This is a genomic window from Amycolatopsis sp. NPDC051716, from assembly GCF_040681595.1.
In the GTDB taxonomy this organism is placed as follows: Bacteria; Actinomycetota; Actinomycetes; order Mycobacteriales; family Pseudonocardiaceae; genus Amycolatopsis.
In genome coordinates this window covers 57,672-173,014 of the sequence record NZ_JBFAZA010000003.1, presented here as the reverse complement: position 1 = coordinate 173,014, position 115,343 = coordinate 57,672, and the positions used below count along the sequence as shown (strand labels likewise).

General features: G+C 72.2%; 99 protein-coding genes and 1 pseudogene (2 of these 100 cut by a window edge). 54 read left to right on the top strand and 46 right to left on the bottom strand.

Going from position 1 to position 115,343, the window contains the following annotated elements:
• Both AB0M30_RS05010 and AB0M30_RS05005 read right to left on the bottom strand, forming a co-directional pair.
• On the bottom strand, positions 1–763 hold the 5' portion of the coding sequence (locus AB0M30_RS05010) for a CehA/McbA family metallohydrolase (RefSeq protein ID WP_364579976.1). 746 nt of this gene lie to the left of the window's left edge; 763 of the gene's 1,509 nt are visible here — the first part of the coding sequence; the start codon lies at positions 761–763; the stop codon falls past the left edge of the window.
• Between the two features lie 78 nt (positions 764–841).
• Entirely contained in the window at positions 842–1,168 is a 327-nt protein-coding gene (locus AB0M30_RS05005; protein WP_364579973.1) for a hypothetical protein, read from the bottom strand.
• Between the two features lie 92 nt (positions 1,169–1,260).
• On the opposite strand from AB0M30_RS05005, the gene AB0M30_RS05000 reads away from it, so the two are divergent.
• The 5 genes from AB0M30_RS05000 to AB0M30_RS04980 all read left to right on the top strand — a co-directional run bounded on the left by AB0M30_RS05000 (position 1,261) and on the right by AB0M30_RS04980 (position 12,020).
• On the top strand, positions 1,261–2,646 hold the full coding sequence (locus tag AB0M30_RS05000; RefSeq protein WP_364579970.1) for a hypothetical protein: 1,386 nt from the start codon (positions 1,261–1,263) through the stop codon (positions 2,644–2,646).
• A gap of 103 nt (positions 2,647–2,749) precedes the next feature.
• On the top strand, positions 2,750–4,378 hold the full coding sequence (locus tag AB0M30_RS04995; RefSeq protein ID WP_364579967.1) for a DUF6345 domain-containing protein: 1,629 nt from the start codon (positions 2,750–2,752) through the stop codon (positions 4,376–4,378).
• A gap of 146 nt (positions 4,379–4,524) precedes the next feature.
• On the top strand, positions 4,525–4,764 hold the full coding sequence (locus AB0M30_RS04990) for a hypothetical protein (RefSeq protein WP_103338869.1): 240 nt from the start codon (positions 4,525–4,527) through the stop codon (positions 4,762–4,764).
• Positions 4,765–5,011: 247 nt separating this feature from the next.
• Complete coding sequence (locus AB0M30_RS04985; RefSeq protein ID WP_364579964.1) at positions 5,012–10,483, top strand: biotin carboxylase N-terminal domain-containing protein; 5,472 nt, start codon at positions 5,012–5,014, stop codon at positions 10,481–10,483.
• 217 nt (positions 10,484–10,700) lie between these two features.
• The gene (locus tag AB0M30_RS04980) at positions 10,701–12,020 is read left to right on the top strand and encodes a M14 family zinc carboxypeptidase (RefSeq protein ID WP_364579961.1); all 1,320 of its coding nucleotides are present in this window, start codon (positions 10,701–10,703) and stop codon (positions 12,018–12,020) included.
• 1 nt (position 12,021) lies between these two features.
• Here the strand turns inward: AB0M30_RS04980 and AB0M30_RS04975 are convergent, their stop codons facing one another.
• The 3 genes from AB0M30_RS04975 to AB0M30_RS04965 form a co-directional block, all read right to left on the bottom strand.
• On the bottom strand, positions 12,022–13,053 hold the full coding sequence (locus AB0M30_RS04975) for a methyltransferase domain-containing protein (protein ID WP_364579959.1): 1,032 nt from the start codon (positions 13,051–13,053) through the stop codon (positions 12,022–12,024).
• A 254-nt stretch (positions 13,054–13,307) separates the two neighbouring features.
• On the bottom strand, positions 13,308–13,973 hold the full coding sequence (locus tag AB0M30_RS04970; protein ID WP_364579957.1) for a PadR family transcriptional regulator: 666 nt from the start codon (positions 13,971–13,973) through the stop codon (positions 13,308–13,310).
• Between the two features lie 431 nt (positions 13,974–14,404).
• Positions 14,405–15,289 (bottom strand): SDR family oxidoreductase, encoded by an 885-nt coding sequence (locus tag AB0M30_RS04965; protein ID WP_364579955.1) that lies wholly within the window; start codon positions 15,287–15,289, stop codon positions 14,405–14,407.
• A gap of 122 nt (positions 15,290–15,411) precedes the next feature.
• Between AB0M30_RS04965 and AB0M30_RS04960 the strand changes: the two genes are divergently transcribed.
• Positions 15,412–16,314, top strand: coding sequence for a LysR family transcriptional regulator (locus tag AB0M30_RS04960; protein WP_364579952.1), 903 nt, complete (start codon positions 15,412–15,414; stop codon positions 16,312–16,314).
• Here the strand turns inward: AB0M30_RS04960 and AB0M30_RS04955 are convergent.
• Positions 16,311–17,210, bottom strand: coding sequence for a LysR family transcriptional regulator (locus AB0M30_RS04955; protein ID WP_364579949.1), 900 nt, complete (start codon positions 17,208–17,210; stop codon positions 16,311–16,313). The genes AB0M30_RS04960 and AB0M30_RS04955 overlap by 4 nt on opposite strands.
• Before the next feature lie 71 nt (positions 17,211–17,281).
• Between AB0M30_RS04955 and AB0M30_RS04950 the strand changes: the two genes are divergently transcribed.
• Entirely contained in the window at positions 17,282–18,250 is a 969-nt protein-coding gene (locus tag AB0M30_RS04950; protein WP_364579947.1) for a putative sulfate exporter family transporter, read from the top strand.
• A gap of 113 nt (positions 18,251–18,363) precedes the next feature.
• Positions 18,364–19,869: a sialidase family protein gene (locus tag AB0M30_RS04945; protein ID WP_364579945.1), complete on the top strand. Its 1,506-nt coding sequence runs from the start codon at positions 18,364–18,366 to the stop codon at positions 19,867–19,869.
• Between the two features lie 57 nt (positions 19,870–19,926).
• Here the strand turns inward: AB0M30_RS04945 and AB0M30_RS04940 are convergent, their stop codons facing one another.
• Complete coding sequence (locus AB0M30_RS04940; RefSeq protein WP_364579942.1) at positions 19,927–20,535, bottom strand: MmpS family transport accessory protein; 609 nt, start codon at positions 20,533–20,535, stop codon at positions 19,927–19,929.
• A 167-nt stretch (positions 20,536–20,702) separates the two neighbouring features.
• Between AB0M30_RS04940 and AB0M30_RS04935 the strand changes: the two genes are divergently transcribed.
• The 3 genes from AB0M30_RS04935 to AB0M30_RS04925 are packed head-to-tail and all read left to right on the top strand — an operon-like array spanning position 20,703 to position 24,442.
• The gene (locus AB0M30_RS04935; RefSeq protein ID WP_364579939.1) at positions 20,703–21,902 is read left to right on the top strand and encodes a histidine kinase; all 1,200 of its coding nucleotides are present in this window, start codon (positions 20,703–20,705) and stop codon (positions 21,900–21,902) included.
• Positions 21,903–21,911: 9 nt separating this feature from the next.
• The gene (locus tag AB0M30_RS04930; protein WP_364579936.1) at positions 21,912–22,571 is read left to right on the top strand and encodes a response regulator transcription factor; all 660 of its coding nucleotides are present in this window, start codon (positions 21,912–21,914) and stop codon (positions 22,569–22,571) included.
• Between the two features lie 23 nt (positions 22,572–22,594).
• On the top strand, positions 22,595–24,442 hold the full coding sequence (locus tag AB0M30_RS04925; protein ID WP_364579933.1) for a hypothetical protein: 1,848 nt from the start codon (positions 22,595–22,597) through the stop codon (positions 24,440–24,442).
• A gap of 10 nt (positions 24,443–24,452) precedes the next feature.
• On the opposite strand, the gene AB0M30_RS04920 is transcribed toward AB0M30_RS04925, so the two are convergent.
• The 3 genes from AB0M30_RS04920 to AB0M30_RS04910 form a co-directional block, all read right to left on the bottom strand.
• On the bottom strand, positions 24,453–25,733 hold the full coding sequence (locus AB0M30_RS04920; protein ID WP_364579930.1) for an MFS transporter: 1,281 nt from the start codon (positions 25,731–25,733) through the stop codon (positions 24,453–24,455).
• 79 nt (positions 25,734–25,812) lie between these two features.
• Complete coding sequence (locus AB0M30_RS04915) at positions 25,813–26,319, bottom strand: flavodoxin domain-containing protein (RefSeq protein WP_103339413.1); 507 nt, start codon at positions 26,317–26,319, stop codon at positions 25,813–25,815.
• A 91-nt stretch (positions 26,320–26,410) separates the two neighbouring features.
• A complete protein-coding gene (locus AB0M30_RS04910; protein ID WP_364580495.1) occupies positions 26,411–27,544 on the bottom strand; it encodes a nitric oxide synthase oxygenase in 1,134 nt (377 codons plus the stop codon).
• Between the two features lie 452 nt (positions 27,545–27,996).
• Here AB0M30_RS04910 and AB0M30_RS04905 point away from each other — a divergent pair, with 452 nt between their 5' ends.
• Both AB0M30_RS04905 and AB0M30_RS04900 read left to right on the top strand, forming a co-directional pair.
• Positions 27,997–29,022, top strand: coding sequence for a GTP-binding protein (locus AB0M30_RS04905; RefSeq protein WP_364579928.1), 1,026 nt, complete (start codon positions 27,997–27,999; stop codon positions 29,020–29,022).
• Between the two features lie 68 nt (positions 29,023–29,090).
• Complete coding sequence (locus tag AB0M30_RS04900; protein ID WP_364579925.1) at positions 29,091–29,345, top strand: hypothetical protein; 255 nt, start codon at positions 29,091–29,093, stop codon at positions 29,343–29,345.
• Here AB0M30_RS04900 and AB0M30_RS04895 read toward each other — a convergent pair.
• Positions 29,342–29,902: a TetR/AcrR family transcriptional regulator gene (locus AB0M30_RS04895; protein ID WP_364579922.1), complete on the bottom strand. Its 561-nt coding sequence runs from the start codon at positions 29,900–29,902 to the stop codon at positions 29,342–29,344. The genes AB0M30_RS04900 and AB0M30_RS04895 overlap by 4 nt on opposite strands.
• Positions 29,903–30,000: 98 nt before the next feature.
• Between AB0M30_RS04895 and AB0M30_RS04890 the strand changes: the two genes are divergently transcribed.
• Positions 30,001–31,131, top strand: a complete 1,131-nt coding sequence (locus tag AB0M30_RS04890; protein ID WP_364579919.1) for an MFS transporter — start codon at positions 30,001–30,003, stop codon at positions 31,129–31,131.
• Here the strand turns inward: AB0M30_RS04890 and ligD are convergent, their stop codons facing one another.
• Entirely contained in the window at positions 31,132–32,136 is a 1,005-nt protein-coding gene (gene ligD, locus AB0M30_RS04885; protein WP_364579916.1) for a non-homologous end-joining DNA ligase, read from the bottom strand. It abuts the gene before it with no gap.
• Complete coding sequence (locus AB0M30_RS04880) at positions 32,133–33,212, bottom strand: ATP-dependent DNA ligase (protein ID WP_364579913.1); 1,080 nt, start codon at positions 33,210–33,212, stop codon at positions 32,133–32,135. The genes ligD and AB0M30_RS04880 overlap by 4 nt, the downstream gene beginning before the upstream one ends.
• A 54-nt stretch (positions 33,213–33,266) precedes the next feature.
• On the opposite strand from AB0M30_RS04880, the gene AB0M30_RS04875 reads away from it, so the two are divergent.
• Complete coding sequence (locus tag AB0M30_RS04875; protein ID WP_103338850.1) at positions 33,267–33,773, top strand: DinB family protein; 507 nt, start codon at positions 33,267–33,269, stop codon at positions 33,771–33,773.
• A gap of 50 nt (positions 33,774–33,823) precedes the next feature.
• Complete coding sequence (locus AB0M30_RS04870) at positions 33,824–34,081, top strand: hypothetical protein (protein WP_364579909.1); 258 nt, start codon at positions 33,824–33,826, stop codon at positions 34,079–34,081.
• Here AB0M30_RS04870 and AB0M30_RS04865 read toward each other — a convergent pair.
• Entirely contained in the window at positions 34,078–35,238 is a 1,161-nt protein-coding gene (locus AB0M30_RS04865) for a DUF1015 family protein (RefSeq protein ID WP_364579906.1), read from the bottom strand. The two genes, AB0M30_RS04870 and AB0M30_RS04865, sit on opposite strands and share 4 nt — an antisense overlap.
• Before the next feature lie 121 nt (positions 35,239–35,359).
• Here AB0M30_RS04865 and AB0M30_RS04860 point away from each other — a divergent pair, with 121 nt between their 5' ends.
• The 4 genes from AB0M30_RS04860 (at position 35,360) to AB0M30_RS04845 (ending at position 40,200) form a co-directional block, all read left to right on the top strand.
• Positions 35,360–36,868, top strand: coding sequence for an MDR family MFS transporter (locus tag AB0M30_RS04860; protein ID WP_364579903.1), 1,509 nt, complete (start codon positions 35,360–35,362; stop codon positions 36,866–36,868).
• Positions 36,869–36,941: 73 nt separating this feature from the next.
• On the top strand, positions 36,942–37,400 hold the full coding sequence (locus tag AB0M30_RS04855; protein ID WP_364579900.1) for a DUF397 domain-containing protein: 459 nt from the start codon (positions 36,942–36,944) through the stop codon (positions 37,398–37,400).
• A 160-nt stretch (positions 37,401–37,560) separates the two neighbouring features.
• On the top strand, positions 37,561–38,472 hold the full coding sequence (locus AB0M30_RS04850) for a helix-turn-helix transcriptional regulator (RefSeq protein ID WP_364579897.1): 912 nt from the start codon (positions 37,561–37,563) through the stop codon (positions 38,470–38,472).
• Between the two features lie 498 nt (positions 38,473–38,970).
• A complete protein-coding gene (locus tag AB0M30_RS04845) occupies positions 38,971–40,200 on the top strand; it encodes a hypothetical protein (protein WP_364579894.1) in 1,230 nt (409 codons plus the stop codon).
• Between the two features lie 90 nt (positions 40,201–40,290).
• Here the strand turns inward: AB0M30_RS04845 and AB0M30_RS04840 are convergent, their stop codons facing one another.
• Positions 40,291–42,462, bottom strand: a complete 2,172-nt coding sequence (locus tag AB0M30_RS04840; RefSeq protein WP_364579891.1) for a tetratricopeptide repeat protein — start codon at positions 42,460–42,462, stop codon at positions 40,291–40,293.
• A 362-nt stretch (positions 42,463–42,824) separates the two neighbouring features.
• Here AB0M30_RS04840 and AB0M30_RS04835 point away from each other — a divergent pair, with 362 nt between their 5' ends.
• From AB0M30_RS04835 to AB0M30_RS04825, 3 genes and pseudogenes are all read left to right on the top strand, one after another.
• Positions 42,825–43,061 carry a hypothetical protein gene (locus AB0M30_RS04835; protein ID WP_364579888.1) on the top strand — a complete coding sequence of 79 codons (237 nt, stop codon included), beginning with the start codon at positions 42,825–42,827 and terminating at the stop codon, positions 43,059–43,061.
• Between the two features lie 124 nt (positions 43,062–43,185).
• A complete protein-coding gene (locus AB0M30_RS04830; RefSeq protein ID WP_364579886.1) occupies positions 43,186–43,539 on the top strand; it encodes an ATP-binding protein in 354 nt (117 codons plus the stop codon).
• A gap of 37 nt (positions 43,540–43,576) precedes the next feature.
• Positions 43,577–43,753, top strand: a pseudogene (locus tag AB0M30_RS04825) (IS5/IS1182 family transposase); the annotation flags it as partial.
• 68 nt (positions 43,754–43,821) lie between these two features.
• Here AB0M30_RS04825 and AB0M30_RS04820 read toward each other — a convergent pair.
• The 6 genes from AB0M30_RS04820 to AB0M30_RS04795 form a co-directional block, all read right to left on the bottom strand.
• The gene (locus AB0M30_RS04820; protein ID WP_364580492.1) at positions 43,822–44,367 is read right to left on the bottom strand and encodes a hypothetical protein; all 546 of its coding nucleotides are present in this window, start codon (positions 44,365–44,367) and stop codon (positions 43,822–43,824) included.
• A gap of 89 nt (positions 44,368–44,456) precedes the next feature.
• Positions 44,457–45,584 (bottom strand): hypothetical protein, encoded by a 1,128-nt coding sequence (locus tag AB0M30_RS04815; protein ID WP_364579883.1) that lies wholly within the window; start codon positions 45,582–45,584, stop codon positions 44,457–44,459.
• On the bottom strand, positions 45,581–45,916 hold the full coding sequence (locus AB0M30_RS04810) for a hypothetical protein (protein ID WP_103338841.1): 336 nt from the start codon (positions 45,914–45,916) through the stop codon (positions 45,581–45,583). The genes AB0M30_RS04815 and AB0M30_RS04810 overlap by 4 nt, the downstream gene beginning before the upstream one ends.
• An 11-nt stretch (positions 45,917–45,927) precedes the next feature.
• Positions 45,928–46,422, bottom strand: a complete 495-nt coding sequence (locus AB0M30_RS04805; protein WP_364579879.1) for a YbaB/EbfC family nucleoid-associated protein — start codon at positions 46,420–46,422, stop codon at positions 45,928–45,930.
• Positions 46,423–46,509: 87 nt separating this feature from the next.
• A complete protein-coding gene (locus AB0M30_RS04800; RefSeq protein ID WP_360175472.1) occupies positions 46,510–46,812 on the bottom strand; it encodes a DUF1905 domain-containing protein in 303 nt (100 codons plus the stop codon).
• Positions 46,813–46,858: 46 nt separating this feature from the next.
• A complete protein-coding gene (locus AB0M30_RS04795; RefSeq protein WP_364579876.1) occupies positions 46,859–47,464 on the bottom strand; it encodes a hypothetical protein in 606 nt (201 codons plus the stop codon).
• A gap of 136 nt (positions 47,465–47,600) precedes the next feature.
• Between AB0M30_RS04795 and AB0M30_RS04790 the strand changes: the two genes are divergently transcribed.
• The gene (locus AB0M30_RS04790) at positions 47,601–49,253 is read left to right on the top strand and encodes a glutamate--tRNA ligase family protein (RefSeq protein ID WP_364579873.1); all 1,653 of its coding nucleotides are present in this window, start codon (positions 47,601–47,603) and stop codon (positions 49,251–49,253) included.
• A gap of 24 nt (positions 49,254–49,277) precedes the next feature.
• Here AB0M30_RS04790 and AB0M30_RS04785 read toward each other — a convergent pair whose 3' ends face one another.
• From AB0M30_RS04785 to AB0M30_RS04765, 5 genes are all read right to left on the bottom strand, one after another.
• Positions 49,278–49,664, bottom strand: coding sequence for a hypothetical protein (locus AB0M30_RS04785; RefSeq protein WP_364579870.1), 387 nt, complete (start codon positions 49,662–49,664; stop codon positions 49,278–49,280).
• A gap of 49 nt (positions 49,665–49,713) precedes the next feature.
• Positions 49,714–51,573 carry a CheR family methyltransferase gene (locus AB0M30_RS04780; protein ID WP_364579867.1) on the bottom strand — a complete coding sequence of 620 codons (1,860 nt, stop codon included), beginning with the start codon at positions 51,571–51,573 and terminating at the stop codon, positions 49,714–49,716.
• Between the two features lie 11 nt (positions 51,574–51,584).
• On the bottom strand, positions 51,585–52,349 hold the full coding sequence (locus AB0M30_RS04775; protein ID WP_364579864.1) for an ATP-binding protein: 765 nt from the start codon (positions 52,347–52,349) through the stop codon (positions 51,585–51,587).
• On the bottom strand, positions 52,346–53,374 hold the full coding sequence (locus AB0M30_RS04770) for a chemotaxis protein CheB (protein WP_364579862.1): 1,029 nt from the start codon (positions 53,372–53,374) through the stop codon (positions 52,346–52,348). Before AB0M30_RS04770 ends, AB0M30_RS04775 begins: the two co-directional genes overlap by 4 nt.
• 95 nt (positions 53,375–53,469) lie before the next feature.
• Positions 53,470–54,105: a chemotaxis protein CheB gene (locus tag AB0M30_RS04765; RefSeq protein WP_364579859.1), complete on the bottom strand. Its 636-nt coding sequence runs from the start codon at positions 54,103–54,105 to the stop codon at positions 53,470–53,472.
• A 123-nt stretch (positions 54,106–54,228) separates the two neighbouring features.
• On the opposite strand from AB0M30_RS04765, the gene AB0M30_RS04760 reads away from it, so the two are divergent.
• The gene (locus AB0M30_RS04760; RefSeq protein ID WP_103339408.1) at positions 54,229–54,621 is read left to right on the top strand and encodes a hypothetical protein; all 393 of its coding nucleotides are present in this window, start codon (positions 54,229–54,231) and stop codon (positions 54,619–54,621) included.
• Positions 54,622–54,664: 43 nt separating this feature from the next.
• On the opposite strand, the gene AB0M30_RS04755 is transcribed toward AB0M30_RS04760, so the two are convergent.
• Entirely contained in the window at positions 54,665–55,069 is a 405-nt protein-coding gene (locus AB0M30_RS04755) for a ChaB family protein (RefSeq protein ID WP_364579856.1), read from the bottom strand.
• 451 nt (positions 55,070–55,520) lie between these two features.
• Here AB0M30_RS04755 and AB0M30_RS04750 point away from each other — a divergent pair, with 451 nt between their 5' ends.
• Complete coding sequence (locus AB0M30_RS04750; RefSeq protein ID WP_364579853.1) at positions 55,521–57,503, top strand: amino acid transporter; 1,983 nt, start codon at positions 55,521–55,523, stop codon at positions 57,501–57,503.
• 1,003 nt (positions 57,504–58,506) lie between these two features.
• Positions 58,507–60,543, top strand: a complete 2,037-nt coding sequence (locus AB0M30_RS04745) for a glycosyl hydrolase family 65 protein (RefSeq protein ID WP_364579850.1) — start codon at positions 58,507–58,509, stop codon at positions 60,541–60,543.
• Here the strand turns inward: AB0M30_RS04745 and AB0M30_RS04740 are convergent.
• Positions 60,540–61,331, bottom strand: coding sequence for an FkbM family methyltransferase (locus tag AB0M30_RS04740; RefSeq protein WP_364580489.1), 792 nt, complete (start codon positions 61,329–61,331; stop codon positions 60,540–60,542). The two genes, AB0M30_RS04745 and AB0M30_RS04740, sit on opposite strands and share 4 nt — an antisense overlap.
• 130 nt (positions 61,332–61,461) lie before the next feature.
• Positions 61,462–61,923 (bottom strand): hypothetical protein, encoded by a 462-nt coding sequence (locus AB0M30_RS04735; protein WP_364579847.1) that lies wholly within the window; start codon positions 61,921–61,923, stop codon positions 61,462–61,464.
• A 119-nt stretch (positions 61,924–62,042) separates the two neighbouring features.
• Between AB0M30_RS04735 and AB0M30_RS04730 the strand changes: the two genes are divergently transcribed.
• The 3 genes from AB0M30_RS04730 to AB0M30_RS04720 are packed head-to-tail and all read left to right on the top strand — an operon-like array spanning position 62,043 to position 63,895.
• Positions 62,043–63,035 (top strand): SDR family oxidoreductase, encoded by a 993-nt coding sequence (locus AB0M30_RS04730; protein WP_364579844.1) that lies wholly within the window; start codon positions 62,043–62,045, stop codon positions 63,033–63,035.
• 36 nt (positions 63,036–63,071) lie between these two features.
• Positions 63,072–63,686, top strand: coding sequence for a DUF2231 domain-containing protein (locus AB0M30_RS04725; protein WP_364579842.1), 615 nt, complete (start codon positions 63,072–63,074; stop codon positions 63,684–63,686).
• 44 nt (positions 63,687–63,730) lie between these two features.
• Positions 63,731–63,895: a hypothetical protein gene (locus tag AB0M30_RS04720; protein ID WP_158264138.1), complete on the top strand. Its 165-nt coding sequence runs from the start codon at positions 63,731–63,733 to the stop codon at positions 63,893–63,895.
• Here the strand turns inward: AB0M30_RS04720 and AB0M30_RS04715 are convergent.
• Complete coding sequence (locus tag AB0M30_RS04715; RefSeq protein WP_364580486.1) at positions 63,850–67,245, bottom strand: TM0106 family RecB-like putative nuclease; 3,396 nt, start codon at positions 67,243–67,245, stop codon at positions 63,850–63,852. The two genes, AB0M30_RS04720 and AB0M30_RS04715, sit on opposite strands and share 46 nt — an antisense overlap.
• A 166-nt stretch (positions 67,246–67,411) precedes the next feature.
• Between AB0M30_RS04715 and AB0M30_RS04710 the strand changes: the two genes are divergently transcribed.
• The 6 genes from AB0M30_RS04710 (at position 67,412) to AB0M30_RS04685 (ending at position 74,136) form a co-directional block, all read left to right on the top strand.
• Complete coding sequence (locus tag AB0M30_RS04710; protein ID WP_364579840.1) at positions 67,412–70,009, top strand: alpha-glucuronidase family glycosyl hydrolase; 2,598 nt, start codon at positions 67,412–67,414, stop codon at positions 70,007–70,009.
• Between the two features lie 88 nt (positions 70,010–70,097).
• The gene (locus AB0M30_RS04705) at positions 70,098–71,039 is read left to right on the top strand and encodes an acyl-ACP desaturase (protein ID WP_360175520.1); all 942 of its coding nucleotides are present in this window, start codon (positions 70,098–70,100) and stop codon (positions 71,037–71,039) included.
• Between the two features lie 149 nt (positions 71,040–71,188).
• Positions 71,189–71,953: an IclR family transcriptional regulator gene (locus AB0M30_RS04700; RefSeq protein ID WP_364579836.1), complete on the top strand. Its 765-nt coding sequence runs from the start codon at positions 71,189–71,191 to the stop codon at positions 71,951–71,953.
• Positions 71,954–72,023: 70 nt separating this feature from the next.
• On the top strand, positions 72,024–73,064 hold the full coding sequence (locus AB0M30_RS04695) for an aromatic ring-hydroxylating dioxygenase subunit alpha (protein WP_364579834.1): 1,041 nt from the start codon (positions 72,024–72,026) through the stop codon (positions 73,062–73,064).
• Complete coding sequence (locus tag AB0M30_RS04690) at positions 73,061–73,222, top strand: hypothetical protein (protein WP_310969942.1); 162 nt, start codon at positions 73,061–73,063, stop codon at positions 73,220–73,222. Before AB0M30_RS04695 ends, AB0M30_RS04690 begins: the two co-directional genes overlap by 4 nt.
• Positions 73,219–74,136, top strand: a complete 918-nt coding sequence (locus AB0M30_RS04685; RefSeq protein ID WP_364579831.1) for a PDR/VanB family oxidoreductase — start codon at positions 73,219–73,221, stop codon at positions 74,134–74,136. Before AB0M30_RS04690 ends, AB0M30_RS04685 begins: the two co-directional genes overlap by 4 nt.
• Before the next feature lie 7 nt (positions 74,137–74,143).
• Here AB0M30_RS04685 and AB0M30_RS04680 read toward each other — a convergent pair whose 3' ends face one another.
• Positions 74,144–77,407 carry an NACHT domain-containing protein gene (locus AB0M30_RS04680; RefSeq protein ID WP_364579828.1) on the bottom strand — a complete coding sequence of 1,088 codons (3,264 nt, stop codon included), beginning with the start codon at positions 77,405–77,407 and terminating at the stop codon, positions 74,144–74,146.
• Between the two features lie 78 nt (positions 77,408–77,485).
• Between AB0M30_RS04680 and AB0M30_RS04675 the strand changes: the two genes are divergently transcribed.
• Positions 77,486–78,943: a phospholipase D-like domain-containing protein gene (locus AB0M30_RS04675; protein WP_364579826.1), complete on the top strand. Its 1,458-nt coding sequence runs from the start codon at positions 77,486–77,488 to the stop codon at positions 78,941–78,943.
• Positions 78,944–78,946: 3 nt separating this feature from the next.
• On the opposite strand, the gene AB0M30_RS04670 is transcribed toward AB0M30_RS04675, so the two are convergent.
• From AB0M30_RS04670 to AB0M30_RS04655, 4 genes are all read right to left on the bottom strand, one after another.
• Positions 78,947–80,521 (bottom strand): succinic semialdehyde dehydrogenase, encoded by a 1,575-nt coding sequence (locus AB0M30_RS04670; RefSeq protein ID WP_364579823.1) that lies wholly within the window; start codon positions 80,519–80,521, stop codon positions 78,947–78,949.
• Entirely contained in the window at positions 80,518–82,143 is a 1,626-nt protein-coding gene (locus AB0M30_RS04665; protein ID WP_364579820.1) for a GMC family oxidoreductase N-terminal domain-containing protein, read from the bottom strand. Before AB0M30_RS04665 ends, AB0M30_RS04670 begins: the two co-directional genes overlap by 4 nt.
• 109 nt (positions 82,144–82,252) lie before the next feature.
• The gene (locus AB0M30_RS04660) at positions 82,253–82,711 is read right to left on the bottom strand and encodes a dihydrofolate reductase (protein WP_364579817.1); all 459 of its coding nucleotides are present in this window, start codon (positions 82,709–82,711) and stop codon (positions 82,253–82,255) included.
• Positions 82,708–83,505, bottom strand: a complete 798-nt coding sequence (locus tag AB0M30_RS04655; protein WP_364579815.1) for a thymidylate synthase — start codon at positions 83,503–83,505, stop codon at positions 82,708–82,710. The genes AB0M30_RS04660 and AB0M30_RS04655 overlap by 4 nt, the downstream gene beginning before the upstream one ends.
• Before the next feature lie 105 nt (positions 83,506–83,610).
• On the opposite strand from AB0M30_RS04655, the gene AB0M30_RS04650 reads away from it, so the two are divergent.
• The 3 genes from AB0M30_RS04650 to AB0M30_RS04640 all read left to right on the top strand — a co-directional run bounded on the left by AB0M30_RS04650 (position 83,611) and on the right by AB0M30_RS04640 (position 87,277).
• Positions 83,611–84,063, top strand: a complete 453-nt coding sequence (locus AB0M30_RS04650; protein WP_364579812.1) for a Fur family transcriptional regulator — start codon at positions 83,611–83,613, stop codon at positions 84,061–84,063.
• Complete coding sequence (gene katG / locus AB0M30_RS04645) at positions 84,060–86,333, top strand: catalase/peroxidase HPI (RefSeq protein WP_364579809.1); 2,274 nt, start codon at positions 84,060–84,062, stop codon at positions 86,331–86,333. Before AB0M30_RS04650 ends, katG begins: the two co-directional genes overlap by 4 nt.
• Before the next feature lie 179 nt (positions 86,334–86,512).
• Positions 86,513–87,277, top strand: coding sequence for a polysaccharide lyase family 7 protein (locus AB0M30_RS04640; protein ID WP_364579806.1), 765 nt, complete (start codon positions 86,513–86,515; stop codon positions 87,275–87,277).
• 36 nt (positions 87,278–87,313) lie between these two features.
• Here AB0M30_RS04640 and AB0M30_RS04635 read toward each other — a convergent pair whose 3' ends face one another.
• Positions 87,314–88,336 (bottom strand): LLM class flavin-dependent oxidoreductase, encoded by a 1,023-nt coding sequence (locus tag AB0M30_RS04635; protein ID WP_364579804.1) that lies wholly within the window; start codon positions 88,334–88,336, stop codon positions 87,314–87,316.
• A 128-nt stretch (positions 88,337–88,464) separates the two neighbouring features.
• Between AB0M30_RS04635 and AB0M30_RS04630 the strand changes: the two genes are divergently transcribed.
• Both AB0M30_RS04630 and AB0M30_RS04625 read left to right on the top strand, forming a co-directional pair.
• A complete protein-coding gene (locus AB0M30_RS04630) occupies positions 88,465–88,983 on the top strand; it encodes a hypothetical protein (RefSeq protein ID WP_103338815.1) in 519 nt (172 codons plus the stop codon).
• A gap of 121 nt (positions 88,984–89,104) precedes the next feature.
• Entirely contained in the window at positions 89,105–90,802 is a 1,698-nt protein-coding gene (locus tag AB0M30_RS04625; RefSeq protein ID WP_364579801.1) for an alpha/beta fold hydrolase, read from the top strand.
• A gap of 263 nt (positions 90,803–91,065) precedes the next feature.
• On the opposite strand, the gene AB0M30_RS04620 is transcribed toward AB0M30_RS04625, so the two are convergent.
• Together AB0M30_RS04620 and AB0M30_RS04615 are read right to left on the bottom strand one after the other, a co-directional pair.
• Positions 91,066–93,801 carry a SpoIIE family protein phosphatase gene (locus AB0M30_RS04620; RefSeq protein ID WP_364579798.1) on the bottom strand — a complete coding sequence of 912 codons (2,736 nt, stop codon included), beginning with the start codon at positions 93,799–93,801 and terminating at the stop codon, positions 91,066–91,068.
• Positions 93,802–93,927: 126 nt separating this feature from the next.
• On the bottom strand, positions 93,928–94,767 hold the full coding sequence (locus AB0M30_RS04615; protein WP_364579796.1) for an NAD-dependent epimerase/dehydratase family protein: 840 nt from the start codon (positions 94,765–94,767) through the stop codon (positions 93,928–93,930).
• A gap of 192 nt (positions 94,768–94,959) precedes the next feature.
• On the opposite strand from AB0M30_RS04615, the gene AB0M30_RS04610 reads away from it, so the two are divergent.
• The 6 genes from AB0M30_RS04610 (at position 94,960) to AB0M30_RS04585 (ending at position 103,169) form a co-directional block, all read left to right on the top strand.
• The gene (locus AB0M30_RS04610; RefSeq protein WP_364579793.1) at positions 94,960–96,369 is read left to right on the top strand and encodes a cellulase family glycosylhydrolase; all 1,410 of its coding nucleotides are present in this window, start codon (positions 94,960–94,962) and stop codon (positions 96,367–96,369) included.
• Positions 96,370–96,482: 113 nt separating this feature from the next.
• Positions 96,483–96,842, top strand: coding sequence for a metalloregulator ArsR/SmtB family transcription factor (locus tag AB0M30_RS04605; RefSeq protein WP_360175572.1), 360 nt, complete (start codon positions 96,483–96,485; stop codon positions 96,840–96,842).
• Positions 96,839–97,327, top strand: a complete 489-nt coding sequence (locus tag AB0M30_RS04600; protein WP_364579790.1) for an SRPBCC family protein — start codon at positions 96,839–96,841, stop codon at positions 97,325–97,327. The genes AB0M30_RS04605 and AB0M30_RS04600 overlap by 4 nt, the downstream gene beginning before the upstream one ends.
• Position 97,328: 1 nt before the next feature.
• Positions 97,329–97,889, top strand: a complete 561-nt coding sequence (locus tag AB0M30_RS04595; protein WP_364579788.1) for a maleylpyruvate isomerase family mycothiol-dependent enzyme — start codon at positions 97,329–97,331, stop codon at positions 97,887–97,889.
• A 189-nt stretch (positions 97,890–98,078) separates the two neighbouring features.
• Complete coding sequence (locus tag AB0M30_RS04590; protein WP_364579786.1) at positions 98,079–101,111, top strand: discoidin domain-containing protein; 3,033 nt, start codon at positions 98,079–98,081, stop codon at positions 101,109–101,111.
• 747 nt (positions 101,112–101,858) lie between these two features.
• The gene (locus AB0M30_RS04585) at positions 101,859–103,169 is read left to right on the top strand and encodes a cellulose binding domain-containing protein (RefSeq protein ID WP_364579783.1); all 1,311 of its coding nucleotides are present in this window, start codon (positions 101,859–101,861) and stop codon (positions 103,167–103,169) included.
• Positions 103,170–103,172: 3 nt separating this feature from the next.
• On the opposite strand, the gene AB0M30_RS04580 is transcribed toward AB0M30_RS04585, so the two are convergent.
• Together AB0M30_RS04580 and AB0M30_RS04575 are read right to left on the bottom strand one after the other, a co-directional pair.
• Complete coding sequence (locus AB0M30_RS04580) at positions 103,173–103,925, bottom strand: alpha/beta hydrolase (protein WP_364579781.1); 753 nt, start codon at positions 103,923–103,925, stop codon at positions 103,173–103,175.
• Positions 103,925–104,293, bottom strand: coding sequence for a DUF1330 domain-containing protein (locus AB0M30_RS04575; protein ID WP_103342219.1), 369 nt, complete (start codon positions 104,291–104,293; stop codon positions 103,925–103,927). The genes AB0M30_RS04580 and AB0M30_RS04575 overlap by 1 nt, the downstream gene beginning before the upstream one ends.
• 79 nt (positions 104,294–104,372) lie before the next feature.
• Here AB0M30_RS04575 and AB0M30_RS04570 point away from each other — a divergent pair, with 79 nt between their 5' ends.
• The 5 genes from AB0M30_RS04570 (at position 104,373) to AB0M30_RS04550 (ending at position 109,662) form a co-directional block, all read left to right on the top strand.
• On the top strand, positions 104,373–104,972 hold the full coding sequence (locus AB0M30_RS04570; RefSeq protein WP_364579778.1) for a TetR/AcrR family transcriptional regulator: 600 nt from the start codon (positions 104,373–104,375) through the stop codon (positions 104,970–104,972).
• A 33-nt stretch (positions 104,973–105,005) separates the two neighbouring features.
• Complete coding sequence (locus AB0M30_RS04565; protein ID WP_364579775.1) at positions 105,006–106,004, top strand: LacI family DNA-binding transcriptional regulator; 999 nt, start codon at positions 105,006–105,008, stop codon at positions 106,002–106,004.
• A gap of 510 nt (positions 106,005–106,514) precedes the next feature.
• Entirely contained in the window at positions 106,515–107,861 is a 1,347-nt protein-coding gene (locus tag AB0M30_RS04560; protein ID WP_364579772.1) for an extracellular solute-binding protein, read from the top strand.
• An 8-nt stretch (positions 107,862–107,869) separates the two neighbouring features.
• The gene (locus AB0M30_RS04555; protein ID WP_364579769.1) at positions 107,870–108,814 is read left to right on the top strand and encodes a sugar ABC transporter permease; all 945 of its coding nucleotides are present in this window, start codon (positions 107,870–107,872) and stop codon (positions 108,812–108,814) included.
• 32 nt (positions 108,815–108,846) lie between these two features.
• The gene (locus tag AB0M30_RS04550; protein WP_103342310.1) at positions 108,847–109,662 is read left to right on the top strand and encodes a carbohydrate ABC transporter permease; all 816 of its coding nucleotides are present in this window, start codon (positions 108,847–108,849) and stop codon (positions 109,660–109,662) included.
• A 292-nt stretch (positions 109,663–109,954) separates the two neighbouring features.
• Here the strand turns inward: AB0M30_RS04550 and AB0M30_RS04545 are convergent, their stop codons facing one another.
• The 5 genes from AB0M30_RS04545 to AB0M30_RS04525 all read right to left on the bottom strand — a co-directional run bounded on the left by AB0M30_RS04545 (position 109,955) and on the right by AB0M30_RS04525 (position 114,097).
• Positions 109,955–110,965, bottom strand: a complete 1,011-nt coding sequence (locus tag AB0M30_RS04545; RefSeq protein ID WP_364579767.1) for a DUF5914 domain-containing protein — start codon at positions 110,963–110,965, stop codon at positions 109,955–109,957.
• Positions 110,966–111,073: 108 nt separating this feature from the next.
• Positions 111,074–111,964, bottom strand: coding sequence for a MerR family transcriptional regulator (locus AB0M30_RS04540; RefSeq protein WP_364579764.1), 891 nt, complete (start codon positions 111,962–111,964; stop codon positions 111,074–111,076).
• A 182-nt stretch (positions 111,965–112,146) separates the two neighbouring features.
• Complete coding sequence (locus AB0M30_RS04535) at positions 112,147–112,380, bottom strand: hypothetical protein (protein ID WP_364579761.1); 234 nt, start codon at positions 112,378–112,380, stop codon at positions 112,147–112,149.
• Positions 112,323–113,033 (bottom strand): MerR family transcriptional regulator, encoded by a 711-nt coding sequence (locus tag AB0M30_RS04530; RefSeq protein ID WP_364579759.1) that lies wholly within the window; start codon positions 113,031–113,033, stop codon positions 112,323–112,325. Before AB0M30_RS04530 ends, AB0M30_RS04535 begins: the two co-directional genes overlap by 58 nt.
• Before the next feature lie 122 nt (positions 113,034–113,155).
• The gene (locus AB0M30_RS04525; RefSeq protein WP_364579756.1) at positions 113,156–114,097 is read right to left on the bottom strand and encodes a YhjD/YihY/BrkB family envelope integrity protein; all 942 of its coding nucleotides are present in this window, start codon (positions 114,095–114,097) and stop codon (positions 113,156–113,158) included.
• Between AB0M30_RS04525 and AB0M30_RS04520 the strand changes: the two genes are divergently transcribed.
• Complete coding sequence (locus tag AB0M30_RS04520) at positions 114,092–114,727, top strand: CDP-alcohol phosphatidyltransferase family protein (RefSeq protein WP_364579754.1); 636 nt, start codon at positions 114,092–114,094, stop codon at positions 114,725–114,727. The genes AB0M30_RS04525 and AB0M30_RS04520 overlap by 6 nt on opposite strands.
• Positions 114,728–114,900: 173 nt before the next feature.
• Here AB0M30_RS04520 and crtI read toward each other — a convergent pair whose 3' ends face one another.
• Positions 114,901–115,343, bottom strand: the end of a protein-coding gene (gene crtI / locus AB0M30_RS04515) for a phytoene desaturase family protein (protein WP_364579751.1). The gene runs 1,069 nt beyond the window's last position; the window shows 443 of its 1,512 coding nt (coding positions 1,070–1,512); the start codon falls outside the window, past its right edge — the gene reads right to left on this strand; its stop codon occupies positions 114,901–114,903.

The following is a 115,343-nucleotide window of genomic DNA, read 5'->3' as shown; positions in this document are numbered from 1 at the left end:
CGGACCGGGTCGTCACCTCTTCGCCGTTGAGGATCAGCAGGTCGTCGGTGGCGTGGTCGCCCCAGACCAGCTGCGAGCTGGAGGTGTTGTGGTCGGTGGAGACGATGAAGTCGAGCCCGGCGGCCCGGGCGTCGGCGACGAGCTGCTCCGGCGTGCGGCGGCCGTCGGAGTGGACCGTGTGCAGGTGGCTGTCACCGCGGTACCAGGCGCGGCCGCGTTCGCGGGCGGGCGCGGTCTCCGGCGCCGGGTTCGGCTTGACCGGGGTGCCGTCCGGGCCGAAGGTGAGCGTGACGTCCACCCGGTAGTTCAGCCCCTGCGGCGCCACGGTGTACGGGCCGAGGATGACGTGCCACCGGCCGGGCCTGATCGGGCCGGCGAGGTAGCCGGGGGTGGCTTCGGACGCGCTGATCGAGAACCGGTCGCGGAATCCGCCGGACCAGCCGCGGAAGCCGCGCGCGTTGCCGAGGTCGTGGCCTTCGGGGCCGAAGATGCCGATGTCGCAGGCGTTCCCGCGGGTGCCGGCCGGCACGGGCGGCCGGTCGTAGGAGTACACGACGTCGATCTGCCGCACCCCGCGCGGGACGTCGACGGGCAGGTAGTACCAGTCCGGCACGTCCGGTTTCAGCGTGCCGGTGACGGTCCGGGTCCGGCTGCCCGAGCCGCCCGGCTGATCGGCGAACGCCACGCCGGGCAGCATCCCCGCGGCCGCCGCCGCCCCACCGGCCCGCAGCAGCGTCCGCCGGCCGAAGTCCCCAGGATTCATGCGCACCTCCGCACCCGACGCTAGGCGCACCAGGCCGGCTCGGACACCAACCGGCGGTGAACTTTCGCCGGACCCCGGTCAGGGCTCGGCGCGCTTCGCCAGGATCTTCGCGAGGGCGACGACGGTGACGGCGGCGGCCAGCCCGAGCCGCGTGACATCGACGGCGGGAACCCAGGTGACCGCGCCGTCGCGGACGACGAAGGCGCCGGCGGGCCGGGCGATCACCCCGAAGCCGGCGCCCTCCCGCCCGGCCGGTGCGTCGTCTCCGCCGCCGCCACCACCGCCGCCGCCGTAGACGGCCGCGGCGGGGATGACGACGACGCCGTCCCGCTCGACCGGATCGCCGTAGACGAGCCGGGCCGAAAAGATCCGCCGCGCGGCCGACGCCACCTGCTCCAGTTTCATCCCGCCATTCTGGCCACCAAACCGGTTGCGGCGCCGCGGGACTTCCGCGATCCTGCGCTGTTCCGCACCGGGCGGAGCGTTCGGAGAAGACGATGACCCCGTTGCGGCGCGGCCTGGCCGCCAACCCCGCCCTGCCCGCTCCCCTGCTCGACCACCTGGTCGCGACCGCCGACGACGAAGTGGGGCCGGCCCTCGCCGCCCGCGGGGACCTCACCCGGGACCACGCCGGGGTGCTCGCGGCCCGCTGCGGCGCGGGCGTGTGGTACCCGTTGCTCGACAGTGGCCTGCTCACCCCGGCCGACGTCCCGTCCGGCGATCCCTGGCGCGGGCTGGCGGTGCTGGAGCACCCGGACGCGGACCCGGCCTGGTTCGACCGGCTGGCCCGCGACCCCGACCCGGTGATCCGCGCCGAGCTGAGCACCCGGTGCCCGCTCCCCGAGCCGGTCGTCGACCTCCTGGCCGCGGACCCGGACCTCGACGTCGTCACCTCGGCGGCGCGCTGCCAGCGACCGACCGCACGGCTGGCCGCGGATCACCGCTGGGACGTCCGCTTGGCTTTGGCCGCCAACGAACAGTCACCCGCGGACCTCCTGCGCCGCATCGCGGGCGAAGCCGAATCCTGTCGGTGGTCGCCGGTAGCATGGAAACCGGGGGCGGCGCCCATCGACCTGCTCGCCACCCTGGCCGGAAACCCGGCCACCCCACCGGAAATCCTCCCCGCCGACGCGCCCGAGCTGGTTCGCTGGCGGATGGCGTCCCGCACCGACCTCGCCGGCGACGTCTACGCGAGACTCGCCGAGGACGCATTGCCGGGCGTCCGCTGGGACCTCGCGAGCAACCCCGCCGCCGTCGCGTTCCTGCCGCCGCTGCTCGCCCGCGATCGCAGCCGGGAGATCCGGCAGGCGGCCGCGCGGAACCCGCGCGTCCCGCTCGGGCTGCTGGCGGAGCTGGCGCTCGAGACCAAGGTCGGGCGAGCGCTCGTGCCGCGCGTCGCCACCGCCACCGAAGCCGAGCTGCGGACGCTCGCCGGTTCCGCCGCGGCTCAGGTCAGACGGCTCGCGGCGGCCCGCCCGGACCTGCCGGCCGACCTCGTCGCCCGGTTCGCCGAAGACCCGGACGCCGGTGTCGCGCGAGCCGTCGCGGCGAACCCCGGCCTGAGCCCGGCGCAGCTGCGGACCCTCGCCCGCCACGGCGCGACGGTCGCCGCCCGGATCGCGGCGCACCCGCACTGCCCGGCCGGCCTGGCCCGCGCGCTGCTCCCCGGCGCGCCGGTCCGCGCCCTGCGCGCGCTCGCCCGGCACCCGGGCCTGCCCGCGGAGTCCATTGTGGATCTTCTGGGCCACTCCGACGAGCGGGTCGGCACCGCCGCCGCGGCCAACCCGGCCCTGCCCGTAGCGGTGATGTCCACTGTGGCCGGTGCGGGCCGACCGGATCCGGGCTCCGCGCAAAAATACTCCACGGAATCGGTGCAGCGCTGAAAAAATTGCGCTGAAGGTGTGGCAAAAAGATGTATCCGAATGTTTTCACCGCGGTGACGACTACCGTCCGATCGCTGCATTCTGCCACCCACGGGGAGGAATCATGGCACTGCTGAAGAACGGCGCGGTCACCGCGCCACCGGGCGCGGCCGCCGGCGCACGGGTGCTGACCTCGGCCGATCCGTTCGGCTCCGGGACCGGCGTCGCCGCCGATCGGGGCGCGAACCGGTACGGCGTCTGCTCCATCGAGGACTTCCCGCCCGGGATGAACGACCTTTCCTACACCCACGAGGACGCGGGCGGTTTCTACAATTACGTCAAGCAGTTCGCCGCACCGAACTACTGGTACACCGACGGCGGCGTGCTGTCGTGGATCTACGGCGAGCAGTACGACGACTGGCAGGGCACCTACGGCTTCGACGCCTGCGTCGCCGAGTACCACTCCGGGCACGGGACCATGGACGGGAACGGCGTCTTCTGGATGCCCATGGGCGGCACCTGGGGCGGGTCGGCCTGGGCGAGCTCGGCCGACATGCGGCTGGGCAACGAAGTCGCGCGCTACCTGTTCTTCTCCACCTGCCTCTCGCTGCGCATCGGCGACGGCAACAGCCCGATCCGCACGTGGGACACGGCCAACCTCGGCCTGCGGATGATCTTCGGCTTCGAGACGACCAGCGTCGACAGCCCGAACTACGGCGCCTATTTCTTCAGCAAGTGGAACGGCAACGGCCACAAGTTCGGCAAGGCGTGGCTGGACGCGTCCTGGGACATCGACCACCACCAGGCGCCCTCGGTCGTCGCGTGCGGGGCGACGCAGGCCGAGGCGCAGGACCGGCTGTGGAACGAAGGGTCCTTCTCGAGCGCCGCCGCGTCGAAGAACTGGTGGTGGTGGACCTGGTACGACGCCGCCAAGAGCATCCGGGCGCCGGAGCTGGAGCTGCCGGGCTCGGCGCGGACCGCCCGGTTCGCGCCGCCGCGGCTTTCGGCCGTGCGGCTGGCCGAGCTGGCCGGCCACTACGGCGTCCGGCTCGGCGGCGGGGTGCCGGACGACGCGATGGGCCCGCACGGCGTCGTGCTGGGCGACGGCCAGGGCGGCCCGCGGCTGAGCGTCGACCACCGCGGCGTCCGCGAGATCACCTTCGCCGACGCCGACGGCACCGGCCGGGACGCGCCGAGCGCGGACGAAGCCGTCCGGATCGCCCAGGACGCCATCGAGACGTTCGGCCTGGCCGACCGCGTCGACCTGGTCGCCGACAAGGTGCGCCACCAGTACCACGCCGGCGGCACCGCCGACGACGTCGCCGACCCGCGGGTGCGCGAGACGCACGTGGTGTTCACGCAGCTGGTCGACGGCCACCCGGTCGTCACGCCGGGCCTCGGCGAGGTGCGGGTCGGCATCGACGGCGGCGGCACGGTGACGACGATCGTCGACGCCACCCGCGAGGTCGAGCGGCTGACCGAAGGCGCGCCCACCGCGCCGCCCTCGGCCGGCGCGGCCACCCGCGATCCGTCCACTGTGGACGAAGCACTCGACGCGCCGCTGCAGCGGCTGCTGCGCCGGCTTTCGGCCGGCGGCCGCGTGCCCGCCGAGATCCGCACGATCCCGGACTCGACGGCGGTCGGTTACGCGCTGCGCGGCGACGACGGCACCCCGGTCGTCCGGCGGACCGTCGAGGTCGACTGCGGTGCCGGGCTCGCGAAGCGGTACGTCCTGGAGGCGCCCCTGCGCTGACCGGCGCGAACCGGGCGGGCCGGCACCACGTCGGGGGGTGCCGGCCCGTCGGTTTCGCACGATCGGGTGTAGATCGGCGGTATCCGGGGCATCAGTCAGCGACACCTGTGCTCCAGGGGGAGCGCGCCGTACCGAGGGAGACCGCGATGACCTTCGATTTCGTCAGCCGCTGGCTGGGCAGGCATCGCGAGCGTCCCGGCGTCACCGTCGACCTCGCCTGCGGGGGCCGCGTCACCCTGCGTGAGATCGACGGGCGGCCCGTGCTGGTGGTCACCACCGCGCCGGGGCCGGACGGCCGGTGCGACGTGGCCGCCGTCCCCCTGTCGGAAGCCGAGCGCCGCGAGCTGGGGCAGGTCCTGGAGTCCGACGTCCTGCTCGCCTCCTGATCGCTCCCGCGTCACCTGCCGTTCGCGCGCCCGCAGGGTGCTTTGTCGCGAACCTCGCGTGAAAGCGGGTCCGCACGGTGTGGTGCGGGTCGCTTTTTGTGGGGTTCCCACAACTCAGCCGCCTCGGCATGCGCCATCGCGGACATTGGTCCCGGCCCCGGTCATCCACCAGGGTGTAGACAAGTGCAGGCGACGTTCCAGGACAGGTACGTCGCCTTCTGCGCGTGGTACTTGGGAGGCTCAGCCGGTGTTCAGTCGTGTCGCCATCGTCAACCGCGGAGAGGCCGCGATGCGGCTCATCCACGCCGTCCGGGATCTGTCGGCGGAAACCGGGACGCGGATCGAGACGGTCGCCCTCTACACCGACGCCGATCGCACCGCCACGTTCGTCCGCGAGGCGGATCTGGCCTACGACCTGGGCCCGGCCTCGGCTCGCCCCTACCTCGACCTGGCCAAGCTCGAGCGGGCGCTGGTCGAGACGAAGGCCGACGCCGCCTGGGTCGGCTGGGGGTTCGTGGCCGAGGACCCGGCCTTCGCGGAGCTGTGCGAGAAGGTCGGCGTCACCTTCGTCGGACCGAGCGCGGACGCGATGCGCAAGCTCGGCGACAAGATCGGCGCGAAGCTGATCGCCGAAGAGGTCGGCGTGCCGGTGGCGCCGTGGAGCCGCGGCGAAGTCGCCACGCTCGAAGACGCGCTGGCGGCCGGCGAGCGGATCGGCTACCCGCTGATGCTCAAGGCCACCGCGGGCGGCGGCGGGCGCGGCATCCGCATGGTCGCCTCCGGCGAGGACCTCGCCGACGCCTACGAGCGCACCAGCTCCGAAGCGCTGCGCGCGTTCGGCTCCGGCGTCGTGTTCCTGGAGCGCCTGGTCACCGGCGCCCGGCACGTCGAGGTCCAGGTCATCTCCGACGGCGCGACGGCGTGGGCGCTCGGCGTCCGCGACTGCTCGGTGCAGCGGCGCAACCAGAAGATCATCGAGGAGTCGGCCTCCCCGGTCCTCTCGCCGCCGCAGACGGCCGAGCTGAAGACGTCGGCGGAACGGCTCGCGGTGGCGGTGGGCTACCGCGGCGCGTGCACCGTCGAATTCCTGTACCACCCGGGCGAGAAGCTGTTCGCCTTCCTCGAGGTCAACACCCGCCTGCAGGTCGAGCACCCGATCACCGAGATCACCACCGGCACCGACCTGGTCAAGCTGCAGCTGCACGTGGCCGGCGGCGGCAAGCTCGAGGGCGATCAGCCGGCCGAGAGCGGGCACGCCATCGAGGCCCGCCTCAACGCCGAAGACCCCGACCGCGACTTCGCCCCCTCCCCCGGCCGCATCGCGCGGCTGGCCCTGCCCGCCGGCCCCGGCATCCGCGTCGACACCGGCGTCAGCGAGGGCGACACCATCCCGGCCGACTTCGACTCGATGATCGCCAAGATCATCGCCTACGGCCGCGACCGCGACGAGGCCCTCGGCCGGCTGCGCCGCGCGATGGCCGAAACCACGGTGATCATCGAGGGTGGCGCGACCAACAAGAGCTTCGTGCTCGACCTGCTCGACCAGCCCGAGGTGATCGACGCCAGCGCCGACACCGGCTGGATCGACCGCGTCCGCGCCGAGGGCCGCCTGGTCACCCACCGGCACTCCGCGATCGCGCTCGCCGCGGCCGCCATCGAGGCCTACCAGGACGAAGAAGAGGTCTCCGTCCAGCGGCTGCTGGCCACCGCGCACGGCGGCCGCCCGCAGGTGCAGCACGAGAGCCGCCCGCTCGACCTGAAGCTCCGGGGCGTCGGCTACCGCGTCTCCGTCGCCCGGGCCGGGCGGACCCGGTTCCGCGTGGGGATCTCGGCCGGCGCGTCCGACGTCCACCACGCCGACATCGAGATCGACCGCTTCGACGCCCACAGCGGCCAGATCCTGGTCAACGGGCGGCGCTTCCGGCTGGTTTCGGCGACCCACGGCCCGATCCACCTCGTCGAGGTCGACGGCGTCACCCACCGCATCAGCCGCGACGAGGGCGGCGTCGTCCGTTCCCCCGCGCCCGCGCTGGTCGTCGCCACGCCGCTGTCCGTCGGTGACGAGGTCGAGGCGAACGCGCCGATCCTCGTGCTGGAGAGCATGAAGATGGAGACGGTGCTGCGCGCGCCGTTCCGCGCCCGCGTCCGCGAATGCCCGGTGTCCGTCGGCAGCCAGGTCGAGACCGGCGCGCCGCTGATGCGCCTGGAACCGCTGGCCGACGGCGCCGAGGACGAGGCGGCCGACGAGTCCGAGACCGTCGAGATCGAGCTGCCTTCGGTGCCGGACGGCGTCTCCGCGGCCGAGCGCGTCGAACGCGGCCTGAACGACCTGCGCAGCCTGCTGCTCGGCTTCGACGTCGAGCCGGCCGAGCGCAAGCGGCTCCTCGCTACCTACCTGGAAGCCCGGGCCGAGCTGGGCAACCGGCCGGTCGAGGGCGAACTGGAGCTGCTCACCGTCTTCGCCGACCTGTCCGAGCTCAGCCGCAACACCCCGGGCGGCGAACTCGACACCGAACCGGGCAGCCCGGTGCACAGCTCGCGCGAGTTCTTCCACAGCTACCTGCAGAGCCTCGACGTCGAACGCGCCGGCGTCACCGAGGGCTTCCAGGCGAAGCTCAAGCGCGTCCTCGCGCACTACGGCGTCACCGACTTGGAGCGCACACCGGAGCTGGAGGCCGCGGTCTTCCGGATCTTCCTGGCCCAGCAGCGGACGGCGGCCGACGTCGCGGTCGTCTCGGAGCTGCTGCGGCAGTGGCTGGCCGGGGCGCCGCCGGCCGAGCCGCTCAGCGAACGCGCCGGGCTCACCCTGGAGCACCTGGTCGAAGCCACGCAGGTGCGCTTCCCCGCGGTGTCCGACCTCGCCCGCGGCGTGGTCTTCCGCTGGTTCGCCCAGCCGCTGCTGCGCCGCAACCGCGCCCGCGTCTACGCCGCCGTCCGCACCGAGCTGACCTACCTCGACCAGCACCCGGACGCGCCGGACCGCGCCGAGCGGATCCAGGCCATGATCACCGGCTCGCAGCCGCTGGTCCGGCTGATCGGGCAGCGGATCGGGCGGCCGGGCCGCGACCACGCGCCGCTGCTGGAAGTGCTGACCCGCCGGTACTACGGCAACCGCCGGCTCTCCGGGGTCGCCGTGCGCGAAGCCGGCGGGCACCGCTGGCTGACCGCCGAGCTGAACGCCCCCGAAGGCGTGCTGCCGCTGGTCACCACCGCCGTCGACATCGCCGAGCTGCCCGGCGTTCTCCGCGCGCTCGGCGAGGTGGCCACCGATGGTGCGGTCGCCGACCTGTACCTGCGCTGGGAAGACCAGCCGGAGGTCGACGCGGCCGCGGAGCAGCTCGGCGCGTTGCTCGCCGACAGCCCGCTGCCCACCGGCGTGCGCCGGATCGTGGTCACCGTGGCCGGCACCGGCGGCGCGGTGATGCACCACCACTTCACCTTCGAACGCGAGGGGGTCGGCTTCACCGAGAACAGGCTGATCCGCGGCCTGCACCCGCAGATCGCCCAGCGCCTGCAGCTGCAGCGGCTGCGCGAGTTCGACCTCACCCGGCTGCCCTCGGCCGACGAGGAGATCTACCTGTTCAAGGCCGCGGCGAAGACCAACCCGGCCGACGAGCGGCTGATCGCGATGGGCCAGGTCCGCGACCTGACGCCGCTGCGCGAGGCCGACGGGCGGCTGGTCGCGCTGCCGGCGCTCGAGGACGCGGTCACCGCCTGTCTCGACGCGATCCGCAACATCCAGGCGCAGCGGCCGCAGAACAAGCGGTTCGACACGAACCGCATCATGATGTACGTCTGGCCGCCGACCGACCTGACCACCGAGGAGCTCAACACCCTCGTCCAGCGCATCCTGCCGACCTCGGTGGGCGCCGGGCTGGAGGAGGTCCAGTTCCTGGCGCGGCGGCGCACGGACGCGGGCAAGCTGACCGAGCTCGCCGTCCGGATCGCCCTCGACCCCGGCCACGGTGCGCGGCTGCACGTCGAGGCGCCGTCGACCGAGCCGGTGAAGCCCCTCGACGACTACCGCCTGAAGGTGCTGCGCGCGGCGCGGCGCGGCAACGTCTACCCGTACGAGCTGACCGACCTCCTCGCCGGGCCGGGTGGCACCTTCGCCGAGCACGACCTGGATTCTTCGGGCGTCCTGGTGCCGGTGGACCGGCCGAAGGGCAAGAACACCGCGGCGATCATCGCGGGTGTCGTCACCACCCCGTCCGAGCGGCACCCCGAGGGCGTCACCCGCGTCGTGCTGCTCGGCGACCCGACGAAGTCGCTCGGCGCTCTCTCGGAGCCGGAGTGCTCGCGCGTCATCGCGGCGCTCGACCTGGCCGAGCGGATGCAGGTGCCGCTGGAGTGGTTCGCGCTGTCGTCGGGGGCCCGGATCTCGATGTCCTCGGGCACCGAGAACATGGACTGGGTCGCCGCGGCGCTCAAGCGGATCGTCACGTTCACCCAGGACGGCGGCGAGATCAACATCGTGGTCAACGGGATCAACGTCGGCGCCCAGCCGTACTGGAACGCCGAAGCCACGATGCTCATGCACACCAAGGGCATCCTGGTGATGACGCCGGACTCGGCGATGGTGCTCACCGGCAAGCAGGCACTCGACTTCTCCGGCGGCGTGTCGGCCGAGGACAACTTCGGCATCGGCGGCTACGACCGCGTGATGGGCCCGAACGGCCAGGCGCAGTACTGGGCGCCGAACCTGCCGGCCGCGCGGGAAGTGCTGATGGCGCACTACGACCACACGTACGTGGTGCCGGGCGAGGCCGGTCCGCGCAAGGTGGGCACGAACGACCCGGTCACCCGGGACGTCTCGTCGTTCCCCCACGCGATCGTCGGCAGCGACTTCACGACGGTCGGCCAGATCTTCTCGGCCGAGCACAACCCGGACCGCAAGAAGCCGTTCGACATCCGCACGGTGATGCGCGCGCTGTCCGACCAGGACCACCCGGTGCTGGAGCGCTGGGCGGGCATGGCCGACGCGGACACCGCGGCGGTGCAGGACGTGCACATCGGCGGCCGCCCGGTCTGCCTGGTCGGCATCGAGTCGCGGTCGGTCCCCCGCCGCGGCTTCCCGCCCACCGACGGGCCGGACACCTACACCGCGGGCACGCTGTTCCCGCGGTCGTCGAAGAAGACGGCGCGGGCGATCAACGCGGCGTCGGGCAACCGGCCGCTGGTGGTGCTGGCGAACCTGTCGGGCTTCGACGGCTCGCCGGAGTCGCTGCGCAAGCTGCAGCTGGAGTACGGCGCGGAGATCGGCCGGGCGATCGTCAACTTCGAGGGACCGATCGTGTTCTGCGTGATTTCGCGGTACCACGGCGGCGCGTTCGTGGTGTTCTCCAAGGCGCTCAACCCGAACATGACGGTCCTGGCCCTGGAGGGCTCGTTCGCCTCGGTGCTGGGCGGCGCTCCGGCGGCGGCGGTGGTGTTCGCCGGCGACGTCAACAACCGCACGGCGAACGACCCGCGCGTAACGGACCTGCAGGCCCAGGTGGCGGCGGCCGCCGACGGCGCGGCCCGCGCGTCGCTGAGCGCCCAGCTGGCGGAGGTCCAGTCGGCGGTCCGCGCGGAGAAGGTGAGCGAGGTGGCGGCGGAGTTCGACCGGGTGCACAGCATCCAGCGAGCGGTCGAGGTCGGCTCGGTGGACGCGATCATCTCGGCGGCCGAGCTGCGGCCGCGGATCATCGAAGCGATCGAACACGGCCTGAAGAAGTAGCGGACGGGTTTGCCTGAGGGCGGCACCTCCCCGGGAGGTGCCGCCCTTCGGCGTTTCGCGACTTTCGGAGAGGCGATCGTCGTGACGCGGGCTGAGCGGTTTTCGCGACTTTCGGGGGTATGACCCCTTTGCGCCGGGCCGACACACTGTGCGTGCCGGTACGGTGACCACGGGTTCCGACCGGACCTCCATCCGTGCGGCGTGAGGAGATCCCCCGATGGCGTCAAGGTCCTTGTCCCGGCTCGCCCTCGCGGCGTCCGGGGTCCTGCTCACCTCCTTGCTCGGCGGCACCGCCACCGCGCAGGCGGCGGACACGCCGGTGTTCTGGCGCGTCCCGGCCACCGCGACCCAGGCGCAGGCGCTGGCCGCGGCCGGATTCGACGTCGAAGAGGGGGATGGCGGCAGCGTCAACGTCGTCGGCGGCCAAGCCGTTGCCGCGAAGCTGCGGGCGCTCGGCTACCGGCCCGCGTACTTCGACACCGTCTACAAGGAACTGCCCGCGCGGACGGAGAGCCTGGCGGCGGACACCTTCTACGGTGGGTACCGGACCGTCACCGCGCACGAGAACCACCTCGCGCAGGTCGCTTCGGCGCACCCCGACCTGGCCACGAAGTACACGATCGGGCAGTCGTGGAAGAAGACCAAGGGTCAGGGCGGCCACGACGTCCAGGCGATCTGCCTGACCAAGAAGCAGGCCGGCGACTGCACGCTGTCGACGACGTCGACGAAGCCGAAGTTCTTCCTGATGGCCCAGATCCACGCGCGCGAGCTGTCGACCGGTGAGCTCGCCTGGCGCTGGATCGACTACCTCGCCGACGGCTACGCCACCGACGCCACCGCGAAGTCCATTCTGGACACCACCGAGGTGTGGGTGGTGCCGATCGCCAACCCCGACGGCGTCGACATCGTCGCGTCCGGCGGGAACTCCCCGAAGCTGCAGCGCAAGAACGCGAACAACTCCCGCGGCGGCTGCAGCGGCACGAACATCGGCGTCGACCTCAACCGCAACTCGACGTTCAAGTGGGGCGGCGACTCCAACTCCGCCTGCTCGGAGACCTACCAGGGTGTGAGCGCGGGTTCGGAGCCGGAGGTGCAGGCGCTGGAGAAGCTGGCCCGCGCGATCTACCCGGACCAGCGCGGCACCGGGAACAACGACCCGGCGCCCGCGACCGCCAAGGGCACGATGATCACGCTGCACAGCTACGGCAACGACATCATCATCCCGTGGGGCTTCACCCAGGCCACCTCGCCGAACGACGCCCAGTACCGCAAGCTCGGCGCGAAGTACTCCGCGTCCAACGGCTACCTCGTCGGCACCAACGAGGAGACCGTCGGCTACGACACGTCCGGCACCACCGACGACTTCACCTACGGCGAACTGGGTGTCGCCAGCGTGACGTTCGAGGTCGGCGGTTCGAGCGGCTCCTGCGGTGGCTTCCTGCCGCGTTACACCTGCGTGGACAGCACGTTCTGGCCGAAGAACAAGGGCGCGCTGGTCACCGCCGCCAAGGCCGCGGCGGCGCCGTACCAGCAGTGAGTCACGGGCGGCAAGCGTAGATGCAGTTCTGCGGGCGCGGGGATCCGAGCACTTCGACGTGCCGGAACCCCGCGTCCGCGAGCATTTCCGACGCCTTTTCGGTGCCCCACACCGCGCCGAGCGCGGCGCCGCCCTCGGCCAGCGACGTCGTCGTGCAGTACATCAGGCTGATCGAATAGGTGAGGGCCGCCAGCGGGTTGCCGATGTTGCGCTCCAGGTGACTGGAGAAGTTGGTGTCCACCATGAAGAACAGGCCGTCCGGGGCGAGCGCCCGGCGGATCCGGCGCAGCACGACGTCCGGGCGGTCCTGGTCGTGGACGGCGTCGAACGCGGTGATGACGTCGTAGGGCGGATCGGCGGTCAGCTCGGCGGCATCCCCGATGGCGAAGTCGGCGTTCGGGAGCCGGTGTTCTCTCGCCTGCTCGACGACACCGGCGTTGATGTCCAGGCCGGTGAAGCGCGAGGCGGGAAACGCCCGGGCGGCGACGGCGATCGCGTGCCCGGTGCCGCAACCGAGGTCGAGCACGCGGGCGCCCGCCGTCAGCCGTTCCTTGAGGCCGGGGACGGCGCCGAAGAAGCCGTCCACGAGGTGCTCGCGGTAGATGTGCTTCCAGCTGTCGCCGGTCTTGGCGCCGAGGGTTTCGAGGTAGGGCCCGTAGGCCGCCCTCGGGACGCCGCCGCCTTCGGCGAAGGCGCGTTCCAGGTCCGGGAGGATGCCGGTGAACGCGGAGAGCGTCAGCAGTGACGGCATCAGGTTCGCCGCGGTTTCGCCGAGCAGGAACTTGGCGTGCTCAGGTGGAAAGGTGTACTCGCGGCCGTCGTAGGTGAAGATCCCGCCGGTGACCATGGCGCCGAGCCACTCGCGGACATACCGTTCTTGCAGCCCGGCACGGTCGGCAAGCCCGGCGCTGCTGGCGGGCCCCCGCGCGGCGGCGGCGAGCAGGCCGGTGCGGTGGCCGACGCCGATCAGCATGGTGAGGGCGCTGCCGGTCATGGTCGCGGTCAGGTGGGCGGCGAAGTCCTGCTCCTCCATGGGTGGAGCCTACCCGCCGGCCGGACCGTCCGATGTGGACGATCCGGCCGGCGGGTGACACGGTGGGCCGGGCGAGGCCTGCCCGGATCGGCCAGGACCTCGCCGGGCCAGCCGGAACCTGCCCGGGTCGGCCGGACCTCGCCGGGTCGGCCGGGGAGGCACGGTGGCCGATCCGGGCGGGATCGACTGGGTCGGCTCGGTGGCCGCCGGGGCGCAGCGATACAGAGCCGCCGGCGGCCCGCCGGACCCGGCCGTCAGGCGTCCTCGTCCTCCAGGCCCGCGTCGGCCAGTACCGCGTATACCCGGCGCCGCGCGTCCGCGAGGATCTTCTTCACCTCGGCGACCTGGGCGTCGTTGCCGCTGTACCCCACCTGGGCGGCCGCGCCGGACAGCTCGCCCAGCGCGTGCCACAGCGCCGCGAACCGGTCGGCGCCCGGCTCCTCCTCCGGCTCCTCCCACAGCGCCGCGAACTCCTCCTCGCGGCCCGCCACGTGCTCGCGCCCCGCCTCGGTCAGCTCCGCCACCCGGCGACCGGCCGTCTCGACCGTGTGGACCAGGCCCTCGTCCTCCAGCTGCTGCAGGATCGGGTACACCGACCCCGGGCTGGGCCGCCAGCGGTCGTGCGTGCGACGCCGGATCTCCTGCATCAGCTGGTAGCCGTGCCTCGGCTCCTCGGCCAGCAGCGCCAGCACCGCCGGCCGCACCGGGCGGGCCGGCGGGCGGCCGCCGCCGCGGAACTCGCGGACCCGCTGGAACGGCCCGCCCCCGCCGAACCAGCCGCCCGGGCCGCCGAACGAGCCCGGGCCGCCCGGGAACCCGGGAAAGCCCGGCCCGCCCGGGGGCTGCGGCGGGTGGGGTGGCGGCGGCGGGAACCCTCGGGCCAGCTCCGGGCCGCCGTCCCAGTCCTCCTGCCCCGGCACCTCATGCTCCGGACCCGGGTACCCGAACCCACCGTGGTCGGGCCCGGCATGCCCTGGATGCCCGAACCCCGCGTGTTCGGCCCCAACGCGCCCCGGCCCCGGATGGCCGTGCCCCAACCCAGCATGCTCGGCCTCGACATGCTCCAGCCCCGGGTGCCCATGCCCGAACCCACCGTGGTCGGCCCCGGCATGCCCTGGATGCCCCAACCCCCCGTGCTCGGCGCCAATGCGCCCCAGCCCGGGATGGCCGTGCCCGAACCCGCCGTGCCCGCCGCCCGGGTGCCCGGGGCGTCCCGGGCGCCCCTGCCCGAAGTCCCCACCGAACCCCGCGAAGATCCGTCCCGCGCCCGCACTCATCTCCATGATGACCCTCCAAGTCGTATCGGCGACATTCACACGATATATCGCCGCTCGATCGAGGGCAAGGAAGGTCAGCCGAGGTAGTGCCCGGCTTCCAGGTCGGCGAGCAGGCCGGGCCACTCGGGCAGCCAGCCGAGCCGCTTCTGGGTCAGGACGCTCGACGCCGGCGCGTCCGGCCCGGCGAAGTGCGCGAGCCAGCCGAAGTGACCCCGGACGTCGGCCACCGACCGCACCGGCAGCCCGAGGCGCTCCCCGATGACCGCGGCGAGCGCCTTCAGCGGCACGCCTTCGTCACCGACCGCGTGCAGCCGCACGCCCGCGGGCGCCGCCTCGACGGCCAAGCGGTACAGGCGCGCCGCGTCGAAGCGGTGCACCGCGGCCCAGCGACCCGTGCCGTCGCCCGGGTAGGCCGACACCCCCGTCTGGCGCGCGAGACGGATCAGGGCCGGGACGAACCCGTGCCCGTCGCCCTCCCCGTGCACCGACTGCGGCAGCCGCAGCACCGATGCGCGCACACCGCGCTCGGCCAACGCGAGCGCCGCCGCCTCCGACGCCGATCGCGGGAACGCCGGGTCGGCCGCGTCTTCTTCGGTGGCCATCCGGCCCGGGGCCACCGGTCCGGTCGCGGCCGTGATGATCAGCGCCTTTCCGGATCCTTCGAGCGCTTCGCCGAACGCGCCGATCGCGGCACGGTCGGTCGCCGCCGCGCCCGTGAGGTCGGCGAAGTCGTCGTGGACGTAGGCGGTGTGGACGACCGCGTCCGCTTCGGCGGCTGCCGCGCGGAGGCCGTCCAGGTCGGTCAAGTTCCCGCGCCGGACCTCGGCGCCGGTGGCCGCGAGCGCCGCGGCCTTGTCCTCCGAACGGGAAAGGCCGAGGACCTCGTGTCCCGCTTCCCGCAGTTCCCGGACGACCGCGCTGCCGACGAACCCGGTCGCGCCGGTGACGAACACCCGCATTTTCGTACTCCTCATAGCTGGCTGACAGTGGTTCCATCGTTGGGCCGCGGCGGCCCGAACGTCCAAAGCCTGGTTCTCATCGGCCGATACGGTTCAGGCATCACCGCAGCTAGACTGCGGTCATGGCGGACCTGGACCTGCGGCTGGTGCGGTACTTCACGGCCGTGGCCGAGCATCGGCACTTCGGGCGCGCGGCGGCCGCGCTGCACACGACGCAGCCGTCGCTGAGCCGGCAGATCCGCCGGCTCGAGGGCCAGCTCGGCGCGCGCCTGCTGGATCGCACGCCGCAGGGCACGCGGCTGACCGAAGCGGGCGAAGTGTTCCTGCCCCGCGCCAAGGCGCTGCTGCGGTCGGCCGAGCAGGCGGCGGTGAGCACCCGCGCGGCGGCCGCGCCGAGCCGCATCACCATCGGCTACCGGACGAACCTGTTCGTCACGCCGGCGGTGCGCGAACTGCGCCGCCGCCACCCGGAGGCCGAGGTGCTGACCCGCCACCTGGGCTGGACCGAAACCCGGGAGGCGCTCCTGGAGCACCGGGTGGACGTCGCGGTGACGCGGTTGCCGCTGCGGGCCGACCAGCTGCGGGTCACCGTGCTCTACCCCGAAGAGCGGGTGCTGCTGGTGTCGGCGGACCACCGCCTGGCCGGCCGGGAGTCGGTCACGCTGGCCGACTTCGCGGACGAGCCGCTCCCCCGCGTCGACGACCCGGAATGGAACGCGTTCTGGCGCATCGACCCGCGCCCGGACGGCCGCCGCGCCCCGGACGGCCCGCTGGTCAAGGAGTTCGAGGAAAAGTTCGAACTGATCGCCGCGGGCCAGCTGGTGGCGATCGTCCCGGCCGGGGTCCGGTTCAGCCGGCTCCGGCGCGACGTGACGATCGTCCCGCTGGACGGCATCGAGCCGTGCCAGGTGGCCCTGGCCACCCGCGCGAGCGACGACAACGACCTCCTGGCGTCGGCGTGCAAGACGCTGGCGGCGCACCTGACCAGCCCCGAAGCGGCCGGTCTCAAGGTTTCGGCACGCTAAGGACCGGACCGCACCGCCAGCGTCAGCAGTTCCGCCGCCGGGCCCGTCAGGCGCCGGCCCGCCGGCCACACCGCGCGCAGCACCCGGCCCAGCTCCATGCCCTCCACCGCTACCGGCACCAGCCGCCGGCCGGCCACTTCGCGCACGACGTCGAGCTCGCTGATCACCGCCGGCCCGGCGCCGGTGATCACCGCGTTGCGCACCGCCGAGGCCGAACCCAGCTCCAGCAGTGGCTTCACCGGGCCCGCCCCCACCCGGCGCAGCGCCGCCTCGACCGTCTCGCGCGTTCCCGAGCCCGGCTCGCGCACCACCAACGGCGTCGCGGCCAGTTCCCCGGCGCGCAGCGGACGGCGGCGCCGCGCCCAGGCGTGCCCCGCCGGGACCACCACGACGAGCCGGTCCGCCGCGACGCGGCGCGTGGCCAGCCCCGGCCACGGCCCCGGCGACTCGACGAACCCCAGGTCCACCCGCCCGCGTGCGACCAGGTCGGCGACCTGCTCGGAGTTCACCACCTCGAGCCCGACGTAGGTGTCCGGCCCGGTCCGCTTGACCTCGCCGATCCAGGCGGGCACGAAGTGCTCGGCGAGCGTCATGCTCGCCGCGACGCGCAACTGCGCGCCACGCTGGGTGCGCAGGGCTTCCGCGCCGGTGCGCAGTCCGTCCACTTCGGTCAGCACGCGGTGGGCCCAGCCCGCGATCACCCGGCCGTCCGGTGTCAGCGCCGAGCCGCGCCGGGTCCGGTCCACCAGGGACAGTCCCAGCTGACGCTCCAAAGTAGACAGACGCTTGCTCGCCGACGGCTGGGCGATGCCGAGAGCACCGGCCGCCTGGCCGATGCTGCCGAGGTCGTCGACGAGCACCAGCAGACGCAGCGAGTCCAGATCCGGTCCGGTCATAGCTTCAGTCTATGACCTCACCACGGACTGCCGGCTACCGCGCACGCCCGCGGGCGACGACGCTGCGAGGTATGGCACTGACGACGGCGAAGACCTCCGGCTTCGCGATCACCGGGCTCGGCGTCGCCGCGGCGTACGCGCTCAGCTCGGCCTGGCCGGTGGTGGGCGCCCTCACCGTCGCGGTGGTGCTCGGCGTCGTGGTCGGGAGCACCCCGGTTCTGACCGGCGAGCAGCGCCAGGCCGTCGCCCGCCTGACGAAACGCCTGCTGCGCGCGGGCGTCGTGCTGCTCGGGCTCCAGCTCGCCGTCCCCACCGTGCTCGCACTCGGCCCCGGCACGCTGGCCGCGGTCGTGCTTACGGTCGCCGTCACCTTCCTCGGCACGCTCGGTCTCGCCCGGCTGGTCCGGGTCCCGCGCGGTCTCGCCCTGCTGATCGCCACCGGCTTCTCGATCTGCGGCGCGTCGGCGATCGCCGCGGTGGAAGGCGTGATCGAGCGCGACGACGAAGACGTCGCCACCGCCGTCGCGCTCGTCACCTGCTACGGCAGCTTCGCCTTGGCCGCGCTTCCCCTGCTCGCGCACGCTCTCGGCTTGGACGCGACCCGGACCGGCAGCTGGGCCGGGATCTCGGTGCACGAAGTCGCCCAGGTGGTCGCGGCGGCCGGGCCCGCGGGCGCGGCCGCGGTCGGGATCGCCGTCGTGGTGAAGCTGAGCCGCGTCGTGCTGCTCGCCCCGGTGGTCGCGCTCGTCGGCGCGACCGAACGCGGCCGCCGCGACACGCACGCTCCGCTCGTGCCGCTGTTCGTCCTCGGCTTCCTCGCGATGGTCGCCGTCCGGAGCACCGGCCTGGTCCCCGCGTTCGTGCTCGACGTCGCGAAGACCGCGTCGACGCTCCTGCTCGCGGGTGCGTTGTTCGGCCTCGGCTGCGCCGTCCGGCTCGGCGCGCTGCTGCGCGGCGGCGGACGGGCTTTGCTCCTGGGGCTCCTCTCCACGCTTCTGGTGCTGGCGACCGGCTTCGGCACGTTGGCCGCGTTCACCTGAAATTTGCCTGGCGGTCACGTATAGGTCGTTATACGGGCGGTTGTACTCCTCTTGTACGGGACGCGTCGACGCTGCCGGCGAGACGTTGACCGAATCCGTAGGGAGCACGAACCGTGAAGATCACCCGACTCGCCCAGGGGCTGCTGGCCGGGCTGCTGGGGTGCGCCGCCCTGGCGGTCCCGGCGGCTGTCGGAGCCGCGACCGCTCAAGCCGACGTGGCCAGCACACTGGTGTTCACCAAGAACACCGAAGGCCACGACTGCTACCGCATTCCCACCGTCGTCAAAGCGAACAACGGCGACCTGCTCGCCTTCGCCGAGGGCCGCAACGGCGGCGCCGACTTCTGCAACGACCTCGGCAAGATCGACCTCGTCATGAAGCGCTCGACAGATGGCGGCAAGACGTGGGGCGCGCTGAACACCGTCATCGAGGCTTTCGGTGACGTGAAGGGGAATCCGGCGCCGATCGTCATCCCGGGCAGCAACCGGATCGTGCTGCTGTCGACCATGCAGTGCTTCACGAACCCGTCGTGCGGCCGTATCCCGCGCGTGTCCATCAGCGACGACAACGGGAAGACGTGGGGCGCGCCGAAGGTGCTGACCACCGAACTCGGGTTCGCGAGCGCGCCGGGGTGGCTGGCGACCGGTCCGTCGCACGGGATCGTGCTGACCCGCGGCGCGCACGCCGGCCGGCTCGTCGCCGGCATGAGCTACACGATCAGCGGCAAGAACACCGGCGCGCTGGTCTACAGCGACGACAAGGGGGCCACCTGGCACCGCGGGGCGACCGACACGTCCACTTCGGACTTGATGAACCCGCAGGAGATCAGCGTCACCGAACTGCGGGACGGCCGGGTCTACGCCGCCGCGCGCAACGACGCCAACGGCGACGACAAGTGTCTCTCCGACGGCACCCACAACCGCGCCTTCGCGATCAGCTCCGACGGCGGCGCGACGTTCAGCTCGAAGTTCGCCTTCGCCACCGACCTCGTCACCCCGGTCGTCGAGGGCTCGACGGCCCGGATGAGCGCGACCGACACCGGCGGCAAGTACAACCGCATCGTCTTCGCGGCCCCGTCCGTCTGCGACCGGCGCAAGGAGCTGCGGGTCCACTCGTCCTTCGACGAGGGTGCCAACTGGACCGGCACCGCCGGCAGCGTGCTCGTGTGGGGCCAGGACGCGTCGTACTCCGACATGGTCCAGCTGTCCCAGTCGTCGGTCGGCGTGCTGTTCGAAGCGGGCCCGGAGTTCCACGCGAACGACACGATCCGCTTCGCCGCGGTCAGTGATGCCGCGCTCGGCGCCCCAGCCTGCGGTGGCGGCTACGGCGTGATCGACTCGGCTCCGCTCGGCACCGGCGGCGCGGCCGGCACGGTGTTCTTGTCGTACAACGCGGCCAACGGCCAGAACTGCGTCAGCACCATGAAGAACGACTCCGCCGGGACGGCCACCGCGACCGCGGCCTACCTGGAGGTCAAGGGCTCGGCGCGGCAGACCGACTCGGGCGCGTTCTCCTACTTCGCCGGCCCGGTCAAGGCCACCGCGGCGGACAAGTGCGTGAAGTGGGGCGGCTCGGCCGGCGGCCAGGTCTACGACAGCCAGTTCGAGCACTGCGGCTGAACGGGGGTGGGACCCGCCCCCTGGCCGGGTCCCACCCGCCCCCTTCCGCGCGGGCGGTCAGAAGCCGGTGCAGCCGGCCACGGCTCCGGGCCCGGCCGCGGTCGCGGTCTTCGCCTCCTTGCCGTCGACGATCACCTTGCAGGTCACCGAGCCGCCGTCGGGCCCGGCGGTCGCGGTGAACTGGGCTCCCGCGAGGAACCCGGTGGCTTCGACGGTCTTCGTCCACGGCACCGCGGCCGACGTCTCGGTGTTGATCACGATCGTGTTCCGGTCGAAGGTGCTGTAGTCGATGTCGACGGTCTTCGCGTCCCCGCTCACCTGGTAGACGACGGTGTGGTGCTGGGTGGCCTGGTCGTTGACGTCGCTGATCGCCTTGCCGATCACCACCGCCCACAGGATGCTGACGACCAGCCCGAGCAGCGACACGATGACGCCGGCGATGGAAAGGCCCTTGTTGGTGGCCTTTCCGCCGCGCACCCTGGCCACGCCGACCGCGGACAGGATCAGGCCGAGCACGGACAGGGGCCAGGCGACCACACCGGCGAGCGGGATCGGCGCGATCACCAGCCCGATCAGGCCGAGGACGAACCCGGCCGTGCCCAGGCCGTTGCGCGGCGGCGTGGCCGGCGGGGCGGCGTGCTGCTGGAGCGGGGTGTAGTCGGTCATCGGTGTTCCTTTCGCTGCTGCTTGACGGCGAGAAGGAAACCAGCGCCGTGCGGCGTCCCGCGTCATCCGCAAGCCTCGACGCCGTACGACTTAAGTCGTCACCGATCGCGGGGTGGACGAGCGGAACGGCTGATGGGGTGGTGGCGACCACCTCGTAGGCTTTCCGCATGGGACGGTCCGTGCTTCGGGTGGTGTGCACCGTGCTCGCGGTCGCGGCGGGCGTGCTGACGAGCACCGTCAACTTCGCGTTGGAAAGCTCGCCGCCGGACGACCCGGACGCGTTGCCCACGGCGTTCGGGATGCTGGGCTGGCTCGTCGCGATCGGCGCGGCGGTCATGCTGGTCTGGCGGCACCGCTGGCCGCTGCTCGTCACCGGCATCGCGCTGGTGCCGCCGCTGCTGCTGGCCGGCGACTCGATGGCGGCGCTGATCGCCCTCGCCGCGCTCACCACCCGGTACGTGGGCTGGTGGCGGTGGAGCGCGGCGACGCTGGTGTTCGCGGCGACCGGGCTCGCGGTCTGGCGGGACGCGAGCCGGGCCGCGGAGTCGTCGCTCGCCGAGGCCTGGATGTCGACCGGCTCGGCCGCCGCCAAGCTCACCGGGGTGGTGCTGACCGCGGTGGTGTACACGGCGGTGCCCCTCACGCTGGGGATCGTCCGGCACAGCCTCGCCGAGACGCGCCGCCGGATCGCCGAGCAGGATGCGCTGCGCGATCAGGTGGCCCGCAAGGAGGAGCAGGCGCGGATCGCCCGCGAGATGCACGACGTCCTCGGGCACCGGCTGTCCCTGCTTTCGTTGCAGGCGGGCGCGTTGGAGGTCACCGCCGCCACGACGCCGGACGCGGTGGCGGCGGCCAAGACCGTGCGGACCACCGCCCGGCAGTCGCTCGACGACCTGCGGCAGGTGATCGGCGTGCTGCGTGGCCCGGGCTTCGCCGAGCGGGCGCCCGGCGGCCCCGCGGAGCCGCCACCGCCGACGCTGGCCGACGTCCCCGACCTGGTCGCCGGCGCCCGGCAAGCGGGCCTGGCGGTCAACGTGACGATCCTGCTCGACCAGGTGTCGGCGGCTCCGGTCCCGCTCGCCACCGCGGCGTACCGGATCCTCCAGGAGGCCCTGACCAACGTGCTGCGGCACGCACCGGGGGCGCCGGCGGAGGTGCTGGTGCGCGGCGGCCCGGGCGCGGGGTTGTCGCTGGAGGTCCTCAACCCGCTGCCGCCGCACCCGGTGCCGTCACCGGGGTCGGGCACCGGGCTCACCGGCGTCAACGAGCGGATCGCTCTGCTGGGCGGCACCCTCACGGCGGGTCCGGTCGACGAGCGGACGTTCGCGCTGCGGGCCTGGCTGCCGTGGGTGGTACCGGCGCCCTAGCATGAGCGGGTGAGCGTGCGCGTACTGCTCGTCGACGACGACCCGCTGGTCCGCACCGGACTGTCCATGATCCTGGGCAGCACGCCGGATCTGCGGGTGGTCGCGGAGGCGGGCGACGGCGACGAAGCGGTCCAGCAGGTCGCCCGGCACGCGCCGGACGTGGTGATCATGGACATCCGCATGCGCCGCATGAACGGCCTGGTGGCCACGGCGGCCGTGCTGGCCCAGCCCCGCCCGCCGAAGGTGCTGATCCTGACGACGTTCGACCTGGACGAGTACGTGTTCGAGGCCTTGGCCGCCGGAGCGAGCGGCTTCCTGCTGAAGGAGGGCTCACCGCAGGAGATCATCGAAGGCGTCCGCGTGGTGGCCAACGGCGACGCGATGTTGTCCCCCCGGACCACGAAGCAGCTGATCGGCCAGTTCGTGGCGGCGCGGGCGAACCCGCGGCGCTCACGGGCTCAGGCGAAGCTGGAACTGCTCAGCGAGCGGGAACGCGAGATCGTGACGGCGGTGGCGCAGGGGAAGCCGAACGCGTCGATCGCCGCCGAGTTCTTTTTGAGCGAGGCCACGGTGAAGACGCACATCACGCGGACGTTCGCGAAGCTGGATGTGTCGAACCGGGTGCAGTTGACGATTTTCGCTTATGAAGCGGCGCTCGTGACGCCGTGAAGTCCCGTTGGGTTCGCCGAGGTGTGGCCGTTCTCGTGCCGGTCGTTCTTCTCTTGGCCTTGCGGTTCGGCTGGCTGAGCTGGCTGGTGGCGGACGGCGGCGCTGTTCGGCGGACGCTCGAGGCGCTGAGCTGGCTTGCCGCTCTGGTGGCGGTCGGGTTCTCCGTGGTCGAACTGCGACGCCGGGAGCCTGCCGTTTCGCGCAGCGTATACGTGGGCCGGGCACTCCACCTCGACGGCGATCGGCTGCCGAACGTGGCCGACGTGTCGTTGCTGGCGTTGCGGGTCAAGCGGGCGGTGGACACGTTCGACGACCGGGACCTCCCCCGGTACGTGCCCCGCGACCGCGACGAGGACCTGGAATGGGCAATCGCGGGCGGCGGGCTGGTGCTGTTGCACGGGCGGGCAGCCGCGGGCAAGAGCCGGGCCGCAGCCGAAGCCGTACGCCGTTTGCGCCCCAGCCATGACCTGCTCGTTCCGGTCGACGGCCCGTCGTTGCGTGAGATCGCCGAGCGCGGCCTCGAGGACACGGTGATTTGGCTCGACGACCTCGAGCGCTTCCTCGCCCCGAGCGGCCTCGACGTGGGGCTGCTCCAGCGGCTGGCTCCCTCGGTCTGCATGGTCGCCACGATCCGCGACCACGAACTCGCCGCCTACCGGACGGAAGATGCGATCAACAAGGCTGCGGCAGATCTGATCGCGAGCATCCGGCCGAGCCACCTGATCGCGATCAAGCAGCACTTGACCGAGGCCGAGCAGGAACGCGCCAAGACCGCTCAGACGGGTGATCCACGAATCGGCCGGGCGCTGACGGCTTCCGAAGGTTTCGCGGAGTACCTGGCGGCCGGAATGCCGATGCTGGAGCGGTGGTCGACCGGCGACAGCCCGCTGTTCCACGTCGGCCAGGCCCTGATCAGCGCTGCTGTCGACTGCCGGCGGGCGGGGTACTCCGAGGCGGTGCCGGGTGCCACGCTGGCCGAGCTGTACCGCGGCTACCTGCCGGCGCCGTGGTGCGAGCGGCCCGACCTTCCGCCGGTAGCCGAGGGTCTGAACTGGGCGGCCCGGCCGGTGCTGGGCGCCAGTTCGTGCCTGCAGCCGCGGGCCGACGGGACGTACCTGGCTTCGGACTACCTCGTCGACCGCGCGCAGGAGGGCAGCAGCCCGCTGGTGGACTCGCCGGTCCCCGATCGCACCTGGGAAGTTTTGCTCCTTCTCAGTTCGGATCAGGACGTCGTGCCGGTCGGGATGGGTGCTTTCCGGGCCGGCCGATTCGAGGTGGCGGAAAGGTGCTTCCGGCGTGCCGCGGACGCGGGCGAAACCGCTGCGCTCGGGTTAGTGACACTCATGATCGGCAAGCTGGGGCGATTCTCCGAGGTCAGGGAAATGTTCCACGGCGCGGTCCAGGCCGGCCAGGGGGAAACCGTCGTTGCCGCTGCGCTCTCCTTGGCGACCCACGGAAGGTTCGAAGACCTTTCCGATCTCGCCAGAGAGGCCATCACCGCGGAGGATGGAGTGGCGATTCTCGCGCTGGCCAGCGCCCTCTTCGCTCAAGGTCAGCGCGAAACACTTCAAGTCCTTGCCACCTTCGCCATCGATCACGACAGTACAGCGGCAATCCTCTCGGTCATGGCCGTCCTGACCCAAAGCGCCACCGCCGATCAGCAAACCAGCCTGGTTCACCACGCGATCGACAGCGGTACCAGGGCCGCGATCGCCGCCACGCTGCTGTACCTGGAACCAAGCCCGGCCAGTGCCGCTTCCTTCCTTGAATACGCCGAAAGAAGCGGCCAGGAGGGAAGTGCCACCGTGATCCTCGACTGGGCCGAGGCCAGGGGAATGTTCGGCGAGTCGCTCGAAATTCCCGAATCGTGAACCGGCCCGGCTACTTCGACCCCGCCGGTGCCGTCGCCACCGCCGACTCGCCGAACTTGATGCCCTTCGCCTCCTTCCCGATCGCCGTCAGCACCGCGACCGCGATCAGGCCCGGGACGACCGTCCACACCAGAGCCGACGTGTATCCGTGTGATTCCGCGATCGCCTGCTGGATCGGCAGGTTCAACGCCGCGAGCAGGTTCCCCAGCTGGTACGTCACTCCCGGGTAGAACCCGCGGATCGCGTCCGGTGACATCTCCGTCAGGTGCGCCGGGATCACTCCCCACGCCCCCTGGACCATGATCTGCATCAGGAACGAGCCCAGCGCCAGCATGCCCGCGCCGTGGTCGAACGCGAAGATCGGGATCACCGGGAGGCCCAGGACCGCCGCCGTCACGATCGTGCGGCGGCGGCCCAGCCGCTCCGACAGCGTGCCGAACGTCAAGCCGCCGATGATGGCTCCGATGTTGTACAGCACCGCTATCCACGTGCTCGTCGCCGCGCTCAGGCCCGCGCCGCCGTTGTCGTGGGCCTTCAAGAAGCTCGGGTAGACGTCCTGGGTTCCGTGGCTCATCCAGTTGAACGCCGTCATCAGCAGGATCAGGTAGCCGAAGCGGCGGATCACCTTCGGGTTCAGCAGGATGTCCTTCACCGACGTCCGGGTCACCTTCAGCTTCTCGCGCGCGGTCTCCCACACCTCCGACTCGCGGACGCGCGCGCGGATCAGCAGGCTGATCAGCGCCGGGAAGATGCTCAGCACGAAGATCCAGCGCCACTGCAGGTCGAGCGCCGAGTGGAACAGCAGGTACGCCAGCGCCGCCAGCAGGTAGCCGATCGAATAGCCGACCTGCAGCAGGCCCGAGAAGAAGCCGCGGCGCTCGACCGGGATCTTCTCCATCGCCAGCGCCGCGCCCAGGCCCCACTCGCCGCCCATGCCGATGCCGTAGACGAACCGCAGCACCAGCAGCACCGTGTAGTTCGGCGCGAACGCGCACAGCAGACCGGCCACCGAGTACAGCACGACGTCGGCCATCAGCGGGATCCGGCGGCCCACCCGGTCGGCCCACAGGCCGAACAGGAGCGCGCCGACCGGGCGCATCACCAAGGTCGCCGTCGTGATGAACGCCAGCTGCGTGGCCGTCGCCCCGAACGACTTGTCCTTCGCGATGTCCGCCAGGACGAAGACGACGAGGAAGTAGTCGAAGGAGTCCATGCTCCAGCCGAGCAGCGCCGCGAGGAACGCGTTGCGCTGGTCCGAGGTAAGCGCTTTCTTGCCCGGTCGATCCGTCACGTTCGCCCCGTTCCGTCGGTTCCCCACCGGAAGACCTCAGGCCCGGTTTAGCACCCACCACCCCGGGCGGGCAAGAGGATCAGAGCGCGACGCGGATGCGGACCCGGCGGCCGACGTCCCGGGCCCACGCCTTGATCCGGTCCCAGTCGCGGAAGTCGCCGGCCCGCCGGCCCGACGCCACTAGCTTCGGGATCAGGCCGTGCACGGTCGCCGGATCCAGCCGGCCGCCGAAGGTGGCCGTGCGTTCCGCGTCGATGCGCGCGGCCAGCAACGCCACGTTCGCCGGCAGGCTGACCTGGTGCGTGGCCGCGCCGGGACCGCACGGTCCGCTGTGGAACAACCACACCGGACGCTCGGCGAGCGCCCGCGCGTTGCGTTCCAGCAACCGGACGGCCTCCGGGCGCCACCGGTGGTAGTACAGGGCACTGCCGACGACGACCGCGGCGTAGTGCTCGACGCCGGCCACGTCGGCGGCGTCGCGCACGTCGACGGTCAGGCCCGCCGCACCGAGCTCGGCGGCGATGACCTCGGCGATCTGCCGGGTTCCGCCGTGACGCCCGGCGTAGGCGACGAGGACTGCGGTCATGCGGACCATTGTCGGCCCTCGGGGACCGGACTGCCCCGCGGGTCGCCCACGATCCGCCGAACGGGCGCTCGCACGCTACTCTCCGCAGCCCTCACGGCGGCGGCAGGAACGCCGGTCGCTCCGTCGGGTCCGGTTCGTCGTAGTAGCGGTGGAAAACCGCGGTCTGCCCACCGGACAACGGCGGCACGATCCAGCTCCACTCCGCGGGGCACCGGCGCCCGGCCCGCTCCTCGCGTTCCAGGTGGGACAGGAACCGGCGCGATTCGGTGTGGTGGTCGGCCATCGTGACCCCGGCGGCGTCGAAGGAATGCTGCACCGCCAGCGTCAGCTCCACCAGCGCCCGGTCGCGCCACAGCGTGCGCTCGGACGCGGTGTCCAGGCCCATCAGCTCGGCGACGACCGGCAGCAGGTCGTAGCGCCGCTCGTCGGCCAGGTTCCGGGCGCCGATCTCGGTGCCGAGGTACCAGCCGTTGAACGGCGCGGCCGGATAGGTGACGCCGCCGATCTCCAGCGGCATGTCGCTGATCGCGGGCACGGCGTGCCAGCGCAGCCCCAGCCCCGCGAACCAGCGGTGGTCCGGGTGGGTCAGCGGGACCTCCAGGACGACGTCCGGCGGCAGGGTGAACAGCCGCGGCTCACCGGGCACGGCCTCGATCAGCAGGGGCAGGACGTCGAAGGAACCTCTTCGCTCCGGCGGCCGCCAGCCGAGTCTTCGCACCCGCTCGGTGAATTCGGCGTAGCGCGGGTCGCCGAGGACCGAACCGTCTTCGAAGCGGTACCCGGCGTAGCGGATCAGCTGCTCGTTGTGGATCCGCGGGCCCGGCTCGTCCGGTGCGTCCGGCGCGAAGACGGTGATCGTCGGCCGGATCCGCCCACCCCGGGTGGCCTGGCGGAGGTGGGCGACGCACTCGCCGGCGATCGCGGCGGGATCGGTGACCCGGCGCCGGTCCCGGATGCGCAGGCTGCGCCAGTACAGCCGGCCGATGCAGCGGGCCGAGTTGCGCCACGCGACGCGCGCGCCGTACGCCAGCTCGCCCGGGGTGTGCCGGTAGGTACCGGTTTCCTGGATTTCCGCGCGAACCGCAGCCAGCCGGGTCTCGAACCGCTCACCCTCTTCCGCGGCACCTTCGGCGAACATCCGGTCCAGGAATTCTTCCGCTTCCGCGGAATTGACACCTTGCTCTTGCGAAACACGCTGTGAGTAAAGCGGTAGCGAGGGCGTCACCCGCTCGGGTGTAACGGTCACCGCGGTTCCCCACTCTCCGAAATCGCGATCTGCAGCCCGACGAAAAGGTTCACCGTTCCTCCGAGAGTCACCGACGACACTGCCGGCCGGAAGTCCCCACTGCCCTGGGAACTCCGGCCAGGCGGGGGAGGATACCCCACGTTCCACGGGGCGGAATCCCCCACCCGGAAACGACGTCCCGGTGATCACGGAATATCGGCGCACGCAGGTGAAACGCGGAAAAAACAACTACTACCAAGAGTCATTCGGACATGGCTCAGCGCGTTTTCCGTCAATCGATCACCCCGCGCGGCGAAATTCGCGTGATCCTTTCCCGCGCACCCGCCTGCGTCTTTTCGTGGGCATTCGGCGAACGGCCTTCACCGGGGTCCGCCGGCCGTGTAGGGGCACCGGCGTTAGAGTCGCGGTGATCGGCAGAGGAAGGACGTTTCGTGCACGCCAGGCGCATCCCCGTGGTCCTCGTCGCCGGGTTCCTCGGCGCGGGCAAGACGACGCTGCTCAACCACCTGCTCGCCAACCGCGAGGGTGCCCGGGTCGGCGTCGTGGTCAACGACTTCGGCCAGGTGAACGTCGACGCGCTCGCCGTCGCCGGCCAGGTCGACACGATGGTCTCGCTCGGCAACGGCTGTCTGTGCTGCGCCGTCGACGCCAGCGGGCTGGACGCGATGCTCGCGAAGCTGTCGAGCGCGGAGGCGGGCATCGACGTCATCGTCGTCGAAGCCAGCGGCATCGCCGAACCCCGCGACCTCATCCGGCTGATGATCGCCAGTGAGAACCCCGACATCCGCTACGGCGGGCTCGCCGAGGTCGTCGACGCCGCCGAGTTCGAGGCCGCCCGCGAACGCCACCCCGAACTGGCCGACCACCTCCGGCTGGCCGACCTCGTGGTGCTGAACAAGGCCGACCGGGTGCCCGCCGGGGCGCTCGCGAAGCTCACCGCGACCGTCGAAGAGCTGGCGCCGGGCCGCCCGCTGCTGGTCACCGAGCACGGCCGGGTCGATCCGCGGCTGTTCTTCGACCCGGAACCCCGCGGCGAGCGGGCCGGGCAGCTGTCGTTCGACGACCTGCGCGAAGACGACCACGACCACTCGCGGCACCTGCACGCCGAGTACCAGACGGTCACCTTCACCGCCGCGACCCCGCTGGCGCCGCGCGCCTTCGTCGAGTTCCTCGAGCGGCGGCCGGCCGGGCTCTACCGGATGAAGGGCCGAGCCGACTTCGGCCCCACCGGCCCGGAAGCGCGCTTCCACCTGCACACCGTCGGCGGGTTCGTCCAGCTGGAACGGTCGGCGTGGCCGCCGGGCGAGCCGCGGCGGACCGAGCTGGTGCTGATCGGCGCCGGGATCGACACCGACGCCGTGCTCGCCGACCTCGGCGGCTGCCTGGCCGAAGACCCGGACACCGTGGACGAACGCGGCCTGCTGCACGTCCTGCGGTACCTGCCCGACCAGGCCTGAGCACCCCGCCACGCCGAAGATCGGCAAATGCGCCCGGACCCCGGGCACCGCGACGGACACTGGCCGCCATGACGACCACCGCGGTGAGCGCACCACGCTGGTACCTGGTCGGCGTGCTGCCCGAAGACGTCCCCCTGGCCCACCTGATGACCCGCTCGGGCGACCTCCGCTACCGGCGATCGGCCTGCGGCGAACGGGAGTCCCGCAGCTGGAAGCCGGTGGACCTGGCCACCGCCGAGCTCGCGCCGTGCCCGGCGTGTGTCGCGACACTGTCCGGCGTCGGTGAGGACCGCAGCCAGCTCGTGCTCGACCTGGGGATCTAGGCGGTCAACGTCCGCGCGAGCCGCTTGGCGGTCTCGAACGGCTGCGCGCCCTGGGCGACCACCGACGTGACCGCGGCACCCTCCAGCAGGAGCATCAGCTCGTCGGCCAGAGCCTCGGCGCGCTCCGGGTCGCCGCGCCGGAGCTGAGCCCGCAGGTAGCCGTGCAACGCGGTTTTGTGGTGGCGGACCACCTCGCGGACCGGGTCGGCGGGGTCGGGGAACTCCGAGGTCGCGTTCAGGAAGGCGCAGCCGCGGTAGCCGTCGCGCGCCACCCAGGCTTCGTAGGCGTCGAAGACCGCCAGCACCCGCTCCCGCGGATCGGGGTGCGCGGCGGTGATCCGGTCGACCTCCTCCTGCCACCGCCGGTCACGCTCCCGCAGGTACGCGACGACGAGCCCGCTCTTGGACCCGAAGTTGCCGTAAAGGGCCGCCTTCGTCACCCCGGCTTCGGCCGCCACCGTGTCGACGCCGACAGCGTGGATGCCGTCGCGGTAGAACAACGTCGACGCGGCTTTGAGCACCTTCGCGCCCGCATCGCCGGGACGGGTCCGGGCCACCGCGCTCCTCCAAACAGGTCGGTATCCACCTTCACCTGCAGTGATCATACCATCGCTTGACACCAGACAGACCTATCTGTTTGGTGAAGGGAGTGGTGATGCAGACGAAGACGGACAGGTGGTGGTCCACGGCCGCGATCGGCGCGGTCGTGATCGCCCTCTGCTACGGGTTCGCGCGGTACGCGTTCGGTCCGTTCGTGCCGCGGTTCAGCGAGACGTTCGGGCTCACGACGGTCGGCGTCGGCGTGCTCGGCGGCGTGTCCACCGCCGGGTACGGCCTCGGGCTGCTGCTCGCCCCGAGAACGTCCGCGCGGTCGGCACGCGGCACCGTGCTGCTGGCCGCGACGGCGGCGACGCTCGGGCTCGGCCTCATGGCTTTCGCCCCGCACGTCGCGGTCTTCGGTACCGGGATCGCCGTCGCGGGGGCCGGCGCGGGCCTCGTCTCGCCGGGCGTCGCCCAGCTGATCGGCGAGACGACCGGGGCGCGCACCCGCGACCGGGCGCAGACCTGGGCCAACACCGGAACCGGGCTGGGCCTGGCCGCGTCGGCGTTCACTCCCCTGCTCGCGTTCGGCTGGCCGGTGATCTGGTCGGCGTTCGCCGCCCTCGGCGTAGCCGTGACGCTGATCGCGTGGCGGACGTTGCCGCACTCACCCGGGCCGGCCGACGTCCCGGCGACCTCCGGTCCCGTCGGCGGACTGGTCCCGCTCGTGGTCAACTCCGTCCTCATCGGCGCGACGAGCGCGCCGTACTGGACGTTCTCCAGCTCCCGGCTCGCCGAAGCCGGGCTAAGCCCGGTGGCCGCGACCTGGTGCTGGGCCGCGATCGGCGTGGCCGGGTTGCTCGGCGGCCTCGCGGGCCGGGCGGCCGGGCGCGTAGGCCTGCGGACGGTCAACCTCGTGACGTGGACCCTCTCCGCGGCGGGCATCGCCCTCCTCGCGCTGCCGGACCCGGGCGTGCCCCTCGCCCTGCTTTCCGGTGCGCTGTTCGGCAGCACCTACATGGCGCTGACCGGGCTCTGCATCCTCTGGGCGGCCCGCCTCTTCCCGGCGCGGCCCGCCCACGGCATCACGTGGTCGTTCGCCGGGCTCGGCGCCGGCCAGACCGTCGCCTCGCCGCTGGCCGGCGCGGCGGCCGCGGGCCTCGGGTCCGCGGCCGTGTTCGGGCTGACCGCGCTGGTGGCCCTCACCGCGTGGAGCCAGCTCCACCGGCGCCTCGGGCCACCCTGATCACGCCTTCTTCGCGCGGCTCGGCGCCACGCGCGGTGGCTCGTTGGGCATCTTGGGGTACACCGGCGGCCACGGCGCGTCCATCAGCCCGGCCGCCAGGTCGCGTTCGGACATCTCCAGCAGCGGCTCGATCGACTGCGGCCGCTCCCCCGCCCCCGCCCACGGATCGCCGCGCTCGGCGACCCGCGCGGGCACCGTGCTCAGCGTCAGCGTGCCGGGCTCGACGGTGTCCAGCTCGTCCCAGCCGATCGGGGTGGACACCTGGCCGCCGACGCGCGGGCGCACGCACCAGGTGCCGAACACGGTCTTGTGCGGGGCGTTCTGGTTGAAGTCGACGAACACGCGCGTGCCGCGTTCTTCCTTCCACCACTGCGCGGTGATCTTCTCCGGGTGCCGGCGTTCGAGCGCCCGCGCCAGCGCGACCGCGGCCGCCCGCACCTGGAAGCCGTCCCAGCGCGGCTCGAGCATCACGTACAGGTGCAGCCCCCGCGAACCCGACGTCTTCAAGTGGCCTTCGATGCCGTGCTCGGCCAGGAACTCCCTGGTCAGCACCGCGGCTTCGCGCAGCTCGTCGAACCCGATGCCGGGCGACGGGTCGAGGTCGACGCGCAGTTCGTCGGTGACCTCGGGCGAGTCGGCGAGGTAGGGCCAGACGTGGAAGCCGAGGCAGCCGAGGTTCACCGCCCAGAGGATGTGGGCGAGGTCCTTCGCCACCAACGCGTCGCTCGTCGTGCCGTTGGGCGTCGAGACGACCGTGGTGGTCAGCCACGACGGCGCGCCCTTGGGCACGCGCTTCTGGAACCAGTTCTTGCCGCCGGCGCCGTCCGGGTAGCGCTCCAGCAGCAGCGGACGCCCGCCGAGCCGGGCCAGCAGCGGCCCGGACACCGCCCGGTAGTACTCGACGAGGTCGAGCTTCGTCTCGCCGCGTTCCGGGAAGTAGACCTTGTCCGGGCTGCTGATCTTGACCTCGACACCGTCGACGTCGAGCAGCACCGCCCCGCTCATCGCGCCTCCCCGAACAGCTTCGCGAGCTCGGCGGGCGGTGCCTCGTCGAGCTGGGCGTACGTGCAGGACTCCGGCGTGCGGTCGGGCCGGAAGCGGACCAGCCGCCCGCCGTGCCGGAACCGGCCGCCCTGCAGGTGCTCGTAGCGGACCTCGGCCACCCACTCCGGGCGCAGCGGCTCCCACGAGAGGTCCTTCTGCGGAGCCCACCGGCTGTTCGCACCCGGCTGGCGGCCTGGCTGCGGTTCGTACTCGGCCCAGTTGCGCCACGGATGGCCTTCGAGTGCGTTCTCGCGCAGCGGCGCCAGCTCTTCGACCAGCTCGGCCCGCCGCGCCTTGGTGAAGCTGCTGGCGACGCCGACGTGGTGCAGGACGCCCTCGTCGTCGAACAGCCCGAGCAGCAGCGAACCGACGCCGGCGCCGTCCTTGTGCCAGCGGAAGCCGGTGACGACGCAGTCGGCCGTGCGCTCGTGCTTGACCTTCAGCATGACGCGCTTGTCCTGCTCGTACGGCAGGTCACCGGGCTTGGCCATGACGCCGTCGAAGCCCGCGCCCTCGAACCGGGTGAACCAGTCTTCGGCCTGGCCGGGGTCCTCGCTCAGCGGGGTCAGGTGGATGCGCTGCAGACCTTCGGCGTCCGTGCGGAGGATGCTTTCGAGCTGCTTGCGCCGCTCACGGAACGGCTCCTCGGTGAAGTCGGTGTCGCCGAGGGCGAGCAGGTCGAAGGCGACGAAGCTGGCCGGCGTCTCCTCAGCGAGCTTGCGCACGCGCGAAGCCGCCGGGTGCAGCCGCAGCTGCAGCACCTCGAAGTCGAGCCCGGCCGGCGTGACCAGCACGATCTCGCCGTCGACAACGCAGCGCGGCGGCAGCGCGGCGGCCAGCAGCTCCACCAGCTCCGGGAAGTAGCGGGTCAGCGGGCGGTCGTTGCGGGAGCCGAGCTCGATCTCGTCGCCGTCGCGGAACACGACGCAGCGGAAGCCGTCCCACTTGGGCTCGTACAGCAGCCCCGGGTCACGAGGCACCTCGTGCACGGCTTTCGCGAGCATCGGCCGCACGGGCGGCATCACGGGCAAGTCCACCGCGCGAGCTTAAAACACGGGTACGACATTTCCCGGCGTGATACACACTCCCTCGTGACCACCGAACGCCCCGCACCGCCCCTCACCGGCGGCGAGCGCGAAATGCTGCGGACCTTCCTCGACTTCCACCGCGCCACCCTCGCGATGAAGTGCGACGGACTGTCCGACGAGGACCTCCGCCGGGCGTCGAGCCCGCCGTCGACGCTCTCGCTGCTCGGCCTCGTCCGGCACATGGCCGAGGTCGAGCGCACCTGGTTCCGGCGGGTGATCAACGCCGAGGACATCCCGCTGCGGTGGTCGCCCGAAGGGGACTTCCAGGCCGCCTACGACGCGAGTTCGTCCACCCGCGCGGAAGCCTTCGAGGCGTGGCAGGACGAGGTCGAGCAGTCACGCAAGATCGAAGAGGCGGCCGAGTCCCTGGACGTCACCGGCCACCAGGCGCGCTGGGGCGAGGACGTCTCGCTGCGGCTGGTGATGCTGCACATGATCCACGAGTACGCCCGCCACAACGGCCACGCGGACTTCCTGCGGGAGGCCATCGACGGCGTCACGGGAGCCTGACGGACCTGCTCGCCTGGTCGCGCGACCCGGAGCCGGCACCGCGCCGGGAGGTGGAGCGCGACCTGGCGGGCGAGCCGCCGGAGGTCCGGGAAGCGACGCGGGCGCGGATCGCTTCGGCGGGGTGGGGTGACGGCCTGCTGGCGGCGCAGGACCGCGACGGCCGGTGGGCGGGCGTCGCGTGGCTCGCAGACTCGGCGCGCTCGTCGGTCCACTCGACACTCAACGCGCTCAAGGGCCCGGCCGGGCAGCCGTCGAAGTGGCTGACGCTGCTCGCCCTCCGGGTCCTGAACTGGCGGGACCGCCGCTAAAGCTCCGCCAGCACGAGCCCGCTGCGCGGTTTCGGCGTGAAGTACGTGGCCTTCCGCGGCATCCGGCGCCCGGCCGCGTGCACCGCGAGGACGTCGGCATAGCTGACCGGGGCCAGCAGCACCACCGCGTCCGCGTCCGGCGGCAGCGGGCGGCCGGCCGGGAGCGGGCGGACGCACGGCCCGTCGGGGTCGACGCCGAGCGCGCGGGCGAACAGGACCTGCTCGACGATCTCGTGGTCGATCACGGGCCCGGGCCCGGCCACGGCCGGGAGCGGGATCCGCAGCACGGCTGCGCCGGCGCGGACCACGACCTCGCCGGCGACCGGCACGGCGTGCTCGTCGTAGCGGACGTCCAGCCCGGCCTCGCACCAGCGGGACACCAGGTCCTCGGGGCCGAGGCCGGTGCCGGTGAGGACGCGGTGGATCGCGCCGATCTCCAGCGCCGGTCCCGCAGTGACCAGGGCGAGCAGCGCGCCGTGACCGGCCGCCGCCGCGGCGGCCACGCGGTGGTTGCCGTCGGCGACCAGCAAGTCCGTGCCGGCGACCGCGGCCAGCAGCCGGCTCTGCAGCGGCCCTTCGGGCACCACCCACAGGTCGTGCCGCCGCCCGGCCGCGTCCGAAGTGGACAGATCGGGCAGGCCGAGGCCGGCGCAGGCCTGCTCGACCTGCTCGGTCAGCTCCGCGCCGCCGCCGGCCGGGACGAGCAGCGCCGCACTGGTCGCGCAGCCCAGCCCGGCGAGCACCGCGGCCCGTTCGGCGACGACGTCGGGGTAGACGTCCTCGGTGTGGCGGACACGCGCGGCGCCGTCGTCGGTCACCGCCGCCGGGTCGACCAGGCAGAGCAGGCCGAGCGCCACCCCGTCCGGCCCTTCGATCCGGCAGGGCGCGACGACGTCGCGGACCGGCCGGTAGGACCGCTTGCGGAGCCGTTCGAGCACGGCGCGGGCGATGGGGACGGCGGCCGTCAGGTCGAGACCACGCGCCAGGGCCGCGGGGGTGCGGGCCGGGTGCTGCACGGCCAGCAGGCTGTCGGCGGCACCGGGCGCGGCCAGCGCCGCGATCACGCGCTCGGGCTCGGCGAACTCGTCGACGTCGGGACCGGGGACCGCGTCGCGGACCACCCAGCCCCGCCCGATCGGCCGGATCCAGTCGCTCATCCTGTCCATCTTGCGCCACGGGCGCCGGGAAATTCGCTGGGGCCGGTGCCGCCGGGATGGAATGCTTAGGACTGCAAAGTAGTTGACCCCGGTCATGACCGTCCCGAGGAGCACCCCGCCGATGACGACATCCGCCGCCACGAAGGGGGTCGGCTTCCGGTCCGAGCGCGGCCCGGTGCTGATCGCGGTCATGCTCAGCACGGCGCTGGTCGCGCTCGACAGCACGATCATCGCGACCGCCGTCCCGTCGGTGGTGCGCGACCTCGGCGGCTTCGCGCAGTTCCCGTGGCTGTTCTCGATCTACCTGCTCACCCAGGCCGTGACGGTACCGCTCTACGGCAAGTTCGCCGACGTGCTCGGCCGGCGGCCGGTGATGTTCTTCGGGATCGCGGCGTTCCTGGTCGGCTCGGTGCTCTGCGGTGCGGCGTGGAGCATGCCGGTGCTGATCGCCGCCCGGGCGGTCCAGGGCATCGGCGCCGGAGCGATCCAGCCGATGTCGATGACGGTGATCGGCGACCTCTACACGGTGGAGGAACGCGCGCGGGTGCAGGGCTACGTGGCCAGCGTCTGGGGCGTGGCTTCGGTGGTCGGCCCGACGCTCGGCGGCGTCTTCGCCGAGTACCTGGACTGGCGCTGGATCTTCTTCATCAACCTGCCGCTGGGCGCGATCGCGGCGCTGATGCTGTTCCGCAACTTCGCCGAGCACGTCGAGCGCAAGCCGCACAAGGTCGACTACCTGGGCGCGGCACTGCTCACCACCGGCTGCTCCTTGGTCATCCTCGGCCTGCTCGAGGGCGGCGTCGCGTGGGCGTGGGGCTCGCTGCCGAGCGTGGGGATCTTCGTCGCGGGCGCGCTGCTGCTGGTGGCGTTCGTGCTGGCGGAAAAGCGCGCGGCCGAGCCGGTGCTGCCGCTCTGGGTGTTCACCCGGCGGGTCCTGGTGGGCGGCAACCTGGTGGCGCTGGTGGTCGGCGCGGTCCTGATGGGCCTGACGTCGTACCTGCCGACGTACGCGCAGGGCGTGCTCGGCGCGGGCGCGCTGGTGGCGGGGTTCGCGGTGGCGGCCTTGACGGTCGGCTGGCCGATTTCGGCGTCCCTGGCGGGCAAGATCTACCTGCGCATCGGCTTCCGCGACACGGCGTTGATCGGCAGCGTGTTCATCATCGCCGGCGGCGTATTGGTGGCGCTCCTCGGCGCGGGTTCGTCACTCTGGGCGGCGGCGTTCGCGGCGTTCGTCCTCGGGGTGGGCCTGGGCCTGGCGGCGAGCCCGACGCTGGTGGCGATCCAGTCGGTGGTGGGCTGGGACCGCCGTGGCGTGGTGACGGCGACGAACCTGTTCAGCCGCTCGCTGGGAAGCGCGGTGGGGGCGGCGGTGTTCGGGGCGATCGCCAACGCGACGCTGGCGTCCCGGTTCGCGAACCCGCCGGCGGAGGTGGGTCCGCTGCCCCCGTCGGTCGACGCGACGAGCCTGGTGCTGGGCGGGCACGCGCCCGATTCGCCGGCCGCGGTGTTCGTGCGCGGGGCGTTGGCGGATGCGACGCACTATGTGTTTCTGGGGTTGCTGGCGGTGGCCGTCTTGTCGGTGGGGGCGTTGTTGTTGATGCCGCGTAAGACCGAACAGCTGGAGTTCTAGATCAATTTCCGTGGGCGCACGGAATGCACCGCAGAGCACGACCGTTCAGCGACGTTAATGCACGTGCATCGGTATGCGCACTTGCTCGACACCTTGCACCCCAAGGGGAACGCACTCGCTCGAGCGTCCTCGAAATGTCACTGATCTGACCGGGAATCGAGCAGCAATCGCGCAGCCGGACGTGCGTTATGCTGCTCTCGGCGGTGTTGATCCGTCACGGTCCGCAGTTAAGATTCACGCACGCCTACGCGACGTTCCGGCCTCGACGCCGACCCGGCCGGCCGGCACGCGCCCGTCCAGAAGCGGGGGAACGCACGTGGCCGAACAGGTCGGGCACCCTTCGATCGAGATTGACTCGTCCAGCTTGGTCTGGAGGAAGAGTTCGGCCAGTGACTCAGGCGGCGGCGGCCAATGCCTGGAAGTCGCGCAGGCCGCCGACCGCGCCCTGATCCGTGACTCGAAGGATCCCCGCATGACGTTGTCCTTCACACGGGTTGCCTGGCAGACATTTCTGGACACTCACCCTTCGTAGCCTTCTCTCGTCAGCCCTGGTCAGCAGCGGGACTCGCCTGACCAGGGCTTCTCTATGCCCACTCCGCTTGCAGCCGCTTCGCAAGCCCGCAACCGTCCAAGCGGCGACTCGCCCGGCTTCAGACTGACGCCCGTCGAACTACCTGCTATCGTTCTGCCATGTGGCACTTCGCCACCATGTCATCGCGGCGATGGGAGTTGAAACGATCATGACTAGGGCGCACTCGCCAGTGGTCAGCCAGCGGCGAGTGCTGGCGGAGATAAGGGAGGCGCGTGAAGCCCTGCAACTCACTCAGAAAGATGTCGCGGAAGCGCTGGACTGGTCGGTCTCGAAACTCATCCGGATCGAGACCGGCAGCGTGGGCCTGTCGATCACCGACCTGAAAGCTCTCCTGCTGCACTACGGCATCACCGACCGCGATCGCGTCGAGAACTACGTCACGATGGCCAAGGCCGGGCGGCAACCGGGCTGGTGGGACAAGTACAAGAACACCAGCAGCCCCGAATTCCTCAAGTTCCTCGGCCTGGAAACGGCAGCGGTCAGGATCCGCCAGTACCAGCTGCACCTCGTCCCGGGTTTGCTGCAAGTACCCGAGTACACCCGGTCCTTGGTGGCGAAGGACACCGGGGACCTGCAGGAACAAGAGCGAAGGATCAGGCTGCGCGCCGAGCGGCAGGAGCGGCTCGCGGACAGCGAACTCGAGCACTTCTTCATCCTGGACGAGTCGGTGCTGCGCCGGCGCGTCACCGACCTCGAAAGCTGGCGAACCCAGCTGCACCGCCTCCGCGAAGTGTCCCAGCAGGACAACGTCACCCTGCAGATCCTGCCCTTCGAGGCCGGCTGGATCGACGGGATGCAGAGCTCTTTCGAACTGCTGCAACTATCCGAGCAGGACAACGACCTGTTCCTCAACCTGTCACATCCCGACAAGGACCAGTTCTTCGACGACGTGATCGGCGCCGAAAAGGCCGCCCAGTTCATCCAGGTGTTCTTTCGCCTGGAACGCGCGGCACTCCCACCCGAACAGACGCCCGAGTTCATCGACAAGATGCTGCACAAGCTGGAGGACTGAATGAGACGGGCATGAGAAAGCGGTCCCCGGCGGCAACCAGGGACCGCTTCGAAAAGGCAATACCTCCGACCCACCTCTGAGCAAGCGCGGACATACTGCCGAGGCGCCAGCATACGACCCCACATCCCGGGGACGAAGCCACCGTCTGGCTTATGACCCATGATCACTTCTCCGGGGACGCGAAGTCACCCTTATCGGTGACTCAGAGCCGCCCAGGCCGGACGCTCGGGCCACGAACCCGCAGTCCGCCTCCCAGGCGTCTCTCCCATGGACTGGGTTCTCCGCGTCGCATCACCGGCCGAGCCGGTGCTGCCCCCCGGTCGCGTCCGCGCGGCCCATCCCTGTCCGGCGCGCCGTCGATGCGAGCGGCCCGTTCGAGGAGTGACCCGTGAAGGTCGAAGTCCGAGCCGACCACAGACCGTTCCCCCGCCCCTTCCCGGCGCTGGCCAGCCGGGCCGGCGCGCTGCGCTACGCCGCACGCCGAGGGGGGTGGCCACTTTGACCGACGACGACGGAGTACTGGCACCGGAGCACTGGGCCACCCGGCTCGGCGTGCCCGTCCTCATCTTCGCCCCGCACGTGGTCGCGCTGCTCAGGCTCAACGACCTCGTCCCCCTCATCGACGCCGACCACCAGGTGATGCGGGTCTACGCCGTGCCGGACAACGGTGAGGACCGGCCGGACGCCGCCGAACTCATCCGGGCCGATGGCGGGGTGCTGCTGGCCATGCCGCAGGTGCGGCGGGCCACTCACGGGCTGGTGCTCGCCGGGAGCACTCGCGGTGTCGACGACGTGCTGGGCCCCGTGCTCCTCGTTCCGCACGGTGGCGGGCTCGGGCAGTACCGCCCGCACCGGACCGACACCGACGGCGCGCTCGTCACCGGTCTCCACCCCGCGCAGCTGATGCGAGACGGCCGGGTCCGCCCCGACCGGATCGCGCTCACCCACGAACGGGAACGGGATCTCCTCGCCCGGTTCTGCCCGGAGGCCCTGCCGCACGCCTTCGTCGGCGGTGACATCGCCTTCGACCGGCTCGTCGCCACCGCCGAATACCGTGACCAGCACCGGCGCGCCCTCGGCGTCACGGACGACCGGGAAGTCCTGCTGGTCACCTCCACCTGGTCACCGCTTTCGGGCTTCGGCCGCAATCCGGAGCTGTTCCGCGAGATCGTCGAAGCGGTGCCGCGCGAGCGGTTCCGGGTCGTGGCGTCCCTCCACCCGCAGATCTGGTCGCAGCACGGCGCCGGCCAGGTGCTCGGCTGGCTCTCCGACGCCATCGACGCGGGGCTCAGCGTGCTGAAGCCGCACACCGACTGGCGCGGTGCGGTCGCCGCCGCCGACCACGTGCTGGCCGACTACACCTCGCTCGGCACTTTCGCGGCCGGCCTCGGCACCCCCGTCCTGCGGCTGCCGCACGGCCCCCAGCCGCTGCTCGAAGGCAGCCCGGCGGCCGTCCTGGCCGAGCACACCCCGCGGTGGGACCCCACGCGGCCGCTGCTCCCCCAGCTCCGCGCCGCCGCCGACGCGCAAGGCCGGGGGCTCGGCGCCCGGATCGCCGGCTTGCTGACCTCGCGCCCCGGGGAAGCCGGGAAGATCCTCCGGAAGGAGATGTACGACCTGCTCGGGCTCCCCGAACCGGCGCGAGCGGTCCCGCTCTCCCCCGCGCCACTTCCCCGGCTCGTGCCCCGGCCGGTCATTCCGCGGCCGCGGAGCCGGCCGGACGGGTGACCGTCCCTCCGGCGCGGCAGGCAGCTTCGTCACCGCCGGGTGTGGACAGCGCCCGGCCCTGACGGATGTCCTCCGCCGGCACCCGCGCCGTCAATCGCCGACCTGCCGGGGTGGCCCCTCGACGGGTGGCTCCGCGATCTCGGCGTCGTATCGCCGCAGCCGGGCGCGAACCCGCTCCACCTGCGGCCCGCCCACTTGCTCGTACAGCGCCAACGCCTCGGCGAGGTGACCACGGGCCGCCCCCGGGTCGTCGTCGCACTCCGCCACGTCGGCGAACCCGACCAGGACGTCCGCCTGGTAGAACGCCGAGCCCGCCTCCGCCAGTACCCGCCGCGCCCGCTCCAGGCGACGCTTCGCCGAGGCGACGTCGCCACCGCGGGCGTCCAGGCGAGCCAGCCCCACCAGGACCTTCGCCTCGTCCTTCTCGTCCCCCAGGCCGGCGAACATCCGGCGGGCCTGTCGGAGGTGTTCCGCCGCTTCGGCCCTGCGGTTCGCCTTCGCCAGCACCTCGCCGATCCGGCGGTGCCGCTGGGCGACGCCGCGGTCGATGCCCAGCTCCCGTTCGATCTCCAGGCTGGCGGAATAGAAGGAGATCGACGCCGGAACGTCGCCGCGGCCCTGCGCCGCCGTGCCCAGCTGGTCGAGCGCCACCGATTCGTTGTGCCGGCTCCCCGCCGCGCGCGCCAGTTCCAGCGCGCGAGCGCATTCGCGTTCCGCGTCCTCGAAGCGGCCCAGGTCCAGGTACGCGCGGCCGAGCTGGCAGCGCAGCCGCGACTCCGCGACCGCGTCCCGGCAGCGCTGCGCCGCCGCGATGCCGATCTCGTGCGAACGCAACCAGCGGGCGAAGTGCTTCCGGTGCAGGAACAGCTCCCACAGGGCCTCGCACAGCTGCCACGCCAGCCGGTCGTGCTCCCGTTCGCCGGCTGCTTCCAGCACCGCCAGCACGTTCGGCAGCTGTCCGTCGAGCCAGTCGAGCGCTTCCCGTCCCGAGCCGAACGCGGGCGGCGCGGTGCGGTACTGCTCGCACACCGGGCTGACCCGCCAGCGCAACGGGATGACGACCAGGTTCGCCCGCGTCATCTCGTGCAGGAACCAGGTCGCCACCCGGGGAACCACCTCGGGGCGCCCGGCGTCGCGCTGGGCCCGGGCGTGCAGGCGGACCAGGTCGTGGAACCGGAAGCGCAGCTCGTCGACCTCTTCCAGGAGGCTGGCGTCCACGAGGAGCTGCAGCCCGTCGGCCGCCGCCGGTTCGGTCAGGCCGGTCGCCGCCGCCGCGGTGCCGACGTCGAACGACGCACCCGGGAACTCGCTCAGCAGCCGGTACAGCGTCGCGGCCGTCGGCGGCAACGCCCGGTACGACCAGTCGAACATCGCCGCCACCGGGGCGTCCCCCTCCGCCGAAAGCCGGCTCAGCCGGGATCGTTCGTCGCCGAGTTCGGCCACCACCCGCGCGACCGGCCACCGCGGCCGGGACGCCAGCCGGGCCGACGCGACGCGCAGCGCGATCGGCAGCCGTCCGCAGAGCACCGCCAGCTCCGCGACCGCGGCCAGCTCACCGGCGACTCTCGACCGGCCGACGGCCCGCACCACCAGCTCGACGGCCTTCGGCTGGGAAAGGGGCGCCACGTCCAGGAAGCGCGCGCCTTCGGCCACGAGCCCGTCCAGCCGCAGGCGGCTGGTCACGAGCACCAGGCAGCCGGCCGACGCGGGGATCAGCGGGCGGACCTGGGCCGCCGAAAACGCGTTGTCCAGCACGACCAGCAGCCGTCGGCCCGCCGTCCTCGTCCGGAACAGGGCCGCCTGCTCGGCCACGCCGGGCGGGACGCGCTCGGGCGCCACCCCCAGCGCGCGCAGGAACGCCCCGAGCGCCTCCTCCGGGACGACCGCACTCCCCGGCGAAAACCCCCGCAGGTCCGCGTAGAGCTGACCGTCGGGGAAGCTGCCCGCGTGCCGGGCACCCCAGGTGACGGCGAGGGCGGTCTTGCCGACGCCGCCCGGCCCGATCAGCACGGCCAGCGCCGGCCGGCCACCGGTGTCTTCCCCGGCGACGTCGTCCAAGGCCGCGAGTTCGTCGGCCCGGCTCGTGAAGTGCGACGGCGCCGCCGGCAGCTGCCGGGGTACCGGGAACTCCTCCGGTCGGCGTGGGCCGGCGATCCACACGTCACCGGTGATCGTCCCGGCCTGCAGCACCGCCCCGGCCGCGTCGCCGCCGACGGAATTGTGGACTCCGGGTGGTGAGGTGGCCTCGTTCCGAGATGTCATCCGAGAACTCCCGCCAGATCCCGAACTTCCCTGTCTACCCGGCGCCCGCTCGCCGACGCACGGGTCCGCGGCGGAATTACCTCGAACGTACGCCGCCCGGTCCGCCACGCCGTCACCGCGAGCTGTTCCGGCGTACGAGTGGTTCGACCGCCGCCGGCCGGGCCACGGCGTACCGTTCGGAACACGGACACGGCGTGCTCTCCTCCCCCTCGGAGCACGCCGTGCCCGCCAGCGGAGGTGTTGCGGCACAGTGGTTTTTGAGCTGACGTGAACGAGAATCCGCTGTTCGACCGAACGTGCTCGCCGCTTCGCGTGGCTATGCTGGACGGCGGCAACGCTTTCGGTTCGGGAAGACGCGCGACATGAACGACCAGCGGCAGGTGCTCGTCCGGGCGGAGTCCCGGCACGTCGTCGTCTCCGACGTCGACGGCGGTCGTGAAACGCTCACCTATCCGGGCGTCACGCTCACGCGCGTCATCGCCGGCATCCCGGACGAACACGTCTGGCTGCCGATGGGCGAGCGTCCCACCGAAGTCGACGACGAAGCCCTGATCGAGGCTCTGCGCGCGGCGTTCCTCTGGCGGATCGGGCACCCCTAGCACCTTTTCCGGCGGCCGGAGGAGTATCGGCCGGTTTACCGGGTAGGCCCTCCGGACAAGGAGGAGTCACACGGTGCAAGTGAACTGGGGCGCGGCACACGAGCCGGGATGGCAGGTGCTGGACGTGCCCGGAAGGGACCCCTCGGGGCTGGCCGTCGCGCGCCGGTGGGCGCAGGCCAAGCTGGCTTCGCTCACCGACGCCGACCGGGTCGATGCCGTGATCGTGGTCGGCGAACTGCTGGAGAACGCCTACGTCCACGCCACCGGCCCCCAGCAGCTGCGGCTGCACCTCGCGGACGACCCGTGCCGGGTGACCGTGGCCGTCGCCGACACCGGTACCGGCGAACCACGGCTGCGGGTGCCGAGCCGCTCCGGCGGCCGGGGTCTGCTGCTCGTCGACGAACTCGCCCTCGACTGGGGCGTGAGCCACCACGACGACGGCAAGGTCGTCTGGGCCCGCCTCGCCTGCGCGAACTAGGGCCGGCTCCACCTGCGGCGGATCGTGCTGGCCGGCGGGCCATCCGGGGACCCGGCCGAGCGAGGTGCTGGGCGACAAGGGCTACTCCAGCCGGGCCATCCGGCCCTACCTGCGCCGACGGCACATCCCGGCGACGATTCCCGAACGCCGGGACCAGCAGGCCCACCGGCTGCGCCGCGGCCGAGCCGGTAGACGCCCACCCGTCTTCGACCGCGCCGCCCTACCGGCGCCGCAACATGATCGACCTGGCCACCCGTTCCTCCCCTGCGCCGCGGCCAGGCCCTAGCGGCCGTTCCAGTGGATGGTGTCCGGGAACTCGAGGAACTTCCGCAGGTGCTGCTGCTCGGCGCGGTCCTGCACGGGCAGCCGGAAGATCGAGCCGTCCGGCCAGGTCAGCGTGCTCTTGCGGAAGCTGAGCTCCGGCGCCTGGGGCTTGCGTGCTTCCCAGACGATCTTCGGCGGCGGTGCGTCGGCCGGGTCGGTGGTGGTCGGTCCGGTGTCCACCACCGCCAGGCACGACGGCGAGCACGCCAGCCACGCGCCCCCCACGGACCGGAGCCGGTCGGCCAGGTCGAGCGCCATCGCGTTCTCCGGGCCCGTCACGCCGATCGCCCGCTGGAACGGCAGTCCCGGCCGTTCGCCGTGGGCCAGGGCGAAGACGCCGAACACCGCGGCGCCGATCCCGCGCAGGATGTTCCAGAAGAACCGCCGGACGAGCCGCTTCCCCACGACGGTGCCGTCCCGGCGGCGGCCGGGGACGTCGTAGCCCACGTCGGTGTCGCCGAAGTGCAGCACGATGACCGGCTCGCGCCACCGGTCCCGCGCCAGCGCCTCGACCCGCTCCCGGAACCCGGGCCGGACCCGGGCCTCCTGCGACCAGCTTTCGACGCGGTCGTGGAATTCGGCCGCGCGGACGTCTAGATGTCGAGGTCCCTGCGCGTCTCCTCGGGGCTCCGGTCCCCGCCGATCTCGCTCTTGTCGAACCACGGTTCGTCCCCCTCGGGTGTGACGGCTTCCTTGCCTTCGGCGAACGCACCCTTGCCCGCTCCGATGCCGGCCTTCACGCCCGCGCCGGCGAGGAACGGCTTGACGCCGGCCGAAGTGCCGAACATCGTCGTGAGCGCCCGGTTGCTCGGCTGCCAGCCCTCGGCGACCGCGCCGAAGCCGAACTTCGTCTCGCCGGGCATCACGCCGATGCGCAGCTTGCGGGTGAACACCTCGAGCTTCCCGGAGTACTTGACCAGGAACTCCATGAACTTGTCGAGCAGCTTGCCGAACTTGCCGAGGTAGCGCGTCACCTTCTGCAGCACGCTGGCGGCCTTGGCGATGGACGCGGTCATCGCGGCCGCGACCGAGCCGCCGAAGCTGATCACCGACGCGGCCAGCGCGGGCAGCCAAAGCGTGATCAGCCAGGACACCAGCTCGGTGATGATCCCCTTGATCACCTCTTCGATGACCACCATCACCATCGACCACATCTGCAGCACCTCGGCCACCGAACCGGCGGCCGAGCCGATGCCGCGGATGCCGGAGGAGAAGTCGCCGAGCGCTTCCTTCGCCGCGTTGCCCGCCTCGTCCACCCACTCGGCCAGCGCGGTGTCGCCGGTGCGCTCGAAGTCGTCGGCGAGCGCGACGAAGCCCTGGGCGATCGTGACGAAGTTTTCCGAGGCGTGGCCGATGGCCGGGCCGTCGCCGGTGACCTGGTGCAGCGCGTCCTGCAGCGGCTGGACGAGCTCGAGCAGCATGTTCAGGCCGTGGCTGACCAGCCAGCCGATCGGGTCCATGGCGAAGGTGACCATGTCGCCGGCGGCGGCGCCGACGAACGCCGCGCCGTCGCCGACCAGCGCGGCGCCGGCGGACGCCAGCTCGCCCGGGCCGTCGGCCTCCGCGGCCTGCCGGGCGTGCTCGCCGATCTTCTTGCCCGCCTTGTAGGCGGTGCCGGCCACCGGCACGTACCCGGCGGCGCGGTCGAGGTTGGCGCCCGTGCTCTCGTCGTAGGCGTCGACGTTCAGCGCGTCGGCGATGCTCTTCTTCGGCTCGGTCATTCGCCCTGCCCGATCGCGTCGATTTCCGCTTCGTACCGCCCGAAGGCGACCTTGCCGGCGTCTTCGGTGCCCTGGTACATCTCCGCGGCCTTGGTGAGCTTGGTGGTGAACCCGTCCACGCCGTCCTTGAGGTCGGTCAGCAGCGAGCGCAGCTCGGCGAGGCGGTCGGTGTAGCCCTGCTTGGCAAAGAGGCCGACGAGCCCCCACGCTTCGTTCGTGACGTCGGCGGCGTCGATCTTCGCGCCGAACTTGTCCGCCTCCTGCTCGTAGAACGGCAACTGCTTGGCGTAGGCGGAGATCGCGCCGACGTTCGTCTGGATTCCTTGTGTCATCGCGGATTTCCCTAGGATCGGCGGAGGATGGGGCCCTGGTCGAAGTCGTCGTCGTCCCCGGCTGCGCCCCGGCGGACGGGCCGCGACGGCTGCCGCGGCTCCTGCTCCGACGCGGGCTCGGCCGCCGCGGTTCCGAACGCCGCCGCCTGGGCTTCGCGCACCTGCGCCGAGACGTCCACGCCGAACGCGTCGCCGAAGGTTTCGTCCACGATGCCGGCCTGCTGCTGCGCGGCCCCGGCCGCCGCCCGGCGGATGGTCTGCATGATCGTCGCGGCGAGCCGGCCGGCCTCGACCCGGGTGGCCCCGGCGGTGAGCCGCAGGTCGGTGATGGTGCCGCCGGCGCCCGCGGTGACGGTCACGGTCCCGTCGGGCGAGGTGACGGTGGTCTCCAGCCGGGCGATCCGCTCCTGCATGTCGCCGACGCCGGCGAAGCGGGCTTCGGCCTGCCGCACCTTGCTCTGGAAGTGCTGGAACTGGGCGATCAGCTCGTCCATCTGGGCGGACATCGTGTCTCCCTTGCGCGGTTCGGGGCCTGTGTCCGCATCATGACAGATCCGTTCCGCGGCCGATCACGTTTCCCCGGATCGCGCGCCTCAGAAGTCGACGAGCTCCACGGTCACGGTGCCGGTGTCCCCCACGCCGAGGCCTTCGGCGTCCCGGACCGCCCGTTTGAGGGGCAGGACGTAGGCCTCGCGCGAACCGTCCGGGAAGATCGAGGTCTGCCAGCTCGTGGCGCCGATCGTCACCCGGACGCGCACCGAACCGAAGCCGCGCCGCGGCTCGGCGGAGAGCTCGCGGATGTCCTCCGACGCGTCGGCGGGCAGGCTGACGAAGACCCAGCTGTCGGCGCGCCGGGCATCCCATTCCCACAGCTCGGCCTCGAAGACGATGATCACGCTGGCAGTGTCACACAGGGCACCGACAGTTTCCGGCGGGTTCCCGTCAGAGGCAGGGCGGCCGGTAGCCGTAGATGCGCAGGCCGCGGAACTCCAGCTCGTTCGGCGTCTTCCCGACGAACACCAGCCCCCGCGCCTCCCGCAGCGCCGAAGCGAACGAGTACGAGGGCGTCCCCAGCTCCGGCAGCGACGTCCACCGGCGCGGCGAGAAGCTGAAGAACTTCGTCACCAGCCGGCCGCCGGTCGACGGGACCGGCGTCAGCCACTGGGCGCCGCCGCTCCAGTGGGACGCCGGGCGCAGCTGGACGTACAGGTCGTCGGTCGCGCGGTAGGTCAGCAGGAAGCCCGCCGACCGGGACAGGTCGGCCTGCGCTTCGAACCGGTTGCCCAGCCACACCACGGCGACGTGCCATTCCGCGTTCAGGGACGTCACCTCGGCCGCGTACCGGCGCCCCGCGGGCACGAGCAGGCTCCCGGTGGCCGGGACCGTCGTCCCTTCGCCGCTGGCCAGCCACTGCTGCAGCCGGTCGATCGACGGTGTCGCGCACTCGCGGCCCGGCGATGCGGAGGCCGCGGCCGGGGCGATCAGCGGGAGCACCATCAGGGCCGTCAAGGCCGAAAGCGTTCTGGCGAAAGGAAACCGAGCGCGCATTCCCGGCAAGCTAGCACCGCGGGCCGCCGAGCACCACCTGCCCGGGCGGGCCGGCGGGCCGCACGGCTAGGCTCGTCGTCGGCGAAAACGACCATTTTCGCCGAGGCAAGCGCACCACGACGCGGGAGAACAACCCATGCTGGACCGAGCGGTCATCGACGCACTCTTCCCTGCCGACCTGCCCGAACCCGAGCACTGGGAGCAGCAGTACCCCGCACGCGACCTCCCCGAAGGCGCGCTGGTCACGCGCCTGGGCCCGTCGCCGACCGGGTTCGTGCACGTCGGCGGCATCTACATCGCCACCATCGACCAGGACGTTGCCCGCCGCTCCGGCGGCCGCTACCTCGTCCGGATCGAGGACACCGACCAGTCCCGCGAGGTCGAAGGCGCCCTCGAGCAGTTCGAACGCGGCTTCCGCTACTTCCGCCTCGGCGCCGACGAAGACATCGACCGCGGCGGGGACTACGGCCCCTACCAGCAGTCGGCCCGGGAGCGCATCTACCTCACCTACGTCCGCGACCTGCTCCGCCAGGGCAAGGCGTACCTCGACTTCGCCACCAAGGAAGAGCTGGCCGCCATCACCCAGCGGCAGCAGGCCACCAAGCTGCCGACCGGCTACTACGGCAGCTGGGCCATCTGGCGCGACGCCGACCCGGCCGACGTCCAGGCCAAGCTCGACGCCGGCGCCCCGTACGTCGTGCGGTTCCGCGCCCCGGACGACACGGGCGCCCGCGCCCGCTTCACCGACGCGATCCGCGGGCCGCTGGAAGCCGAGGCCAACCGCAACGACGTCGTCATCCTCAAGAGCTCCGACCAGAGCCCCCGGCTGCCGACCTACCACTTCGCGCACGCCGTCGACGACCACCTCATGCGGGTGAACCTGGTGATCCGCGGCGACGAGTGGATCTCGTCGGTCCCGGTGCACCAGCAGCTGTTCGACGCGCTCGGCTTCGAGCCGATCACCTACGCGCACATCGCGCCGCTGATGAAGCAGGAGGGCGGCAGCAAGCGCAAGCTGTCCAAGCGCAAGGACCCGGAAGCGTCCGTCGACTTCTTCATCGAGGCCGGCTACCCCGCCGAGGCGGTCCTGTACTACCTGCGCGGCCTCGCCAACGGCCGGCTCGCGGAGATGCCGCTGGAGCAGGCCCTCACCGAGCCGATCAACCTCGACGAGTGCGGGGTCGCCGGCCCGCTGGTGGACCTGGTCAAGCTCGACGACATCGCCGCGGACCACATCGCCACCCTCTCCGGCGCCGAGATCCTCGACGCCGTCCGCGACTGGGCCGAGCGGTTCGACCCCGAGCTGCGCCGGGTCCTCGACGAGGAAGCCGACCTCGCCCTGCGTGCGCTGGCCGTGGAGCGCGAGGGCGCCGAGAACCCGCGCAAGGACCTGAAGAAGTGGAGCGAGTTCCGCGCGGTCTACGGCTTCTTCTTCCCGCAGCTGCACGCGGCCGTCACCGGGCCCGACGACGAGCGCATCGCGGCGCTGGGCGTCGATCGCGCGGTCGTGCAGGCCGTGGCCCGTGACTTCGCCGCCGACTACCGCCAGCTCGAAGACGGCCAGGAGTGGTTCGACCAGATCCGCGCGGTCGCGGCCAAGCACGGCTTCGCCCGCAACGCCAAGGAGTTCAAGAAGAACCCCGAGGGCTTCCCCGGTTCCATCCGCGAGGCCTCGCAGATCATCCGCATCGCCCTCACCGGGTCGACGCGCAGCCCCGACCTGCACGCGATCACGCAGGCGCTGGGTCAGGACGAGGTCCTCGCCCGGATCGCCGCGCTGACCAAGTAGCGCCGCGGGGCTCCGGCGGCCGCGTCAGGCGCCGGAGCCCTCGTCGCCGTCCTCGAAGGGGCAGAAGGCGAAGCGCACCGCGCTCGCCGGCCCGGCCTTGGCTCCGCTGGCGGGCACGGCGGCGATCAGGCCGGCCGCGTCCTCGCGGTCCAGCCGGGCCAGGAGGCGGGCCAGCGCTTCCGGCGCCCCGACGGGTTCCGCCGGCGTCTGGATCAGCGTGCGGTGGAGGATGCCGACGTCCCAGCCGTCCGCGCGGCCGCTGCCCGCCGGCACCCGGAGGGTCACGTCGAGCAGCCAGCGCGGCGGTTTCCCGGTCAGCGCCGGTGTCGCGTGGGCCGTCAGGCCGACGACCTGGTCGGCGCGCAGCAGGCCGTCACTGAGTGTCGCGATCCACACGTTGGTCAACCCCATGGATCAACGGATAACAGCCGCGCGCCGATGCCGCAATCCCCCGGCGGGTTCACTCGGCTTGGCCGGCCTTCGTCTCTTCCATCATCAGCAGCGCGCCGTGGCTTTCGCCGTTCGAGCTGCGCAGGGCACCGCAGAGCAGCCGGACGACCGTGGTCCGGCCGCGCCGGTTGACCGCTTCGAACATCTGCTCGGCGTAGTACCCGGCGTCGGCCAGCGCCTCGCGCACCACGGGGCGCAGGTCTCCGACCGGCAGGCCGATGTCCAGGTTCAGCAGGTGGGTGCCTTCGGCTTCTTCCCGCCGCACCCCCCACAGGTCCTCGGCACCGCGGTTCCACGCCTTGATCCGCATCTCGGAGTCGATCACGATGATCCCGGCGTGGATCGAGGTGAGCACCGACTCGAGGAACTCGTTCACCTCGTCGAGGTCGAGGCTGCGCTCACGCAGCGCGTCGTTGATCGTCTGCAGCTCGTCGTTGGTGGACTGCAGCTCCTCGTTCATCGTCTCCAGTTCCTCGTTGGTGGACTGGAGCTCCTCGTTGGTCGTCTCCAGTTCCTCCACAGTGGACTGGAGTTCCTCGTTGGTGGTCTCGAGTTCCTCGTTGGTCGACTGGAGTTCCTCGTAGGCGGACTCCAGCTGCCGGTTCGTGTGCTCGAGCTCGGTGAGCAGCTGGCGCGCCCAGCTCACGTCGTGGAACACCACCGAGACGCCGAGCAGCGTCTTGTCCTTGTTCACCAGCGGGTTGACGTGCACCTCGTACCAGACGGTCTCGCCGGCCCGGCGCCACTCGACGTCCTTGATCCGCAGCGACCGGCGTTCCAGGCGGGCCTGCTCGACGTACGCGCGCAGCGCCACCGGCCGGTAGGAGACGTCCAGGTCGCGCAGCGGCCGGCCGATGTCGCGTTCGGACAATCCGAACGCCACCTCCGCCGGGGAGTTGATCAGGGCCGTCGTCTCCCCTTCGGTGACCACGATCTGGGCGACCGGGCTCGCCGAAAACGCGTGCTCACGCAGTTCTTCCAGCCCGGAGATGTCCTGCGTGCGCCGCTGCGGGAAGCCGTGGGAAACGAAGTGGGCGAAGCTGACGGGCCCGTTCACCGCCTTGCGGAAGACCCGGCGCTTGAGGTCCAGCGGCTCGAAGATCCGGGCGTGCGACAGCAGCATCTCGGCCTTGCCGAGGAACAGCACCCCGCGGGGCGCGAGGGCGAAGTGGAACCGCTCGAGGATCTTGGTCTGCGTCTCGGCGTTGAAGTACATCAACGTGTTGCGGCAGGCGAGCAGGTCGATCCGGGAGATCGGCGCGTCCTGCACCAGGTCGTTGCGCCCGAAGATGATCGACCGGCGCAGGTCCTTGCGGAAGCAGTACCGGCTGCCCACCAGCTCGAAGTACTTCTCCAGCTGCGCCTCGGTGAGCCCTTCGACCTCCGCCGGGGTGTAGGCGGCGTGGCGGGCCTGCGCCAGCGCCTCGTCGTCGACGTCGGTGGCGTAGATCTTCACCCGCTGGCGGAACGCCTCGACGCCGAGCGCGTCGGCGAGCAGCATCGCCAGGCTGTAGGCCTCCTGCCCGGCCGCGCAGCCGGCGCTCCACACCCGGATCGGCTCCTCCGGGGTGCGCTCGGCGAGCAGCGCGGGAAGCACCTCTTCCCGGAGGTACTCCCACGCGTCCGGATCGCGGAAGAAGCCCGTCACGTTGATCAGGATGGTGTTGAACAGCGCGACGAACTCATCGGCGTTGACCTGCAGCTGGTCGATGTAGTCCGCGTAGCTGTCGGTCTCGACCTGGCTCATCCGGCGGCGGACCCGCCGCATCAGGCTGCTCCGCTTGTACCCGGTGAAGTCGAAACCCCGCGACTCCTTCAAGTAGGCCAGCACCGACTCGAATTCGCCGTGGGGTTCCTTGGGCTGGGTCACGGTCCGACACGCTACTCGGAGGAACGGTGACCGACCGTGCGGGGACGGTGCACGAGAACGGCCCAGACGACCTTCCCGCCCGCCCACGACCGGCTGCAGCCCCACACCCGGGCGATCTGCGCGACCAGCTTCAGCCCCAGGCCGGGCGCGAACGGGGACAGCCGTTCGAGCAGCATGGCCGGGCGCGTGTCCTGGTCGGCCACGGCCACCGTGCACACGCCACGACGCAGGTCCAGCCGCAGCCGTGGCTCGGAAGTGGTGTGCTTCAGCACGTTCTCGACCAGCTCGGTGGCGACGTAGCGGGCGTCTTCGGCGAGCTCGGGCACCTCCCACTCGGCCAGCTTGCCGGTGACGAAGTCCCGGGCGCGAGCCGATGCTCCGTCGAAGCGCGCGAAGGTGCGTTCGGCCCGCCGGCGCACCGGCTGGTCCAGTGCCGCGGTCGCCGCCGCCAGGTCGGCGCGGATCAGGACGTAGCGGTCGACCACGTGACGGCCCAGCAGCACCTGGTGCACGGGCGCGGCGGCCACGATCGTGAACGGGATCCCCGGCCAGTCGCCGATCCGCATGGCGACCAGGGAGAAGACGCTCACCAGGGACGAGTCGTCGATCACCAGCCCGCTGATGTCGGCCACCAGGCCGTCCGGGGCATCCGTCGCGATCTTGAGCAAGCCGTCACGCAGGGAGGGGTACGAAACGAGGTTCAGGTCGCCGGTGACCGTGACGACGGTCGCCCGGTCAAGGCGGGCAATGGCGAGGTGAACCTGGGCGGTGTTCATCCCGACGCCGGGTCGGCCGCGGCCCCGCGGTTCGCGTCGAGCAGGAACCGCCGGAGTGTCTCGGCGGCGTCAGTGGCTTCCCGGGCGGAGGCGGCGTAACGCTCCGCCAGCCCCCGCGGCTTCGTGGTGCCGGTCTGCGCGGCCAGCTTCCGGACGAGTGCGGCCTTTTCGTCCAGCGCGCGCAACGCCTTCATCAGCGCGAGCTGGAACTCCCCGCTGTGGGCCTCGAGCAGGGCCGGAGCCGACCAGGCGTGCCCGATCCGGCACCGGTAGCGGCCCGCGGGGTCGACTTCGGTGAGCGAACCCTGGCAGTCCGGGCAGGTGTAACCCGACCCGGCGCTCCGTTCGGCGGCCGTGAGCGCGCCGAGCCGCACCGCCTCACGGGCGATCCGGTCCTCCAGCAGCAGGGCGGCCGACGGCGACGGCACTTCGACGGGCTCGACCGGCAGCCGGACCAGCTTGTCGAGCACGGCGCCGATCTCGACGGCCCGCACGACATGGTCGGTCTCCACGACGGCCAGGGCGTTTTCCGGCATGCCGCTGTACAGCGCGTCGGCCGGGTCCTGGACCACGGCCAGGCCGCCCCGGTCCACGATCGCCCGCAGCCCGGCGGCACCGTCGTCCAGTGCGCCCGAAAGGATGACGCCGATGACTCGCGGCCCGCGGGTCAGCGCGGCCGACCGGAAGGTCGCGTTGACCGCCGGCCGGTGCCCGTTCTCCGTCGGGCCCTGCGTCAGGACCAGCGTTCCGTCTTCGGTGAGGAGGTGGCGGTCCGGAGGGGCGACCTGCACCGTCCCCGGCTCGATGGCCGCACCGTGGCAGGCGGTCGTGGCCGGCAACGGGCCCACGCGATCGAGGATCCGGGCCAGCGCGCTGTGGGTTCCGGCGCCCAGGTGCATGGTGATCACGACCGCGGCCGGGAAGTCGGCGGGCAGCCCGGAGACCATCGCCCGCAGGGCTTCGACCCCACCGGCCGAGGCACCGACGACCACGAGGTCACGCCGGAAAGGCGGCACGACGTCCACCTCCTCACCTTCGGCTCAACGGTAGCCGAGGCCGTCTGCCACGGCGAGTAGCCCCCGTCGCACGGTGTTAAACTCCGCCCGGCCGCCGGAGGGCCTCAGGTGTACCGGGCGACGTGGTCCAAGATGGCCGCGCCGATCCCGGACAGCGGGAGCACGGCGTGGACGAGCCCCGTGCCGATCGCGGCGCCCGGCATGCCGAAGTGCGCGGACGTCCCCTCGTCCTGGGCGAACACCGTGCCTCCGCAGTGCGCGATCGCCCGGATCCCGGTCTGGGCGTCGGTCCCCTTGCCGGTCAGGACGACCGCCAGCGCCCGGGGCCCGCAGGTGACGGCGAGCGTGGCCAGCAGCAGATCCGCCGACGGCCTCGCCGGCGGCAGATCACCGGTGTCCAGCAACCCGATCCGGGCGTCCGACGTGACCAGCAGGTGCCGCCCTGCCGGGACGACCAGCGCGGCCCCTGCGGCGAGCTTGTCCCCGTCCGCGGCCTCGCCGACCCGCAGCGCGGTGCGTGCGGCGAGGATCGCGGTGAGGTGGCTCGTCCGGGCCGGGTCCAGGTGCTGCGCGACGAGCACCGCCGCGGGGAAGTCCGCGGGCAGCGGGGCGAGCACCCGGGTGAGCGCCTCGAGGCCGCCGGCCGACGTGACCAGGGCGACGACGGGGAACCGCAGCGGGAAATCCGGCGTCACCGGCTCCCCTGGCCGCCGGTCGCGCACTTCTCGGCGGGCGCGCATGAACGGCATCCTGTCACCGATCCGGCCGGGTCACCAGCCGGGTGGAGCGTCCTCGGTGCCGGCCCCGGGGCGGACGTGAGATGCTCGACCGCGCAGGCAGGCCTAAGGCGGGAGGCGCAACGGGTGACCACCTGGATCGACGTGATCAACTTTGTCCGGACGCGGTACGAGGTCCTCGAGGAATCGGAGGGCTGGCTGCGGTTCCGGCTGGAGGGCCCGCGGGAGCGGTCCCAGCAGGTGACGGTGCACCACCTCGCCGAGCTCGACGGCGGCTCGTGGATCGAGATCTCCTCCCCGGTGGGCTGGGCCGACAAGATCGACCTCCGGCGGCTGCTCGAGCTGGCCGGCGGCTCGGCCGTCGGCGGCGCGGCGGTGGTGGACGGCGTCGCGCTGCTCAAGCACACGGTGCCTCTGGAGGACCTGAGCATCCAGGAGGAGTTCGAGCGCCCGCTCAAGGCGGTCGTCGCCCGCGCGGACGCCTTCGAGCACGAACTCACCGACGCCGACGAGTTCTGACCGGCCGGACCATCCAGGCCGTCGACCGTCCACACCGGACGGGTCAACCGGACCGCCGGGCCCGGTCGGTCCGGCGCCGGTTCTCCTTCTCCAGCGCGGTGACGAGCTCCTCTTTGGACATTCGCGACCGCCCGGGGATGCCGAGCTGCTTGGCGCGCTCGTAGAGGTGCTGCCGGCTCGCGGTGGCGTTGACGCCGCCGCGGGTCGGCTTTTCGGGCTGCCCGGTTCTCCCGGCGGCTTGCTCGTCCGACGGGCCCGGTTCGGGCTTGGGTTCCCAGTGGTCGCCGACCTTCTCGAAGGTGTGCTTCAGGGCCGAGTAGGCGGTCTGCTGCGCCCGCCGGCCGGGGCCATAGGTGGTCAGCGCGGAGTCGTGCGCGGCGACCCACGTGTCCTGGGCCTTGCGCGGCGACCGCAGCAGGGTGCTGGGCAAGTCTTCGCGTCCGGGCATGTCGCCCCGGTTACCCGGGGCCACAGGTGGTGAAACGGGCGGCGTGGAGCCGGCCGGTCGGCTCCGCGCCGCGTGCGCCGCGCATGGCACGGCAGCACCGCAGGCCTGAAGGGTCGGCTCGCGTACCTGGACGGACGACCCGCGTACCCAGAGGGTCGGCCCGCGTACCCGAACGGACGACTCGCGCACCTGGACGGACGACTCGCGTGCTTGGGGGGTCGACACGCGTGACTGGAGAGTCGACTCGCGTGACTGGAGGGACGACTCGCGTACCTGGAGGGTCGGGTTGCGTATCCGGAGGGTCGGCCGGAGGGGTGGGGCGCGGCAGCGGGCGGCCGGCGGGGTCCGAAGAGGACTGGAGCGGGTGGGTGGAACCTCCTGTGCGGCCGCACTCCGGGGTCGGGCATGCTGATGACCGGTGTTTTCCGGGGCAGAGGGGACGAGAGGCAATATGGGTGCTTCACCCGATTTGACCATTCCGGCGAGCGTCGACAGCCCGGCGCCGCCGCAGGCGCCCTCCTCGCGTGTGGCGCGGTGGCTGCTGGAGCACCGGGTCGCGCCCGTCGGGCGCGCCGGCGGCGAGGACCACGGCACGCCGCAGGCCTGGTGGAAGGTCATGTGCCTCACCGGCGTCGACTACTTCTCCACCCTCTCCTACCTGCCCGGCATCGCCGCGCTCGCCGCCGGGGCGCTCTCGCCGCTGGCGACCCTGCTGATCGTCGCGCTGACGCTGCTCGGGATGCTGCCGATGTACCGCCGGGTGGCCCGGGAAAGCCCGCACGGCCAGGGCTCGGTCGCGATGCTGGAGAACCTGCTGCCGTTCTGGCGCGGCAAGCTGTTCGTCCTCACCCTGCTCGGGTTCGTCGCCACGTCGTGGATCATCACGATCACGTTGTCCTCGGCGGACGCCACCGTGCACATGCTGGAGAACCCGTACCTGCCGGGCTTCCTGCACGGCCACGCGGTGCTGATCACCGTCGTGCTGCTGCTGATCCTCGGTGGGGTGTTCCTGCTCGGCTTCAGCGAGGCGGTCGGGGTCGCCATCCCGCTCGTCGCCGTCTTCCTGGTGCTCAACGCCGTGGTGACGGTCGCCGGGGTGATCGACCTGCTCGGCGATTCCGCCGCTCTCTCCCGCTGGACCGACGCGCTGACCGCGGGCGGTGGCGGGTTCACCGGCGTGATCGGCCCGGCCGTCCTCGCGTTCCCGCTGCTGGTGCTGGGCCTCTCCGGGTTCGAGACGGGCGTCAGCATGATGCCGCTGGTCGCCGCCGAGGGGAAGACCGCCGAGGAGAAGCTGGAGTCCCGGATCCGCAACACGCGGAAGCTGCTGACCGCGGCCGCGCTCATCATGTCGGTGTTCCTGATCGCGACCAGCTTCGTCACCACGGTGCTGATCCCCGCGGACGCGTTCAAGGACGGCGGCGAGGCCAACGGCCGCGCCATGGCCTACCTCGCCCACCGTGAACTCGGGGAGATCTTCGGGACCGCCTACGACCTCAGCAGCGTGCTGATCCTGTGGTTCGCCGGTGCATCCGCGATGGCCGGGCTGATCAACATCGTCCCGCGGTACCTGCCGTCCTACGGCATGGCGCCGGAGTGGGGCCGCGCGGTCCGGCCGGTCGTCATCGTCTACACGGTGATCAGCATCCTCATCACGATCGCGTTCGGCGCGGACGTCAACGCCCAGGCCGGCGCCTACGCGACCGGCATCCTGGCGATGATGGTCTCCGGCGCGGTCGCGGTCAGCATCTCGGCGATCCGGCGGCGTCAGCGCGGCGCGGCCGTGGGCTTCGTCGTCCTGACGCTCGTCCTGCTGTACGCGCTCGTCGAGAACGTCATCGAAAAGCCCGACGGGATCGCCATTTCGGCCCTGTTCATCCTCGGGATCATCGTCGTCTCGCTGGTGTCCCGGGTTTCGCGGACGACGGAGCTGCGCGCCGACCGCATCGAGTTCGACGACGAGGCCCGCCGGTTCATCGCCGATTCCCTGGCCCACGACGGCGGCCTGAACATCGTCGCCAACAAGCGGCAGGGCGGCGACGAGGCCGAGTACTCCGAGAAGGAAGCCGAACAGCGCGGGATGAACCCGGTGCCCGGCGCCGCCGACATCCTGTTCCTCGAGATCGACGTCGTGGACCCGTCGGAGTTCAGCAACGTGCTCCAGGTGCGCGGCGTGGAGATCGCCGGCTACCGGATCCTCCGCGCGAACAGCCCCGCGGCGCCCAACGCGATCGCCACGATCCTGCTCACCTTGCGCGACGTGACGGGTGTCCGGCCCCGCTGCTACTTCGAGTGGTCCGAGGGCAACCCGCTCGGGCACCTGTTCCGCTACCTGCTCCTGGGTCGCGGCGACACGGCACCGGTCGTCCGGGAGATCATCCGCAGCAGCGAGAAGGACCCGGCCCGACGCCCGGGCATCCACGTCGGCGGCTGAGGGAGAGGCCGGACTCCGCGCAGGCGGGTGTGCCCGGAGGACGACTGCCTCGGTGCGGAGCGAATCGGCGGATTCCGCGAAGGCCGCAGGCAGGTGGCGGTGCACCTGCCTGCGGCACACCTGGTTCGGCCCGTCGGAGCACGGATTCCTGCCGCCCTCCGCGGCCGGTCCGCGGCCGGTGCGAGGCTCACCGCCCGGCAGGCAACGGGGCTTTGACTGTTCCGCGGACAGCCAGGCCTTCAGCGCATGGCGGGCAGCCGAGTCCTTAACGCACGGCGGGTAACCAGGCCTTCACCGCACGGCGGGCAACCGGGCCTTCACCGTTCCGCGGGCAGCCGGACCTTCACCGCCCGGCGGGCAACCGGGCCTTCACCGCCCAGCGGGCAACCGGACCTTCAGCGCCCCAAGAGCAAGCGGACCTTCAGCGTCCCGCGGGCGGCGGACCCGCCCGCCGGACCGGGGCACGAGCCGGGCCGCGGCCGTCCTGGGGGCGGGGTGCGCGAGCCGGCGCCCTGGCCGGTGCTCGTGCGGGTCCGCGGGGCGGCGGCGGAGCCGCCGGGCGGGCCGGACGGGACGGCCGGTCCGACTGGGGAACCGGCCGGGGCCGGTTGACCCAGGAGTCGAACAAGAGGATCAAGCCCGCGAACACGGCGAAGCCGATGCCGAGCGCGATGTGGACCAGTGCGCCGAGAATCCCGGCGACGAGCAGGACCGGCAACACCGCCAACAGGCAAAACGGGTCGATCCGGCCGAATTTCGGGCGTCGGGCCTCGTCACGGGGACTCACCGTGCGGTCTCCGGGTTCCTGCGCGCCATTCCAGCAGTATGCAACGGCGGTGTCCGGCCCTGCCACCTGGATGGCGCAAGACCCCGTTTTCGCCGGTCACCGGCGGTCACGACGCCGGACGCCTCGTGGTGGACAGAAACGGACAGGATCCGGGCGCATCCGGAGAGAGACCACCGTTCCCGTGGTGCAATGGCCGGCGCCGAAAGGGGTACGCGCATGAGGAACGGCTTCCCGCAGCGGATCGGTTACGCGGTTCTCGCCCTGGTCACCGTGTGCGGCAGCCTCGCCGGTGCCACCCCGGCGACGGCGAGCGCGGCACCGCCGTCGCTCGAATTCGCCAACCCGGACAGTCAAGCCCTGTTCGGCAGCGCCTACGCCGCCGCGCTGCAGAACCTGTTGCACACCAACACGATCGGCTACGACGCGCGCTACGACCGGAGCGGCCTGCTGGATCCGGCGACCGGCATCGTCCGCGCGGGCGGCGGCTACGCCCAGCCGTGGACGCGCGACGCGTCGATCAACAGCTGGAACGCCACCAGCCTGCTCGACCCGGCCCTGGCGGAGAACACGCTGTGGGCGGTGGTCGACAAGGACGCCGGCGGCGCCCTGCGCGTGCAGCAGGACGACCAGCAGTGGGACCAGGTGGTCTGGGTCACGTCCGCCTGGCACCACTACCTCGTCACCGGCGACCGGGAGTTCCTCCAGAACGCCTACCGCACGGCGACGACCACCCTGACGATCCGCGAACACGCCACCACGGCCGGCTTCAACGCGACCTACGGCCTGTTCACCGGCGCCTCCTTCTTCAACGACGGCATCGCCGGCTACCCCGCGCCGCCGGCCGACGCGACCGAGTCGGTCAGCACCGGGAGCATGCCGTGGCCCGGGGTGGCGAGCGGGATGTACCTCAGCACGAACGAGCTCTACTACGCCGCCTACGTCAACGCCGCGAACATGGCCGGGAAGCTGGGGCGCCCGGCCGCGGAGGTCGCCGGGTACCGGGACAAGGCCGCCGCGCTGCGGGCCGCGATCAACCAGCGCTTCTGGAACCCCGCCACCGGCCGGTACGACTACCAGCTCCTCGCCGACGGCTCCCGCGGCGACTTCCAGGAAGGCACCGGGCTGGCGTTCGCGCTGATCTTCGGCGTCGCGAACCCGGCGCAGGCGCGGTCGATCGTCGAGCACGCCCGGGAGCTGCCCTGGGGCATGCCCGACACCTTCCCGAACTGGGCGCGCTACAGCGACGCGCAACCCGGTCGCCACAACGCCATCGTCTGGCCGCTCGTGCTGGGTCTGTGGGCGAAAGCGCTGGCCGGGCAGGGCGAGCAGAACGCGTTCGCCGCGGAAACCGCGCGCCTGGCCAAGCTGGCCGGCAACAACAGCGGCTTCTGGGAGATCCACAACGGGACCACCGGGGTCGTCGACGGCGGCTGGCAGCGGCTGGGCGACACCGTGAAGTTCCACTGGGGTTCCGAACCCGACCAGACGTGGTCGGCCACCGCGTTCCTCGACATGGTCCACACCGGCCTGTTCGGGCTGACGTTCACCGACCGCGGGCTGTCGTTCGCGCCCCACCTCCCGGCGGGCTGGGGTGACGTCACGCTCCGGCACCTGCGCTACCGCGGCGCGAACCTCACCATCGCCCTGCACGGCGCGGGTGCCGCGATCCGGTCGTTCCAGGTCGACGGGCGGGCCGCCACGGCCACGATCCCGGACACGCTCACCGGCGACCACACGATCGACATCACCCTCACCGGGGCGCCCGCCGGCGACCGGGACGGCGACGGCGTGGCCGACGCCCAGGACCGCTGCGCGGACACCGCGGGCACCGCCGCCCTGAGCGGCTGCCCCGACCCGGCGCACCTCGAGGCCGAGGACGCCCGCAACACCGGCGGCGTGAAGACGAACGTGAACCACACGGGCTATTCGGGCCGCGCGTTCCTCGACGGCCTCTGGGCGCAGGGCGCGTCGTCGTCCTTCACCGTGCACCGCACCACGACGGCGCCGGAACGCGCCGCGATCACCGTGCGGTACGCCAACGCCGACAACGACACCCGGACGATGACCCTGTCGGTGGACGGGCAGCCGGTGCGCCAGGTCGGCTTCCCGAAGGTCTCCGACAGCTGGGACGCCTGGGGCACCACGACCTTCGCCGACGTCCCGCTCACCGGCCGGGACCCGGTGGTGAGCCTCTCCTACGCGCCGGGCGACACCGGCGCGATCAACCTCGACTGGCTCGAATACCGCCGTTAGCGGACCGCGAACACCATCCCGATGTCGGCGGCCTCCTGGACCGGGTCCTGCACGGCCTCGACCGTGAAGCCGCGCGCGGCGAAGACCTCGCGCACGGTGTCGCGGTGGCGCCGCCACCCTTCGACCTCGACGACGGCCTGCCGGACCAGCGGCCAGTGCCGGTCTTCGAGCCCGCGCAGCACGTCGAGCTCGGCGCCTTCGACGTCGACCTTCAGCAGGTCGACGCGCTCGATGCCCTGCTCGTCGAGCACCGCCGACAACGGCCGGACCCGGACCCGGTGGGTTTCGAGCTCCCGCATCACCTTCAGCTTGCGCCCGACGACCCCCCGCAGGATCGGCGCGGGCACCCGGCGGAGCCCGGCGCCCAGCCCGCCCCGGCGGATCATCTCGACGACGCTGGCCGTGACCCGCCGCCGCTCGTCCTCGACGTTCGCGGCGTCGCGCCACGACGACGAGAAGATGGTCGCCGCCGGGAAGTAGCTGAAGTCGAGCTCTTCCTCGGCGGCCGCCAGCCCGTAGGGCAACGCGGTCAGCCGGCCGCCGAAGAAGTCGCGGCCGTTGCGCTCCAGCGTCGCGTGCAGCGGCGGGAGCGGCTCGAACGCGTAGATCCGCACGTCGCCGTCCAGCCGCTCGTACACGGCCGCGGAGAAGACGCCGACGTTGGCGCCGACGTCGAGCACGGTCGCCCCGGGGGCGAGTTCGACGCCGTGGGTGAAGTAGGCGCCGACCTCCTCGCGCAGGAAGGACACCTCCCACGGGTTGATGCTGTGCAGGTCGATCGTGTCCATGGTCACGCGCAGAGTGTTATCAGGATCGGGCGGCGCGGGGCACCCCCGTTCGGCGGCTGGTCCGAACCTGCCGCTCCGCGACGGCGAGGGTACGAGGTCTCGGCCGGCACGGCGGCGATGCCGACCAGGCTCAGCGTTCTTCTTCGACGTGCAAGGCCGCCTGCTCCGGGCCGGCGGCCACGGCCGGACCCGCGTCCACGGCCACCTCGTCCGCCTCCCGGTCGAGCGGCGGGCCGTCGCCCTCGACCGGTTCCAGCTGGATCGGCTGCTCCGGCTTCGCGCCCGTGTCCGGGTCCTCCGGCGCGCCCGCGCCGGGGTCGATGCCGGAATGGATCTCGGCCGCCGGGTCCGGGATCTCCTCGCGGATGCGGTCGCCCAGTCCGCGCGGGTGGGCCTGCTCCCACGGGGTCATCCCGTACTTCGTCACGCCCGACCAGTGTTCCGGGGGATCCATGCCCTCCTCGAGCGGGTCGGCGCGGATCCGGTCCTCGTCGAGGTCCTCGGCGCTGTTCAGGGCGGCCGGGTCCGTCTCGACGGCGTCGGGCGCGCCGGTGTCCTGCGGCGGGTCGTAGCTCTGGTCGGGTTCGGTCATGTTCCCCGGGCTTCCCGCTGACGCGACGGCGAAACACCACCCGGCGGCGGCCCTCCCGCGTTTGTCCGCCGGCCGCGGCGGTATCCCGGTGCTTCCAACCCCGAACACGAGGAGGCGTCATGCCCCGACCGGTGGCCGACCAGGTGGCCGTGCTCATGGGCGCGTCGAGCGGGATCGGCCGCGCCACGGCACTCGCCTTCGCCGCCCGGGGAGCCCGGGTCGTGTGCGCCGGGCGCACCGCGCGGGCGCTCGGCACGCTGGTCGAGGAGATCGCGAGCGCGGGCGGGACGGCCGTGGCCGTGCCCACCGACATCGCCGATCCGGACGCCGTGCGCGCGCTCGTGAGCACCGCCGAGGCGAAGTTCGGGCGGATCGACACCTGGGTGAACCTCGCCGGTGTTTCGGTGTTCGGCCGCGTCGAAGACATCACCGACGAAGAGTTCGAGCGTGTCCTGCGGGTGAACTTCCTGGGCCACGTCCACGGCGTGCGGGCGGTGCTGCCCGCTTTGCGCCGCGCGGGCGGCGGGTCCGTGATCGGTGTGGCCTCGGTCGAGGGCGTGCGGGCGGTGCCGCTGCACGCGCCCTACACCGCCAGCAAGTTCGCGCTGCGCGGCTTCTACGACTGCCTCCGCATCGAGCTCGCCCAGGAGGGCGCGCCGATCGCCGTCACCACCGTTCTCCCCGGCGCCATCGACACCCCGTTCTTCGAACACGCGCGCAGCAAGCTCGGCGCGCTGCCGAAGCCACCGCCGCCGGTGTACGCGCCCGAGACGGTCGCCGACACCATCGTGTTCGCCTCGACGCACCCCCGCCGCGAAATCCCCGTCGGCGGCGCCGCGGCCGGGTTCTTCCTCGGGCAGCGGCTCTCCCCCGCGTTGACCGACGCCCTGCTTTCGCTGCGCCGGGTCGGTTCGCGCAGCTTCCGCAACACCTTGCCGGACAACGGAACCGACAACGTCGACTCCGCTGTGGACGAACCGGGCCAGGTCCACGGCAGCCACCCCGGCAAGGTGCTCCGGGGCAGCGCGTTCACCCGGCTGGCCGCCGCGCTCCCCCGGCCGGGCGATCTGCTCACCGCGGCGGTGTCCCGGCGGCACCGCGCAACCGGCTGAGGGTTGACCGGCGTGCGGCGGGGTAGCCACAGCGGTATGGATCCCTCGCGCGACGGTCACGCCCGGTCGAAGCCCGCGCGGGCGCACCGGGTGCTGCGGCGAGCCGAGGACGCCCAGGTGCTCGACGCGCCGGCCACCGCGCTCAAGCGGTGGGTGGCCGGCTTCGCCGAAGGCGGCGTGGCGCGGCGGCTGCGCGGCCAGGGGCTTGGTCACCCGCTGCACCCGCTCGCGGTGACGGTTCCCCTCGGCGCCTGGCTGTGCTCGGCGGTGTTCGACGTGCTCCCGGACGGCCGGGACGCGGCGCGCCGCCTGATCGCGATCGGCCTGCTGGCCGCCCCGGCGGCGATGCTGCCGGGCCTGGCCGACTATTCGGGCCTGGACGTGCGGCAACGCCGGGTCGGCCTGGTGCACGCGGCCGCCAACGCCGCGGCGACGGCGCTGTTCGGCGCGTCCTACCGGGCCCGCCGCGGTGGTCACGACGGGCGGCTCCTCAGCGCGCTGGGGCTGGCCGTGACGAGCGTGGGTGGCGCGCTCGGCGGGCACCTGGCCTACGCCCAAGGCGCCGGGGTGTTCCGCTGGGAGCCCCTGGACGACCTGGCCCCCGCCGAACTCGCGGGCGACGACCCGGCCGCACCCCGCAACCCCGCCTGAGGGCACCGGGCTTCGATCACCGCCCGCCGGGGTAACCGCCTGCCATGAGCGAATCCGAGAACCGCCCCCTGACGCCCGACGCGCCGGCCCCGCCCGGCACCCCCGAACTCGATCTCGACGTGGAAATCCCCGAAGCCGACCGGCGGCGGAAGCAGCCCGGCTCTCAGGACGTCGACGAAGACGCCGGCGAAATCGAACCACCCAGCTGACCGGCCGGCCACGGCCGCGCCGCCGTCATCAGGCCGATCATGCCCGCGACCAGGCGCAGCTGGTCCACCGTCCGGATGTCCGCCTCGACGAGCCGGGGTGAACACACCAGGACGGCCAGCGCCTGCGCCCGCGACAACGCCACGTTCAACCGGTTGCGCGACAACAGGAAGTCGAGGCCGCGCGGCAGGTCGACCGCCGCCGACGACGTCATCGTCGCGATCACCACCGGTGCCTCCTGGCCCTGGAAGCGGTCGACCGTGCCCACCCGGACCCCCGGGAACCCGGCCTCCTCCAGCGCCCGGGTCACGGTCCGGGCCTGGAGGTTGTAGGGCGCGACGACGAGGATGTCGTGGTCGCCCAGTGGCCGGGCCGGGCCGTGGTCGGTCCACATGCGACCGTGCACTTCGGACACGAGCCGCACCACCTCGGCGGCTTCCGCCACCGAGCGGGTCGTGTTGCCCTGGTGTTCCACCTCGGCCAGGTACAGCCCCGCCGCGACGCCGGCCAAGGCGCGGTCCGCGGCCGAGGGGTGGGCGTGCAGCCGGCCGGCGTAGGACAGGTTCGACACCGGCTCGCAGACGGCCGGGTGCATGCGCCGCGTCTCGTCGAGGAAGTACCCGAGCGACGGCGGCATGATGTCGGCGTCCCCGATCAGGTGACCCAGCGCCGAGGCCTCGGCGCCCGCCGGGTGCGTGCCCTGCACCACCTGGGGCAGCTGCTGCGGATCACCGAGCAGCAGGACGTTCTTCGCGCACATCGACACCGCGAGCGCGTCGGCGAGGGCGAACTGGCCGGCCTCGTCGATGATCAGCAGGTCGAAGGGCTCCTCGCGGACCGCGGCGTTGGCGAACGTCCACGCCGTCCCACCGACCAGGTGCCCGGTGTCGTGCTCTTCGCGCCACTTCACCAGCGCCGGGTTGCTCTTCGGCTGGTCCCAGGGCGCCGCCGGGTCCGGTGTCTTCTTCGCGCGCTTGGCGCACGGCAGCTCCGGCGCGCTCTTTTTGGCCGCGCTCAACACGTTCTCCACGGCCTTGTGACTGGTCGAGGTGACCGCGACGGTCCGCCCCGCCCGCACGAGCCGGGCGATGAGCCGGCCGGCGAGGTAGGTCTTGCCCGCCCCCGGCGGCCCCTGGACGGCGAGCGCCGAGCCGTCGAGCGCGTCGACCGCCTCGATCACCGTGGTCACCAGGTCCTCCCCCGGCTCGGGCAGCGCCGCGCCGCCGCGCAGCCGCGGCGGAGTGCGCCGGAGCAGGTCGACGCCGGGGTGCCGCGGCAGCTCCGGGAGCGTGTCGACGACCAGCCGCGCGAGGTCGGCGACCGCCTCGTCCTTGGGTGACGGCCGCACCGGGCTGCCCGGCAGCACCGCGCTCGGCCGGTCGTTCGTGGTCGCGTCCGGCGGGCTGCTCTCCTCCAGCGTCAGCTCGACGGCGGACGCGGCGACGACCTTCGCGTCGCGGGCGGTGTCGCCGTAGCGCAGCCGCACGTCGTCGCCGGGGGCGAACGGGTGCGGCCGGTCGGGGTCGCACGCGAGCAGCAGCGTCCGCTTCGCGGTGCGCGCCCGCCCGGCCGGGGGCACCCACTCCCCCGCTTCCAGCGAGACCGGCACGGCGCAGGCGGTGTCCACCTCGAGGTCGCCGAGCGGGGCGGCGAGCTGGCGGAAGTACTCCCACCACGCCGGGTTCGTCTCACGGCGGTGGTAGCCGACGGACGCCGCCAGCAGGGCGCGGGCCCGCTCGTCGGCGGTGAACCGGCCCGGGTCGTCCGGCAGCCCGTCGAGCAGGGGGTCGACCAGCGCGGCCAGCTGGGCGGCCCGTTCGGCGCGCCGCTCGGCGGCGACGTCCTCCTCGGCCGCGCGCAGCAGCGCGTCTTCGGCGGATTCCTCGGCCGGCTCCGGGACGTCGATGCCCGCCTCGGCACGGACCCGGTGCAGGAACTCGAACAGCCGCTGCGCGGAGACGCAGTCGTCCTCGGTGTTCTCGCCGATGCGGCACAGGACCTCCTCGGCGCGTTGCGGCTCGCCGGACTGCGCCAGCGCCAGGTACTCCTCGTACGCCTCGACGTCGGACACGGCGGTCTTCCCGCGGACGCCGGGCTGGTAGAGCGGCTCGAGGTGGCGGATCGAGTACGACCGCTGCGACACCCGCAGCGCCTTGCGCACGACCGCGTGCAGGTCGACCACCGCGCCGCTGCGCAGCAGGTGGTCGACGGTCTCCTCGCGGGTGCCGTGCACCGCCGCGAGCCGCTTGATCGCGGTGACCTCGTACGGCGCGTAGTGGTAGACGTGCGAGCCCGGGTGTTCGGCGACGCGCGCCGCGGCGAAGTCGACGAATTCCTCGAACGCCCGCCGTTCCTGCGCGCGGCTGTGCGCCCAGAACGGCGTGAACTCCCGGTCGCCGACCGCGCCGAACAGGTACTCGAGGCCCTCGCCGGCGAGGGCGTGCGGGTCGCCGGCCAGGTCGACGAACACGTCGCCCGGGGCGGGGGCCGGCAGGGCGGCCAGCTCGTCGGGGTCGACGACCTCGTAGGCGACCTCGCCGGAGGTGTCCTGCCGGACCTGCAGCGCGGCCTGGGCGCGCAGGGTCGCGAACGCCGTCGCGGACAGGTCCCGCGGCCGGTCGGCCGGGCCGGCCGCGGCCAGTGCGTCGATCGACCCGAGCCCGGCGGCGACCAGCTTGCGGCGCTGGTCGCCGCGCATCCCGGCCACGAGCGAGAGGTCCCGGTCGGCTTCCCTGGCCGACGCGCAGTGCCGGGCGAAGCCGCAGCCGGCGCAGGCCGGGCGTTCGTCGGCCCACAGCGGCACCGGCAGCCGCGGCGGGCGGCCGGCCAGCCGCGTCCGCAGCCGGTCCACCAGCGGCCGGAAGTCCTCGACGCGCAGCGTCCGGGTGCCGCCGCCGGTCAGCCGGAGGTGCAGGTGCGGCCCGGCGGGCCAGCCGGCTCGGGTGATCGCGTCGGCGCAGGCCGTCAGCCGGACCACCGCGGCCGGCGTCGCCTGCCGGACCGGCGTCGCGTCGTAGACCTCGTAGCGGCCTTCGCCGTCCTGGACGAGGAAGTCCGCCTGCGCCGAGAACTCGCCGTCGAGGAAGACGGCCCGGTGGAGCACCGGGACCCCGGACCGCAACGCCTCCTCCGTCGCCTTCGCGGCGAGCGCGGTGTCCTGGACGTCGATCTCGGCGACCTCGCGCCCGCCGGCGCGGAATCCGGCGAGCATCGCCGTCGTGTGCCCGCGCCGCGGGTCCGGTTCGGCGGGCGCGGGCCGCGGCGCTCCCGGCAGGTCCGCGGCCAGCGCCTGGAGGAGGACGCTGCGGTGCTCACAATCGAGCAGGTCGGCGAGATCGGCTGGGGTGAGCATCGCCGCGAAGTCTGACACGGCCGATCATCGGGGCCGGAGCACGCTGCCCCCGACACGCCGAAACTTTCGAGATTCCCTGGTATACAGCCAATTCTTGACAGCGTGGGACCCCGCCCGCAATAGTGCGAGAACCGAACTAAATACTCGTGCACACGACGGGGGCACGGTGTCTCTCAGCGACGAGAACGAGCAGAGCCGGCTGCGCCGGCGTTCCTTCCTGATCGGCAGCGGAGCTGCCGTGGCCACCTCGATGTTCGGTGCCGCTCCGGCACAAGCGGCTCCGCCGGGCGCCTTCCCGGGCGATTACGACGGCTCGGACCTGTGGCTTCGGTACGAGCGGGTCGCCGATCCCGGCCTCCTCGCCCGGTACCGGGCGACGCTCGGCGCGATCGTCGTGGAGAACGCCGAGCAGACCTTGGTCCACCGCCACACGGCGGACCTGAGCATGGCCCCCGGCTCCACCGAGCACCTGGTGCGGAGCACCTTGGCCGCGGCACGGGACGAGCTCGCCCGCGGCCTCGGCGGGCTGCTGGGGCGGCCGGTGCCGGTGCGGGGCGGGTTCCCCGATCGCGCCGTGGTCGTGGGCACCCCGGACAGCTCGCCCCTCGTGCGCCGGCTCGTTCCCCGGCGCGACCTGGCGCCGCTCGGTACCGACGGGTACCTCGTCCGCTCGCTGTCGCGGGACGGGCACCGGGCCGTCGTCATCGCCGGCAACACCGAGGTCGCCGCGCTGTACGGGACGTTCGCCTTCCTCCGGCGGCTCCAGGCGCAGCAACCGGTCAACGGCCTGGACCTCTCGTCGGTCCCCCGGATCAACCACCGGTACCTGAACTACTGGGAGACCGAGCGCCTCTACGCCGGGAACAACCCGGCCGGCACCGGCGGGCTGAACGGCGAGAACGGGGCGATCTTCGACTTCACCGCCACCGGCGCCTCCGCCGGGCTGAACCTGCCGGTGATCCTCGACCGGTACCTGGTGGCGGCGCGGGCGATGGCGTCCGTCGGCATCAACGGCCTCACGATCAACAACGTCAACGCCAACAGCTTCTACCTCACCCCGGCCGCCATCGAGCAGGAAGCCGCGCTGGCGGACGCGCTGCGCCCGTACGGGATCAAGCTGGCCGTCTCCATCAACTACGCGGCCCCGACCGACGCCCGGTTCGCGCCGGACACCCTCACGCGGGAACAGCTGGACCCCTACAGCGCGGAGTTCCAGGGCTGGTGGACCCGCCGGGCCCGGCAGCTGCAGGCCGCGATCCCCGACTTCATGGGGTTCACCGTGAAGGCGAACTCCGAGGGCCAGCCGGGCCCCCAAGACCTGGGCTACGACCACGGTGACGGCGCCAACGGGATGGCGGCGGCGGTGGCGCCGCTCGGGATGCGGATCTTCTGGCGGACCTTCGTCTACAACGCCGACGTGGACGCGGACCGGCTGAAGCGCGCCTACCTGGAGTTCGGCCCCATCGACGAGGAGGTCCAGCCCGACGGCACGAAGGGCCGGTTCGCCGCGAACGTGTTCCTGCAGACCAAGAACGGCCCGCTCGACTACCAGGCGCGGGAGCCGGCCAACCCGCTCTTCGGCCGGATGGAACACACCAACCAGGCCATCGAACTGCAGGTCACCCAGGAGTACACCGGGCAGAACACGATGCTGTGCTACCTCGGCCCGCTCTGGGAAGAGGTCCTCAAGTCCGACACGTTCGCCACCGGCGAGCACGGCCGGCTGCTGGCGAAGCGCCTGGTGGGCCACGTGGTGGACGGCACGGCCCAGGGCCACCCGGACAGCGCCATCGTCGGCGTGGCCAACTTCGGCAACGCCGACGACCTGACCGGGCACCACTTCGCGCAGGCGAACCTGTACGCCTTCGGCAGGCTGGCGTGGGACTGGACCCTGGACGCCCGCGGCATCGCCGAAGACTGGGTCCGGCTGACGTGGAGCAACCGCGACTTCGCCGTCCGGACCATCGTGGCGATGATGATGGGCTCCCGGGAAGCGCTGGTGAGCTACCAGACGCCGCTCGGCGTCGCGCACCAGTTCCGCTCCAGCGACCACTACGGCCCCAACCCCGCCGAACGGCTGGCGCGGGACGACTGGAGCCCGGTGTACTACAACCGGGCCGACCGCACCGGGCTCGGCTACGACCGCTCCCCCACCGGCAGCGGCTTCACCGCGCAGTACTTCCCGGTGCTGGCGGCCCGGTACGGCGACATCGAGACCGTGCCCGAAAACCTGCTGATGTGGTTCCACCACGTGCCGTGGGACCGGCGGCTGCGCAACGGCCGGATCTTCTGGGACGAACTGGTGTACCGCTACCAGACGGGCGTCCACTACGTGTCGTGGATGCGCCGGGCGTGGGACTCGCTCGAACCCCACGTCGACGCCCGGCGCTTCACCGAGGTGAAGGCCAAGCTCGCCGCCCACGAGGCCGACGCGGGCACCTGGCGGGACACCTGCGTGCGCTACTGGCAGGAATTCAACGGCCTGCCGGTCCCGACGGCCGGGCCGCTCTCGATCGCGATCGTGCTCGGCGGCCGGACGATCGGCGGCTTCGACGCCGGCGCGGCGTCGTACACGGTTCCGGTGGCGGCCGGTACGTCCCCGAAACTCACGAAGGTCCTCCCGGCCGATCCCGCCGTGAAGTGCGAGATTCTCGAGCAGGCTCAGGGTGTCCCCGGGCGCGCTGTGGTGCGAATCACCGGGAGCAGTTTCTTCGGGCCCCTCCTCAAGGACTACGTCTTCGAGCTGGTGGCCGCCCCGCGTTGAGCCCCGGGAACCACCCGGCGCCCGCGTCCGTTGTCGTATCCTACGACACCGTAAGTTACGGTTGCGTAGGTACGGAAGGACGTTCCCTATGCCGGTCCCCGAAACGACCCGCTTGCTGCACGAACTGGAAGGCACGGTCGAAGAGAACCTCAACCGGCACCTCGCCGCCGCCCAGGAGTGGATGCCGCACGAGTACGTCCCCTGGAGCCAGGGGCGCGACTTCGCCGAGCTCGGCGGGGAGGCGTGGGACCCGGAGCAGTCCCGGGTGACCCCGATCGCGCGCACGGCCCTCGAGGTCAACCTCCTCACCGAGGACAACCTGCCCAGCTACCACCGCGAGATCGAGCGCGCCTTCGGCCGCGACGGCGCGTGGGGCACCTGGGTGCACCGGTGGACGGCCGAAGAGGGCCGCCACGGCATCTGCATCCGCGACTACCTGCTGGTCACCCGCGCCGTCGACCCCGTCGAGCTGGAGCGGATGCGGATGGAGACCATGCAGGCGGGGTACGACACCGGCGACAAGCCGCTGCTGAACGTCTGCGCGTACGTCTCGTTCCAGGAGCTGGCGACCCGGCTTTCGCACCGCAACACCGGCCGCTACACCCAGGACCCCCTGGCCGAGCGGCTGCTGGCCCGGGTGTCCACCGACGAGAACCTCCACATGGTCTTCTACCGCAACCTCGTCAAGGCGGCACTGGAGATCTCGCCCGACGCCATGATGCGCGCGATCACCGACGAGGTGGTGAACTTCGCGATGCCGGGCGCGGTGATCCCGAGCTTCCAGCGCAAGGCGGCGCTGATGGCCAAGGCCGGCATCTACGACCTGCGCATCCACCATGACGACGTCGTCCAGCCGCTGCTGCGGTATTGGAAGGTCTTCGACCTGACCGGCCTCGGCGCGGTCGGCGAGGCCGCGCGGGAGGAACTCGCCACGTTCATCAAGGGCCTCGACAGCCAGGCGTCCCGGTTCGAGGAACGCCGCGACGCCACCGCAGCGCGCCGGGCCGCGCGGGGCATCGTGGACCTCTGAGCCGGTCCGGGCGCGCGGCGGATTCCGGTGGCGTTCTCGGCAGGCCGGCCGGCGGAGCGGCTGAGCGAGATCGCGCACCGAACCGGCGGCCGCGCACCGGCGCCGCGCGGGGCATAGTGAATGCCCGAACCCATCCGCCGGAGGTCGCCGTGCCGCGTCGAGGTCGCGTTCCCGGGGCCACCGGGCCGGTGCTGGGGCGCGCTCTGCGGGTGCTCGAGGCGTTCTCGCCCGATCGGCCGGCGCTGCGGCTGAGCGAGGTCGCGCGCCGGACCGGGTTGCCGGCCGCGACCGCACACCGGCTGCTGCGGGAATTCTGCGAGTGGGGTGCGCTGGAGCGCGACGAGACCGGTGTCTACCGGGTCGGGCTGCGGCTGTGGGAGCTGGGCTCGCTCGCGCCCCGGGGCCTGGGCTTGCGGGAGCTCGCCCTGCCGTTCCTGGAGGATCTCTCGCAGATCACGCGCGAGAACGTCCAGCTGGCCGTCCGCGAAGGCACCGAGGTCGTCTACATCGAGCGGATCGCCGGGACCGGTGCCGTGCCGGTGCTGACCCGCGTCGGCGGCCGGTTCGCGCTGACCGCGACCGGCGTCGGGCTCGTCCTGCTCGCGCACGCCCCCGCCGAGGTGCAGGAGGACGTGCTCGGCCGCCCGATCGACCGGTACACCAGCGAGACCGTGACCGACCCGGACCGGGTGCGGCACATGCTGGCCGACGTCCGGACGCACGGGTTCTCCATCAGCGAGCGCCAGGTGACCCTCGACGCGGTGTCGGTCGGCGCGCCGATCCACGACGCGCGGGGCCAGGTCGTCGCGGCGGTGTCGCTCGTCGTGCGGTACGGGAGCGTGTCGCCGCACGCGCTCGCTCCGCTGGTCATGACCAGCGCCCGCGCGATTTCCCGCGCTCTTTCCATCTTATGAAATAGCCCTTCGTGGTGCCGGGGCCGTTCCCCCAGGCTGTGACCCGGCCCACCACGAAAGGACGTCCCCGATGAGCGCCATTCCCCGCGACCAGTGGTACGTCGCCGCTTACGGCTCGGAGATCGGCGCCGAGTTGTTCGGCCGCACCATCTGCGGCGAGCCGATCCTGTTCTGGCGGACCCGCGACGGGAGCGTCACCGCGATGGCCGACCGGTGCGTGCACCGGCGGTTCCCGTTGTCGCAGGCGCCTTCACGGCTGGTCGACGACCAGGTCATCTGCGGCTACCACGGCTTCACCTACGGCGTGGACGGCAAGTGCGTGGCCGTGCCCGGGCAGACCCGGGTGCCGCGGACCGCGCGGCTGACGCACTACCCGCTGGTGGAGCAGGACTCCTTCGTCTGGGTGTTCATCGGCGACCCGGCGAAGGCCGACGCGGCCGCGATTCCGCGGGCACCCTGGCTCGCCTCGCCGGACTACACCACGGTCCGCGGGCTGGAGCCGCTGAAGGCGCGGTACTCGCTGCTGGTGGACAACCTGCTGGACCTGTCCCACGAGACCTACCTGCACGGCGGCTACATCGGCACGCCGGAGGTCGCCGAAACGCCGATCACGACCGAGGTCGACGAGGAGGCCGGCGTCGTCTACGTCTCGCGGCACATGGCCGACGCGGCGTGCCCGCCCTTCTACGCCAAGTCGACCGGCCTGGAGGGCCGCATCACGCGCTGGCAGGACATCGAGTACACCCCGCCGTGCCTGTACAAGCTGCACAGCCGCATCGCGCCGGTCGGGTCCGTGCCGAACCCCGACGGCAGCGACCCGGACGCCTTCCACGTCGAGGTCGTCTACGCGATCACGCCCGAGACCGAGCACTCCACGCACGACTTCTGGGCCGTGGCCCGGGACTTCGCGCTCGACGACGAAGGCGTGTCGGCGTTCCTGGCGGAGAACAACCGCACGGTGGTGCTGCAGGACGTCGAAGCCCTCGACGTCCTGGAGCGGGTGATCGCCACCGAACCGGAGGGGTACCAGGAGCTGTCGATCAACATCGACACCGGCGGCCTGGCGGCCCGCCGGATGCTGCAGCGGATGGCTGCGCCGGTGATCTCGTGAACCGGCCGATGCTCGCCGGGGACCGCGTCTACCGGATCCACTGGGTGCTCGGCACCGACCGGCTGCGCGCGGTCTGCCACTGCGGCGCCGAGCGCGAGTTCGAAGACCCCGTGCAGCTGTGGGACTGGCTGCTCGCCCACCCCGAAGGACACTCATGACCCGCGAACTCCTGGTGGACCGCAAGGAAAAGCTGGCCGACGGCGTCGTCCGGCTGACGCTCCGCGCGCCGGGCTCCGAGCCGCTGCCGCCGTGGGAGCCCGGGGCGCACATCGACGTCGTCCTGCCCGGCTCGGTGCGGCAGTACTCGCTGTGCGGCGATCCCGGGGACAGGTCGGCGTACCAGGTGGCGGTGCTGCGGGAGCCCGACGGCCGCGGCGGCTCGGCGTACGTGCACGACTCGCTGCTCGCCGGGGATCTCCTCCAGGTGGACGGGCCACGCAACCACTTCGCGCTGGTGGCCGCCGAGCGCTACCTGTTCATCGCGGGTGGCATCGGCATCACGCCGATCCTGCCGATGCTCGACCAGGTCACCGCGGCCGGCCGCGACTGGCAGCTGGTCTACGGCGGCCGGACTCGCGGGTCGATGGCGTTCACCGAAGAACTCTCCCGCCACGGCGGCCGGGTTCTGTTCCGGCCCCAGGACGAACACGGCCTGCTGGACCTGCCGACACTGCTGGCCGCGGCCCGGCCCGGCACGGCGGTGTACTGCTGCGGCCCGGAACCGCTGCTGGCCGCGGTGGAGGCGCTCGGCCCGGCGGACCTGCACGTCGAGCGCTTCACCGCACGGCTGGACGAGGGGCCGCGGACGGCGTTCGAGGTGGAGCTGGCCGGGTCGGGGCGAGTGCTGCCGGTGCCCGCGGACCGGTCGATCCTCGAGGTGGTCGAGGAAGCCGGGGTGACGGTGCTGTCGTCGTGCCGGGAGGGCACGTGCGGCACCTGCGAGACGGGCGTGCTCGGCGGGACCCCGGACCACCGGGACTCGGTGCTGACCGCGGATGAGCGGCTGGAGAACGAGGTGATGATGCTTTGCGTGTCCCGCGCCTGCTCGCCGCGGCTGGTGCTCGACCTCTGACGGAGGCTCAGCGCGATTTCACCTTGATTCCCGGGCCTGCGCCGACGATTCGATGCCGGTCGGCGTAGGTCCGCACGGTCAGCTTGGCGTCACCCAGCTCGGAAAGATCGATATCCCCTCGATCCCCGCGAATGGACATGATGTCCAAGGTGGTGAGCTGGTTCATCCGCGCGATCTGCGCCCACCAATTCGGGTCGACCGGCGTCAATACCTCGAGAGTTCGAAGTCCTCTCACGGTGGAAAGCGGAGAAAGGTCCTCGACCTGGCAGCGGCGGAGGGACAGCCTCTCCAAGGCGGGAAAGCGCGAGAGCTCGCCGAGTTCGCCGAGGGGGCGAACATCCAGGAATCCCAGCTTGTCGATTCCGGGGGCATCCTCGGCCAGTTGACGCAAACCACCCCGGATGCCCAGTCCCACCCCTTCGGGGGCTTCCCCGATATCCAGCGATCGAAGAGTCGCCAAATTGCGGAGGAACCCGAAGTCCGCGCCTTCAGGATAATGATAGAGGCTCAGCGAGGTCAGTGCCTCCAGGTCGCCGAGCGCGGAGAAGTCGCTCACCTCTTGGAGCCACTGTAATGCCAAGGAAACCAGGCCCGTCATAGGCCGGAAAATCTCGAGGTCTGTCGGCGACCCGACCCCGGGGTAGAAGTACAGGTGACGCAATTTCGGCACACCGATGAGGACATGGGCATCGACCGCGCCGTGAGGCGCCAGCAACACCGATTCCAAGTCGGTGCACCGTGTCAGCGGAGCGAGGTCTTCGAAGTCGCCGGCAAGTTGGGCACCACGCAGGCACGGTAGCCGCGTCAGCACTTCCAAGTCCGTGAGATCGCGAAGATCGATTGTCAGGTTGCCCAGGTGGCGAAGTCGGTGGACTCCGGGCAGGAGCGCTTGGTCGTCGATCCACACGTGCCCGTCCAGCAATGGCGCGTCGGCGAGGACGCGTGCGGCGTACTCGTCCGGATCGAAGTAACGCCAGGCCGCGATCAACTCCTTTTGCACTTCCGGCCTCGGGTCGCGGCTGAACCTCTCCAGTACCGGCCACGCTTCCGGGCCGTTGATCAACGCCGCGGTCCGGACGGTGGCCGCTGCCGCGGCCTCCGAAAGGTCGGCCGGTGTATCGAGCAGCCGCGGCAGCAGGACCTCTCCGCCGGCGGCCAGCGACCGGGCTTCGGCTTTTCCCCGCGGCGGGATCAGCGCGGCCAGGGAACTCTCCATGCGTTCGGCGAGCTCGGTCGTCAGAACAGGCGCGGACTCCGTCGCCGCCGCGGCGAGGAGCCGGAGCTTGCGTCGCGTTCTCGGTTCCGCGTCGGCCCGGTCGAACAGCCCCTTGAACAACTCCTCGCGCAGCGGCGCGTTGGCCAGGCCCGCGGCCAGCACGACGATGTCCCGCCACTGGTCCAGGTGCGCGTTCTGCACCAGCAAGCCGACGTCTCCCTGGTCCGCGGCCTCCTCCGCGGTCAGGAACTCCTGGAACGTGCGGTGCACGAAGTCGATCCGGCCCGGTGTCGGCTCGCGGACGATCCCGCTCCGCTGCACAAGGTGCTCCAGCAGGACGTCCGCGTCGTAATCGACTCTCGGCATGGTCGCGAGCCGTTCGGCGAGGCGCCTGCGTGCCTCCTCCCTGCTCAGCTCGGAGCGGCCGTTCACCGACAGCCGCCAAGCCAGGTGCCGTAGCAGTTGGCGGCTTTCCCGGTTGCCGATCTTCAGCGAGGCGGGGATGCGCCTCTCGACGTCACGGCGTTCCAACAGCATCGACAACGCGGTGACGTAGAGCTCGAGCCGGTTGCGCGGGAGGAACGAGGCACGGTCCAGGTTCAAGGCGCACAACATCGCGCACAGCAGCGGTGTCGTCGCGAGAGCTCTCAGGTGGGCGTTGCCGTCCAGGCGGCCGAGCAGAACACCCTCGTACCGAGGTAGGTCCTCCTCGGCGCACGGCATGCTTCCGGCGTCGCGTACCGCCTTGTGCCAGTGGCGGACAAGGGCGCGTACGTCGGCCTGGCTCATGTGCTCGATCCAGGCGGAACTGAACCCTTCCGCACTCAGCCACGTCTCGGCCGCCGCGGCCGGCCGTGACGTGAGGATGAGCCTGCTCTCGGGAAAGGCCTGACACAGGTCTTGGAGCCACGCTCGGACCGCCCCTCGCTCGTCGGCGGCGAGTTCGTCGACGCCGTCGACCAGGACGAGGGCACGTCCTGAGGCGAGCTGGCGATGGACGTAGGCCGACGGCATCAGGGCGGTCAGGGCTTGCGCCGTCCCGTCGAGGAACTCCTCGGGCGAAGGAAGCCTCCGACCGGAGTAGCTGCGCAACTTGACCAGGAACGGGACGTACCCGTTGAGGCCGGCCAGCTCGTCACGGAAAGTTCCTCGTGCGGCGTTGACCGCGAGCCAGCGCAGGAGCGTCGACTTGCCCGAGCCGGCTTCGCCGCGGATCAGGATGCGGCCGGCCGTCGCCAACGCGTGCTCGGCCCGGACAGAGCCGTCCTCGGTGCGCCCCGGATCGGCCCGCCACGAGAGAATCTCGTGGGCAGGTCCACGGGAGCCGACACCGGTGCCGCGGACGGTCAGGCTCACGTACGCGACGCTCAGCGTCGTCCGGGGACGGTAGCTGCGGGTATCCACACCGAACAGCTCGAGATCGTCCAAGGTCTCGCTGATCTGCCGCAGGTACCGGGAGCGGAACGCGGTATCCGACGCCGTACCGTCGGGCGCCATCAGGGAGGGCGCCGGTAGCCGGTTGAGGACCCGTTCGAGCTGCTCGGCCAACCCCGATACCCGGCCGAGCAGCTCCGCGCCGGCCCTGGCCGCGAACGGGGTCAAGTGCACGACGAGGCGGACGTAATAGGTGCAGCACTCCTCGAGGACCCGGCGGTGGAACCACGTCGCGGCCTCGCTGAGACCCGCGCGTTCCGCGGCGTCCGGCAGGGTGGCGCGGAGGCGGTGCGCGAGCTGGGCCGGGTCGACGTCGACCTCGAACAAGTCGGCGTCGGCCAGATCGGCCCGTTCGAAGGCGGACGCGACCTCCGCCAAAGCCGCCGCCCGCTCGCCGTCGTCGAGGTTCGGGACTTCCTGCCGGCACAACAGCAGCAGTCGCTCGGACACGACGTCGACCAGCGCTTCGACTTCCCGGTCGAAGCGCCGGCGGGAGAAGCCGCCTCCCACCCGCGCCTGCACCAGCTCCGACAGCGAGCTCTCCCGCTCGAGCCCGCTCTTGCGGCTGGTGAGCCACGACTTGACGGCGGAGCTCACGACGGTCGAACCGACCTTGAACACCAAAGGCTCCATGAAATTCGAGTCGCCACTGGATCACTCGCTGTTACTGCACGGCGGGCCGGGCCGATCTGTAGTGATATGGGACGGGTGAAGACCTTTCTGGACAAGGTGGACGAACGGCTGGGCGACGGGCTCGAGGGGGTCCTCTGTGCCCACCACCGGCGGCGGCTGCAGCGGCTCGGCTGGGGTGCTGTCCTCGAACCCCGCGGAGCGCAAGACCCGCTCGGCGGCCGGGCGCCGGTCCGGGACGGCAACCGCGTGCAGGTGCTGATCGACGGCGAGGAGTCGCTGCCCGCCGTTGCCGAGGGCATCCGGTCGGCGAAATCCCACATTCACATCGCCAACTGGCACGCCAGCGCCGACTTCCGGCTGACGCGGGAGCCCGGGTCGCCCACCCTGCGGGAACTGCTCGCCGAGGCCGCCGGGCGCGGGGTCGAGGTCAGGGTGCTGCTGTGGGCCGGTCCACCCTTTCCCGCGTTCCAGCCGTCGCGGAAGCTGGCGCGGTCCGAACAGCGGAAGTTCACCGAGGGCACCGATGTGCGCTGCGTGCTGGACGCCCGTGAGCGGACGATGCACTGCCACCACGAGAAGCTGGTGATCGTCGACGACGCCGTCGCGTTCGTCGGCGGGGTGGACCTCACCGCGCTGGAAGGCGACCGGCACGACAGCCCGGACCACCCGCCGCGGCCGATCGGGTGGCACGACCTCATGGCGCGGCTCGACGGCCCGGTCGTCGCCGATGTCGCCGACCACTTCCGGCGGCGGTGGACCGAGGTGGCGGGCGAGGACCTGCCGCAGCCGGCCGTCCCGGCACCGGCCGGCGGCAGCCGCGTCCAGCTGCTGCGGACCGTGCCGAACGACACCTACGACTTCCTGCCCAAGGGCGAGTTCACCGTCCTCGACGGCTACCTGCGCGCGCTTCGCTCGGCGCAGCGGCTGATCTACCTGGAGAACCAGTTCCTGTGGTCGCCGGAGATCGCCGAGGTGCTGCTCGACAAGCTGCGGAACCCGCCGTCCGAGGAGTTCCGCGTGGTCCTGCTGCTGCCGCGCAAGCCGAGCAACGGCTCGGACACCACCCGCGGCCAGCTGGGCCGGCTGCTCGACGCCGACGACGGCCACCACCGCCTGCTCGCCACGACGATCAGCGCCCACGACGGTGACTCGGCGGCCCCGGTGTACGTCCACGCGAAGCTCGGCCTCGTGGACGACTCGTGGCTCACCGTGGGCTCGGCGAACCTGAACGAGCATTCGCTGTTCAACGACACCGAGGTGAACATCGCGACCGACGACCCCGAGGTGGTCCGGGACACCCGGCTGCGGTTGTGGGCCGAGCACCTCGGGCGTCCGGTCTTCGAGCTGGCCGACCGGGAGCCGGCGGACATCGTGGACAACCTGTGGCGGCCGCTGGCCGAAGAGCAGGCCGAGCGGGAACGCCGGGGTGAGCAGCGGACCCACCGGCTGGTGCTGCTGCCGGGCGCCTCGCGCCGCGCGGCCCGGCTGCAGGGGCCGCTGCGGGGACTGCTCGTGGACGGCTGAGCGCTACCGGATCCGCAGCTTCCGCATCAGCTTCAGCCCGGACAGCATGCTCTCGACGTACTTCTCGTACCCCTGCCCCGGCCGGGGCCCCATCACCTGCTTCTTCAGCACGGCCAGGTTCTGCACGTCGGTGTACTTCAGCAGCCCCTGATCGCCGTGCCGGGCGCCGACGCCGGAGTTCTTCACCCCGCCCGACGGCGTTCCCTTGGCCGCGTACGCGGTCGCGAGGACGTCGTTCACGTTCACGTTGCCGGACTCGATCCGGGCCGCCACCGCGCGCGCCGCGGGGACGTCGGTGCTCCAGACCGACGCGTTCAGGCCGTAGTCCGTGTCGTTGGCCAGCGCCACGGCTTCGTCGACGGTGCGGTACTTGTGCAGCGCCACCACCGGGCCGAACGTTTCGGTGACGCCACAAAGCATCTCCGACGTGACGCCCTCGAGGATCGTCGGCTCGAAGAACGCCGGGCCGAGGTCCGGGCGGGGCTTGCCGCCGCACAACACGGTGGCGCCCTTGGCGACCGCATCGTCCACATGGGACTTGACGCGGCGCATGTGGTCGACCGAGACCAGCGAGCCCATGTCGGGGCCGAAGTCGTACGCCGCGCGGACGTCGAGGGCCGAGGCGGCCGCCACGAACGCCGTCTTGAACTCCTCGTACCGGGATTCCGGCAGGTAGATCCGCTCGATGTGCATGCAGATCTGGCCCGTGTTGCCAAACGCGCCGAAGATCGCGCCCGGAACGGCCTCGGAAAGGTCGGCGTCCGCCAGCACGATCATCGGGTTCTTGCCGCCGAGCTCGAGGCAGCAGCCGATGAGGTTGCGGCCCGCCCGCTCGCCGATCACCCGGCCGGTCGCCGTCGAACCGGTGAACATCACGTAGTCGGCGCGGTCGATCAGCGTGGGGCCGACGTCCGGGCCCTCGCCGCACACCACCTGGAACAGCCCCTCGGGCAAGCCGGCTTCCTGGAGCAGCCGGACGCCGTAGAGCGGCGACAGGGCGGTCTTGTTGTCGGGCTTCAGCACCACCGCGTTGCCGGCCATCAACGCCGGGATCGCGTCGGAAACCCCGGTGGCGAACGGGAAGTTCCAGGGCGCGATGATCCCGACGACCCCCTTGGGCAGCCGGACCTCGGTCGACGTCGTGAGCATCGGGACCGGGCCGCCGCGCTTCGTCGGCGCCAGCAGCTTCGCGGCCCGCTTCAGGTAGTGGCTCATCACCATCGGCGGGTCGCAGGTCTCCTCGATCGCCATCCGCCGGTTCTTGCCGCTCTCGACCTGGATGAGGTCGGCGACGGTCCGCGCGTGCTCGACGAACAGCGCGTGCGCCCGCCGGAACACCGCCAGCCGCTCCTTCACCGGCGTGGCGGCCCACTTCCGCTGGGCCTCGCGCGCGACGGCGAACGCCCGCTCGATGTCCTCCGGTGTGGACTGCGGCAGCTCGACGAGCACGTCGCCGGTGTAGACCTCGGTGAGCTTCCAGGTCGCGCCGGACGAGCCGGGCACCCGGGCCACGAGCTGCCGCAGGAACGCGTCGGTGACCGACGCCGGACGGGCGAGTTCGAGCGGCGTGACGGTCATGACTTGCTCCCGAGGACGAGCTGGGCGCCCATTTCCCCGATCATGATGCAGGGCGCGTTGGTGTTGCCGCCGGTGATCGACGGCATGATCGAAGCGTCGCAGACCCGCAGCCCCTCGACCCCGCGCACGCGCAGGTCGGGACCGACGACGGCGAGTTCGTCGACGCCCATCCGGCAGGTGCCGACGCCGTGGTAGACCGAGGTCGCGCGGTTGAGGATCGCGTCGCGCAGGGCCTGGCCCCGGAGATCCTTGCCCGGGTGGATCTCTTCCTTCACCGCGCCCTTGAACGCCTTGGACGCGAAGATCTCGCGCACCATCTCCGAGCCTTCGCCGAGCAGCTCGAGGTCGGCCGGGTCGGACAGGTACTGGAAGTCGATGTCCGGTGCCGCGGCGGGATCGGCCGAGGTGAGGCGCAGCGTGCCGCGGCTCTTCGGGTAGATGAGCGTCGTCAGCACGGTGAGCGCGGGGCGTTTGTCGACGTCGTGCCGGATCGGCGCGTCCTGGTTGGGCGAGACGTACGCCCACGGCAGGAGGTGCAGCTGCAGGTCGGGGATCGCCCCGGCCTGCGAGGTCCGCAGGAACGCGACCGCCTCGAAGACCGAGTTCGCCAGGAACGTCGTGCCGGGGCGCAGCAGCTCCCGGGCCAGGCCGCGGGCGAAGTACGGCGCCGTGCCCTTGTTCTTGCTGGTGGTCACGTGGAACGTCAGGGCGTGGAACATGTGGTCGTGCATGTTGTCGCCGACGGGCAGGTCGGCGACGACGCCGATGCCGTGTTCCTTCAGGTGCTCGGCGGGGCCGATGCCGGACAGCATGAGCAGCTGCGCGGAGCCGATGACGCCGGCGGAGAGGATGACCTCCTTGGCGGCCCGGATGGTGCGCCGCCGGCCGCGGTCGAGGACCTCGACGCCGACGGCGCGGCCGTTCTCGACGAGCACCTTCTCGACCAGCACCCGGGACTGCAGCTGCAATGTCGAGGGCGCGTTGTGGAGGTAGCCGCGCGAGGCGCTGTAGCGCAGGCCGTCGGCGGCGTTCTGCTGCATCCGGCTGACGCCTTCTTGGGACTCGGCGTTGTAGTCGTCGAGGATCTTGCAGCCGAGCGCGTCGGCGGTGGCGTCGACGAACTGCAGCGAGCCCTCTTGGGGGTTCTTCGCGCGGGTGACCCGGATCGGCCCGCCCGCGCCGCGGAAGGCGTTCTCGCCGTCTTCGAAGTCCTCCATGCGTTTGTAGGCCGCGTTGACGCTGTCGGCGTCCCAGCCGGTGTTGCCCTCGGCGGCCCAGGAGTCGAAGTTGGCGCGGTTGCCGCGGACGTAGACCATGCCGTTGATCGAGCTGGAGCCGCCGACGACCCGGCCGCGCGGCACCGGCATCCGGCGATCGAGAACGTGTTTCTGTGGAACGCCGTAGTAGCCCCAGTCGAGCGGCTTCTTGAGCTGCGGCACGGCGTGCATCGGCCCGACGAGCCCGGGTTTCTTGATGAGCAGCTGCTCGTCGCTCTTCCCGGCTTCGAGGACGATCACGCTGGCCCCGGCCTGAGCGAGCCGTCCCGCGATCGTCGCGCCCGAGCTCCCCGACCCGACGACGACGTAGTCGGCCTCGTCGCCGCGCGCCGCCCTTTTCGCCATGTCCGCTCCTAGGTCAGGCCGACCACCAGAACTGTAACGTGTTCTAGTTCGACCCAACCGTATAGCGCCGACCCCGGGGAGCGCAACGGCCCGGGCGGCGGAGCCGGCCTCAGCCCCAGGTCAGGAAGCGGTAGTGCAGCCCGGTCGAGGACGTCAGCCACTCCCCCGCGGAGTCCGCCGGCCGCCCCACCTCCGGCGCGTACGTGTCCCCGTCGAAGGACTCCCGGAGCTCCGTGACCACGACCCGGTCCGCGATCGGCAACGCGGCCCGGTAGACCGCCGCGCCGCCGATCACCCACAGGTCACCGGGCACCGCGGCGAGCGCCGACGGCAGGTCCGCGAACGTCTCGGCGCCCTCTTGCGGGGTCGCCGACAGCACGAGGTTGCGCCGGCCCGGCAGCGGCCGGAACCGCGGCGGCAGCGACACCCAGGTGCGGCGGCCCATCAGCACGGCCGCCCCCGCGGTCAGCTCCTTGAAGTGCCGCAGATCCTCCGGCAGGTGCCACGGCAGCCCGCCGTCCCGCCCGATGACCCCGTTCGCCGCCTGCGCCCAGACCAGCCCGATCACACCGCCACCGGCGCCTTGATGCCCGGGTGCGGGTCGTAGCCCTCGATCGAGAAGTGCTCGTAGGTGTACTCGAACAGGCTGTCCGCCGGCTTCAGCTCCAGCGCCGGGAAGGGCCGCGCGTCCCGGGCCAGCTGCGTGCGCACCTGCTCGACGTGGTTGTCGTAGACGTGGCAGTCGCCGCCGGTCCAGATGAAGTCGCCGACGCCGAGCCCGACCTGGGCGGCGATCATGTGCGTCAGCAGCGCGTAGCTCGCGATGTTGAACGGCACGCCGAGGAACAGGTCCGCGCTGCGCTGGTACAGCTGGCAGGACAGCTTGCCGTCGGCGACGTGGAACTGGAAGAACGCGTGGCACGGCGGCAGCGCCATGCGCGGGATGTCGGCGACGTTCCACGCGGACACGATGATCCGCCGCGAGTCCGGGTTCTCACGCAGCGTGCGCAGGACCTCGGCGATCTGGTCGATGTGTCCGCCGTCCGGGGTCGGCCATGAGCGCCACTGCACGCCGTAGACCGGGCCCAGGTCCCCGTCTTCGGCCGCCCACTCGTCCCAGATCGTGACGCCGTGCTCGCGCAGCCACGAGACGTTCGCGTCGCCGCGCAGGAACCACAGCAGCTCGTAGGCGATCGAGCGGAAGTGGACTTTCTTCGTGGTGATCAGCGGAAAGCCTTCGGACAGGCGGTAGCGCAGCTGGTGCCCGAAGATCGACCGCGTGCCCGTGCCGGTACGGTCGCCCTTGCGGGTGCCCGTGTCGAGGACGTGGCGGAGGAGGTCTTCGTACTGCGTGTCCGGCATGCCCGGAGCCTAGCCATGCCGCTGACTCAGCGTGAACCCCGGATGGCCCAATCCCGCACCGCCATAACTTGACTCATTCCAGAAAGCGCCCTAGGGTCGGCGGCGATGTCAGACTTCGAAGCGCAGCTGCGGGCGGTCTCGCTGCGGGTCACCCGGCCCCGGCTGGCCGTGCTGGCCGCGTTGCGCGACCATCCCCACGTCGACACCGAGACGGTGATCGAGCTGGTGCGGGCCGGGTACCCGGCGGTATCGCACCAGACGATCTACGACGTGTTGCGGGCGCTCACCGACACCGGGCTCATCCGGCGCATCCAGCCGGCCGGGGCGAACGCCCGCTACGAGACCCGGGTGGGTGACAACCACCACCACGTCGTGTGCCGTTCGTGCGGGGCGATAGCCGACGTCGAGTGCGCCGTCGGCCACACCCCCTGTCTCACCGCTTCGGACGACCACGGTTACGTGATCGACCAGGCGGAGGTCGTCTACTGGGGCACCTGCCCCGAGTGCGCGGCCGGACGCCCCCGAAATGATTCGCCGCTCCCGGAAGGAAGTAAATGAGCTCCACCCAGGACAACCCGTCCAGCGCGCAGGGCGTGGACAAGAAGGCGGCGGCCGGTTGCCCGGTCGCGCACGACTCGGTGACCTCGCACGGCAGCGAGAGCGAGAACCCGGCGATCGACTCGCCGAAGCCGAAGACTGGCGGACGTCCGCGCACGAACAAGGACTGGTGGCCCAACCAGCTCGACCTGTCGGTGCTGCACGCCCACTCCGCGAAGGGCAACCCGCTCGGCGAGAACTTCAGCTACGCCAAGGAGTTCGCGAAGCTCGACGTCGACGCCCTCAAGCGCGACATCACCGAGGTGCTCACCACCTCGCAGGACTGGTGGCCGGCCGACTTCGGGCACTACGGCGGCCTGATGATCCGCCTGAGCTGGCACGCCGCGGGCACCTACCGCATCCACGACGGCCGCGGCGGTGCCGGTGACGGCAACCAGCGCTTCGCCCCGCTCAACAGCTGGCCCGACAACGCCAACCTCGACAAGGCGCGCCGCCTGCTGTGGCCGGTCAAGCAGAAGTACGGCCAGAAGATCTCGTGGGCCGACCTGCTCGTGCTCGCCGGCAACGTCGCCCTGGAGTCGATGGGCTTCAAGACCTTCGGCTTCGGCTTCGGCCGGGTGGACGTCTGGGAGCCCGAGGAGATCATCTGGGGCCCCGAGGACGACTGGCTGGGCGACGAGCGCTACGTCAGCGACTCGGAGATGGCGCCCGAGGTCGGCGCGACCGAGATGGGGCTCATCTACGTCAACCCCGAAGGCCCCCGCGGCAGCGCGGACTTCGAGGCGGCGGCGCACTTCATCCGCGAGACCTTCGCCCGGATGGCGATGAACGACGAGGAGACCGTCGCCCTCATCGCCGGCGGCCACACCTTCGGCAAGACCCACGGCGCCGGGATCGCCGACGACCACGTCGGCCCGGAGCCCGAGGGCGCCCCGCTGGAGTCGCAGGGCCTCGGCTGGCTGAGCACGCACGGCAGCGGCAAGGGCCCGGACGCGATCACCAGCGGTCTCGAGGTGACCTGGACCGACAAGCCGACCGAGTGGAGCAACCGCTTCTTCGAGATCCTCTTCGGCTTCGAGTGGGAGCTCACCACGAGCCCCGGCGGCGCCAAGCAGTACGTCGCCAAGGACGCCCCGGAAATCATCCCGGACCCGTACGACCCGAACAAGAAGCACAAGCCGACGATGCTCACGACGGACCTGTCGCTGCGCTTCGACCCGGTCTACGGCCCGATCTCGCGCCGCTTCCTGGAGAACCCGGACGAGTTCGCGCTGGCCTTCGCCAAGGCCTGGTACAAGCTGCTGCACCGCGACATGGGCCCGGTCAGCCGCTTCCTGGGCCCGTGGGTCGCCGAGCCGCAGCTGTGGCAGGACCCGGTGCCCGCCGCCGAGGGCGACCTCGTGGGCGACGCCGACATCACCGCGCTCAAGGCGAAGGTGCTGGACTCCGGCCTTTCGGTTTCCGAGCTGGTTTCGACCGCGTGGGCGTCGGCCGCGAGCTTCCGCTCCACCGACAAGCGCGGTGGCGCGAACGGCGCCCGGATCCGCCTGGAGCCGCAGCGCAACTGGGAGGTCAACCAGCCCGAGCAGCTCGGCAAGGTCCTGGCGACCCTCGAGGGCATCCAGCGCGAGTTCAACGAGGCGGGCGGCGCGAAGATCTCGCTCGCCGACCTCATCGTGCTGGCCGGCTCGGCGGCCGTCGAGAAGGCGGCGCTCGACGCCGGCGTCGAGACGACCGTGCCGTTCCACCCGGGCCGCACCGACGCCTCGCAGGAGCAGACCGACGTCGACTCCTTCAAGGTGATGGAGCCGCGCGCCGACGGGTTCCGCAACTACCTGCGGGCCGGCGAGAAGCTGCAGCCGGAGGTGCTGCTCGTCGAGCGCGCCTACATGCTCGGCTTGTCCGCGCCCGAGATGACCGCCCTCGTCGGCGGCCTGCGGGTGCTGGGCACGAACCACGGCGGTGCCGCCCACGGCGTCCTCACCGACCAGCCGGGCGTGCTCTCAGGCGACTTCTTCGCCAACCTGCTCGCGCCGGGCACGAAGTGGAAGGCGTCGGAGTCGGCGGAGAACGTCTACGAGATCCGCGACGTCACGACCGACGAGGTCAAGTGGACCGCCACCGCGGTCGACCTCGTCTTCGGGTCGAACTCGCAGCTGCGGGCGCTGGCCGAGGTCTACGCCAGCGACGACGCTCGCGAAAAGTTCGTGGCCGACTTCATCGCCGCGTGGACGAAGGTCATGGAGCTCGACCGCTTCGACCTCGCCTGATCCACCCCCGCACGGGCCCGGCCGATCTCCGCGATCGGCCGGGCCCGTCCGTGCGCGCGGCGATCTTGACACCGGGGCGATCGCCGACCTACCGTGAGTCCACGCCGCCGGGTTGTCCAGACCATTTATTTCACGTCCGTGAACGAATGGTGCGTTCCACCGCGAAAGGACACCCAACGATGCGTGTGCGTGCTTTCCTCGCCCTCCTGGCGATCCCGGCGCTGGCCGTGGCCACCGCGTCCCCCGCGCTGGCGGCGGATCCGTCCGTGGCCCCGGGCGGCAACTTCGACCTCTCGGTCTGGCAGCTGCAGGAGCCGGTCGGCTCACCGGGCAGCCCGACGACCATCTCCTCGTCCCGGCTGCAGGGCCCGAACGGCTTTCAGGACAGCTACTTCTACACCGACACCCGCGACGGCGCGATGACCTTCTGGGCGCCGGAAAAGGGCGTCACGACGCCGAATTCGAACTACGCGCGCTCGGAGCTGCGCGAGATGAACCGCGACGGCTCCGCCGCGAACTGGTCATTGAGCGGGTCGCACAAGCTGAGCGCGACGCTGCGCGTGGTTTCGGTGACGTCGAACGTGTGCGTCGGCCAGGTGCACCTCGGCACCGGCGGCTCGTCGACGAAACCGCTGCTGGAGCTGTACTACCGGGCGAGCGGGGACATCGTGCTCGGCACCGAGAACTCCCCCGACGGCGGGCAGACGTCCCACACCGTCGGCCACGTCTCGGTCGGCAAGACGTGGACCTACACGATCGGGATTTCCGGCGGCACCACGATCGACCTGACGGTGAACGGCAGCACCACGCACTACGGCATCCCGTCGTCGTTCAAGGCGTACAAGCAGTACTTCAAGGCCGGCTCGTACAACCAGTCCTCTTCGAGCAGCACGACGAAGGGCGCGCGGGTCGCGTTCTACGGCCTCAACGTCTCCCACGGCTGATCGGAGACCGGCCCGGCCGCCACCGGGCCGTCCCCCTCAGCGCCAGCCCAGCTCCGGGGCCACGTGGGTGAGGATGCTCTCCAGCACGTGCGCGTTGTAGTCGACGCCGAGCTGGTTCGGGATCGTGAGCAGCAGCGTGTCCGCGGCCTGGACGGCCTCGTCCTCCTTGAGCTGCCGCACGAGCTCGTCGGGCTCCCCGGCGTAGGAGCGGCCGAAGATGGCCCGGGTGTTCTCGTCGATCATGCCGACCTGGTCGCGCGAGTGACGGTCGCGGCCGAAGTAGGCGCGGTCCTGGTCGTTCGTCAGCGCGAAAATGCTGCGGCTGACCGAAACCCGCGGCTCCCGCTCGTGCCCGGCTTCCGTCCACGCCTCGCGGTAGGCCTCGATCTGCTTGCGCTGCTGGACGTGCAGCGGCTCGCCCGTCTCGTCGTCCTTGAGCGTCGAGCTCTGCAGGTTCATGCCCAGCTTCGCCGCCCAGACGCTCGTCGCGTTCGAGCCGGAGCCCCACCAGATGCGGTCCCGCAGGCCCTCGGAGTGCGGTTCGAGCCGCAGCAGGCCCGGCGGGTTGGCGAACATCGGCCGCGGGTTCGGCTGGGCGAACCCCTCGCCCTCGAGCAGCTTGAGGAACACCTCGGTGTGCTGCCGGGCCATGTCGGCATCCGTCTCGCCCTCACCCGGGGCGTAGCCGAAGTACCGCCAGCCGTCGATCACCTGCTCGGGGGATCCCCGGCTGATGCCGAGCTGGAGCCGGCCGCCGGAGATGAGGTCCGCCGCGCCCGCGTCTTCGATCATGTAGAGCGGGTTCTCGTAGCGCATGTCGATCACGCCGGTGCCGATCTCGATCTTCGACGTCCGCGCGCCGATCGCGGCGAGCAGCGGGAACGGGCTCGCCGCCTGCTGCGCGAAGTGGTGCACGCGGAAGTAGGCGCCGTCCACGCCGAGCTCCTCGGCGGCCACCGCCAGGTCGATCGCCTGGTGCAGGAAGTCGGCGGCCGACCGGGTCTCGGAGTGCGCGCTCGCCGACCAGTGGCCGAACGAGAGGAAGCCAATCTTCTTCACACGACCTCAGACGTCCGGCGGCCGGGATTGATTCCCCGGTGTGAGCGGACCGACCGTCGCTCGTTCCGGTGAACCGGCGGCCGCCGCCGGTCCCGCCGGGTACCCCGCCGGAAACGAGGAGGAGACGCATGCCCGACAACGACCTCACCGGATTCCTGATCATCGGCCTGGTGTTCGTGGTGGCCGATGGCCAGGTGCTCTACCGCGGTGGCCGGCGCTACCTCAGCGGGCCGGACGGCGGGGAGGGGACCGGCTCGCTGGCGTGGATGGTGGTGACCGTCTTCCACCTCGTCTCCTTCGGCGTGCTCGCCCTGCTCTCCGTCGTCGGCCCGCAGTGGTCGGGTTCGACGGCCGCCCTGGTCGGCCGGCTCGGCATCTTCCTGCTGCTGATGGCCGTGGCCCACGTGCTCACGCTGGCCGTGCTCGCCCAGCGCCGGCAGGACCGGATCGTGGAGAACCACTTCCAGGACCGCGACGGCGAGCCGCGCGGCACCGAAACCTACGTCCGGCCGGCCACCGAGGTGGTCGTCGAGCCGGCCTCGACGGACCCGGCGTGGCGCCCCGCCGTCACCCCGGTGCCCGGCCAGGACGGCCCGCACCCGCGGATCAGCCCCGATCTCGGGAACCACGGCCCGTACCGCACCTGAGCCGCCCGGCCGCGTTCACCGGATCGAGCGTTCCCTGGCGCGATCCGCGGTCTTCGTGCTGCTTCTCCCCCACCGGGCGTGCTTGGATCTTCACGGCTGGTGCGTGAGGAAGGAAATTGCGGTGCGAACGTCCCGAGCAGGGCTGGCGGTGGCCGTCTCGGTCCTGGTGGCGGCCTCGGCGCCCGCCGCCGCGACCACGCCCGACCCGCTCGCGCCGTACCGGGGGCAGGAGGTCTCCTGGGGCGCGTGCCCGTTCAAGCAGCGGACAGGCCCGTCTCCGGTCGCACAGTGCGCGCGGATCACCGTCCCGCGGGACTGGGCGGCCCCGTCGGCCGGCACCGACCTGCAGGTGGCGATCAGCCGCGTGCCCGCGACCGGCAGCCGGCAGGGCGCGATCCTGGTGAACCCGGGCGGCCCCGGTGGCCAAGGCACTTCGCTCGCGGGCGCGCTGGCCGGCCTGGAACCGAAGCTGAACGAGCACTACGACATCGTCGGGATGGACCCCCGGGGCACCGGCCAGGAAGGCGGCACGGACGAGGGGTACGTGTGCCGGGTGCCGCTGGGGCGGCTGCCGCAGGACGACGACCTCGACGCCCGCGACCGCTCGGCGACCAGCATCGCGCTGCACCAGCGGACGCCGCGCGTGCTGGCCGAGGCGTGCCAGAGCGACGCGCTCGCGCCGTTCATCACCACCTGGCAGACCACCCACGACATGGACCTGATCCGCGCGCTGCTGGACGACGAGAAGCTGAACTACCTCGGCTTCTCCTACGGCACCTGGCTCGGCGCGAAGTACGCGTCGCTGTTCCCGGAGCAGGCCGGCAAGATGGTCCTCGACTCCAGCGTGAACTTCGAAGGCCGCCTCCAAGCCGCGTTCGAAGCGTTCCCGAAGATCGACCAGCGCCAGTTCGACCGCGTCTACGCGCCGTGGCTGGCCCGGCGGTTCCCGGAGCAGCTCGGCAAGACCGCCGCCGAAGTCCGCGTCAAGTGGGAACGGCTGCGGACCTTCTTCAAGGAAAAGGGCGTGCCACCCGACGTCTTCGACTCGGTCTTCGTCGGCAACGGCAGCCCCCGGCAGTGGCTGACCGGCGCGCTGGTCCTCACCAAGGGCGCGGCCGCGCTCGACGGCGCGGCCGCCGCCCCCGCGCCCGCGGCGCTGCGCACCGACCTCGACCGGGCTTCCCGGGCCGTCTTCGGCCTTCCGGCGGACCGGCTGACCGCGGCCGACGTGGCGGCGGACCCGCCGGAGCCCGACTACGCCGACGTCCCCGGTACCCGGCTGGCCGTGGCGTGCGGCGACCAGCCGACGCGGACCGCGAGCTGGTACAAGCTGCTCAGCGACCTGCAGGGGCCGGCTTACCCGCTGTTCGGCTGGGCGTACGGCCTCAGCGAGGCGTGCGGCTTCTGGTCCGACGCGCCCCAGCACCAGCTGCCGACACTCTCGCCGCGGGCCGCGAAGAACATCCTGGTCGTCCAGGGCGAGTTCGATCCGCAGACCGGCTACGAGCAGGCGGAGGCGGCGGCGCGCGCGGCCGGGATCCCGATGATCTCGGTGGCGGAGTCACCCTTCCACGGCCAGTACGCGGTCAGTGGCAATTCCTGTGTGGACGACCTGGTGAACGGCTTCTACCTCGGCGCCGGCCGCCCCGCGGCCACCATCTGCCCGGGTGTCCCGCTGCCCGGAGAGCACCAGGTGTTCCCGGTGCCGGGTCCGGCGGGCGAGCCGTCCCGGCCGGCGGCACCCGCGCCGCGGGACGCCAGTTCGAATGTCCGGGAACGGCTTCAGGACGACATCAGCGCGGTCAACCGGGGTCGCTGATCAGGTACGCCACCGCGGCGGCCGGTGCGGGCGGGAGCACGGCCGGTACGACGGCGGCCACGGCGGCGGCTCCAGGACGGCCGTCACCGGAGGCGCCGGCACGTCGAGCCCGGCCAGCGTGAGCGCCGCCGCGCCGCTCGGGTGCGCCCGGGAACCGGCGGCGTTCCGCTTCGAAACTTCAGGCGCCCGGTGACGTGGGCGGGAGCACGGCACGGCCGGTACGACGGCGGCCAAGTCATCCCCATGCGACCACGGTGCCACCGTTACGGCGCAACACTTTCCACCACGAACGCTCCGGACGGCGCCCCCACGAGGCCGGCGAGCTCGAGGATGCGCAGCGGCGCGGAAGCCGCGCTCGCCCGGGTCGTGACCGCCAGGCCGCGGCGCCGGGCCACCGCCGCGACGTCGAGCAGCAGGGCGATGCCGCAGCTGCTCAAGTAACGCAGTCCGGTCAGGTCGACGACCACGGACTCGACGGCCGTGGCTTCGACGCTGGCCAGGACGGCCGCCCGGACCTCGCCGATGGTCGCCAAATCGAGGTCGCCGGTCAGCTTCAACGCCAGGGGGCCCGGGCCGCCTTCGTCCACCGACACCGTGGCCGGGACCACGATTTCCGGTGCCACAGGCGGGCTTTCCGGCGCGGCGCCCGGCTCCGGCGCGATGCGGAACCGGACGGCGGTGCCCTCACCACCGTGGTCGATGCCGAATTCCTCGGACAGGGCCTTGATGATCCCGATGCCGCGGCCGCGGTGGCTGTTGTCCGCCGGCTCTCGCCGCCAGCGGCCGTCGTCGCGGACGAGGGCCTCGAGGCGGCCGTCCGCCGTGCGGGTCACCGAGTACGCCACCTCGCCCGGCTTCTCCGGGAAGGCGTGCTCGACGGAGTTCGCCACGGCCTCCCCCAGCGCGAGGCTCAGGTCCTGGTGGAGCTCCGCGGGCAGCCCGGCGAGCGCCGACCAGCGCGCGAGGTCCTCGCGCAGGCGCCGCAGCACGTCGGGCTCGGCGGCCGCGGAGCGCCGCAGGGGCGGGGGCACCAAGCGGATCGCCAGCAGGGCGACGTCGTCCTCCTGGCCGCTGTCGAGCAGGGCCGCGCCGATCGCGGTGACCAGCCGCTCCGGCGCGGCGGCGTGCGCGCGGGCGGCGGCTTCGCACAGCCGCCGCAGTCCTTCGTCGATCGGCTCGTCGCGCCGCTCGACGAGGCCGTCGGTGTACAGGAGCACCGAGGCGCCGGGCGCCAGCGTCACGGCGTGCTCGCGGTGGTGCGCCCGGTCCGGGCCGCCGAGCACGGCGCCGCCGCCCGACAGCAGCCGGGCGCCGCCCTCCTCGACGACCACCGGCGGCGGGTGCCCGGCCACCGCCCAGCGCAGTTCGCCGGTCTCCCAGTCGAGCGTGAGACACGCGCAGGTCGTGCCGGCCGCTCCCGCCGTGCGCGCCGCGAAGGCGTCCAGGCGGTCGAGGGCGGCGGCCGGGCCGTGGCCGTCGAGCAGGCTGCCGGCCAGCGCGCTGCGCAGCTGGCCCATCACCGCCGCCGCCTGTGGTCCCTTGCCTACGACGTCGCCGACGGACAATGCGACGCGGGTCGGCCCCACCGCCACCAGCTCGTACCAGTCCCCGCCGGTCTGGGCGTGCACGGCGGCCGGCTGGTAGCGGGCCGCGGCCGCGATCCGGGGCAGGGCGGGCAGTTCACGCGGCAGGAGGCTGCGCTGCAGCGTCTCGGCGATCTCGTGCTCACGCTGCAGCAGGAGTTCGCGCTCGGCTTCGCGCCGCCGGCGCTCGGTGACGTCGCGGCCGATCGCCTGCACGCCCGAGGGGGTGGCCTGGATGCTCAGCTCCAGCGCCATTTCCGTGCCGTCGGCCCGGCGCACGTGGTCGACTTCGCTGGTCTCCCGGACATCGCCCGGCCGGGCGATCAGCTGCCGCCACCGTTCGCCCCCGGCCTCGTCGAGCAGGGCGGTGATCGGCGTGCCGATCAGGTCCTCGCGCGCGTACCCGAGCAGTTCGCAGGCCGCGGGGTTGATCTCGGCGAACCGCAGGTCGCGGTCGAGCACCCAGATCGCGTCGGTGGCGCGTTCCACCAGCAGCCGGTGCCGTTGTTCGCTGTCCCGCAGGGCGCGGCCGGCGTGCGTGCGCTGGATGGACTCCCAGCACCGGCTCACGATGAGCTCGACCAGTTCGACCTCCGCGTCCGTCCACTCCCGGACCGTGGCCTGGTGCACGGCCATCGCCGCGACGAACCGGCCGCCGCGCAGCAGCGGTACGCAGATCACGGCGCGGATGCCGGTCACGCGGTAGGCGTCCAGGTCCGCCGGCTCGAGGCGGTCGTCGTGGCGGCTGTCGGCGACCACCCACGAGCGCCCGGCCCGCATCGCGCGCATGCAGCCGTCCCCGAACGCCGACATGGCGAAGCGGCCGGGCAGCGGCGGCAGACCGGTGGCGTGGTCCCCGCTCATCAGGAAGTGGTCTTCGTCGTCTTCCGCTTCGGCGTAGGCGCAGCGGTCCGCGCCGAGGTGTTCGCCGAGGCTGCGGGCCGCGTAGGCCATGACGTCCTCGGCGTCGTCCAGTTCCTGCAGGCCCCGTTCGAACTCGGCGAGGAACCGCTGCCGCTCCGCTTCGGACCGCCGTCCCGAGGCGTCCAGCAGCACGCCGCCGATCGCCTCGCCGCCCGGCCGCACCCGCCCGATTTCGTGGAGCCACACCACCCGGCCGTCGGCGGCCAGGGCGCGGTAGGTGATTTCGTAGCCGCCCTGGGCCTGGCCCGCCTCCCGGGCCCGCGCACAGTGGTCGCGGTCCTGCGGGTGGATCACCGAGAGGGCGAACCCGGGATCGGCCGCCCACGACTCGGGCGGGTGGCCCAGGAGGGTGCGCGAGGCATCGGAGACGAAGGAAAAGGCGCCGCTGCGGGCGTCGGCTTCCCACACGACGACGGGCAGGCCGTCGACGAGATCCCGCCACTCCTCCGGCTGCATGCTCCCCGGCTTCCCACGAACGTCGACCCGCCACACGGCTGGACACACCTTACGGAGCAGACGGCCGGTCCGCGACTCGCGGCCGAAATCCCTGGTGACGGGGTCAGACATCCGGGGCCGGACGCGCCGCGGCGGCCCGCCGGTGCTACCCGCGGCGCCCGCTCAGCCGCCGGCGAGCACCCGCACCGGATCCGGGTACCGCGGCTCCCAGCCCAGCTCCCGCCGCGCCTTGGCCGGGGTGAACTCCTGGTCGAGGGCGAACGCGTCGGCGACCGGGCCCATCTCGGCCCGCGCCTGCTCCAGCGTGATCGACGTCGTCTTCCCGGCCAAGCCGGCCGCGTGCGCACACGCCTCAGCCACTTCCTTCGCGGCCGGGTTCACTCCGCCCACCCCGACGTAGACCGACCCCGGTCCGGCCGACAACGCCGCCACGTACAACCGGGCGAGGTCGTCGACGTGGACCAGTGCCCAGTGGTTGGCCCCTTCGCCGATGTACGGGATCGCCCCGCGTTTGCGGCCCGGCTCGACGAAGAACGCGTCGATCAGCCGGTTTTCGCCGCCGTACAGCAGCCCGGGCCGCACGATCACCGGGTGGGCCGCCCGCGCCAGCACCGCGTCCTCCACCGGCTTGCGCCAGGCGACCACGGCCGGCGGGTTCCACGGCGCGGTTTCGTCCCGCAGCCCGCCGGTGTCGCCGTACACCCACGTGCCGCCGGTGTGCACGTACGGGCCACCGCCGCCCATCGCCCTCGCCGCGGCGAGGTCCTCCTCCCCCGAGGTCGCCTGGGCGAGGTGGATCACCGCCTCCGCCCGGGCGGCACCGCCGGCGAGGACGTCGAGATCGCCGAGCCCGCCGCGGACGGCGGTGGCCCCGGCCGCCGTAACGGCCGCCTCGGCGCGGTCGCTGCGGGCGAGCGCCTCGACGGCGTGCCCCGTCCGCACCAGTTCCGCGATCGTGGCCCGGCCGATGTAGCCGGACCCACCGGTCAGAAAGACCTTCATGCCTGCTCCTTTCGAATGCTCCCCCACTCTCCCGCCGGCGGGAGGGCCTCGTCCAAGACCTCTTCCGGCGCCGGTGATACCCGCAGGGCATCAGGGCGGGAAGTCTTGACGCGGACCGGCGCCGAATGTTCTCATTCCTGGGAGCGCTCCCAGCCTGGTGAAATCTTCGAACACCGGACCCAAGGGAGTTCAATGAAGCACTCCATCACCGCGCTGGCGGCCGCCGGCGCGACGGTTCTCGGCGGCACCGCCGTGCTGGCCATGCCCCAGGCCTCGGCCGCCGCGCAAGGCTGCCGCGTCGAGTACACCATCACCAACCAGTGGCAAGGCGGCTTCCAGGCCGGGGTGAAGGTCACCAACCTGGGTGACGCGATCACCGGCTGGCTGCTCCGGTTCACCTTCCCCGACGGCGGCCAGAAGGTCGCCCAGGGCTGGAACGCCACCTGGGCGCAGTCCGGCGCGATCGCCACCGCGGCCAACCCCGACTGGAACCGGACCCTCGCCACGGGTGCCACCACCGATCTCGGCTTCACCGGCACCACGACCGGCGCCAACCCGGTGCCGACGTCCTTCACCCTGAACGGCGTCACCTGTACCGGGTCGACGACGACCACCACCACACCCGCCACGCCCACGACCACCACTCCGACGACCACCACCACGCCCTCCCCCGGTGGCACGCCGCTCGCCGCCAACGGGCAGCTGCACGTCTGCGGCGTCCACCTGTGCAACGAGGCGAACCGCGCGATCCAGCTGCGCGGCATGAGCACGCACGGCCTCCAGTGGTTCGACTCCTGCTACAACGACGCGTCCCTGAACGCGCTCGCGAACGACTGGCACGCCGACCTGCTCCGCATCGCCATGTACGTCCAGGAAAAGGGCTACGAGACCAACCCGGCGTGGTTCACCGACCGGGTCAACAGTCTCGTCGGCGAAGCCGAGGAACGCGGGATGTACGCGATCGTCGACTTCCACACCCTCACCCCGGGCGATCCGAACTACAACCTCGACCGCGCCAAGACGTTCTTCGCGGCGGTGGCGGCGCGCAACGCGGCCAGGAAGAACGTGATCTACGAGATCGCCAACGAACCCAACGGCGTCAGCTGGGGCGCCATCAAGAGCTACGCCGAACAGGTCATCCCGGTGATCCGCGCCGCCGACCCGGACGCCGTCGTGATCGTCGGCACCCGCGGGTGGTCGTCACTCGGCGTCTCCGACGGCTCCAGCGAAACCGAGATCGTCAACAACCCGGTCAACGCCGCGAACATCATGTACACGTTCCACTTCTACGCCGCCAGCCACAAGGACAACTACCGCGCCACGGTGAGCCGGGCGGCGGCGAAGCTGCCGCTGTTCGTCACGGAGTTCGGCACGGTGACCGCGACCGGCGGCGGCGCCCTGGACCAGCAAAGCACCACGGCCTGGCTGGATCTGCTCGACCAGCTGCAGATCAGCTACGCGAACTGGACGTACTCCGACGCGGACGAAAGCAGTGCCGCGCTGCAACCGGGCACCTGCGCGGGCAGCGACTACGGCACCGGCCGGTTGACCGCGTCCGGCGCCCTGGTCCGGAGCCGCATCGACACGCCCGACCACTTCTGATCCACCGGGTGGGGGCTCCGCACGCGGAGCCCCCACCCTTCTCAACCATCAGGTTGACAACATCCCGGAGAGCACCTACGGTCTTGCTCAACCGAAGAGTTGAGGACGAACCGGTGGACGAAGACAGCGAACGGCTCAACCGGGTGTTCGCGGCACTGGCCGACCCGACGCGGCGCGATCTGGTGGCGCGGCTGGCCGGCGCGGACGCGACCGTGGGCGAGCTGGCCGAGCCGTACGACATGAGCCTGCAGGCGGTCTCCAAGCACGTGAAGGTGCTGGAGGAAGCCGGGCTGGTCACGCGCAGCAAGGACGCCCAGCGCCGTCCCGTCCACCTGGATGCCGAGGTGTTCGACCTGATGACCAAGTGGATCGAGCGGTACCGGCGGCAGGCCGAGGAGCGCTACCGGCGCCTCGACGCACTGCTGGGCCGCATGGCCGGCGAAGAAGCCCGGCCGCGAAAGGACGCGTCATGACCGCGACAACGCACGAAACCGAGATCCTGGCCGACGACAAGGTCCCGACGATCCGGCTCGTCCGGGACTTCGACGCCGCACCCGAGCAGGTGTTCCGCGCGCACATCGACCCCGAGCTGTACGCGCAGTGGGTCGGACCGCACTCGGTCACCACGAGGATCACGCGGTGGGACGCGCGCTCGGGCGGCGAGTGGGCCTTCGCCAACGACCGCGGCGGCGAGGAGATCGCCGCTTTCCACGGCAGCTTCCACGAAGTGCGGCCGGACGAGCGGATCGTGTGGACGTTCACCTACGACGGCGAGCCCGACGGCGTCGCCCTGGAAACGCTGACCCTGGAAGAAATCGAGGGCGGCCGCACCCGGCTGCGGGTGCTGAGCGTGGTGCCGGACTTCGCCACCCGGGACGGCATGCTGTCCAGCGGCATGGACGTCGGGATCAACGAGGGCTACGCCAAGCTCGACGCACTGCTCGCCAAGGAGGCGTGAAATGACAGCCACCGGACCCGCCCAGCGGCACGCGCAGGAAGCCGCCCGCTTCACGGAGCTGACGGAGTCGGCCTCGGCCGGCGATTGGACGCGCCCCAGCCCGGTCGCGGAGTGGACCGCCCTCGACGTGGTGCGGCACCTGGTCGAATGGCCGCGCGGATTCCTGCGGGGCGCCGGAATCGAACTCCCGGCGCTGACCGTCGACGCCGATCCGGCCGGCGCCTGGAAGCAGCACGTCGCCGACATCCAGGCCATCCTCGACGACCCGGCCGGGCGGGTGCTCAGCAACCCGCACACCGGCGACCGGCCGGTGGACGAGGCGATCGACCAGTTCTACACCAACGACGTCTGGATGCACTCCTGGGATCTCGCCAAGGCACTGGGCCGCGAGCCGGACCTCGGCGAGGAACGCTGCGCCGCCACGCTGGCCGGGATGCGGCCGATGGAGTCTTTGCTGCGCGACAGCGGGCAGTTCGGGCCGGCGGTGCCGGTCGCCGACGACGCTTCGGCGCAGGACCGGCTGATGGGCTTCCTCGGCCGCGACCCGGCCTGGCGCCCCTGAGCCTGCCGGGCTCCCCCGTCGCGGCGGACCGGCCGCGACGGAAGGCGACGGGATCACCCGGGCGGCCGATGGTCGGCCGCCCGGGTGGCCGGACCCTGGATACAACGTTGTAAAGCAGTATTTACAACGTTGTATCCGACCGGCTACCGTCTCCCTGCCCGGGTCCCCAGGAGCATGAGGAGCGACAGCATGCGCTCGCTTCGACGTCTGTGCACGGTCCTGACCACCACGGTCCTCGCGCTGTCCGCGGCCGCGGTCCCCGCGGCGGCCGGCCAGGCCGCCCCACCGCCGGTGTACCCCGATCCCGGGCCCGGGACGCACCTGCTCGACCACACCGCGAGGCTCGCCGGCTTCGGCGATCCCGGGTGGTACGAGGCCAACATCCCGTTCGTCGACCTGCCGGACAAGGCGATCGAAGACACCTACTACTACCGGTGGCGCACTTACAAGGAAGCCCTCAAGTACACCGGCCCGGACGACGGCTGGATCGTCTCCGAATTCCTCGGCCCGGTCGGGTACTCCGCTCCCGGCGGCGGGATCGACGCCGCCGCCGGGCACCACCTCTACGAAGGGCGGTGGCTGCGCGACCACCGGTACCTCGACGACTACGTCGACTACTGGCTGCGCGGCAGCGGCGCGGGCGCCAAGCCGGCGACCGACGGCCTCAACGAGAACACCACCGACTGGGCCCACGAATACTCGTTCTGGGCCGCCGACGCCGTGCTCGCCCGGGCCGCCGTCGACGGCCGCTGGGACTTCGCCGTCGACCGGCTCCCCGAACTGCAGCGGCAGTGGGCCGCCTGGGCGCCCCAGTTCGACCCGAAACTCGGCCTCTACTGGCAGGTTCCGGTCTGGGACGCCATGGAGTACACCGCGAGTTCCTACCAGAGCCCGGACCCCTACCACGGCGGCGCCGGGTTCCGCCCGACGCTCAACGCCTACCAGTACGGTGACGCGCAGGCCATCGCGAGCCTGCTGCGCCGGCGCGGCGCACCCGGCGACCGGCAGCTCGCCGACCGGTACGAGCGGGATGCCCGCTCCCTGCAGGCGAACCAGGACCGCGTCCTGTGGGACGGCGGCGACCAGTTCTACAAGCACGTCATGCGGGACGGCAACCCCGCGCGCACCAAGATCGCGGACCGGGAAGAAATGGGCTACGTGCCCTGGTACTTCCACATGGCCCCGGCCGGTGCCGCCGCCGCGTGGGCGCAGGTGACCGACCCGGCGGGCTTCGCGGCCCCCTTCGGGCCCACCACCGTCGAACGGCGGAGCCCGTGGTTCATGCACGACGTGCAGCAGGGGTGCTGCCGCTGGTCGGGTCCGAGCTGGCCCTACGCGACGAGCCAGACCCTCACCGCGCTGGCGAACCTGCTCACCGACTATCCCCCGCAGCCCTACGTCTCCACGCAGGACTACTACGCCCTGCTGCGCGGGTACGCCCTCACCCAGCGCAAGAACGGCGCGCCCTACGTCGCCGAAGCGCACTACCCCGACGAAGACCGCTGGCTCTACGACTCCCCCGGGCACAGCGACGACTACAACCACTCGACGTTCGACGACCTCGTGCTGTCCGGGCTGCTCGGCATCCGGCCCCAGCAGGGCGACCACGTCCGGCTCGCGCCGCTCGTTCCGTCCACTTGGGACCAGTTCGCCGTCGAGAACGTGCCCTACCACGGCCGGAACCTGACCGTCGCCTGGGACCGTGACGGCCACGTCTACCGGCAGGGGGCCGGCTTGAGCGTCTGGCTGGACGGCAAGCTCGTGCTCCGCCAGAGCGGCCTGACGCCGGTCGACGTGCCGGTGCGCCCCGGCAAGGCGACCGGCACCGCTCCCGTCGTCGACGACCTGGCGAACCCGGCCCGCACCGGCTACCCGGCGGCGTCCGCGTCCTCCACCTGGCACGCGGACAGCCCGGCGAACGCGATCGACGGCCAGGACTTCGACCTCGACGTCCCGTCGACGCGCTGGACGAACTACGGCAGCCCGAACCGCAGCGACTGGCTGGCCGTCGACCTCGGCGCGGCCACCGACGTCTCCGACGTCCGGATCTCCTTCTACGACGACGGTGGCGGCGTCCGCACGCCGGACTCCTACGCCCTGCAGTACCGCACCGCCGACGGGACGTGGGCCGATCTCCCCGGCCAGCAACGGGATCCCGGCACGCCGGTGCGGGGCAAGCCGAACCGCGTCCTCGTCCAGCCGCCGGTCCGCACCGACGGGCTCCGCGTCCTGCCGTCCAGAGTGGACGGTGGCGCGGTCGGGATCACGGCGGTGCAGGCGTGGCGCGCCGAGGACGAGCGGCTCGACGTCCGGCTCCCCGACGGCCCGGTGAGCGTGCGACCCGGGCAGCCGGTCGAGATCAGCGGCACGGTCGGCAGCTCGCAGGCGATGACCGTCCGGCCCACGCTCACCCTGCCGCGGGGCTGGACGGCCCAGCCGATCGGCCCGGCCGGCGACCTCCGGCTCACGCCGGGCCGGCCCGTGCCGCTGCGATGGCGCGTGACGGCCCCCGCCGACACGCCGGTGGGCACCCAGGCCCCGGTGCGGCTGCTGGTCGGCACGCTCGACCACGGCACCCCGGTGCGCAGCACCGCGGACCTCGTGCGGGCGGAGGTCGTCTTCGATCCGGCCGATTTCGGCACGCCGGTCTGGGACGACGACTTCAGCGGAAACCAGCTGAAGCCGTACCGGATCGGCGCGCGGTTCGGGGAACCGGTGCCCGAACTGAGCCAGGCCGACGGTGCTCTGGTCGCGTCCGCGAGCCGGCAGTCGTCCGCCGTGCTCGTGGCGCCGGTGCCCGCCCCGGCCGGCGATTTCGCGGTGCTTCTCGAACCCCGCGCCTTCGCCGGCGGCGCACCGGAGGACAGCGTGCTCCTCGGCCGCGCCGACGGGCCCGACGATCTCGCCCTGGCCTGGTACAACAACCACTTCGGCACGTCCGGCGCGGACGTGCGCGCGGGCGGGCGCGACTACGGCGACGACGTGACCGGCGGGTGCTGCACCGCGGTCACCTGGGCACCGGGCGACCGGTTCGCCGTCGTGGCCGACCACCGGGGCGGCCTGACGAGCTGGCTGGGCCACCAGGGCCGGTGGCAGCTGCTGCGCACGATCCCGGCCGGCACAGCGGTCGGCACCGGCTGGTCGCCCGCGATCGGGCTGCGGCTGACCACGGGGCGGCTCACCCTCGACCGGCTGACCGTCGTGGCCCGCGGGCCGGCGTAACGACGAGGAGGCAAGCAGCGTCGGCGGCCGCTGCTGCGCATGATCCCGGCCGGCTCACCCGGCTTTCCGGGGGATCCCGGGGGCGGAGCCCCGGTTTCGGCACAGCGGTCGCCGCCGGCTGGTCGCCCGCGATCGGGCTGCGACTGACCACCGGGCGGCTGACCCTCGACTGGCTGACCGTCGTGGCCCGCGGGCCGGCGTAACGACGAGGAGGCAAGCAGCGTCGGCGGCAACTGCTGCGCACGATCCCGGCCGGCTCATCCGGCTTTCCGGGGGATCCCGGGGGCGGAGCCCCGGTTTCGGCACAGCGGTCGCCACCGGCTGGTCGCCCGCGATCGGGCTGCGGCTGACCACCGGGCGGCTGACCCTCGACCGGCTGACCGTCGTGGCCCGCGGGCCGGCGTAACGACGAGGAGGCAAGCAGCGCCGGCGGCCGCTGCTGCGCACGATCCCGGCCGGCTCACCCGGCCCTTCCAGGGGATCCGGGTGGCGGAGCCCCCGGCCCGGGGCGGAGCCCCGGTTTCGGCACAGCGGTCGCCGCCGGCTGGTCGCCCGCGATCGGGCTGCGGCTGACCACGGGCCGGCTCACCCTCGACCGGCTGACCGTCGTGGCCCGCGGGCCGGCGTAACGACGAGGAGGCGATTGACAAACGGCGGACGCGCGGGGACTCTGGGAGCGCTTCCAGACATCGCCGCCCGGGGCTGCTCGTCCGCCGGTCGCGGTGACCGAAGGCGGAAGGAGAGTCCATGGGATCCGCCTCCCGCCGGATGGCCGCGCGCCCGGGTGTGCTCGCCGTGATCGCCGTCCTCGTCGTGACCGTTTCCCTGCTGTGGCCGTGGAAGTCGGGTGCCGCACCGGCTACCCCGATCACCGGCAACGCCACCCACTTCGACGCGCTCGGCGCCCCCTACGGCGGCTGCGGCCTGCCGCAGGACGTGCTCGATTCGCCCGATTTCGTCGCCCTCAACGTCTACAACACCCCCGGCGACTACGGCTTCTACCCGCGGCCGATCCCGCCGTCCCAGGCCGCGAAGATCGGCCTGTGGGACAACGGCCGCAACTGCGGGCGGTTCGTGCAGGTCACCATCGGCGACTACTGCACCGGCGTCAACGACGGCGCGCCGGGACAACCGTTCTGCCGCAACGGGTCCTGGGTGACCGACGGCTACGCCGGCGCCCAACTGACCATGGTCGTGGCCGACAGCTGCGGCGACTCGAACGCCTGGTGCCGCGACGATCCCGGGCACCTCGACCTGTCGACCGCGTCGCTCAACCGGTTCGTGAAGAACGGCGTCCCGGTCGGCGACATGAACCCCGCGCACTGGAACAACCGGCGGATTTCGTGGTCCTACGTGGCCGCCCCGAGCTACACCGGCGACCTGAAACTCGGCTTCCTCCAGGGCGCGCAGCGGTATTGGACGGCCATCGCCGTGTCGCACCTGCCCAACGGCGTCCACGGCGTGGAGTTCCTCGGCGCGGACGGCAGCTGGCAGCAGGCGCAGCCGGACAGCGACCTGGGGCAGGCCTTCATCATCGGCCCGACCGCCACGGCGGGCACCGCGTACGCGATCCGGGTCCGGGACGCGAGTGACGCGCTCGTCAACGACGGCCGCGTGTACCGATTCACGTTGCCGGACCAATGCCTTTCGGGCTGCGGGGCCGCCTACACCGGCATCAGCTACACGACCGGGACCAGCACTCCCACCACGACGCCGACGACGCCGACTACGTCCACCACGCCGACCACTCCGGCCGGAACGTCCTGCAGCGCGACCTCCGCGGTCACGTCTTCGTGGAACGGCGGCCACCAGCTGGAGTTCACCGTCAAGAACACCGGCTCCACCGCGCTGTCCGGCTGGACCACGGCGTTCTCGTTCGCGGGCACCCAGCAGGTGACCAACTCCTGGAACGCCGTGCCCACCCAGACCGGCCAGCAGGTGCGGGCGGCCAACGCGACCTACAACGGGACCCTGGCCGCCGGAGCGACGACGACCTGGGGCGCCGTCGTCACCGGCACGTCCCAGCCGCTGGCCGGCCTGGCCTGCACCGCCCGCTGATCCTCAGCGGACGGTCGCCCAGAACCCGGTCAGCGCCGCGGCGGCGCGGGCCGGGTCGTGGGTCATCCACCAGTGGCCCAGGCCGTCGAGGACGGCGACCCGGGCCCCGGCGCGGGCGGCCGCCCGGCGGCGTTGCGCCTCGGTGCCGACGACGTGGTCGGCCGTGGCCAGGATGGCGAGCCCCGGCCGGGCCGCCGCGTTTTCGAGCGGCAACCCGAGACCGTGCGCACCCGTCGCGGCGGCGGCCCGGTACAGGGTGAGCACCGCCCGGCCCATCGCCTCGTTCTGCCCCGCCGCGACGCGGGCCGCGACCGCCTGCGCCATCCCGCGTTCCACCAGCGCCGCCGTGCGCTCTTCGGCCGCGGCACCGAACCGCGCCGCGACGTCGGCCTCGCCGGCGCCCGGGGTCTGCCAGCGGCGGGCGAATTCGTGCCACTCGTAGTCCGGGTCGAAGGCGCCGAGCGTGTCGCTGACCCAGCTGCGGACCAGGTGCGGGTGGCCCAGCACGACGTTGACGACGTGCGTGCCACCGAAGTCGTGGCCCACCAGGTCGACTGGCTCGCCGAAGGCCGCCAGCGCACCGGCCAGCCAGTCCCGGTAGCCGGCCGGGGTGGCGTCGAACCCGTCGGGCAGGGGCGCGCCGAAACCGGGCGGCGACAGGCAGACGAGATCGGACCGCGACGGCGCGAGCTCGGCCAGCAGCAGGTCCCAGACCGCCGCCGTCTCCGGGTTGCCGTGGACGAACACCGCGGGCATCAGCCCGCCACCGGCGTCGTCGGCTGCAGCACCGATTCCACCAGCGCCTCGGTGCGCAGGTGGGTGATGGCCTGGTACTCGGGGTCGCGGATCATGGCCGCGAACGCCCGCCGGTCCGGGTAGCGCACCAAGACCACCATGTCCCAGGCCTGCCCGTCCTCGGCGACCAGCGCCGGATCGCCGTTGCCGAGGTAGAGCACCTGCAGGCCGTAGCGGGGGTTGAGTTCGGCGCCGACGGCTTCGGCGTAGCGCTGGTAGCTTTCGCGGCCGCCGTCCGGGCGGAACCGCAGCAGGTTGAGCATCACGACCGGGCCGCCGGGGTCGTCGGCGAGCAGGGCGTCGAGGGCGCGGTCTTCGATTTCGATCATCAGAACCTCCTGGGGTCTTCGCCGCCACCCTACACATACTTGTCGGACGACACGCAAGTTAGCTTGCTAGGCTGCGTTCATGCCCACCGCACGCCGCACCCAGCAGGAACGCCGCGACCAGGCCGAAACCGCGCTCCTGACCGCCGCCGCCGAGCTCGTCGTCGAGCAGGGCGTGCGCTCGCTGACCCTCGCCCGCGTCGGCGAACGCGCCGGGTACAGCCGCGGCATCGTCACCCACCACTTCGGCGGGAAGCAGGCGCTGGTCGAACGGCTGGCGCGGGCCACGCAAGCCGGGTTCGTCCCGGGCCTCGAAGACCTGCCGCCCGGTCTCGACCGCCTGCTGCGGCTGATCGACGGCTACCTCGGCGAGCTCGGCCGGATCGGCGTGTTCAACCAGGCTTTCCTGCTGCTGTGGGCGGAAGCCGCCACCCAGCCGGAGCTGGCCCCGATCTTCCGCGAGCGGGACGCCGCCTTCCGCGCCGACCTGCGGGAAGACGTCGAAGCCGGCATCGCGGACGGCAGCATCGACCCCGGCGCCGGCGCGGGCGAGGTCGCGACCGCCGTGGTCGGGCAGCTGCGCGGGATCGCGCTGCAGCGGCTGCTCGACCCGGGCAGTGCCGACACCGAGGCGCTGCGCCGGAGCGTCACCGCCCAGTGGCGCCGGACCCTGACCCCTTAGGCTCGGCGTCTGACCGCGGAGGGAGGTGACGGTGTGACGGAACGCGGGCGGCTGCCGCGCGTCAAGCGCGTGACGATCGAGGACGTGGCCCGGGAAGCCGGCGTGGGGCGGCAGACGGTTTCGCGTGCCCTGCGCGATCTGCCGGAGATCGCCCCGGACACCCGCGAGCGCGTGCTGGCGGCGGCGACCCGGCTGGGCTACCGGCCGAGCGCGCTGGCGAAGGGCATGCGCACCCAGCGATCGGACGTCATCGCCCTGATCGTCTCCGACATCGCGAACCCCTTCTACCCGGCGGTGGCGCGCGGGGTGTACGACGCGGCGGAGGCGGCCGGCTGCAGCGTCGTGCTGTACAACACCGACGCCGACCCGGGCCGCGAACGCGACGCCATCGAGGACGCGCTGGCCCGCTCCGCGCGTGGCGTCGTCGGCTTCTTCTACGGCACGCCCGACGACGTCCTGGCCGACTACGCGCGCTCGGTCCCGCTGGTGGTCGCCGACCGGGAGCTGCCGACGGAGGTGGCGGCCTCGGTGAGCAACGACTTCGCGACCGGCACCGCGGCCGCCGTCGAACTACTCGCCCGCCGGCCGCACGCGTGCCTCGGCATGCTGGACAGCTCGGTCGGCGTCGCGGTCGACGAGCGGCGGCTGGCGTTCGTCACGGCGTGCGCGGCGCTGGGCTTCGGCGACGTCTCGGCCCGGATCATCCAGGGCCCGCCGACCATCCCGGGCGGCACCGAAGCGACCCGCCGGCTGCTTTCGGCGTGGCCGGAGGTCAACGGCATCTTCGCGTTCAACGACCTGATGGGCATCGGGGCGGTCCAGGCGGTCCTCGCCCGCGGGGGCGCGGTGCCGCGGGACTGCGCGGTGGTCGGCTTCGACGACCTGGAGATGTCGGCGTACCTGAACCCGCCGCTGAGCACGGTCCGGATCCACAAGTACGACCACGGCCAGGCCCTGGTCCGGGCCCTGCTGGCGGACACCGCCGACCGGATTTCGCTGCCGGTTTCGTTGATCACCCGCGCGACCGCCTGAGTCGAATCCGTCGAGGAGTGCCCCTTGACGGGGTCCCGCCGAGGTGCGCATACTCCCCGGGAGCAGCGGCCGGGAACATTCCCGGGAACGTTCCCGACAACCGGATGGACAGGAGACAACGGCATGGGCGCAGGCACGCCGAGGGCCCTGGGCTCGCCTCTGTCGCCGGTCCGCCCTGCGCCGGGTAGGCGCCTCGCCGGGGCCGCCTTCGAAGAGCACCTCGCCCCCGCGGACCGCGGTGGGCGCCCCGACGGGGAGCCACTGCACGAAGGCCGGCCCGCTCGCGCGAACCTCGGCTCGTGGCCCGGCGGCGCACTGCCGCCCGCGAGCCGGCCCACCCGATTCCCCGGCCACCACCGGCCCCTGGTCCACAGTGTTCGCCCGGTTCCGCGAGGCCATACACCCGCCGAGCCGCCGCTCCCCTGCCCCGTCCCCGATGTCCGGCGCACCACGCCGGGCCTCGGCTGAAGCTGAACCGAAGCCGCCGCCCCCTCGAAAGGACCGAACGCAATGGTGCGTACCTCTCCCCCGACGACACGGCTCCGCCGGCTGGGCGCCGCCGTGGCCGTGCTCGCCCTGGTGACCTCCGGCTGCGGCTCCGCCGACTCCGCCGCCCCGGCCGCCGCGGCCTGTGCGCCTTCGGGCGGCAAGGTCGAGCTGTCGTTCTGGTCCTGGCTACCCGGCATCGACCAGGCGGTCGCCCTGTGGAACCAGGGGCACCCCGACATCCACGTCACCGTCGAACAGACGCCGCAAGGCAACCAGGGCACCTACAACAAGATGTTCACCGCGCTGAAGGCGAACCAGGCGCCGGACCTCGGGCAGGTCGAGTTCGACTCGCTGCCCGGTTTCCGCGTCCAGCAGGGCCTGCGGGACATCTCGGCCTGCCCCGGCGTCTCGGACGCGAAGCCGAAGTTCGTGGACTGGACCTGGGCGCAGGCCTCGGTGGGCGGCGACGGCGTCTTCGCCATCCCGCAGGACACCGGCCCGATGGGCTTGTTCTACCGCAAGGACCTGTTCGAGAAGTACCACGTGCCGGTGCCGACGACCTGGGACGAGTACGCCGAGGCCGCGAAGACCCTGCACGCCGCGGACCCCGGCCTCACGATCACGCACTTCCCGCAGAAGGACGTCAACTGGTTCGCCGGTCTCGTCTGGCAGGCGGGCGGCCACTGGTTCACCCAGGACGGGCAGCAGTGGAAGGTGAACCTGACCGACCCCGCGTCCACCAAGGTCGCCGGCTACTGGCAGAACCTGCTTTCGCAGGGCCTGGTCTCGAACTACCAGGGCTTCTCCGAGTCCTGGAACAAGGCGCTCGACTCCGGCCAGATCGCCACCTGGACCGGCGCCGTCTGGGGTGTCGGCACGATCGCGAAGGCCGCCCCCTCGACCGCCGGTAAGTGGGCCGTGGCGCCGCTGCCGCAGTGGACCAAGGGCGAGCAGCGCTCCGGCAACTGGGGTGGCTCGACCACCGCGGTGTTCGCCGGGACCAAGCACCCGGCCGAAGCGGCGCAGTTCGCGCTGTGGCTCAACAGCGACCCGCAGGCCCTGGCCATCCTGACCGCCCAGGGCGGCATCTTCCCCGCCACCGTCGCCGCCCAGGAGTCGGCGAAGACGTCGCCGGAAAACACGCAGTTCTTCGGCGGCCAGGACGTCGACGCGGTGTTCCGCGACGCGGGCAAGGGTGTCAGCCAGGACTTCACCTGGGGACCGTCGATGGAGCAGACCTACGCGCACGTCCGCGACGGCTTCGGTGCCGCGCTGTCCGGTTCCGGGACGCTCGGCAAGGCGCTCTCCGATGCCGGCGCGGCGACGATCACCGACCTGCAACGCCAGTCCATCCCCGTGGCGAAGTAGGGCAGGCGATGGTTGTCGCAGCGTCCCGGACCGCCGCCGGCGCGCCACCCCGCCCCCGGGTGGCGCGCCGGCGGGGGGCGAGCAGCAGCGCCCGCGCCGCTTGGCTGCTGCTCACCCCGTTCCTGCTCGGGTTCGCGGTGTTCTACGTGGCCCCGATCGTCGTGGCCCTGGTGAAGAGCTTCACCGCCGTCACCCGGACCTCCACCTACGGCCGTCCCGTCGAGGTGTTCGCCGGCCTGGGCAACTACACCGCGGCCCTGGGCGACGCCGGGTTCGTCGGCTCGGTCGGGCGGGTCCTGCTGTTCGGCGTCATCCAGATCCCGGTCATGCTCGGCCTCGCGCTGCTCCTGGCGCTGGCGCTGGACTCGGCGGTCGTGCGGCTGCGGCGGTTCTTCCGGCTGGCGTTCTTCCTGCCGTACGCGGTGCCCGGCGTGATCGCCGCGGTGATGTGGGGCTTCTTCTACGCCCCCAACCTGTCGCCGGTCAACCAGCTGCTCGACCCGATCGGGATCCACCCGGACCTGTTGTCCGGCACCGTGATCCTGTACTCGATCGCGAACATCGTCACCTGGACGTTCACCGGTTACAACATGCTGATCCTCTATTCGTCGCTGCAGGCGATCCCGCCCCAGCTCTACGAAGCGGCCCGGCTGGACGGCGCGTCCGGCTGGGCGATCGCGTGGCGGATCAAGGTGCCGATCATCGCGCCGTCGCTGGTGCTGACCGGGGTCTTCTCCATCATCGGCACGTTCCAGCTGTTCACCGAACCCCAGGTGATGGCGGGAGTTTCGAGTGCGGTTTCGTCGTCCTATACCCCGTCGATGGCCGCGTACGCCCAGATTTCCGCCCAGAACTACGGCCTCGGCGCCGCGATGAGCGTGCTCGTCACGCTGCTCATCGCGGTCCTGTCGTGGCTGTTCTTCCGGATCACCCGCGCGAGGGCCGCCCTGTGACCACCCACCCGAGCACCCGGAGTTCGTCGGTCGTGGTGACCACGGCGATGTTCGTCGCCGCGGTCTACTTCCTGCTGCCGGTGGTCTGGCTGGCGATCTCCGCCACGAAGTCCGCCTCCGACCTCTCGACGACGTTCGGCCTGTGGTTCTCCGGCAACCACCTCGGCCGCAACCTGCACGACACGGTGACCTTCGGCGACGGCCTCTACCTGCGATGGCTGGCCAACAGCGCGCTGTACTCGGTGGTGGGTGCGGCGGCGGCCACGCTGCTGTCGGCGATGGCCGGCTACGCCCTCGCCAAGTTCACCTTCCGCGGGCGGGCCGCCACGTTCTCCGCCATCCTCGCCGGGGTGCTCGTGCCGCCGACCGCGCTCGCCGTCCCGCTGTTCCTCATGCTCGCCGGCGCCGGGATGACGAACACGGTGTGGTCGGTGCTGCTGCCGAGCACGATCAGCCCGTTCGGCGTCTACCTGGCCCGCGTCTACGCGGCGGCGTCGGTCCCGGACGAGCTGCTCGAGGCCGGCCGGATCGACGGCGCCGGCGACGTGCGCATGTTCTACACGGTCAGCCTGCGCCTGATGGCCCCGGCGCTGATCACGATCTTCCTGTTCCAGTTCGTGGCGATCTGGAACAACTTCCTGCTCCCGCTGGTGATGCTGACCAGCGACCGGCTGTACCCGGTGACCCTCGGGCTGTACACCTTGAACACCCAGATCACCCGCGACCCCGACCTGAAGGCCGTCGTGGTCACCGGCTCACTGCTGTCCATCATCCCGTTGATCCTGGCTTTCCTGGCGCTGCAGCGCTTCTGGCGGACCGGGCTCGCCGCGGGCGCGGTCAAGGACTGAGGCAGCGTGGGATCGCCGCGCCGCTCGGGCTCAACGGCGCGAGCAAGACGACGACCATCCGGCTCGGGAAGCTGATCCTCACCGCGGTCATGGCCATCGCGCTCACCACACCCTTCGCGCTGGGGGCCGGTGCCGGTCGCGGCTACCTCGCCGGGATCGCCGATCCGCCGGGCCTTCCCCAGGTTCGTGTTGGTGGCCGCGGTCGGGTTCACCGGACCGGTGCCGACGGCGGGTGCTGGGAACGCGCCGACCACGATCGCTGAGCGGCGGGTGATCCGGCGCCGCCGGCGGATCAGCGATGATCCTCGCGCAACGCGTAACGCCGCTCCGCGTACGCGAGGTCGTCCCGCCACAACCGGGCCGCGGCACGGCGCATGAGCGGCCGCAGCACCGGCGCCATGCGGGCCGCCTTCGCGAAACCCGGCCGGTCGGAGGCGGCGATCGTCGCCTCGATCACCGCCGTGCGCGGGCGGCCGTCGGGACCGGGGCCGAGCGGGGTCGCGTGCGTTTCCACCACGCTGCCCGTGCCCTCACCGTCCACAATGGTCATCAGCACGGTGCGCGGGTCCGGGCAGGTGAACTCGGCGACCACCGGGACGCCGATCTTCCCCGCGAGCCGGAACGTCACCTCGACGACGAACCGGTCTTCGGCTTCGGCGACGTCGACGCCCTCCGGCGCCGACAGCACCCGCAGCTTCGCGAACGAGTACGGGTGGAACCAGGCGCCGTGCCACGGGTCGAGGCGGTTGGCGACGACGTCTTCGGGCTCGCAGACCCCGGCCAGCGTCGCCACGGCGTCGACCGTGGTTCCGGGCGGGCGGACCGGCACGATCGGCCGTTCCGTGGGCTGCTCGCCACCGATGCGGTCGAGGCGGACCCACGCCAGCACGCCGTCGTCGTGGGCCGGCAGCACCGTCCACCCGGGACGGTCCGCGCCCACGCGCAGCCCGTGCCAGCGGCAGACCAGCTCGCCGCCGTGCACGCGCGCCTGCTCCAGCGGCGCGCCGAGGTGGGGGCACGCGCCCGGGCCGACGAGCAGCGCGCCGTCCGGCCCGCGCCACGCGACCAGCTCGCGGCCGCCCACGCGCACGCCGAACGGCCGGTCGGCGCGGATTTCGCGAGCGGCGGCGAAGACGAACCAGTTGCCCGACGGCCGGGCACCCGCCCGCTTGACCGCGGCCTCGATCAGCGCGGGGCTGCAGCCGGCGTAGGTGGGCTCCTGCCGGGCCCAGGCCGGCTCCCGGAACGGCTGCACCGGCCACCGCGCCGGCCAGCGCTCGATCACCTGCCGCTTGAGGTCCACCGGACACGCTCCCGCCCGCCACGGCCGGCCGAAGCGACCGGCACGCGAGTCATCCTCGGCCATCTGGAGCGATTGCGCAACGCTTTCGCCGGGTCCCCGGGCGGGGTTTCACGCCTTCAGGCGTTCGGTGGCCAGTTCGAGGGCGGCGGCCAGGTCGTTGACCCAGGGGACGTCCTGCTCGGTGAAGTTCGCCCAGCCCGGGCCCGCCGTGGCGATGTCGAAACCGCGCCGCCGCAGCCGCTGGACGAGCAGGTCGTCGGCGGTGTTGGCGGACATCGACCACAGGAACACCACGACCGGGTCGAGCTTGGCGGCGATCGCGATCGTGGTCTCGGCGGGCACCATCTGACCCAGGTGGACCGCCGGGATGCCGACCTCGACCATGGCGGCCCGCAGCACCTCCATCGGCAGGCTGTGCCGCTCCTCCGGGCAGCAGGCCAGCAGCACCACCCGACCGGGTGGGGTGTTCGCGAACCCGGCGCTGTAGCGCTGCAGCGCCAGCGAGATTTCGCCGGTCAGCGCCCATTCGGACTCGAAGCAGACGTCGCCGCTCAGCCAGCGGCCGCCGAGGTGGCGCAGCACGGGGACGAGCACCTCGGTCCACGCCGAGGCCGGGCCGAGCGCGTCCAGCGTTTCGTCGAGCAGGGCGGCCAGCGAGGCGAATTCGAGGTCCTCCGCGGCGCGCTCGAGCTCTTCGATGTGCCGGTCGACGGACACCTCGGGCACCGCTTCGCCGGCACCCGAGAACGCCGCCGCGGCGGCTTCCCTGGCGCGCATGCCGCGGTCGATGAGCCGCTGCATGTACTGCAGCCGGCGGACGTCGGCGTCGGAGTACCGCCGGTGGCGCCCGTCGTCACGCAGCGTCGGGCCGACGCCGTAGCGCGCGGCCCAGGTGCGCAGCGTCACCGGCGAGACGCCGAGCAGCTCGGCGACCTTGCCGGGCGTCCACGAACCCCCGGCCCGGGGCCCGTCCCGGCCACTCACCGCGTCGACGTCCATCAACACCACGTTCCCACACGCCAGGGACGTCCGCCGGTGCGGCCACCACGCGGTGCCGCCCCGGCGGAACAGCCTACGACCGGCTGTGTCCGCCTCAACGGATACGGCATCCGGCGCCCGGCCGATACTCCCGGCACCCCGGAAGCACTCCTTGAAAGGCTCTTTGTGACTCAAGTCACAGTTTATCCGGTGATCTCCCTACCCGTGTGCGCGGAAACCTCCCGCAGCGCGACCGGCAACCCGTTGACCACCGGGCCGACGCGGCCGCCGACCGGGTGCCAACCCGGCCCGGCCGCGCGCACCGGCACGTCCCGGCGGGCGAGTTCGGCCAGCAGCGGGGCGTCGGCGGTGTAGGGCGTCATCGACCAGAGCAGCACCAGCGCCGGGTCGAGCCGGGCCGCGGTCCGCACGACCACGCCGGGTACCACCATCTCGCCGAGGAACACCACCGGCACGCCGGCTTCCCGCAGCACGTGGCCAGCACCCGCATCGGGAGGGAGTGCCGCTCGGCCGCGCAACAGGCCAGCAGCACCGGCCGGTCACGCGGTGGTGGCGAGGCCCGGGCCGCCTGGCGTTCGAGCGCCGCCGAGACCGCCCCGGTCAGGGCCCATTCGGCCGCGAAGGCGCTTTCCCCGGCCTGCCACCGCTCGCCCTGCCGGCGCAGCACCGGGGTCAGCACGTCGGTCCAGGCCGCGATCGTGCCGTGCCCGGCCAGCAGTTCGTCGAGCAAGCCGGCCAGCGCGGGGAGGTCGACGGCCGCCGCGGCCTGGTCGATCTCATCCGCCCGGAGCCGGGACCGCGCGGGGGTCACGGCTTCGGAGAGGACCAGCCCGGCCGCGGTCCCGGCCCGGATGCCCTGGTTCACCAGGACGCTCATGCGCCGCAGCCGGTGCAGCTCCCGCGGCCCGTAGAACCGCTGGCCGCCCGGCCCGCGGCGGGCGGGCCCGAGACCGTACCGGCTGTCCCACGCGCGCAGGAGGACGGGCGACACCCCGAGCGCGGTGGCGATCTGTCCCGTCGTCCACCACGAGGTCCGGTCGGTGACCTCCGGTTCCGGTCTGGTCGTCACTCGCCCCACCCCTGGTCACCCACGCACCGGCCCCGGGTCAGGCAGCGGTAATACCGATGATGGCCCAATCGAATCGCTTGTGCAACGCTTTGAGGTGACAGGCGACGGTCAAATCAAGCGACCTAGCCGGGCTTGCGGGAGTATCCCGGCGTCTCGCTTGCTTTTGCATCGATTTCGGGTGCGGCTCCGAGGCGGGTGCGCTCGGCGCTGAGGGTCACCCGGTACCCGAGCAGGAGCAGCACGTGGAGCAGGTAGAGCCACAGGATCAACGCCGACACCGCGCCGACGGCCCCGAGGCCGCCGAACGGCACGCTCCAGTCCAGCGGGATGGCCAGGAACAGGAGGAACCCGTGGAAGAACCCGGCGAGCACGGCGGCCACGGCGAAGGCGCCCACCACCAGCGGCCCGCGGCGCACGCCGCGCGGAGCACCGCCGGCGAACACGATCGCGGTCACCGCGGCGATGATCAGCCAGTCGATGTGGAACGACAGCGTGATGCCCCAGAACGTCGCCCAGCCGCCGCGGGTGTAGAAGCCGGCCACCGTGTCGGCGGTGGCCAGCGGTGCGATCGCCAGGGTCGGGCTGAGGACGAGGACGGGCACGAACATCAGGCGCCCGCGCCAGCCGACGAGGGCCCCGGCGGGCTGCCCGGCGACCTGGACCAGGCCGCGCAGCAGGCCTTCGCCGTAGAAGGTGGCCGGCAGCAGGGTCACGAGCAGCGCGGTCCACGACGTGCCGAGGGCGGCCGTGGCCAGGGCTTCGAGCGCGGGCCCCGGCCCGTGGCCCGGCGGCAGCGCGTCGACCCAGCGCGAAACGCCGTGCCGGACGAACGCCGGCGACCCGAGGAACGCGGCACCCCGCAGGGCGACGAGCGCCAGCGGGACGACGGCCAGCACGGCGAAGAACGTGACACCGGCCGCCCACAGGGACAGATCCCGGCCACGGAGTTCCCGGCCGGCGTCCCGCAGGACGACGCCCGCGCGGCGGGCCACTTCCCGCGCGTTCACGTCGATGCCCCGGCGCGCGAGGAGGACGACGGGGTCGCCGGCTGGTCCCGGGTGCACGAGCACGACGTGTCGGGCAGCGCGCTCGCCGTCGGCTGGCTGCGGGCGATCCACCTGCTGGCCCGGCCGGTGCTGGGCGTGCCGCCGGACGTGCTCACCGGCTGCGGAGTGCTGAGCGCGCTGGCGGCGGTCTGGCTGGCCTCGCTCGGGGGTGAGGCGCTGTGGTTCGCCCTGGCGGCGATCGTGGCCACGGGTGTGTTCGACGGCCTGGACGGCGCGGTGGCGCTGCGCACCGGCCGCGCCCGCCCGCTCGGCGCGGTCCTCGACGCGGCCGCGGACCGCCTGACGGAACTGGCGTTCGTGGCGGTGTTGCTGGTGCTCGGCGCCCCGGCGGCCTGGTGCGCGGCGATGGCGGTGCTCCTCCTGCTGCACGAGTACATCCGGGCCCGCGCCCAGGCGGCGGGCCTGCGCGGAGCGGGGGCGATCACCGTGGCCGAGCGCCCGACGCGGCTGATCGTGCCGGCGGTCGCGGTCACCGGGGCGGCGGTGGTTCCGGCCGGGACGCCGTGGACGGGCTGGCCGTGGGGCACGACCTGCGCGGTGCTGGGGACCGGGCTGTCACTCATCGGGTTGGCCCATCTTTGGGTGGGTGTCGCGCGGGCGTTCGGGCGGAGTGAGGAGCAGGGCTGAGATCGGTCCGCCGGCTGGTCTTCGATCGGCCCGGCCCCGCTCTCGCCGGTGTCGCGAATGACTCATTCGGGGCGCCTGAGGTCCCGAATGAGTCATTCGGGACGGGGGAACCCGCCGCAGCACCTGGCCCACCCGGGGAGGCAGGGCTACTCGCGGGCCGTTCGCCCGCGCACTCATCGGCACGGCTCGCCGTGCCCTGGGTATCGGCCGGCCGGTCCGATCAGTCCCGCGACGATCTCCGCCGACATCGCCACCAGCGGCAGCCCTCCCCCGGGATGCGCCGACCCGCCGGCCAGGTACAGCCCCGGTACCGGCGTCGCGTTCGCCGGGCGGAGGAGGGCCGCGCGCGGGCCGTTCGATGATGAGCCGTAGATCGCGCCGCCCGGTGCTCCCGTGGCGCGTTCCATGTCCGCCGGGGTGCGGATCTCGCGCCACAGCACCCGGTCGCGCACGTCCAGGCCTCGCGCGGCGAGGACCTCGAGCACCCGGTCCGCGTACCGCTCCGCCCGGCCCGGCGCCGTCCAGTCGACGCCGGCCGCCGGGTCGTGGCGGGGGGCGTTCACCAGCACGAACCAGGCTTCGCAGCCCGGGGGGTGCAGCTGCGGGTCCGCCGGCG

Bases quoted from the DNA above. Each gene is read 5' to 3' on its own strand.
- AB0M30_RS05005 (WP_364579973.1), bottom strand. From the start codon at position 1,168: ATGAAACTGGAGCAGGTGGCGTCGGCCGCGCGGCGGATCTTTTCGGCC.
- AB0M30_RS05000 (WP_364579970.1), top strand. From the start codon at position 1,261: ATGACCCCGTTGCGGCGCGGCCTGGCCGCCAACCCCGCCCTGCCCGCT.
- AB0M30_RS04995 (WP_364579967.1), top strand. From the start codon at position 2,750: ATGGCACTGCTGAAGAACGGCGCGGTCACCGCGCCACCGGGCGCGGCC.
- AB0M30_RS04990 (WP_103338869.1), top strand. From the start codon at position 4,525: ATGACCTTCGATTTCGTCAGCCGCTGGCTGGGCAGGCATCGCGAGCGT.
- AB0M30_RS04980 (WP_364579961.1), top strand. From the start codon at position 10,701: ATGGCGTCAAGGTCCTTGTCCCGGCTCGCCCTCGCGGCGTCCGGGGTC.
- AB0M30_RS04975 (WP_364579959.1), bottom strand. From the start codon at position 13,053: ATGGAGGAGCAGGACTTCGCCGCCCACCTGACCGCGACCATGACCGGC.
- AB0M30_RS04965 (WP_364579955.1), bottom strand. From the start codon at position 15,289: ATGCGGGTGTTCGTCACCGGCGCGACCGGGTTCGTCGGCAGCGCGGTC.
- AB0M30_RS04960 (WP_364579952.1), top strand. From the start codon at position 15,412: ATGGCGGACCTGGACCTGCGGCTGGTGCGGTACTTCACGGCCGTGGCC.
- AB0M30_RS04955 (WP_364579949.1), bottom strand. From the start codon at position 17,210: ATGACCGGACCGGATCTGGACTCGCTGCGTCTGCTGGTGCTCGTCGAC.
- AB0M30_RS04950 (WP_364579947.1), top strand. From the start codon at position 17,282: ATGGCACTGACGACGGCGAAGACCTCCGGCTTCGCGATCACCGGGCTC.
- AB0M30_RS04940 (WP_364579942.1), bottom strand. From the start codon at position 20,535: ATGACCGACTACACCCCGCTCCAGCAGCACGCCGCCCCGCCGGCCACG.
- AB0M30_RS04935 (WP_364579939.1), top strand. From the start codon at position 20,703: ATGGGACGGTCCGTGCTTCGGGTGGTGTGCACCGTGCTCGCGGTCGCG.
- AB0M30_RS04915 (WP_103339413.1), bottom strand. From the start codon at position 26,319: ATGACCGCAGTCCTCGTCGCCTACGCCGGGCGTCACGGCGGAACCCGG.
- AB0M30_RS04900 (WP_364579925.1), top strand. From the start codon at position 29,091: ATGACGACCACCGCGGTGAGCGCACCACGCTGGTACCTGGTCGGCGTG.
- AB0M30_RS04890 (WP_364579919.1), top strand. From the start codon at position 30,001: ATGCAGACGAAGACGGACAGGTGGTGGTCCACGGCCGCGATCGGCGCG.
- ligD (WP_364579916.1), bottom strand. From the start codon at position 32,136: ATGAGCGGGGCGGTGCTGCTCGACGTCGACGGTGTCGAGGTCAAGATC.
- AB0M30_RS04865 (WP_364579906.1), bottom strand. From the start codon at position 35,238: ATGAGCGACTGGATCCGGCCGATCGGGCGGGGCTGGGTGGTCCGCGAC.
- AB0M30_RS04860 (WP_364579903.1), top strand. From the start codon at position 35,360: ATGACGACATCCGCCGCCACGAAGGGGGTCGGCTTCCGGTCCGAGCGC.
- AB0M30_RS04855 (WP_364579900.1), top strand. From the start codon at position 36,942: ATGCGCACTTGCTCGACACCTTGCACCCCAAGGGGAACGCACTCGCTC.
- AB0M30_RS04840 (WP_364579891.1), bottom strand. From the start codon at position 42,462: ATGACATCTCGGAACGAGGCCACCTCACCACCCGGAGTCCACAATTCC.
- AB0M30_RS04835 (WP_364579888.1), top strand. From the start codon at position 42,825: ATGAACGACCAGCGGCAGGTGCTCGTCCGGGCGGAGTCCCGGCACGTC.
- AB0M30_RS04815 (WP_364579883.1), bottom strand. From the start codon at position 45,584: ATGACCGAGCCGAAGAAGAGCATCGCCGACGCGCTGAACGTCGACGCC.
- AB0M30_RS04810 (WP_103338841.1), bottom strand. From the start codon at position 45,916: ATGACACAAGGAATCCAGACGAACGTCGGCGCGATCTCCGCCTACGCC.
- AB0M30_RS04805 (WP_364579879.1), bottom strand. From the start codon at position 46,422: ATGTCCGCCCAGATGGACGAGCTGATCGCCCAGTTCCAGCACTTCCAG.
- AB0M30_RS04795 (WP_364579876.1), bottom strand. From the start codon at position 47,464: ATGCGCGCTCGGTTTCCTTTCGCCAGAACGCTTTCGGCCTTGACGGCC.
- AB0M30_RS04790 (WP_364579873.1), top strand. From the start codon at position 47,601: ATGCTGGACCGAGCGGTCATCGACGCACTCTTCCCTGCCGACCTGCCC.
- AB0M30_RS04785 (WP_364579870.1), bottom strand. From the start codon at position 49,664: ATGGGGTTGACCAACGTGTGGATCGCGACACTCAGTGACGGCCTGCTG.
- AB0M30_RS04775 (WP_364579864.1), bottom strand. From the start codon at position 52,349: ATGAACACCGCCCAGGTTCACCTCGCCATTGCCCGCCTTGACCGGGCG.
- AB0M30_RS04765 (WP_364579859.1), bottom strand. From the start codon at position 54,105: ATGCGCGCCCGCCGAGAAGTGCGCGACCGGCGGCCAGGGGAGCCGGTG.
- AB0M30_RS04755 (WP_364579856.1), bottom strand. From the start codon at position 55,069: ATGCCCGGACGCGAAGACTTGCCCAGCACCCTGCTGCGGTCGCCGCGC.
- AB0M30_RS04750 (WP_364579853.1), top strand. From the start codon at position 55,521: ATGGGTGCTTCACCCGATTTGACCATTCCGGCGAGCGTCGACAGCCCG.
- AB0M30_RS04745 (WP_364579850.1), top strand. From the start codon at position 58,507: ATGAGGAACGGCTTCCCGCAGCGGATCGGTTACGCGGTTCTCGCCCTG.
- AB0M30_RS04740 (WP_364580489.1), bottom strand. From the start codon at position 61,331: ATGGACACGATCGACCTGCACAGCATCAACCCGTGGGAGGTGTCCTTC.
- AB0M30_RS04735 (WP_364579847.1), bottom strand. From the start codon at position 61,923: ATGACCGAACCCGACCAGAGCTACGACCCGCCGCAGGACACCGGCGCG.
- AB0M30_RS04730 (WP_364579844.1), top strand. From the start codon at position 62,043: ATGCCCCGACCGGTGGCCGACCAGGTGGCCGTGCTCATGGGCGCGTCG.
- AB0M30_RS04725 (WP_364579842.1), top strand. From the start codon at position 63,072: ATGGATCCCTCGCGCGACGGTCACGCCCGGTCGAAGCCCGCGCGGGCG.
- AB0M30_RS04720 (WP_158264138.1), top strand. From the start codon at position 63,731: ATGAGCGAATCCGAGAACCGCCCCCTGACGCCCGACGCGCCGGCCCCG.
- AB0M30_RS04715 (WP_364580486.1), bottom strand. From the start codon at position 67,245: ATGCTCACCCCAGCCGATCTCGCCGACCTGCTCGATTGTGAGCACCGC.
- AB0M30_RS04705 (WP_360175520.1), top strand. From the start codon at position 70,098: ATGCCGGTCCCCGAAACGACCCGCTTGCTGCACGAACTGGAAGGCACG.
- AB0M30_RS04695 (WP_364579834.1), top strand. From the start codon at position 72,024: ATGAGCGCCATTCCCCGCGACCAGTGGTACGTCGCCGCTTACGGCTCG.
- AB0M30_RS04685 (WP_364579831.1), top strand. From the start codon at position 73,219: ATGACCCGCGAACTCCTGGTGGACCGCAAGGAAAAGCTGGCCGACGGC.
- AB0M30_RS04675 (WP_364579826.1), top strand. From the start codon at position 77,486: ATGGGACGGGTGAAGACCTTTCTGGACAAGGTGGACGAACGGCTGGGC.
- AB0M30_RS04670 (WP_364579823.1), bottom strand. From the start codon at position 80,521: ATGACCGTCACGCCGCTCGAACTCGCCCGTCCGGCGTCGGTCACCGAC.
- AB0M30_RS04665 (WP_364579820.1), bottom strand. From the start codon at position 82,143: ATGGCGAAAAGGGCGGCGCGCGGCGACGAGGCCGACTACGTCGTCGTC.
- AB0M30_RS04655 (WP_364579815.1), bottom strand. From the start codon at position 83,505: ATGCCGGACACGCAGTACGAAGACCTCCTCCGCCACGTCCTCGACACG.
- AB0M30_RS04650 (WP_364579812.1), top strand. From the start codon at position 83,611: ATGTCAGACTTCGAAGCGCAGCTGCGGGCGGTCTCGCTGCGGGTCACC.
- katG (WP_364579809.1), top strand. From the start codon at position 84,060: ATGAGCTCCACCCAGGACAACCCGTCCAGCGCGCAGGGCGTGGACAAG.
- AB0M30_RS04640 (WP_364579806.1), top strand. From the start codon at position 86,513: ATGCGTGTGCGTGCTTTCCTCGCCCTCCTGGCGATCCCGGCGCTGGCC.
- AB0M30_RS04630 (WP_103338815.1), top strand. From the start codon at position 88,465: ATGCCCGACAACGACCTCACCGGATTCCTGATCATCGGCCTGGTGTTC.
- AB0M30_RS04615 (WP_364579796.1), bottom strand. From the start codon at position 94,767: ATGAAGGTCTTTCTGACCGGTGGGTCCGGCTACATCGGCCGGGCCACG.
- AB0M30_RS04610 (WP_364579793.1), top strand. From the start codon at position 94,960: ATGAAGCACTCCATCACCGCGCTGGCGGCCGCCGGCGCGACGGTTCTC.
- AB0M30_RS04600 (WP_364579790.1), top strand. From the start codon at position 96,839: ATGACCGCGACAACGCACGAAACCGAGATCCTGGCCGACGACAAGGTC.
- AB0M30_RS04595 (WP_364579788.1), top strand. From the start codon at position 97,329: ATGACAGCCACCGGACCCGCCCAGCGGCACGCGCAGGAAGCCGCCCGC.
- AB0M30_RS04590 (WP_364579786.1), top strand. From the start codon at position 98,079: ATGCGCTCGCTTCGACGTCTGTGCACGGTCCTGACCACCACGGTCCTC.
- AB0M30_RS04585 (WP_364579783.1), top strand. From the start codon at position 101,859: ATGGGATCCGCCTCCCGCCGGATGGCCGCGCGCCCGGGTGTGCTCGCC.
- AB0M30_RS04580 (WP_364579781.1), bottom strand. From the start codon at position 103,925: ATGCCCGCGGTGTTCGTCCACGGCAACCCGGAGACGGCGGCGGTCTGG.
- AB0M30_RS04575 (WP_103342219.1), bottom strand. From the start codon at position 104,293: ATGATCGAAATCGAAGACCGCGCCCTCGACGCCCTGCTCGCCGACGAC.
- AB0M30_RS04570 (WP_364579778.1), top strand. From the start codon at position 104,373: ATGCCCACCGCACGCCGCACCCAGCAGGAACGCCGCGACCAGGCCGAA.
- AB0M30_RS04560 (WP_364579772.1), top strand. From the start codon at position 106,515: ATGGTGCGTACCTCTCCCCCGACGACACGGCTCCGCCGGCTGGGCGCC.
- AB0M30_RS04555 (WP_364579769.1), top strand. From the start codon at position 107,870: ATGGTTGTCGCAGCGTCCCGGACCGCCGCCGGCGCGCCACCCCGCCCC.
- AB0M30_RS04540 (WP_364579764.1), bottom strand. From the start codon at position 111,964: ATGGACGTCGACGCGGTGAGTGGCCGGGACGGGCCCCGGGCCGGGGGT.